The 111448-nt window shown below is 70.5% G+C and carries 114 protein-coding genes and 2 tRNA genes (2 of these 116 only partly in view); 57 read left to right on the top strand and 59 right to left on the bottom strand.

The annotated features are described in order from the left end of the window. A protein-coding gene (locus ACQUQF_RS18795) for a glycosyltransferase (protein WP_435180667.1) crosses the window boundary here: on the bottom strand, positions 1-812 show its 5' portion. The gene continues 505 nt to the left of window position 1, outside the view; only the first 812 of its 1317 coding nucleotides appear in the window; its start codon is at positions 810-812; the stop codon falls past the left edge of the window. A 161-nt stretch (positions 813-973) separates the two neighbouring features. Here ACQUQF_RS18795 and ACQUQF_RS18790 point away from each other — a divergent pair, with 161 nt between their 5' ends. Next, positions 974-2080, top strand: a complete 1107-nt coding sequence (locus ACQUQF_RS18790; protein ID WP_435180666.1) for a DUF373 family protein — start codon at positions 974-976, stop codon at positions 2078-2080. 30 nt (positions 2081-2110) lie between these two features. Here ACQUQF_RS18790 and ACQUQF_RS18785 read toward each other — a convergent pair whose 3' ends face one another. The 5 genes from ACQUQF_RS18785 to ACQUQF_RS18765 form a co-directional block, all read right to left on the bottom strand. Continuing rightward, positions 2111-2614 (bottom strand): hypothetical protein, encoded by a 504-nt coding sequence (locus ACQUQF_RS18785; RefSeq protein ID WP_435180665.1) that lies wholly within the window; start codon positions 2612-2614, stop codon positions 2111-2113. Positions 2615-2737: 123 nt separating this feature from the next. Continuing rightward, positions 2738-3580, bottom strand: a complete 843-nt coding sequence (locus ACQUQF_RS18780) for a polyprenyl synthetase family protein (RefSeq protein ID WP_435180664.1) — start codon at positions 3578-3580, stop codon at positions 2738-2740. A gap of 168 nt (positions 3581-3748) precedes the next feature. Further along, on the bottom strand, positions 3749-4699 hold the full coding sequence (locus tag ACQUQF_RS18775) for an electron transfer flavoprotein subunit alpha/FixB family protein (protein WP_435180663.1): 951 nt from the start codon (positions 4697-4699) through the stop codon (positions 3749-3751). Beyond that, the gene (locus ACQUQF_RS18770) at positions 4696-5487 is read right to left on the bottom strand and encodes an electron transfer flavoprotein subunit beta/FixA family protein (RefSeq protein ID WP_435180662.1); all 792 of its coding nucleotides are present in this window, start codon (positions 5485-5487) and stop codon (positions 4696-4698) included. Before ACQUQF_RS18770 ends, ACQUQF_RS18775 begins: the two co-directional genes overlap by 4 nt. 120 nt (positions 5488-5607) lie before the next feature. Beyond that, the gene (locus tag ACQUQF_RS18765; RefSeq protein WP_435180661.1) at positions 5608-6762 is read right to left on the bottom strand and encodes a helix-turn-helix transcriptional regulator; all 1155 of its coding nucleotides are present in this window, start codon (positions 6760-6762) and stop codon (positions 5608-5610) included. A gap of 153 nt (positions 6763-6915) precedes the next feature. Between ACQUQF_RS18765 and ACQUQF_RS18760 the strand changes: the two genes are divergently transcribed. After that, positions 6916-8148, top strand: a complete 1233-nt coding sequence (locus ACQUQF_RS18760) for a DUF7094 domain-containing protein (protein ID WP_435180660.1) — start codon at positions 6916-6918, stop codon at positions 8146-8148. Positions 8149-8369: 221 nt separating this feature from the next. After that, positions 8370-8831, top strand: coding sequence for a type IV pilin (locus ACQUQF_RS18755; RefSeq protein ID WP_435180659.1), 462 nt, complete (start codon positions 8370-8372; stop codon positions 8829-8831). An 18-nt stretch (positions 8832-8849) separates the two neighbouring features. Here the strand turns inward: ACQUQF_RS18755 and ACQUQF_RS18750 are convergent, their stop codons facing one another. After that, on the bottom strand, positions 8850-9476 hold the full coding sequence (locus ACQUQF_RS18750) for a methyltransferase domain-containing protein (RefSeq protein ID WP_435180658.1): 627 nt from the start codon (positions 9474-9476) through the stop codon (positions 8850-8852). Positions 9477-9651: 175 nt separating this feature from the next. On the opposite strand from ACQUQF_RS18750, the gene ahaH reads away from it, so the two are divergent. From ahaH to ACQUQF_RS18675, 15 genes are all read left to right on the top strand, one after another. After that, on the top strand, positions 9652-9984 hold the full coding sequence (gene ahaH, locus ACQUQF_RS18745; RefSeq protein ID WP_435180657.1) for an ATP synthase archaeal subunit H: 333 nt from the start codon (positions 9652-9654) through the stop codon (positions 9982-9984). Continuing rightward, positions 9971-12193 carry a V-type ATP synthase subunit I gene (locus ACQUQF_RS18740; RefSeq protein WP_435180656.1) on the top strand — a complete coding sequence of 741 codons (2223 nt, stop codon included), beginning with the start codon at positions 9971-9973 and terminating at the stop codon, positions 12191-12193. Before ahaH ends, ACQUQF_RS18740 begins: the two co-directional genes overlap by 14 nt. A gap of 176 nt (positions 12194-12369) precedes the next feature. After that, positions 12370-12642 carry a F0F1 ATP synthase subunit C gene (locus tag ACQUQF_RS18735; RefSeq protein ID WP_435180655.1) on the top strand — a complete coding sequence of 91 codons (273 nt, stop codon included), beginning with the start codon at positions 12370-12372 and terminating at the stop codon, positions 12640-12642. A gap of 22 nt (positions 12643-12664) precedes the next feature. After that, positions 12665-13246 (top strand): V-type ATP synthase subunit E, encoded by a 582-nt coding sequence (locus ACQUQF_RS18730; protein WP_435180654.1) that lies wholly within the window; start codon positions 12665-12667, stop codon positions 13244-13246. Continuing rightward, on the top strand, positions 13243-14304 hold the full coding sequence (locus ACQUQF_RS18725; protein WP_435180653.1) for a V-type ATP synthase subunit C: 1062 nt from the start codon (positions 13243-13245) through the stop codon (positions 14302-14304). Before ACQUQF_RS18730 ends, ACQUQF_RS18725 begins: the two co-directional genes overlap by 4 nt. Beyond that, a complete protein-coding gene (locus tag ACQUQF_RS18720) occupies positions 14301-14642 on the top strand; it encodes a V-type ATP synthase subunit F (protein ID WP_435180652.1) in 342 nt (113 codons plus the stop codon). The genes ACQUQF_RS18725 and ACQUQF_RS18720 overlap by 4 nt, the downstream gene beginning before the upstream one ends. Further along, complete coding sequence (locus ACQUQF_RS18715; RefSeq protein ID WP_435180651.1) at positions 14639-16405, top strand: ATP synthase subunit A; 1767 nt, start codon at positions 14639-14641, stop codon at positions 16403-16405. Before ACQUQF_RS18720 ends, ACQUQF_RS18715 begins: the two co-directional genes overlap by 4 nt. Before the next feature lie 4 nt (positions 16406-16409). After that, complete coding sequence (locus ACQUQF_RS18710) at positions 16410-17837, top strand: ATP synthase subunit B (RefSeq protein WP_435180650.1); 1428 nt, start codon at positions 16410-16412, stop codon at positions 17835-17837. 224 nt (positions 17838-18061) lie between these two features. Further along, the gene (locus ACQUQF_RS18705; RefSeq protein ID WP_435180649.1) at positions 18062-18760 is read left to right on the top strand and encodes a V-type ATP synthase subunit D; all 699 of its coding nucleotides are present in this window, start codon (positions 18062-18064) and stop codon (positions 18758-18760) included. 222 nt (positions 18761-18982) lie between these two features. Next, a complete protein-coding gene (locus ACQUQF_RS18700) occupies positions 18983-19378 on the top strand; it encodes a DUF6276 family protein (protein ID WP_435180648.1) in 396 nt (131 codons plus the stop codon). Positions 19379-19434: 56 nt separating this feature from the next. Continuing rightward, positions 19435-19644, top strand: a complete 210-nt coding sequence (locus ACQUQF_RS18695) for a DUF6684 family protein (protein ID WP_435180647.1) — start codon at positions 19435-19437, stop codon at positions 19642-19644. Positions 19645-19800: 156 nt separating this feature from the next. After that, positions 19801-19980 carry a hypothetical protein gene (locus ACQUQF_RS18690; protein ID WP_435180646.1) on the top strand — a complete coding sequence of 60 codons (180 nt, stop codon included), beginning with the start codon at positions 19801-19803 and terminating at the stop codon, positions 19978-19980. A 261-nt stretch (positions 19981-20241) separates the two neighbouring features. After that, positions 20242-20724: a TRAM domain-containing protein gene (locus ACQUQF_RS18685; RefSeq protein WP_435180645.1), complete on the top strand. Its 483-nt coding sequence runs from the start codon at positions 20242-20244 to the stop codon at positions 20722-20724. Between the two features lie 190 nt (positions 20725-20914). Beyond that, positions 20915-21397, top strand: coding sequence for a Tfx family DNA-binding protein (locus ACQUQF_RS18680; protein ID WP_435180644.1), 483 nt, complete (start codon positions 20915-20917; stop codon positions 21395-21397). Positions 21398-21498: 101 nt separating this feature from the next. Next, positions 21499-22284 carry an SDR family oxidoreductase gene (locus ACQUQF_RS18675; RefSeq protein ID WP_435180643.1) on the top strand — a complete coding sequence of 262 codons (786 nt, stop codon included), beginning with the start codon at positions 21499-21501 and terminating at the stop codon, positions 22282-22284. Here the strand turns inward: ACQUQF_RS18675 and ACQUQF_RS18670 are convergent, their stop codons facing one another. The 4 genes from ACQUQF_RS18670 to ACQUQF_RS18655 are packed head-to-tail and all read right to left on the bottom strand — an operon-like array spanning position 22285 to position 24282. Next, positions 22285-22545 (bottom strand): hypothetical protein, encoded by a 261-nt coding sequence (locus ACQUQF_RS18670; protein WP_435180642.1) that lies wholly within the window; start codon positions 22543-22545, stop codon positions 22285-22287. It lies immediately after the preceding gene. Positions 22546-22588: 43 nt separating this feature from the next. Beyond that, entirely contained in the window at positions 22589-23692 is a 1104-nt protein-coding gene (locus tag ACQUQF_RS18665; protein ID WP_435180641.1) for a mannose-1-phosphate guanylyltransferase, read from the bottom strand. 2 nt (positions 23693-23694) lie between these two features. Then, positions 23695-23973, bottom strand: coding sequence for a DUF7091 family protein (locus ACQUQF_RS18660; RefSeq protein WP_435180640.1), 279 nt, complete (start codon positions 23971-23973; stop codon positions 23695-23697). Positions 23974-24024: 51 nt separating this feature from the next. Continuing rightward, positions 24025-24282 (bottom strand): DUF7322 domain-containing protein, encoded by a 258-nt coding sequence (locus tag ACQUQF_RS18655; RefSeq protein ID WP_435180639.1) that lies wholly within the window; start codon positions 24280-24282, stop codon positions 24025-24027. Between the two features lie 141 nt (positions 24283-24423). On the opposite strand from ACQUQF_RS18655, the gene ACQUQF_RS18650 reads away from it, so the two are divergent. From ACQUQF_RS18650 to ACQUQF_RS18630, 5 genes are all read left to right on the top strand, one after another. Next, entirely contained in the window at positions 24424-25143 is a 720-nt protein-coding gene (locus ACQUQF_RS18650) for a LysE family translocator (protein WP_435180638.1), read from the top strand. A 131-nt stretch (positions 25144-25274) separates the two neighbouring features. Further along, the gene (locus tag ACQUQF_RS18645; protein ID WP_435180637.1) at positions 25275-26213 is read left to right on the top strand and encodes a replication factor A; all 939 of its coding nucleotides are present in this window, start codon (positions 25275-25277) and stop codon (positions 26211-26213) included. Position 26214: 1 nt separating this feature from the next. Continuing rightward, complete coding sequence (locus tag ACQUQF_RS18640) at positions 26215-26922, top strand: RPA family protein (protein WP_435180636.1); 708 nt, start codon at positions 26215-26217, stop codon at positions 26920-26922. Positions 26923-27117: 195 nt separating this feature from the next. Beyond that, a complete protein-coding gene (locus ACQUQF_RS18635) occupies positions 27118-27363 on the top strand; it encodes a hypothetical protein (RefSeq protein ID WP_435180635.1) in 246 nt (81 codons plus the stop codon). Continuing rightward, positions 27356-27673 carry a hypothetical protein gene (locus ACQUQF_RS18630; protein WP_435180634.1) on the top strand — a complete coding sequence of 106 codons (318 nt, stop codon included), beginning with the start codon at positions 27356-27358 and terminating at the stop codon, positions 27671-27673. Before ACQUQF_RS18635 ends, ACQUQF_RS18630 begins: the two co-directional genes overlap by 8 nt. Before the next feature lie 15 nt (positions 27674-27688). Here ACQUQF_RS18630 and ACQUQF_RS18625 read toward each other — a convergent pair whose 3' ends face one another. The 5 genes from ACQUQF_RS18625 to hutU form a co-directional block, all read right to left on the bottom strand. Next, positions 27689-28093 carry a universal stress protein gene (locus ACQUQF_RS18625; protein ID WP_435180633.1) on the bottom strand — a complete coding sequence of 135 codons (405 nt, stop codon included), beginning with the start codon at positions 28091-28093 and terminating at the stop codon, positions 27689-27691. A 146-nt stretch (positions 28094-28239) separates the two neighbouring features. Beyond that, entirely contained in the window at positions 28240-29868 is a 1629-nt protein-coding gene (gene hutH / locus ACQUQF_RS18620) for a histidine ammonia-lyase (protein ID WP_435180632.1), read from the bottom strand. Positions 29869-29925: 57 nt separating this feature from the next. After that, on the bottom strand, positions 29926-31221 hold the full coding sequence (gene hutI / locus ACQUQF_RS18615) for an imidazolonepropionase (RefSeq protein ID WP_435180631.1): 1296 nt from the start codon (positions 31219-31221) through the stop codon (positions 29926-29928). Continuing rightward, positions 31218-32231, bottom strand: coding sequence for a formimidoylglutamase (hutG, locus tag ACQUQF_RS18610; RefSeq protein WP_435180630.1), 1014 nt, complete (start codon positions 32229-32231; stop codon positions 31218-31220). Before hutG ends, hutI begins: the two co-directional genes overlap by 4 nt. Then, positions 32228-34081, bottom strand: coding sequence for a urocanate hydratase (hutU, locus tag ACQUQF_RS18605; RefSeq protein ID WP_435180629.1), 1854 nt, complete (start codon positions 34079-34081; stop codon positions 32228-32230). The genes hutG and hutU overlap by 4 nt, the downstream gene beginning before the upstream one ends. Positions 34082-34168: 87 nt before the next feature. Here hutU and ACQUQF_RS18600 point away from each other — a divergent pair, with 87 nt between their 5' ends. After that, positions 34169-34813 (top strand): helix-turn-helix domain-containing protein, encoded by a 645-nt coding sequence (locus ACQUQF_RS18600; RefSeq protein WP_435180628.1) that lies wholly within the window; start codon positions 34169-34171, stop codon positions 34811-34813. 36 nt (positions 34814-34849) lie between these two features. Here the strand turns inward: ACQUQF_RS18600 and ACQUQF_RS18595 are convergent, their stop codons facing one another. The 3 genes from ACQUQF_RS18595 to ACQUQF_RS18585 all read right to left on the bottom strand — a co-directional run bounded on the left by ACQUQF_RS18595 (position 34850) and on the right by ACQUQF_RS18585 (position 38286). Then, positions 34850-35698 (bottom strand): mechanosensitive ion channel family protein, encoded by an 849-nt coding sequence (locus ACQUQF_RS18595; RefSeq protein ID WP_435180627.1) that lies wholly within the window; start codon positions 35696-35698, stop codon positions 34850-34852. 106 nt (positions 35699-35804) lie between these two features. Further along, positions 35805-36842 (bottom strand): cytochrome d ubiquinol oxidase subunit II, encoded by a 1038-nt coding sequence (locus ACQUQF_RS18590; protein WP_435180626.1) that lies wholly within the window; start codon positions 36840-36842, stop codon positions 35805-35807. Then, positions 36835-38286 carry a cytochrome ubiquinol oxidase subunit I gene (locus tag ACQUQF_RS18585; RefSeq protein ID WP_435180625.1) on the bottom strand — a complete coding sequence of 484 codons (1452 nt, stop codon included), beginning with the start codon at positions 38284-38286 and terminating at the stop codon, positions 36835-36837. Before ACQUQF_RS18585 ends, ACQUQF_RS18590 begins: the two co-directional genes overlap by 8 nt. Before the next feature lie 403 nt (positions 38287-38689). Between ACQUQF_RS18585 and ACQUQF_RS18580 the strand changes: the two genes are divergently transcribed. Continuing rightward, entirely contained in the window at positions 38690-39100 is a 411-nt protein-coding gene (locus ACQUQF_RS18580; RefSeq protein WP_435180624.1) for a ribbon-helix-helix protein, CopG family, read from the top strand. Here the strand turns inward: ACQUQF_RS18580 and ACQUQF_RS18575 are convergent, their stop codons facing one another. Then, positions 39101-39556: a DUF5814 domain-containing protein gene (locus ACQUQF_RS18575; RefSeq protein WP_435180623.1), complete on the bottom strand. Its 456-nt coding sequence runs from the start codon at positions 39554-39556 to the stop codon at positions 39101-39103. 172 nt (positions 39557-39728) lie between these two features. Here ACQUQF_RS18575 and ACQUQF_RS18570 point away from each other — a divergent pair. Next, positions 39729-39801 (top strand) — tRNA-His (locus ACQUQF_RS18570). A gap of 543 nt (positions 39802-40344) precedes the next feature. Further along, positions 40345-42168, top strand: coding sequence for an ABC transporter substrate-binding protein (locus ACQUQF_RS18565; protein ID WP_435180622.1), 1824 nt, complete (start codon positions 40345-40347; stop codon positions 42166-42168). A gap of 29 nt (positions 42169-42197) precedes the next feature. On the opposite strand, the gene ACQUQF_RS18560 is transcribed toward ACQUQF_RS18565, so the two are convergent. Both ACQUQF_RS18560 and ACQUQF_RS18555 read right to left on the bottom strand, forming a co-directional pair. Then, positions 42198-42923, bottom strand: coding sequence for an SOS response-associated peptidase (locus tag ACQUQF_RS18560; protein WP_435180621.1), 726 nt, complete (start codon positions 42921-42923; stop codon positions 42198-42200). 1 nt (position 42924) lies between these two features. Beyond that, complete coding sequence (locus ACQUQF_RS18555) at positions 42925-44112, bottom strand: CBS domain-containing protein (protein ID WP_435180620.1); 1188 nt, start codon at positions 44110-44112, stop codon at positions 42925-42927. Positions 44113-44267: 155 nt separating this feature from the next. Here ACQUQF_RS18555 and ACQUQF_RS18550 point away from each other — a divergent pair, with 155 nt between their 5' ends. Together ACQUQF_RS18550 and ACQUQF_RS18545 are read left to right on the top strand one after the other, a co-directional pair. Continuing rightward, positions 44268-45479 carry an RNA-guided endonuclease InsQ/TnpB family protein gene (locus tag ACQUQF_RS18550; RefSeq protein WP_435180619.1) on the top strand — a complete coding sequence of 404 codons (1212 nt, stop codon included), beginning with the start codon at positions 44268-44270 and terminating at the stop codon, positions 45477-45479. 114 nt (positions 45480-45593) lie between these two features. After that, positions 45594-45968, top strand: a complete 375-nt coding sequence (locus ACQUQF_RS18545; RefSeq protein ID WP_435180618.1) for a cupin domain-containing protein — start codon at positions 45594-45596, stop codon at positions 45966-45968. 76 nt (positions 45969-46044) lie between these two features. Here ACQUQF_RS18545 and ACQUQF_RS18540 read toward each other — a convergent pair whose 3' ends face one another. Then, entirely contained in the window at positions 46045-47442 is a 1398-nt protein-coding gene (locus ACQUQF_RS18540; RefSeq protein ID WP_435180617.1) for a M14 family zinc carboxypeptidase, read from the bottom strand. A 100-nt stretch (positions 47443-47542) separates the two neighbouring features. Next, on the bottom strand, positions 47543-47716 hold the full coding sequence (locus ACQUQF_RS18535; protein ID WP_435180616.1) for a hypothetical protein: 174 nt from the start codon (positions 47714-47716) through the stop codon (positions 47543-47545). Between the two features lie 281 nt (positions 47717-47997). Here ACQUQF_RS18535 and ACQUQF_RS18530 point away from each other — a divergent pair, with 281 nt between their 5' ends. From ACQUQF_RS18530 to ACQUQF_RS18515, 4 genes are all read left to right on the top strand, one after another. Further along, a complete protein-coding gene (locus tag ACQUQF_RS18530) occupies positions 47998-50052 on the top strand; it encodes a DEAD/DEAH box helicase (RefSeq protein ID WP_435180615.1) in 2055 nt (684 codons plus the stop codon). Between the two features lie 103 nt (positions 50053-50155). Further along, entirely contained in the window at positions 50156-50455 is a 300-nt protein-coding gene (locus ACQUQF_RS18525) for a HalOD1 output domain-containing protein (protein WP_435180614.1), read from the top strand. A gap of 90 nt (positions 50456-50545) precedes the next feature. Continuing rightward, entirely contained in the window at positions 50546-52393 is a 1848-nt protein-coding gene (locus ACQUQF_RS18520) for an SLC13 family permease (protein ID WP_435180613.1), read from the top strand. 103 nt (positions 52394-52496) lie between these two features. After that, a tRNA-Pro gene (locus ACQUQF_RS18515) sits at positions 52497-52569 on the top strand. Between the two features lie 34 nt (positions 52570-52603). On the opposite strand, the gene ACQUQF_RS18510 is transcribed toward ACQUQF_RS18515, so the two are convergent. Further along, positions 52604-53251 (bottom strand): hypothetical protein, encoded by a 648-nt coding sequence (locus ACQUQF_RS18510; RefSeq protein WP_435180612.1) that lies wholly within the window; start codon positions 53249-53251, stop codon positions 52604-52606. Positions 53252-53372: 121 nt separating this feature from the next. Here ACQUQF_RS18510 and ACQUQF_RS18505 point away from each other — a divergent pair, with 121 nt between their 5' ends. The 8 genes from ACQUQF_RS18505 to ACQUQF_RS18470 all read left to right on the top strand — a co-directional run bounded on the left by ACQUQF_RS18505 (position 53373) and on the right by ACQUQF_RS18470 (position 59470). Next, positions 53373-53564, top strand: coding sequence for a twin-arginine translocation signal domain-containing protein (locus ACQUQF_RS18505; RefSeq protein ID WP_435180611.1), 192 nt, complete (start codon positions 53373-53375; stop codon positions 53562-53564). A gap of 140 nt (positions 53565-53704) precedes the next feature. Further along, on the top strand, positions 53705-55801 hold the full coding sequence (locus ACQUQF_RS18500; protein WP_435180610.1) for a minichromosome maintenance protein MCM: 2097 nt from the start codon (positions 53705-53707) through the stop codon (positions 55799-55801). A gap of 1 nt (position 55802) precedes the next feature. Continuing rightward, a complete protein-coding gene (locus ACQUQF_RS18495) occupies positions 55803-56102 on the top strand; it encodes a hypothetical protein (RefSeq protein ID WP_435180609.1) in 300 nt (99 codons plus the stop codon). Positions 56103-56222: 120 nt separating this feature from the next. Next, positions 56223-56855 (top strand): DUF7504 family protein, encoded by a 633-nt coding sequence (locus ACQUQF_RS18490; RefSeq protein WP_435180608.1) that lies wholly within the window; start codon positions 56223-56225, stop codon positions 56853-56855. A 57-nt stretch (positions 56856-56912) separates the two neighbouring features. Further along, complete coding sequence (locus tag ACQUQF_RS18485; RefSeq protein ID WP_435180607.1) at positions 56913-57251, top strand: hypothetical protein; 339 nt, start codon at positions 56913-56915, stop codon at positions 57249-57251. After that, the gene (locus tag ACQUQF_RS18480) at positions 57248-58102 is read left to right on the top strand and encodes a hypothetical protein (RefSeq protein WP_435180606.1); all 855 of its coding nucleotides are present in this window, start codon (positions 57248-57250) and stop codon (positions 58100-58102) included. The genes ACQUQF_RS18485 and ACQUQF_RS18480 overlap by 4 nt, the downstream gene beginning before the upstream one ends. A 76-nt stretch (positions 58103-58178) precedes the next feature. Continuing rightward, positions 58179-58793, top strand: coding sequence for a hypothetical protein (locus tag ACQUQF_RS18475; RefSeq protein WP_435180605.1), 615 nt, complete (start codon positions 58179-58181; stop codon positions 58791-58793). Beyond that, a complete protein-coding gene (locus ACQUQF_RS18470) occupies positions 58790-59470 on the top strand; it encodes a MinD/ParA family ATP-binding protein (RefSeq protein WP_435180604.1) in 681 nt (226 codons plus the stop codon). The genes ACQUQF_RS18475 and ACQUQF_RS18470 overlap by 4 nt, the downstream gene beginning before the upstream one ends. Here the strand turns inward: ACQUQF_RS18470 and ACQUQF_RS18465 are convergent. Further along, entirely contained in the window at positions 59459-60331 is an 873-nt protein-coding gene (locus ACQUQF_RS18465) for a transcription initiation factor IIB (RefSeq protein ID WP_435180603.1), read from the bottom strand. The genes ACQUQF_RS18470 and ACQUQF_RS18465 overlap by 12 nt on opposite strands. Positions 60332-60503: 172 nt before the next feature. Here ACQUQF_RS18465 and ACQUQF_RS18460 point away from each other — a divergent pair, with 172 nt between their 5' ends. Next, a complete protein-coding gene (locus ACQUQF_RS18460; RefSeq protein WP_435180602.1) occupies positions 60504-61028 on the top strand; it encodes a hypothetical protein in 525 nt (174 codons plus the stop codon). 35 nt (positions 61029-61063) lie between these two features. Here ACQUQF_RS18460 and ACQUQF_RS18455 read toward each other — a convergent pair whose 3' ends face one another. Next, positions 61064-61873, bottom strand: a complete 810-nt coding sequence (locus tag ACQUQF_RS18455; RefSeq protein WP_435180601.1) for a ParA family protein — start codon at positions 61871-61873, stop codon at positions 61064-61066. Between the two features lie 113 nt (positions 61874-61986). Then, positions 61987-62415, bottom strand: coding sequence for an HIT family protein (locus ACQUQF_RS18450; RefSeq protein ID WP_435180600.1), 429 nt, complete (start codon positions 62413-62415; stop codon positions 61987-61989). A gap of 175 nt (positions 62416-62590) precedes the next feature. Here ACQUQF_RS18450 and ACQUQF_RS18445 point away from each other — a divergent pair, with 175 nt between their 5' ends. Next, a complete protein-coding gene (locus tag ACQUQF_RS18445; protein WP_435180599.1) occupies positions 62591-63241 on the top strand; it encodes an HAD family hydrolase in 651 nt (216 codons plus the stop codon). A gap of 22 nt (positions 63242-63263) precedes the next feature. Here ACQUQF_RS18445 and ACQUQF_RS18440 read toward each other — a convergent pair whose 3' ends face one another. Next, on the bottom strand, positions 63264-63695 hold the full coding sequence (locus ACQUQF_RS18440) for an SHOCT domain-containing protein (RefSeq protein WP_435180598.1): 432 nt from the start codon (positions 63693-63695) through the stop codon (positions 63264-63266). Positions 63696-63900: 205 nt separating this feature from the next. Here ACQUQF_RS18440 and ileS point away from each other — a divergent pair, with 205 nt between their 5' ends. Beyond that, positions 63901-67107 carry an isoleucine--tRNA ligase gene (gene ileS / locus ACQUQF_RS18435; RefSeq protein ID WP_435180597.1) on the top strand — a complete coding sequence of 1069 codons (3207 nt, stop codon included), beginning with the start codon at positions 63901-63903 and terminating at the stop codon, positions 67105-67107. Positions 67108-67265: 158 nt separating this feature from the next. Next, positions 67266-67988, top strand: a complete 723-nt coding sequence (locus ACQUQF_RS18430; RefSeq protein ID WP_435180596.1) for a universal stress protein — start codon at positions 67266-67268, stop codon at positions 67986-67988. 104 nt (positions 67989-68092) lie between these two features. On the opposite strand, the gene ACQUQF_RS18425 is transcribed toward ACQUQF_RS18430, so the two are convergent. Further along, the gene (locus ACQUQF_RS18425) at positions 68093-68950 is read right to left on the bottom strand and encodes a ribose-phosphate diphosphokinase (RefSeq protein ID WP_435180595.1); all 858 of its coding nucleotides are present in this window, start codon (positions 68948-68950) and stop codon (positions 68093-68095) included. 141 nt (positions 68951-69091) lie between these two features. Here ACQUQF_RS18425 and ACQUQF_RS18420 point away from each other — a divergent pair, with 141 nt between their 5' ends. Beyond that, entirely contained in the window at positions 69092-69271 is a 180-nt protein-coding gene (locus ACQUQF_RS18420) for a hypothetical protein (RefSeq protein ID WP_435180594.1), read from the top strand. 35 nt (positions 69272-69306) lie between these two features. Here ACQUQF_RS18420 and ACQUQF_RS18415 read toward each other — a convergent pair whose 3' ends face one another. Then, positions 69307-70236 carry an HVO_0234 family beta-propeller protein gene (locus ACQUQF_RS18415; RefSeq protein ID WP_435180593.1) on the bottom strand — a complete coding sequence of 310 codons (930 nt, stop codon included), beginning with the start codon at positions 70234-70236 and terminating at the stop codon, positions 69307-69309. Between the two features lie 247 nt (positions 70237-70483). Between ACQUQF_RS18415 and glmM the strand changes: the two genes are divergently transcribed. Both glmM and ACQUQF_RS18405 read left to right on the top strand, forming a co-directional pair. After that, a complete protein-coding gene (gene glmM, locus ACQUQF_RS18410; RefSeq protein WP_435180592.1) occupies positions 70484-71848 on the top strand; it encodes a phosphoglucosamine mutase in 1365 nt (454 codons plus the stop codon). A gap of 91 nt (positions 71849-71939) precedes the next feature. Continuing rightward, positions 71940-72332, top strand: coding sequence for a hypothetical protein (locus ACQUQF_RS18405; RefSeq protein ID WP_435180591.1), 393 nt, complete (start codon positions 71940-71942; stop codon positions 72330-72332). Positions 72333-72392: 60 nt separating this feature from the next. Here ACQUQF_RS18405 and ACQUQF_RS18400 read toward each other — a convergent pair whose 3' ends face one another. From ACQUQF_RS18400 to ACQUQF_RS18370, 7 genes are all read right to left on the bottom strand, one after another. Further along, positions 72393-73538 carry a DUF7118 family protein gene (locus tag ACQUQF_RS18400; RefSeq protein ID WP_435180590.1) on the bottom strand — a complete coding sequence of 382 codons (1146 nt, stop codon included), beginning with the start codon at positions 73536-73538 and terminating at the stop codon, positions 72393-72395. 64 nt (positions 73539-73602) lie between these two features. Next, on the bottom strand, positions 73603-74055 hold the full coding sequence (hisI, locus tag ACQUQF_RS18395; protein ID WP_435180589.1) for a phosphoribosyl-AMP cyclohydrolase: 453 nt from the start codon (positions 74053-74055) through the stop codon (positions 73603-73605). 100 nt (positions 74056-74155) lie between these two features. Beyond that, on the bottom strand, positions 74156-74839 hold the full coding sequence (locus ACQUQF_RS18390; RefSeq protein WP_435180588.1) for an IMPACT family protein: 684 nt from the start codon (positions 74837-74839) through the stop codon (positions 74156-74158). After that, positions 74832-76067: an AI-2E family transporter gene (locus ACQUQF_RS18385; protein ID WP_435180587.1), complete on the bottom strand. Its 1236-nt coding sequence runs from the start codon at positions 76065-76067 to the stop codon at positions 74832-74834. The genes ACQUQF_RS18390 and ACQUQF_RS18385 overlap by 8 nt, the downstream gene beginning before the upstream one ends. A gap of 88 nt (positions 76068-76155) precedes the next feature. Further along, complete coding sequence (locus ACQUQF_RS18380; protein WP_435180586.1) at positions 76156-77502, bottom strand: PQQ-dependent sugar dehydrogenase; 1347 nt, start codon at positions 77500-77502, stop codon at positions 76156-76158. 111 nt (positions 77503-77613) lie between these two features. Then, positions 77614-77835: a hypothetical protein gene (locus ACQUQF_RS18375; protein ID WP_435180585.1), complete on the bottom strand. Its 222-nt coding sequence runs from the start codon at positions 77833-77835 to the stop codon at positions 77614-77616. 169 nt (positions 77836-78004) lie between these two features. Continuing rightward, positions 78005-78214 carry an HVO_0649 family zinc finger protein gene (locus tag ACQUQF_RS18370; protein WP_435180584.1) on the bottom strand — a complete coding sequence of 70 codons (210 nt, stop codon included), beginning with the start codon at positions 78212-78214 and terminating at the stop codon, positions 78005-78007. A 104-nt stretch (positions 78215-78318) separates the two neighbouring features. Here ACQUQF_RS18370 and ACQUQF_RS18365 point away from each other — a divergent pair, with 104 nt between their 5' ends. Further along, positions 78319-79023, top strand: a complete 705-nt coding sequence (locus ACQUQF_RS18365) for a haloacid dehalogenase type II (RefSeq protein WP_435180583.1) — start codon at positions 78319-78321, stop codon at positions 79021-79023. Between the two features lie 272 nt (positions 79024-79295). Here ACQUQF_RS18365 and ACQUQF_RS18360 read toward each other — a convergent pair whose 3' ends face one another. The 10 genes from ACQUQF_RS18360 to lipA all read right to left on the bottom strand — a co-directional run bounded on the left by ACQUQF_RS18360 (position 79296) and on the right by lipA (position 90049). Beyond that, a complete protein-coding gene (locus ACQUQF_RS18360; protein ID WP_435180582.1) occupies positions 79296-79481 on the bottom strand; it encodes a hypothetical protein in 186 nt (61 codons plus the stop codon). Further along, a complete protein-coding gene (locus tag ACQUQF_RS18355) occupies positions 79478-79621 on the bottom strand; it encodes a hypothetical protein (protein ID WP_435180581.1) in 144 nt (47 codons plus the stop codon). Before ACQUQF_RS18355 ends, ACQUQF_RS18360 begins: the two co-directional genes overlap by 4 nt. A gap of 227 nt (positions 79622-79848) precedes the next feature. Continuing rightward, positions 79849-81273 carry a dihydrolipoyl dehydrogenase gene (gene lpdA / locus ACQUQF_RS18350; RefSeq protein WP_435180580.1) on the bottom strand — a complete coding sequence of 475 codons (1425 nt, stop codon included), beginning with the start codon at positions 81271-81273 and terminating at the stop codon, positions 79849-79851. A 91-nt stretch (positions 81274-81364) separates the two neighbouring features. Next, positions 81365-82501 carry an acyl-CoA dehydrogenase family protein gene (locus ACQUQF_RS18345; RefSeq protein ID WP_435180579.1) on the bottom strand — a complete coding sequence of 379 codons (1137 nt, stop codon included), beginning with the start codon at positions 82499-82501 and terminating at the stop codon, positions 81365-81367. A 182-nt stretch (positions 82502-82683) separates the two neighbouring features. After that, positions 82684-83340: a lactate utilization protein gene (locus tag ACQUQF_RS18340; RefSeq protein WP_435180578.1), complete on the bottom strand. Its 657-nt coding sequence runs from the start codon at positions 83338-83340 to the stop codon at positions 82684-82686. A 185-nt stretch (positions 83341-83525) separates the two neighbouring features. Beyond that, positions 83526-84743, bottom strand: coding sequence for a threonine ammonia-lyase (ilvA, locus tag ACQUQF_RS18335; RefSeq protein ID WP_435180577.1), 1218 nt, complete (start codon positions 84741-84743; stop codon positions 83526-83528). Positions 84744-84884: 141 nt separating this feature from the next. Further along, positions 84885-86546, bottom strand: coding sequence for a 2-oxo acid dehydrogenase subunit E2 (locus ACQUQF_RS18330; RefSeq protein WP_435180576.1), 1662 nt, complete (start codon positions 86544-86546; stop codon positions 84885-84887). 3 nt (positions 86547-86549) lie between these two features. Continuing rightward, positions 86550-87551, bottom strand: a complete 1002-nt coding sequence (locus ACQUQF_RS18325; RefSeq protein WP_435180575.1) for an alpha-ketoacid dehydrogenase subunit beta — start codon at positions 87549-87551, stop codon at positions 86550-86552. A 2-nt stretch (positions 87552-87553) separates the two neighbouring features. Continuing rightward, positions 87554-88663 (bottom strand): pyruvate dehydrogenase (acetyl-transferring) E1 component subunit alpha, encoded by a 1110-nt coding sequence (pdhA, locus tag ACQUQF_RS18320; protein ID WP_435180574.1) that lies wholly within the window; start codon positions 88661-88663, stop codon positions 87554-87556. 447 nt (positions 88664-89110) lie between these two features. Continuing rightward, complete coding sequence (gene lipA / locus ACQUQF_RS18315; RefSeq protein WP_435180573.1) at positions 89111-90049, bottom strand: lipoyl synthase; 939 nt, start codon at positions 90047-90049, stop codon at positions 89111-89113. A 236-nt stretch (positions 90050-90285) separates the two neighbouring features. On the opposite strand from lipA, the gene ACQUQF_RS18310 reads away from it, so the two are divergent. Continuing rightward, positions 90286-90627: a DUF378 domain-containing protein gene (locus ACQUQF_RS18310; RefSeq protein ID WP_435180572.1), complete on the top strand. Its 342-nt coding sequence runs from the start codon at positions 90286-90288 to the stop codon at positions 90625-90627. A 294-nt stretch (positions 90628-90921) separates the two neighbouring features. On the opposite strand, the gene ACQUQF_RS18305 is transcribed toward ACQUQF_RS18310, so the two are convergent. Then, complete coding sequence (locus ACQUQF_RS18305; protein ID WP_435180571.1) at positions 90922-91557, bottom strand: class II aldolase/adducin family protein; 636 nt, start codon at positions 91555-91557, stop codon at positions 90922-90924. Positions 91558-91712: 155 nt separating this feature from the next. Between ACQUQF_RS18305 and ACQUQF_RS18300 the strand changes: the two genes are divergently transcribed. Further along, complete coding sequence (locus ACQUQF_RS18300) at positions 91713-93110, top strand: MATE family efflux transporter (protein ID WP_435180570.1); 1398 nt, start codon at positions 91713-91715, stop codon at positions 93108-93110. Positions 93111-93150: 40 nt separating this feature from the next. Here the strand turns inward: ACQUQF_RS18300 and ACQUQF_RS18295 are convergent, their stop codons facing one another. The 4 genes from ACQUQF_RS18295 to ACQUQF_RS18280 all read right to left on the bottom strand — a co-directional run bounded on the left by ACQUQF_RS18295 (position 93151) and on the right by ACQUQF_RS18280 (position 97791). Next, positions 93151-95499: a DEAD/DEAH box helicase gene (locus ACQUQF_RS18295; protein WP_435180569.1), complete on the bottom strand. Its 2349-nt coding sequence runs from the start codon at positions 95497-95499 to the stop codon at positions 93151-93153. 111 nt (positions 95500-95610) lie between these two features. Continuing rightward, positions 95611-96825 carry an iron-containing alcohol dehydrogenase family protein gene (locus tag ACQUQF_RS18290; protein WP_435180568.1) on the bottom strand — a complete coding sequence of 405 codons (1215 nt, stop codon included), beginning with the start codon at positions 96823-96825 and terminating at the stop codon, positions 95611-95613. A 95-nt stretch (positions 96826-96920) separates the two neighbouring features. After that, complete coding sequence (locus ACQUQF_RS18285; protein WP_435180567.1) at positions 96921-97571, bottom strand: HAD family hydrolase; 651 nt, start codon at positions 97569-97571, stop codon at positions 96921-96923. Between the two features lie 94 nt (positions 97572-97665). Continuing rightward, entirely contained in the window at positions 97666-97791 is a 126-nt protein-coding gene (locus ACQUQF_RS18280; RefSeq protein ID WP_435180566.1) for a hypothetical protein, read from the bottom strand. 81 nt (positions 97792-97872) lie between these two features. On the opposite strand from ACQUQF_RS18280, the gene ACQUQF_RS18275 reads away from it, so the two are divergent. Next, the gene (locus tag ACQUQF_RS18275; RefSeq protein ID WP_435180565.1) at positions 97873-98676 is read left to right on the top strand and encodes a topoisomerase DNA-binding C4 zinc finger domain-containing protein; all 804 of its coding nucleotides are present in this window, start codon (positions 97873-97875) and stop codon (positions 98674-98676) included. On the opposite strand, the gene ACQUQF_RS18270 is transcribed toward ACQUQF_RS18275, so the two are convergent. Then, a complete protein-coding gene (locus ACQUQF_RS18270; protein ID WP_435180564.1) occupies positions 98673-99407 on the bottom strand; it encodes a phosphatase PAP2 family protein in 735 nt (244 codons plus the stop codon). The two genes, ACQUQF_RS18275 and ACQUQF_RS18270, sit on opposite strands and share 4 nt — an antisense overlap. A 155-nt stretch (positions 99408-99562) precedes the next feature. On the opposite strand from ACQUQF_RS18270, the gene endA reads away from it, so the two are divergent. The 3 genes from endA to ACQUQF_RS18255 all read left to right on the top strand — a co-directional run bounded on the left by endA (position 99563) and on the right by ACQUQF_RS18255 (position 102640). Continuing rightward, the gene (gene endA, locus ACQUQF_RS18265) at positions 99563-100591 is read left to right on the top strand and encodes a tRNA-intron lyase (protein WP_435180563.1); all 1029 of its coding nucleotides are present in this window, start codon (positions 99563-99565) and stop codon (positions 100589-100591) included. Positions 100592-100673: 82 nt separating this feature from the next. After that, positions 100674-102317 carry a tryptophan--tRNA ligase gene (locus ACQUQF_RS18260; protein ID WP_435180562.1) on the top strand — a complete coding sequence of 548 codons (1644 nt, stop codon included), beginning with the start codon at positions 100674-100676 and terminating at the stop codon, positions 102315-102317. A 122-nt stretch (positions 102318-102439) separates the two neighbouring features. Then, positions 102440-102640 (top strand): hypothetical protein, encoded by a 201-nt coding sequence (locus tag ACQUQF_RS18255; RefSeq protein ID WP_435180561.1) that lies wholly within the window; start codon positions 102440-102442, stop codon positions 102638-102640. 251 nt (positions 102641-102891) lie between these two features. On the opposite strand, the gene ACQUQF_RS18250 is transcribed toward ACQUQF_RS18255, so the two are convergent. After that, positions 102892-103722, bottom strand: coding sequence for a hypothetical protein (locus tag ACQUQF_RS18250; RefSeq protein WP_435180560.1), 831 nt, complete (start codon positions 103720-103722; stop codon positions 102892-102894). Positions 103723-103931: 209 nt separating this feature from the next. Here ACQUQF_RS18250 and ACQUQF_RS18245 point away from each other — a divergent pair, with 209 nt between their 5' ends. Beyond that, complete coding sequence (locus tag ACQUQF_RS18245; protein WP_435180559.1) at positions 103932-104648, top strand: 5-formyltetrahydrofolate cyclo-ligase; 717 nt, start codon at positions 103932-103934, stop codon at positions 104646-104648. A gap of 758 nt (positions 104649-105406) precedes the next feature. Further along, positions 105407-107734 carry a glycoside hydrolase family 3 N-terminal domain-containing protein gene (locus ACQUQF_RS18240; RefSeq protein ID WP_435180558.1) on the top strand — a complete coding sequence of 776 codons (2328 nt, stop codon included), beginning with the start codon at positions 105407-105409 and terminating at the stop codon, positions 107732-107734. Positions 107735-107933: 199 nt separating this feature from the next. Here ACQUQF_RS18240 and ACQUQF_RS18235 read toward each other — a convergent pair whose 3' ends face one another. The 4 genes from ACQUQF_RS18235 to ACQUQF_RS18220 form a co-directional block, all read right to left on the bottom strand. Beyond that, positions 107934-108818 (bottom strand): fumarylacetoacetate hydrolase family protein, encoded by an 885-nt coding sequence (locus tag ACQUQF_RS18235; RefSeq protein ID WP_435180557.1) that lies wholly within the window; start codon positions 108816-108818, stop codon positions 107934-107936. A gap of 185 nt (positions 108819-109003) precedes the next feature. After that, complete coding sequence (locus ACQUQF_RS18230) at positions 109004-110047, bottom strand: zinc-dependent alcohol dehydrogenase (protein ID WP_435180556.1); 1044 nt, start codon at positions 110045-110047, stop codon at positions 109004-109006. Positions 110048-110271: 224 nt separating this feature from the next. Continuing rightward, the gene (locus tag ACQUQF_RS18225; protein WP_435180555.1) at positions 110272-111051 is read right to left on the bottom strand and encodes an SDR family NAD(P)-dependent oxidoreductase; all 780 of its coding nucleotides are present in this window, start codon (positions 111049-111051) and stop codon (positions 110272-110274) included. A 137-nt stretch (positions 111052-111188) separates the two neighbouring features. Then, positions 111189-111448, bottom strand: partial view of a mandelate racemase/muconate lactonizing enzyme family protein gene (locus ACQUQF_RS18220; RefSeq protein ID WP_435180554.1) — the final stretch only. Its footprint extends 979 nt past the window's final position; only the last 260 of its 1239 coding nucleotides appear in the window; the start codon falls outside the window, past its right edge — the gene reads right to left on this strand; it ends in the stop codon at positions 111189-111191.

Genomic DNA, 111448 nt, shown 5'->3' with positions numbered 1-111448 from the left:
ACGGTGGAGTAGCCCGAGCAGACCACCACGTCGGCGCTCCGGAGGTACGGGAGCAGCGACGGGACGGGCTCCCAGTCGTCGGCGCCGACGTGGAGCACGTCGTGGCCCTCTCGTTCGAGTCGGGTCGCCAGGCGGTCGAAGTCGGAGTAGTGGCTCGGTACCAGGACGACGTCGGCGGCATCGCGCACGCGGTCGTTTCCGTCGTTCCGGTCGCGTTCGTCCCCGTCATCCTCACGTTCGTCCCCGTCATCCTCGCGTCCGACCGATCGCCGATCGCGGGCCTCCAGCGAGACCGGCGGGATCCGGGTCGCGCAGTCGGGGTCGATGTCGGCGGGCGGCCAGACGGCGGGGTAGAAGAACTCCCGGGTCACCGCCGACTGGAACGCGGTGTGGAACCGCGCGCCGCTCCGCTCGACGGGGTCGCGGTACAGCCCGGGGACGTCGTGCTTCAGGACGTAGAGGGGCACGTCGGTCCGGGAGGCGGCCATCGCGGCGAACATGTCGTCGGTGACCAGCGCGTCGGGGTCGGTCTCGGCGAGCCAGTCGACGTACTCCGAGACCCGACGGGCGCTGGCCGGGACGCTCCGGGCGAGGACCTGCCCGAGCGACCCGCCCTGGTAGGTGTCGATGTAGTCGACGGTCGTCGGCTCGAACTCGTCGTAGCCGTGGAGCGAGACGAACTCGGTGCCGGCGCCGCCGCCGGCCAGCAGCACCTCGGCGCCCCGGTCGCGGAGCGCGTTTGCGATGGCCACCATTCGCGTGGCGTGGCCGGCACCTTCCGGATAGTGGGCGACTGCGATGGTTGGAGGCATGGAGGGGACCCGTTGAATCGAACTCCAAACTGTCGGTACATTAACTTTCTGTTCGGCATTCGCCGGATGCGGCGAGCGAGGCGGGCGCGGCCGACAGCCGGATTCCGACCTCCGTCAACCGTCCCGAAAGAAGTTAAACCCCGGCCGCATAGCCCCGAGTAATGCTGCTGGTCCTGTGCGTGGACCTCGACGACGACCTCGGTCGCAAGACGGACTTCGACACGCCGGTCATCGGACGCGACGACGTCGAGGCCGCCGCGGTGGCGTTAGCCACGGCCGACCCCGAGGACAGCGACGTCAACGTGCTGTTCGAGGGGGTCCACCTCGTCGACCGCATCACCGACGAGACGGTCGAGGTCGCGGTCGTGACCGGCACCGAGGGCGGCGACATCGCGGCCAACCGGGCGGTCGGCGACGAGGTCGACGAGGTGCTGGCGAGCCTCTCGACCAGCGAGGAGATCCAGGCGGTCATCGTCACCGACGGCGCGCAGGACGAGAGCGTCATCCCGGTCATCCGGTCGCGAGTGCCCATCGACGGCGTGCGCCGGGTGGTCGTCCGCCAGGCCCAGGACCTCGAGTCGATGTACTACACCATCAAGCAGGTGCTCGACGACCCCGAGACCCGCGGCACCATCCTGGTCCCGCTGGGCATCCTGCTGCTCATCTACCCGCTGTCGATCATCTCGGACATGCTCGGGCTCCCCGGCGCGGCGGTGTTCGGCGTGACCTCCGGGCTGCTCGGCCTCTACGTGCTCGGCCGGGGGCTGGGCGTCGAGCGACTGCTCGACCAGGCGGCCGAGAAGGCACGCAACAGCCTCTACGCCGGCCGGGTCACGCTCATCACCTACGTCGTCGCCGCGGCGCTGCTGGTCATCGGCGGGGTCCGCGGCGTCGAGATGCTCGAGACCGTCAAGGGCGAGGCCGGCGGCGCGGTCGGCCCGCTCCGGGTGCTGGCCGCGCTGGTGTACGGCGCGGTGACGTGGTTCACCGCCGCGGGCATCACCACCAGCCTCGGCCAGATCACCGACGAGTACCTGGCCGACCGCTTCCAGTGGCGCTACCTCAACGCGCCGTTCTACGTCCTCTCGATCGCGCTGGTGCTGCACGCCATCAGCGCGTACTTCCTGAACCGGGTCCCGCTGGAACTGCCCCGGCTGACCTACCTCGCGGTCATGCTCACCATCGGGACGCTGCTCGGGCTCACCAGCACGCTGGCGTTCGCCATCGCGGAGTCGCGGCGGTCCCGGCGGGCAGAGCAGGTCGGGTAGGGCCGGGCAGCGGTCGTCGGACCGCTGCCGTCAACCGCTTTCCGTGGTGGTCTCGTCGCCCGGTTCGGTCGCGGTCTCGGCGGTCGTCTGCCCACCGGTCGTGGTCGTCTCCGATTCGGAGACCGGTCCGAACGTGACCTGCCACACCGGCGTCCCGCGCTGATTGACGGGCCGGAGGCTCTGGCTGAGTTCGTACACCGCGCCTTTCTCCACCTCGGCGTCGTTCGCCGGGAAGAACAGCACGCGCTCGCCGGTGTTCAGGTACTTGATGACCCGCGAGTTGTACTCGCCGAACGTCCGCGCCCCCTGCGGGACGACCGGCGTGTAGTTCAGCACGTCGGAGGTCACCTCGAACCGGGCGCCGGGGTGGAAGCTCCCCGCGAATATCAGCGCCTCGTACCGCTTGGTGTCGACCTCGTCCTCGTCCTGGGCCAGCGCCACGTTCGTACCGGTTCCGAGGGCCAGTCCGCCCGCGAGCGCCCCCGCCATGAATGTCCGCCGGGATGACTCGCCGCCGTCTGTTCCCTGCGTCATGGTTTTACAACCCATAGGAGGAAGGCCGCGGACGTCCATAAGCGACCGACGTCGTTCGATGGGTTCCGCTGCGTAACGCGTCGTAACTCGCCGTAATCCGTCGCTCGCAGGAGAAACGACCCGCTAGTGCTCCCGGGTGACGACGAACTCCGCGAGGTCCCGGAGGTAGTCGGTCGCCGCGAGGTCGGGCGTCGCCGCCCGGTCGAGCGCGGCCAGCGCCTCGTCGGACTTCCGGTGGGCGAGGTCGGCGGCCTCCTCGGCGTCGAGGTCGGTCACCCTGACGATGGAGGGCCGGCCCATCTCGGCGTCGTGGCCGGTCGGCTTGCCCAGGTCGGCGGCGTCGGCGGTCGCGTCGAGCACGTCGTCCCGGATCTGGAACGCGACGCCGACCTTCTCGGCGTACTCGCCGAACGCCTCGACGGTCGCGGGGTCGGCGTCGGCCGCGATGGCGCCCAGCTCCGCGGCGGCCCGGAACAGCGCCCCGGTCTTCCGGCGGGCCAGCTCCATGTACTCCTCGCGGTCGGCCGGCCGGGCGACGAGTTCGGTCGCCTCGCCCTCGCCGAGCTCGACCATCGCGTCGGCCACCGCCTCCATCGCCCGGGGGTCCGGCGAGAACAGCTCGAATGCCTCGCCGATGAGGCCGTCGCTGGCGACGATGGCGGGCGCGTAGCCGAACTCGGCCCAGGCGCTCGGGCTCCCCCGGCGGGTGTCCGACCAGTCGATGATGTCGTCGACGACCAGCGAGGCGTCGTGGACGAGCTCGACCCCCACCGCGAAGTCGACCGCGTCCTCGGCCTCGCCACCGGCCGCCTCGCAGGAGAGCACGGTGACGGTCGGCCGGACGCGCTTGCCCCCCGACAGCGCGACGTGGCGGACCTCCTCGGCGAGTTCCGTCGGTTCGACCCGGTCGAGGACGACCTCGAGACGGTCCTCGACCAGCGCCCTCCGGGACTCGGGATACTCCATCGGCCGGGAATCAGGACCGGCAGGACAAGTACGTGACGATAGCGGGACGGGGCGTCCACCTCGGAGCCCCGCAGCGACCCGACGGCTCGCGCACGGACGGTAGAAGATGCGAGCGAGGCGGGGGTGCGTAGCGCCTCCGTGGAGCGGAGCCGACGAAGTAGGAAGGTCCTACTCGAACTCCTCGATGAGTTCCGGCACCACTTCGAACAGGTCGCCGACGATGCCGTAGTCGGCGATGTCGAAGATGGGCGCGTTGGGGTCGGTGTTGATCGCGATGATGGTGTCGCTGCCCTTCATGCCGGCGACGTGCTGGACCGCGCCTGAGATGCCGATGGCGAGGTACACGGTCGGCGTGACGACCTTGCCCGACTGGCCGACCTGGCGGTTCTTCGGGAGCCAGCCGTTGTCGACGATGGGCCGCGAGGACGCGAGGGTCGCGCCGGTCGCCTCGACCAGGTCCTCGATGAGCGGGAGGTTGTCCTCCTCCTCGATGCCGCGGCCGATGGAGACGATGAAGTCGGCCTCGCTGATGTCGACGTCGCCGCCGCCGACCTCCTCGAAGCCGGTGACCCGCGAGCCGGTGTCGGTGTCGACGTCGGCCTCGAACTCGGAGATCTCGGCGTCGCCGACGCCCTCGGCGGCGGGCCACTCCGCGCTCCGGATGGTGACCGCCTGCCGGTCGCCGCCGACGTCGACCGTGGTCTCGACCTTCGAGCCGTACATCTCGCGGGTCACCGTCAGGCCGTCGCCGTACTCGAAGTCGACCGCGTCGGTCGCCAGCGGCAGGTCGAGGCTGTTCGCGACCGCGGGCGCGTAGTCGAGCCCGTTGACGCTGTTGGGCATCAGCAGGACCTGCGGGTCGACCTCGGCGTGGAGCGCCTCGACGGCCTGGGCGTAGACGTCGTGGTTGAACTCCTCGCCCTCGGGAACGGTGTGGATGACGTCGACGCCCTCGCGGTTGAGGCTGTCGGCGAACGACTCGGTGTCGCCGCCGACGACAGCGAGGTGGAGGTCGCCGCCGGTCTGGTCTGCGAGCTGGCGGCCGGCGGTGATGAGCTCGAAGCTCACGTCGCGGAGCTCGCCGCGGCGGTGCTCGGCGACCGCGAGAACACCACTCATTCTGCCACCCCCTTCTCGCGGAGGACCTCAGCGAGCTGCCCGGCGGTCTCGCTCGCGTCGCCCTCGAATATCTCGGCGTCGCTCTCGCTCTCGGGCTCGTACATGGAGGTCAGCGTCAGGTCGCTCTCGACCGCGTCGGCGTCGAGGCCGACGTCGGCGAGGCTCTTGGCCGCGATCTCCTTGCTCTGGGCCTGGCGGATGCCGCGGAGGCTGGCGTACCGGGGCTCGTTGATGCCGGTCTGGATGGTGAGGACCGCGGGCAGGTCGATGTCGGTGAGCTCCTCGACGCCGCCCTCGAGCTCGCGGTGGACGTGGGCGACGTTCTCGTCGGCGTCGTAGTCGAGCGCGTTGACGACCGCGCCCCACTGGAAGCCGAGCTCGTCGGCCAGCGAGACGCCGGTGGCGCCGAGGGAGTCGTCGCCCGACTGGACGCCGGTCAGCACGAGGTCCGGGTCCTCCTCCTCGACGACGGCCTGGAGCAGGTTCGTCTTGGTCTCGACGTCGAGCATGTCGACGTCCTCGAGCGCGTCGTCCCACACGCGGACCGCGCGGTCGGCGCCCTTGGCCAGCGCCATCCGGATGGTCTCCTCGGACCGCTCCGGACCGATGGTCACGGTCACGACCTCCTCGGCCGGGCCGTCCTCCTTGAGCTGGACGGCCTCCTCGACGGCGTAGTCGTCCCACTCGTTCAGGTCGTACTCGAGGTAGCGCTCGTCTACCTCGGTCCCCGATATCTCGAAGTCGTCCGCGACTTCGGCGACCTCCTTCACAGTCACCAGGACCTTCATGCGCGATGAATCGCCGGCTTCGGGGTAAACGTTTACGAAACCCGCGACCCGATGTCCCGCGTTGTTCGGTCGGTCGCTTCGCCGCCGTCAGTGATGCCCTCACTCGACCGCGGCCGCGGCTCACTCCACGTCGGTGACGTCCTCGTCCGGGAGCGTGATGAGGTTCTCCCGGCCGATGCGGAGCTTGTCCACGTCGTCGTTGTCGTCCATCTTCGACAGCAGCTGGGACACCTTGGCGTTCGACCAGTTGGTCTCCTTGACGATCTGGCCCTGCTTCATCCGACCGTCGTTCTCGCGGAGCAGGCGCAGGACGCGCTCCTCGTCGCTGAGCAGTTCCACGTCGGGGACGTCGTCGTCGGTCGCGGACTCCGCCCCGTCGTCGGCGTCCGTGGAGGGCGGCGCGGCCGGCGACGGTTCGGCGGTGGCGTCGCCGGACTCGCCCACCGGCTCCGGGCCGGCATCGCGGCGTCGCGACAGGGCGTACGCGCCGAACCCGCCGCTGAAGAGGAGGACGACGAGGGCCAGCCCCCACGGGCTCGAGAAGTCGACGAGCCCGTTCGGGGCCGGGTTCTCGGTGCTCTTCGGGGCGTAGGTCACCGAGAAGTCGCCGCGGTCGAACGTCTGGGGGCCCTCGTACCGCAGGACGGTCCCGTTGTAGATGGTCCCGCCGGGAGGGCTCGCCCCGTAGATGTAGTAGTCGCCGGGCACCGAGATCACGAGGGCCTGGTCCTCGCCGAGGGTCGGCAGCCACGTCCCGGACTCGGTCCAGAACGCGTCGCCGAGGACGATCTTGTCGTCGCGGACCTCGGTGAAGTTCGTCCACGTGAACGACAGCGTGAGCACGCCGACGGTCCCGTTGTTCCGGACGCCGGCCGACCTGGAGACGCCGCGGAGCGTCATGTGACGGTCGGAGTTGGCGTTCACGCGTTCGACGATACGGGCGAACGTCGCCTTCGAGAGGCCGAGGTCGGCGTCGCCGTTCTCGTACGCGGCGGCGAGCTGGCGGAACGCCTCGAGTTCGTCGTCGCCGCGGAGGACGTACCGCTGCGTGACGTTCCAGCGCGCGTTTCCGTTCTCGCGGAGGGAGAGGTACATCTCGGTAGTGTCGCTGTCCGTCGCGTTCGCCTCGGTCTGGTTGGCCGCGGCGAGGGCGGGCGCGCCCGCCGAGGCGGAGTTCGGGGGGACGACTCGGTGGTCGGCCGAGTGACCCGCCCCGACGCCGGCGACGGAGCTGACGGCGAGGAGGACGACGAGGAGGGCGGCGAGTGACCGCATACAATCGCGTGAATGCGCCGACAAGAAAATACTTTCCATCCGCAGATAAAACATCAGAGGGCTCCGTAAAACGTCTCGACCGTTCTCGCCGGTTCGTCAGCGGGTCGTTCATCCGGGAATATTTTAACGGTGGCCGACCGAGAGGGGGACGAAATGCGACTCATCCCCGTTATGCTGGCGTTACTGCTCGCCCTCACCCCCGGAGCAGTCGCGGTGCAGGCGTCCGCGCCGAGCGGGCCGGCCGCCACGTCGCCCTCCCTCGTCCGCGCCGACGACGCCGCCCAATCTGCCGACGGTGGGAACACGACCAACGTCATGACGCTCGGGACCGCCCCGGCGCGCACCGCGTTCGACGCGCCGTCGCTAGCGCTCGGGAGTTCGCTCGCGATGGACCGCGGCGAGTTCCGGGCGCAGCTCGGCGTGAAGACGCTGGACCGCCAGCTCCGGGCGGCCAACTCGACCGAGGAGCGGAAGCAGATCCTGAACCGCTACCGATACCGCATCGAGAACCGGATCATCTCGCTGAAGGCCGCCGAACAGCAGGCGACCCAGGCCTTCTCGAACGGGACCATCCCGAAGAGCGAGTACCTCCGGACGCTGGGCGCCATCGACTCGGAGGTGACCGACATCAAGCGGCTCATCACCGCGATGCGGACGCGCGCGAGTTCGGTCCCGCGGTTCGGCATGCAGACCGAGGCGAACACCCTGAAGGGCAAGCTCGTCACCGTCGAGGGGCCGATTCGGGACCGGATCGCGGCGGCGATGCGGGGCGAGAAGCCGCCGACGCGGGTGTACGTGGCCACCGCGAGGACCGGCGTCGTGCTCTCCACCATCGTGAACGGGGAGTACGTCCGTGAGATCGTCCGTACCGACCGGCGGAACCCCGCGTCGTCTGCCGACTCCTCGATGACCGCCGCGCGGCAGAGCGTGATCGCCCAGTACCCGTGGACCTACAACCACAGCAGCTTCACGGGCGCCGATTCCCGGTACGGGACGACGAACATCTACCAGATAACGTTCCAGCACACCCAGGGCGAGCTCGTGGCGTACTACGACGGCGGCACGCAGTCCGTCTTCCGGGAGATCCAGTACAAGCGGCTGACCGGCCAGACGGCGCTCCCGACCGGACCCGCGGTCAGCAACACCTCGGAGAACGTCACCCTCACGGTCAACCGGACCTTCGCCGGCGGTCCGCTCCGCGTGGCGCTCACGAACGCCACCGGCGCGCCGCTTCAAGGCCAGATTACCGTGGCCGGCGAGCCCGTCGGCCGGACCGGGTCGGACGGCGTCCTCTGGACGCTCGGCCCGGCCGAGCAGTTCCGGGTGAGCGCGACCCGCGACTTCACCACGGTCAACGTGACCGCGGCGCCCACCGAGGCGCCGTAGCGCGCTCGCCGTGTTTCTGCCGCCAGAGGTTCCGGGATACCGAGACAGGGCCGTCTACGCGCGGACTAACTGGCGGACTCGCCGTTAGTCAGTTCCTACTCGCGGCTGTCTGCGCCTCGCTGAGGTTGCGCCTTCGGTTCCCCGACGGGGGTCGCTCGAACGGGCAGTCCGGTCCGCCGGCCGCCGAAGGTTGAAGGCCGAAGCCGGGACGAGTCCGTCGCGTGCCGGACCGCGCCACCGCCCCGATCGTCGGAATCGCCCTCCTGCTGGCCGTCACCGCCGTGCTCGCGGGGGCCGTCGGCAGCGTCGCGCTCGGGACGACGACGCCGTCGAGCTCGCCGCGGGCCGTCGTCGACCTCCGAGTCGACGCCGGCGCCGACCGCCTGACGTTCGTCCACCGCGGCGGAGACGCCCTCGACGTGGGCGATCTGGCCGTCCGGGTCCGCATCGACGGCACGCCGCTCGACGCCCAGCCGCCGGTGCCGTTCTTCTCGGCGTCGGGCTTCCGGCCGGGGCCGACCGGCCCGTTCAACAGCGCGACCGACTCGCGGTGGGCGGCCGGCGAGACAGCGAGCCTGGCGCTGGCGGGGACGAACGACCCGACGCTCGCGCCCGGGTCGACGGTCGCGGTGACGCTGTCGGTGAACGAGTCGGTCGTCGCAGAAGTAGAGGAAACTGCGTGAAGGAAGACCGCGTGAACTTCACTCCTCGTCCGGAGCGCGCGCGACCGTCGTAATGGCGATGTCCGGGTCGTACGCGGGACCCATCTCGTGGTGCTCGATGTCGACGTACCCCGCCTCGCGGAACATCCGGTCGGCCTCCTCGCGGTCGTAGAACAGCATGATGGCGTTCGCGACCTTCTGCATGACCGAGGACTTCGGGTTGTTCGGGCCGACGACGAGCACCTGCCCGCCGGGCTTGACCACCCGGCGCATGTCCCGGAGGGTCGCGACGGGGTCGGGCCAGTACTCGATGGACCCCGACGACCACACGACGTCGAAGCTGTCGTCCCGGAAGGGGAGGCGCTCGGCGTCGCCCCGGTAGAAGCTCACCGGGTCGTGCTTGCCGAGCTTGGCCCACGCCTTCTCGAGCTGGTGGACGCTCTGGTCGAGCCCGTGGACGTTCTCGGTGTGCTCCAGGATGCCCTCGGTGGCGAAGCCGGTGCCGCAGCCCACGTCCAGCACGCGGTCGCCCTCCTGGATGTCGAGCAGCCCCAGCGCCTCGTCGCGCATCTGCTCGTTCCAGATGAACGGGTTGACGGTGTCGTACACCTTCGAGAGGTACTTGTAGAAGAGTCGCGCGCGACTCTTGTCTTCGAGGATACCCATCGGTCGACATTTCGGACCGCCGGCCAAATAATCCTGCTGTTCCGTCTGCACGCTCCCGTTGACGAGTCAGTCCCGAGTTTGAGACGTGATGTGGTTGCACGTGTCACACCACCTCCGGAGACGGGAAAGTTCGCAAGTAGTATATACGCGGTTCTGCAACTTTCGCGTGATTAGTATGCCGAGGCCAGAGGTTCTCGAACGAATCAAGGAGGCCGAGCGCGAGGCCGACGACATCGTCGCCGAGGCCGAGGAGGAGCGCGAGCAGCGCATCTCCGACGCTCGGGAGGAGGCGGAGGAGATCCGCCGGAACGCCGAGGAGGAGGCGGCCGACCTCCACGAGCAGCGTCTCGCCGAGGCCCGCGAGGAGATCGAGACCGAGCGCGAGGAGATCCTCGCCGAGGGCGAGGACGAGCGCGAGGCGCTCGAGTCCCGGGCGCGCCAGAACGAGGAGGAAGTAACCGACTACGTGGTGGACCTGTTCGAGGAGGCGGTGCATGCTCAGACCTGAGCGAATGAGCAAGGTGTCCGTGACCGGCTCCCGGGCCGTCATGGACGACGTCATCGAGACCGTCCACGAACTGAACCTGGTCCACCTCTCGAACTACGACGGGTCCTGGCAGGGCTTCGAGCCGGGCGACCCCGTCGAGGGCGCCGAGGAGGCGTCGGAGAAGCTCGTCACCGTCCGGTCGCTCGAGAGCATCCTCGACCTCGACGAGGAGGACGCCGGCCCGAGCCGCATCGTCACCGACGAGGCGCTCGAGGAGGAACTGGAGTCGGTCCGCGAGGAGGTCAACGAGCTCGACGACCGGCAGAGCGAGCTCGAGGACGACCTCCGCGACGTCGAGGAGCGGCTCGACGCGGTCGAGCCGTTCGCCGACCTCGGCATCGACCTCGACCTGCTGTCGGGCTACGAGACCCTCCAGGTCGCGGTCGGCGAGGGCGACCTCGAGGAGATCGAGGCCGCGCTAGAGTCGGCCGACGAGATCCGGGCGTTCGAGACGTTCGCCGCCGACGGCACCGTCGCCGTCTTCGCTTATCCCGCGGACGACGCCGGCGAGGACGCGCTCGACGAGGTGCTGGTCGGCGTCGACTTCGCGTCGCTCGAGATCCCCGACGCCGAGGGGAGCCCCGAGGACTACGTCGACGAGCTCCGCCACGAGCGCCAGAAGCTCGAGTCGAAGCTCGACAGCGTCGAGAACGAGCTCCACGAGGTCAAGCTCGACACCGCGGGCTTCCTGCTGGCGGCCGAGGAGAAGCTGACCATCGACGTCCAGAAGGCCGAGGCGCCGCTCAACTTCGCGACGACCGAGAACGCGTTCGTCGCCGAGGGCTGGATCCCGACCGAGCGCTACACCGAACTCGCGACCGCGCTCGGCGACGCCGTCGGCGACCACGTCGAGGTCGACGAGCTCGAACGCGCCTCCTACGACGCCCGGCCGGCCCACGGCCACGAGGAACCCGCGTCCCAGGACGAGTCCGAGCAGGAGTCCGCGGGACGCGAGGAGATCGCCGCGGACGGCGGCACCGCCACGATGGACGACGACCAGCCGCCGGTCATCCAGGACAACCCCGGCCCGTTCAAGCCGTTCGAGCTGCTGGTCGAGACCATCAACCGGCCGAAGTACTTCGAGTTCGACCCGACCGTCATCCTGTTCCTGACGTTCCCGGCGTTCTTCGGGTTCATGATCGGTGACGTCGGGTACGGGCTGCTGTACATGGGCATCGGCTACTGGCTGTACAGCAGCTTCGACAACGAGGCGTTCAAGAGCCTCGGCGGCATCGCGCTGTGGGCCGGCGGGTTCACGACGCTGTTCGGCGTCCTGTACGGCGAGATATTCGGCCTGCACCTGATCGCGACGTACCTCTGGGAGGGCGCGCTCGGACTCCACGGCCCGCCCATCAAGAAGGGGCTCCAGCCGGTCAACACCAGCTACGCGCTGTCGTGGATGACCATCTCGGTGCTCGCCGGACTGCTCCACATGACGGTCGGCTACATCTTCGGCTTCGCCGAGGAAGTGGGCCACGACCCGGTCGACGCGGTGCTCGAGAGCGGCTCGTGGATCCTGCTGTTCGCCGGCATCTGGACGTGGATCTTCAGCACCCAGGCCAGCGCGACGAAGCCGGACTTCCTGTACACCGTGTTCAGCGGCGAGCCGTTCGCGTTCGGCTTCTCGGGCTTCTCGCCCGCGGTCGGGACCCTCGGCCTCGCCGTCGGCGGCGTCGGGTTCCTGCTGTACCTGGCCGGTGAGGTCAAGCACTTCGGCGGCCCCGGCGTGGTCATCGGCGCGCTCGAGAGCCTCAGCGTCCTCTCGGACGCCCTCTCGTACACCCGGATCGCCGCGGTGCTGCTCGCCAAGGCGGGGATGGCCTTCGCGGTCAACCTCCTGTTCTTCGGCGTGTACGTCACCGGCGAGGGGAGCCACGCCGCGTGGCACTTCGGGCTCACCCACATGCCCCACGTCGGCGAGGTGTCCCACGGCCACGAGGTCACGAGCATCATGTTCCCCGGCCTGATCCACTCGGGCATCGGCGGCCTGCTCGTCGGGCTGCTCGTGCTCGTGCTCGGCCACCTGCTGGTGCTGGCGCTCGGTATCACCAGCGCCGGACTGCAGGCGGTCCGTCTCGAGTACGTGGAGTTCTTCGGGAAGTTCTACGAGGGCGGCGGCGAGGAGTACCAGCCGTTCGGCTACGACCGGACGTTCACCACGCGGGACTGACCCCCGTCCCGCAACGCGGTTCGAGCGCATTTTCGGCCTCGTTACCCGTGTCACCCGGTGGCACAATTCCGGGATTACGGCACTCGTGCCGGCCGTCCGCCGAACTTTTTTGAGAAGCTTTATGACCACAGTAGCGGGAAATACGACTGTCCGGTTACGAGAGCCACGGTAAAACCATGATGGAACTTGCACCTGCATTCGCCGACGTCGCATTGCTCGCACAGGAAGGCGCTGCCGCCGCTCCGGCCATCCCGAACAAGGCCGCCGCCGCCATCGCGGTCGGACTCGCCGCCCTCGGTGCCGGCTACGCCGAGCGCGGTATCGGGAGCGCCGCTGTCGGTGCCATCGCGGAGGACGAGAGCCTCTTCGGTACGGGCCTGATCCTGACGGTCCTGCCCGAGACCCTCGTCATCCTGGCGCTGGTGGCTGTGTTCCTCGTCCCGCAATAGACCCCCCTTTCCCTCTTCATCAATGAGTCTGGACACGGTAGTTGAGGATATACGAAACGAAGCCCGCGAGCGCGCGCAGGAGATTCGTTCGGAGGGCGACGAGCGCGCCGAAGAGATCCTCTCGGAGGCGGAGGCCGACGCCGAGGAGATCCTCGCGGAGCAAGAGCAGGAGACGGAACAGGCGATCGCCCAGGAGCGCGAACAGAAGCTCTCCAGCGCCAAGCTGGAGGCCAAGCAGAAGCGGCTCGAAGCGCGCCGCGACGTGCTGCAGGACGTCCGCGAGACGGTCGAGCAGCGCATCGCCGGCCTCGAGGGCGACCGGCGCGAGGAGCTGACGCGCGCGCTGCTCGACGCGGCCAGCGAGGAGTTCGACGACGGCGACACCGTGCGCGTCTACGGTCGCGCCGACGACGACGAGCTGCTGACCGACGTCGTGGCCGACTACGACAACTACGAGTACGCCGGCGAGTACGACTGCCTCGGCGGCGTCGTGGTCGAGAGCCAGCAGTCGCGGCTCCGCGTGAACAACACGTTCGACTCGGTGCTGGAGGAGGTCTGGGAGGACAACCTCCAGGACATCAGCAACCGACTCTTCGAGCAATGACCGCACGAGAGACGGAGGGCGCCTCGAACTACGAGTACGTCACCGCCCGGGTACAGGCCCGGCGAGCCGCGCTGTTCGACGACGAGGACTACCGGAAGCTGATCCGGATGGGTCCGGGCGAGATCGCCCGCTACATGGAGGAGACCGAGTACGAGGAGGAGATCAACGCGCTCGGCTCCCGGTACGACGGCGTGGACCTCATCGAGCACGCGCTCAACCGGAACCTCGCCAAGCACTTCAACGACCTCCTCCGGTGGGCCGACGGCCCGCTGTACGAGTTCATCGCCCGGTACCTCCGGAAGTTCGACGCGTGGAACGTCAAGACGGTCGTCCGGGGGATCTACTCCGACTCGGAGCCCGAGGAGATCCGCGAGGACCTCATCTACGCCGGCGAGCTCGACCGGGCGTTCCTCGACCGGCTCGCCGAGGCGGCGACCATCGAGGACGCCGTCGAGCTGCTCGACCGCACCCGGTACGGCGATGCGCTCGAGGCGGCCTACGACGACTACGAGGAGACGGGCGTGCTGATCCCGCTGGAGAACGCGGTCGACCGCACGTACTACGAGGGGCTCATGGCCGGCGTCACCGAGACCGACAATCGGGCGACCCAGCTGTACGTCGAGTTCCTCCAGGCCGAGATCGACTTCCGCAACGCGCGCAACGCGCTGCGCATCGCGCGGTCCGGCGCGGACCTCGACCCCGCCGACTACTTCATCGAGGGCGGGACGCTGTTCCGCGCGTCGGAGCTGAGCCAGCTGTCGACGAGCGTCGACGAGCTCGCGACGTTCATCCGCGAGAGCACCTACGGTGACGACCTCTCGGCGGCGCTCGACGAGCTGGAGGACGCCGACAGCCTCATCGGCTTCGAGCACGCACTAGACGCTGCACTGCTGGAGTACTCCGACCACCTCTCGCACGTCTTCCCGCTGTCGATCTGTCCGGTGCTGGCGTACGTGCTGGCCAAGGAGCGCGAAGTCGACAACATCCGCGCCATCGCTCGCGGCCGCGAGGCCGGCCTGAGCGAGGACGAGATAGAGAGCGAACTGGTGATGCTATGAGCCAGGAGATCGCAGTCGTCGGCAGTCCCGAGTTCACCACCGGGTTCCGGCTCGCCGGCGTCCGGAAGTTCGAGAACGTCCCGGACGACGAGAAGGAGACGGAACTCGACGACGCGGTGACCCGCGTCCTCGACGACGACGACGTCGGCATCGTCGTGATGCACGACGAGGACCTCGACTACCTCTCCCGGCAGGTCCGGCAGGAGGTCGAGACGAGCGTCGAGCCCACGATGGTCTCCATCGGGGGCGGCGCGGGGAGCGGCGGACTGCGCGACAAGATCAAGCGTGCGATCGGTATCGACCTTATGGACGAAGACGAACAAGGTGACAACGAATGAGCCAAGCAACTGAATCCGACGCGGTTCGAGAGGACGGCGTCATCGAGAGCGTGAGTGGACCGGTCGTGACCGCCACTGACCTCGACGCCCGGATGAACGACGTCGTGTACGTCGGCGAGGAAGGGCTGATGGGCGAGGTCATCGAGATCGAAGGCAACCTGACGACGATCCAGGTCTACGAGGAGACCTCGAACGTCGCGCCGGGCGAACCGGTCGAGAACACCGGCGAGCCCCTGTCCGTGGACCTGGGCCCGGGCATGCTGGACTCCATCTACGACGGCGTCCAGCGCCCGCTGACGGTCCTCGAGGACAAGATGGGCGCGTTCCTCGACCGCGGCGTCGACGCGCCCGGCATCGACCTCGAGAAGACCTGGGAGTTCACCCCCGAGGTCAGCGAGGGCGACCGGGTCTCGCCCGGCGACATCCTGGGCACCGTGCCCGAGACCGAGAGCATCGACCACAAGGTGATGGTCCCGCCGAACGCCGAGGGCGGCGAGGTCGTCCGCGTCGAGAGCGGCAACCACACCGTCGAGGACACGGTCGTCGAGCTCGACAGCGGCGAGGAGATCTCGATGCGCCAGGAGTGGCCGGTCCGCGAGGCCCGGCCCTCCGCCGACAAGAAGACGCCCCGGACGCCGCTCGTGACGGGTCAGCGCGTGCAGGACGGCCTGTTCCCGCTGGCGAAGGGCGGCACCGCGGCGATCCCCGGCCCGTTCGGCTCGGGCAAGACCGTGACCCAGCAGCAGCTGGCCAAGTGGGCCGACGCCGACATCGTCGTCTACATCGGCTGCGGCGAGCGCGGCAACGAGATGACCGAGGTCATCGAGGACTTCCCGAACCTGGAGGACCCGGTCACCGGGAAGCCGCTGATGTCCCGGACGTGCCTCATCGCCAACACGTCGAACATGCCGGTCGCGGCCCGCGAATCCTGCGTGTACACGGGCATCACCATCGCGGAGTTCTACCGCGACATGGGGTACGACGTCGCGCTGATGGCCGACTCCACCTCGCGGTGGGCCGAGGCGATGCGCGAGATCTCCTCGCGGCTCGAGGAGATGCCCGGCGAGGAGGGCTACCCCGCGTACCTGGCCGCGCGCCTCTCGGAGTTCTACGAGCGCGCCGGCTACTTCGAGAACATCAACGACACCGAGGGGTCGGTCACCGTGGTCGGCGCCGTGTCGCCGCCTGGCGGCGACTTCTCGGAGCCGGTGACCCAGAACACGCTGCGCATCGTCAAGACGTTCTGGGCGCTCGACGCCGACCTGGCCGAGCGCCGCCACTTCCCGGCCATCAACTGGAACGAGTCGTACTCGCTGTACAAGGACCAGCTCGACCCGTGGTTCGAGGAGAACGTCGCCGAGGACTGGCCCGAGCAGCGCCAGTGGGCGGTCGACGTCCTCGACGAGGAGGACGAGCTCCAGGAGATCGTCCAGCTCGTCGGCAAGGACGCGCTGCCGGAGGACCAGCAGCTCACGCTCGAGGTCGCCCGCTACATCCGCGAGGCGTTCCTCCAGCAGAACGCGCTCCACGACATCGACACCAACTGCCCGCCGGAGAAGTCCTACCTCATCCTGCAGGCCATCCGGACGTTCAACGACGAGGCGTTCGAGGCGCTCGACGCCGGCGTGCCGGTCGACGAGGTCACCGCCATCGACGCCGCGCCCCGGCTGAACCGCATCGCGACGACTCCCGACGACGAGGCCGAGGAGTTCGTCGCCGACCTCGAAGACGAGATGAAATCGCAGCTTCGAGACCTCTACTAGAACCATGAAAGAGTACCAGACAATCACGGAGATCAGCGGTCCGCTGGTGTTCGCCGAAGTCGACGAGCCCATCGGGTACGACGAGATCGTCGAGATCGAGACGCCGAACGGCGAGACCAAGCGCGGACAGGTCCTCGAATCGAGCGACGGGCTCGTCTCGATCCAGGTGTTCGAGGGGACCGAGGGTATCGACACCAAGAGCTCGGTCCGGTTCCTCGGCGAGACGATGAAGATGCCCGTCACCGAGGACCTCCTCGGGCGGGTCCTCGACGGCTCCGGCAACCCCATCGACGGCGGTCCGGAGATCGTCCCGGACGACCGACGCGACATCGTGGGCGCGGCCATCAACCCGACCGCCCGCGAGTACCCCGAGGAGTTCATCCAGACCGGCGTGTCCGCGATCGACGGCATGAACACGCTGGTCCGGGGTCAGAAGCTCCCGATCTTCTCCGGGTCCGGGCTGCCCCACAACGAGCTCGCGCTCCAGATCGCGCGACAGGCGACCGTGCCGGAAGAAGAGGAAGCGAGCGAAGACGGCGAGGGCTCCGAGTTCGCGGTGGTCTTCGGTGCGATGGGCATCACCGCCGAGGAGGCCAACGAGTTCATGGAGGACTTCGAGCGGACGGGCGCGCTGGAGCGCTCGGTCGTCTTCATGAACCTCGCGGACGACCCCGCGGTCGAGCGGACGGTCACGCCGCGGCTCGCGCTCACCACCGCCGAGTACCTCGCGTTCGACAAGGGCTACCACGTGCTGGTCATCCTGACGGACATGACCAACTACTGCGAGGCCCTGCGCGAGATCGGCGCGGCCCGCGAGGAGGTGCCGGGCCGGCGGGGGTACCCCGGGTACATGTACACCGACCTCGCGCAGCTCTACGAGCGGGCGGGCCGCATCGAGGGCCGCGAGGGGTCGGTCACCCAGATCCCCATCCTCACGATGCCCGGCGACGACGACACCCACCCGATCCCGGACCTCACCGGCTACATCACCGAGGGTCAGATCTACATCGACCGGAACCTCAACTCCCAGGGCGTCGTCCCGCCGATCAACGTGCTGCCGAGCCTCTCGCGGCTGATGGACGACGGTATCGGCGAGGGGCTGACCCGCGAGGACCACGGCGACGTCTCCGACCAGATGTACGCCGCGTACGCGGAGGGCGAGGACCTCCGCGACCTCGTGAACATCGTCGGCCGCGAGGCCCTCTCCGAGCGCGACAACCAGTACCTCGACTTCGCCGACCGGTTCGAGGACGAGTTCGTCGACCAGGGCTTCGACACGAACCGCGACATCGGGGACACGCTCGACATCGGCTGGGACCTGCTCGGGATGTTCCCCAAGCAGGAGCTCAACCGCATCGACGAGGAGCTCATCGAGAAGTACTACCCCGAGGACGCCGAGGAAGAGACGGCCGAGGAAGTCGCGGCGGACTGACCGCCGTCTCCTCCTTCCGCGGTCCCGCTACAGCGCACGACACTACCGTTTTCACGCCCGGACGACGCCGACCGCCGAGTGCTGGCGTTCGGCACCGCGTTCGTTCCGCCGGTTCCTCGCCGTATAAATCAGGGATTACTGCCGAGACCGGGAGTATCGGCCGCCTCCGCGGGGCACGGCGACTGTAAAAGGTTAACCCGTTCGAGCCACAAGCGTCTGGCAAGATGGCCAACGACGTCAAGCCCACTCGGAAGAACTTGATGCAGATCGAGGACCGCATCGAGCTGTCCGAGCGGGGCCACGACACGCTGGAGCAGAAGCGCGACGGCCTCATCATGGAGTTCATGGACATCCTCGACCAGGCCCAGGACGTGCGCTCGGGGCTGGAGGACAACTACGAGGAAGCCCAGCAGAAGATCAACATGGCCCGGGCGATGGAGGGCGACGTGGCGGTCCGCGGGGCGGCCGCCGCCCTGGAGGAGCACCCCGAGATCACCACCGAGTCGAAGAACATCATGGGCGTCGTCGTGCCCCAGATCGAGTCCAGCAAGGTTAGGAAGGGGCTCGACGAGCGGGGGTACGGCGTGCTCGGCACCAGCGCCCGCATCGACGAGGCCGCCGAGGCCTACGAGGAGCTGCTCGAGAGCATCATCCTCGCCGCGGAGGTCGAGACCGCGATGAAGAAGATGCTGACCGAGATCGAGACCACCAAGCGCCGGGTGAACGCCCTGGAGTTCAAGCTCCTGCCCGAGCTCAAGGAGAACCAGGAGTACATCGAGCAGAAGCTCGAGGAACAGGAGCGCGAGGAGATCTTCCGCCTCAAGAAGATCAAGGCCAAGAAGGAGGAGGAGGAGAAGGAGGAGCGCGAGGCCGCCGAGGCCGAGGCCGCCGAGGAGGCCGAGACCGTCGCCGCCGACGACTGACAACCTTTTACTCCGCTCGGGCGGCCGGGAGCCGAGGGCTCTCGGCCGCGCTCGCGGGCAACACGTCGATGAAGAGCCTGCGCTCCTCCTCCGTTTCACTCCGGTCGTCGCTTGGCCTGCTCACAGACGTTCGCTCGCAGCAGGTGGCCCTGCACCGACCGCATCACCATCACCGCCGCCGCTTCCACCCACGCTTTTCACCGCTGCCGACCAACTCCGGACATGACCTGTCCCGAGTGCGGCGGCGAGCAGGTGGCCTTCCGGGTCCCCGCGGACCTGCGCGAGTACCTGCCGGAGACCAGTGCGTTCGCGGCGCTCTGCGCCCGGTGTCTCCGCCTCGAACCCGCGGACGACGCCCCCGACGGGGAGCCTGACTTCGCCCGTATCGGGGACGCGTTCCCCGGCGGCGAGACCGGCGCGGCGATGGCGCTCGCGGTCGGGCTGCTCGACTCGCTGGCGCTCTACCGCGGCGAGATCGGGGCCCTGCTCGAGCGCGTCGAGCGCGGCGGGACCGATCCGCTGCTGGTGCTGGACCGCCTCGACGCAGAGCCCGGTGTCGAACCCGACTTCGACCTCGACCGGCGCCGGACGCAGGCCGAGCAGCTCCTCTACGGGTGAGCCGACCGGTCGGACAGCCACCGACGTTAAGCCGCTCGCGACCGTTCCTCCCGTGCATGGCCCATCCAGTGTTCAACCGCGAGACGCTGCTGGACATCTCGGTCAACATCGTCCCGCTCGGCATCCTCGCGTTCTTCATCCTGATGTTCCTCCTCAACTCGCCGTGGCCGTCGTCGCTGTTCATCTCGGTGATCGTCCTCGGACTCCACATCGTTCCGTTCGTCGGACTCGCGATACTCACCTACGTCGCCGCCACCTACCTCTGAGCGCCGACCGCTCGGGCGTGTCGGAGTCCGACGTCGCCCGGACCGCCTCGCGAACAGTTTCCCATCGCCAACCGGTCGCACACTGCCGCAGTCGGTCAGTTTCACTTTCACTCCGGGTGGCTCACCTTGATATAACTCCCGCGATACGTCCGTAGTATGATAGCCGAGTTCGCCCGCGGAGAACGCACCGCCGACGCCGACGACCGGACGATCCTGGACGTCTCCGACGTCGAGACCGACCGCGTGACCGAGTACGTCGGCGAGTGGTTCGCCGACGTGGGCGACGTCTACCTCGAACGCAAGGGCGGCAAGACGTACCTCGTCGCCGGCGAGTAGGACGGCGACGTCCCCAGGGGCAGTTGCGTCGCGAGCGAACGAGCGTAGCGAATGAGCGAGCGGGCCGAGGAGCCCTCGAACGAGCGCCCGAACGGATCGAGGGCGCGAGTGAAGGGGTGACGGAAGTTCGGAGGATGCAGGCCGTCTTCCGGTCGTTTTCATCAACGTTTTACAAGGGAGGGCCGCCGAAGGCGGTCCGACCGCAGTAAAAGGTTGGGTCGGTACGTAAAGGTTTAGGTAGCCCGGCAAGTAGCCACAGCCATGCCGGACTGTCCACTCGCCGAAGAGTGCCCGAGTTTTCAGGAACGCATCGCGGGGATGGGGTGCCAGCACTACGGCGACCGCGGCGGGGCCGAGTGGTGCCAGCACTACAGCCAGCCCATCAAGGAGCTCAAGACCGCCCCGGTCCAGCCGGGCGAGGAGGTCGTCGTGGACGTCGAGGACATCCACGAGAGCGGCGCCGGCGTCGGCCGGACCGACGACGGGTTCATCGTGATGGTCGACGGCGTCCTGCCGGAGGCCCGCGCGAAGGTCAAGATCACGAACGTCCACGGCAACCACGCCCAGGGCGAGGAGCTCGAGCGCCTGCCGATGGACGGCGAGGAGGAGGAGGAGGGCGAGACCGACGCCGACGCCGAGGCCGACGCGGCCGACTCGGACGGCGACGCCGACGACGCCGACGACAGCGACGACGGCCCCTCGCGGCCCCAGCTCGGGAGCCGGGACAACTTCTGGGGCAGCTGAGCCGGCTCGACCGAGCAATCGCGGCGGGATGGACAGTCCCAACAGCGTTCCTCGCGGCGGGCGGCGGCTCGACCGCGCCGGCCCGACCCCGTCGGCGCGGTCGTCGCGGGTTTTTACATGCCGAGCGCGTACGTGGAGCCATGACCGAGCGCCACGCGCGGAGCCGGTCCGGACCCGGAGGTGGTCGACCGTGAGCGGGGAGTACGACGTCGACGAGCTGCTCGACCGCGCGGGGTTCGACGCCGACGACAGCGTCCTGACCCGGCGGCAGGCCGAGGTGCTGGCCCTGCGCGAGCGCGGGGTCGCCCAGGCCGCCATCGCCGACCGGCTGGGCACCTCGCGCGCCAACGTCTCCAGCGTCGAGGCCAGCGCCCGCGAGAACGTCGAGAAGGCCCGCGAGACGGTCGCCTTCGCCGAGGCGCTGCGCGCCCCGGTCCGGGTGGTCGTGACCGCGGGCACCGACCTCTACGACGTGCCCTCGCGGGTCTACGACGCCTGCGACGAGGCCCGCGTGAAGGTGAACCACGCCGCCCCGGAGCTGATGAAGCGGGTGAGCGACGAGGCCGGCGACGCCGTCGAGGGCCGGGAGGTCCAGGAGGACCTGCTCATCGGCGTGACGACCGGCGGCGAGGTGACCGTCCGGAAGTCCCGCGAGGCCGGCGCGGAGGCGTGAACGCGCGGGAGGCCGACCGCCGGGAGACGGCGAGTCCGGGGTTCCCCGAACGGATAGCCGCCACCAAGACACCTTTTATCGCGGCCGCCGAACCGCCGCACATGGACCTGGGACTGGACGGCAACGCGGCACTGGTAACGGCGAGTTCGAGCGGGCTGGGCCGGGCCTCCGCGAAGGCGCTGGCCGCCGAGGGCGCCGACGTCGCCATCTGCGCCCGCGGCGAGGAGAAGCTGGCGGACGCCGAGGAGGAGATCGACGCCGCGGGCGACGGCGACGTGGTGGCGGTCCCGACAGACATCACCGACCCCGACGAGATCGAGGCGCTGGTCGACGCCGCCGTCGAGGAGTTCGGCGGCCTCGACCACCTGGTGACCTCGGCCGGCGGCCCGCCGAGCGGCCCGTTCCTCGAGACGTCCGAGCGCGACTGGTACGAGGCCTACGACCTGCTGGTGATGAGCGCGGTGTGGCTGACGAAGGCCGCCCACCCGCACCTGGTCGAGAGCGACGCCGGCAGCGTCGTCAACGTCACCTCCACCAGCGTCCGGGAGGCCATCGACGGGCTGGTGCTCTCGAACGCGGTCCGGCGCGGGGTGATCGGCCTGATGAAGACCCAGGCCCGGGAGTTCGCCCCCGACGTCCGGGTCAACGCGGTGCTGCCCGGCGCCCACGAGACCCCGCGCATCCAGGAGCTCGTGGAGTCCGCGGTCGAGCGCGGCGAGTACGACAGCTACGAGGAGGGGCTGGCGGCGTGGGCCGAGGACATCCCGCTGGACCGCGTGGGCCGGCCCGAGGAGTTCGGCGACGCGGTCGCGTTCCTCTGCAGCGAACGGGCCAGCTTCATCAACGGCGCGGCCGTGCCGGTCGACGGCGGACGGCTCCGGAGCTAGTCAGGACTCGATCTTCTCGACGATCCGCTCGGCCTGTTCGCGGGCCTTCTCTTCGCCCACGCTCTTCTTGATGAGGACGCTCTGGACCTCCCAGTCGTCGCCGTCCGTGCGCTTGCCGGTCCGGACCTCCGCGCCCTCCGAGACGTCCCGGGCCGCGTTCGCGGCCCAGTCGGGCGTCCGTATCTGGTCGAACTCGTCGGGGTCGCGGAACCGGACGTGGATGAACTCGTCCTCGGTCTCGACGGACTGGACGTCGGGCATGACACAGGTAATACGTCGTACGTGACGAAAAGTCGACTGGCCGTCAGAACCGGCCCTGCTCGCGCAGCGCCGCCACCACTTCGCGCACGCGCTGGGCCTCGTCCTTCGGCACGACGACCACCCGGTCGTCGTAGGCCGCGACCGCCAGGTCGTCGACGCCCACGACGCTGACGTGGGTCTCCCCGTCGGTGGCGACGACGTTGTCCGCGGCGTCGATGGTCAGCGCGTCGCCGAGCACCGCGTTCCCATCGTCGTCGGGCTCGACCACGCGCTCGACGGCGTCCCACGACCCGACGTCGTCCCACTCGAAGTCGGCGGGCACGACGTAGGCGTCGTCGGTGCGCTCCATGATCGCGTAGTCGACGCTGACCGACTCGACCGCCGCGAACCCCCGTTCGGCGTCGCCGGCGTCCAGCGCCTCGACCAGCGGCGCCAGCGGCGAGTCGCGGGCCTCCCGGAGCAGCGCGTCGGGGGTCCACGCGAACAGGCCGGCGTTCCAGTAGAAACCCCGGTCGACGAACCGCTCGGCCGTCGCCCGTTCGGGCTTCTCGCGGAACCGCTCGATCTCGGCCCACTCGCCGGCTGATTCGCCGGGCTCGATGTAGCCGTAGCCGGTGGCCGGTCGCGTCGGCTCGACGCCGAACGCGACCAGCCCCTCCGTTTCGACTGCGGCGCGGGCCGCGGTCCGGGCCGTCGACGCGAAGTCGCCGGCGATCAGGTGGTCGCTCGGCACGCAGAGCAGGACGCAGTCGTCTCCCTCGCGGCCGCGCCGGTCGCCGATCCCGTCGCGGACGCCGCGGCGCTGCTCGCGAACGCGGTGGGCGGCGTAGACCAGCGCCGGCCCCGTGTCCTTCGCGGCGGGTTCGACGACGACGCCCGCCTCCGGGACCGCCTCGCGGACGCGGTCGGCGTGCTCCGCGGCGGTCGAGACGTACACCTCGTCGGCGAAGCCGACCCGGGAGACCGTCCGGGCGAGCAGCGAGTCGTCGGACTCGCCGGCGTTCTCGCCGCCGGTCTCCCGCCCGGGGCCGAGCGAGAGGAACTGCTTGGGCCGGTCGGCCCTGCTGGCGGGGTAGAGCCGGGTCCCGGTCCCGCCGGCCATCACGAGCGCGACGATCGGGCGGTCGACCCCTTCGTGCCCGCTCATCCCTACCACGTCTCGACCCGGCCGTCGCGCACGTCGCGGACGCACCCCTCGCAGTCGGGGTGGTCGGGGTCGAAGCAGGCGGGCCGCGCCCGGGCGTCGAGCTCGACGGCCCGGCGCTCGGCGTACCGGCGGCAGACGATGCGGGCCTTCCCCTCCGCGTCCTGCGGGAGGTCGGCCAGCGCGGCCCGCCGGGCGTTGGCGTAGGCCCGCTTGGCGTCGGCGTACTGCCGGCCCGCCGACCGGATCTTCGAGCGGAGGAAGCTTTCGAGGCGGTCGTCCATGTGGACGTTCGTTGGCGTTCGCGCAAGATAGGTCTTGTTCGTGGGGAGCCGCTACGACCGGTACCGCCGGTAGAGGACGACCGAGAGGCCCAGGACGGCCAGCCCACCGGCCGCCAGCGCGCCGCCCAGCGCCCGCTGGCCGCGGAAGGCCGCGAGCATGACCCCGAGCGCGGCCGCGAAGAGGCCGACCTGCACCGTCACCGCGAGGACGACGAACGCCCGCAGCGTCTCCGGCGCGGCGTCCCGGAGCCCCCGGCGCAGGTCCCGGTCGGCCTCCTCGTCGTCGGGCGAGAGCGGATCGAGGAACACCTGCCGGGGTACGGCGAGCGCGGACAACAAACGTGTGGCCGGTCGAACCGGGACCGCGCCGCCGCGATCGGCGGTTCGGGCCGGCCGAACTGCGGCGAGCGCCAGGCTTAACACCGCCACCGCCGACTCTCCGGTAACCGAATGCTCCCGGGCATCGACCTCCAGGCCTACCTCGTGTTCGTGACGGCCGCGATGGCGCTCATCCTGACCCCGGGGCCGGACACCGTCTTCGTGCTGACGCAGGGCGTCTCGGCCGGCAGGCGCGGCGGCCTCGCCTCCGCACTGGGGGTCAGCACGGGCATCCTGGTCCACACCACCGCGGCCACCCTGGGGCTGGCCGCGCTCCTCCGGGCCTCGGCGCTGGCCTACGCCGCGGTCAAGTACGCCGGCGCGGCCTACCTCGTGTACCTGGGTGCGAAGACGCTCTGGCGAGGCCAAGACCTGGACCTGGCGCCGGACCACGACCCGGCGAGCGACGGCGGCGGGACGCCCACCGGCCCCGACGCCACCGGCGAGGCGCCGGGAGACGGTGGGGCGGACCCCGACCTCCGGGCCGGGTTCCTCCGGGGCGTGGCGGTCAACGTCCTCAACCCCAAGGTCGCGCTGTTCTTCCTGGCGTTCCTCCCGCAGTTCGTCGGCGGCGGGGCGGCCGGGTCGGGCGCCGCGCCCACCGCCGGGATGCTGGCGCTCGGCGGCACCTACGCCGTGCTGACCGCGGCCTACCTCGGGACGGTCGGCCTGGTCTCGGGCGGGGTCCGGTCGGCGTTCCGCGCTCGCCCCCGCCTGGCCGACGGCCTCCGGTGGGTCTCGGGGTCGGTCCTCGCGGGGCTGGGAGCGGCGCTCGCGCTCGACGCCCGGTAGCCGAAACCCCGGGCGAGACCGGCCGACGGCTTCAGTTTCACTTTCACTCCGGGGACACCGAGGTTTTTATACCATAGCGCACTAACCCCTCTACGTCTCCCGAAGAAAACGACGCGGAGACGGATTCGACAATGAGCGATGTGCGCCAGCACGCCGAAGACGTACGCGAACAGTTCTCCGAACACTTGGACCTGACAGTCGAGGAGGTCGAGCAGCGGCTCGACAACCTCGTCAACGAGTACCGGGTGCCCATCGAGGAGGCCCGCCGGAGCGTCGTCAGCCACTACCTCGACGAAGCGGGGCTCGAGCGCGACGACGTCAGGAGCGGCGGGGGCGGTGGCTCCGAGCAGATGAGCGTCGAGGACGTGGACGAGGACGAGATGTGGCTCGGCCTCACCGCCAAGGTCGTCGACCTCTGGGAGCCCCGCAGCGACGCCGTCGGGCAGGTCGGCCTGCTCGGCGACGAGACGGGCACCATCAAGTTCACCAAGTGGGCCGACTCCGACCTCCCCGAGCTGGAGGAGGGGAAGGTCTACCGCTTCGGTAACCTCGTCTCCGACGAGTACCAGGGCGACTACTCGGTGAAGCTCAACCGGACGACCACCGTCGAGGAGCTCGACGAGGACATCGAGGTCGGCGACAACACCGAGGAGGTGACGGGCGCGCTGGTGGACATCCAGAGCGGGTCCGGGCTCATCAAGCGCTGCCCCGAGGAGGGCTGCACCCGCGTCCTCCAGAACGGGCGGTGCTCCGAGCACGGCGAGGTCGAGGGCGAGTTCGACCTCCGGATCAAGGGGGTCCTCGACGACGGCGTCGAGGTCCACGAGGTCATCTTCGACAAGGAGGCCACCGAGGAGCTGACCGACATCGGGCTCCAGGAGGCCCAGGACATGGCGATGGACGCGCTCGACACGACCGTCGTCGCCGAGGAGATGCGCGAGAAGACCCTCGGCAAGTACTACCGCGTCGCCGGCCCCACGATGGGCCGGTACCTGCTGGTCGACGAGATGGAGGAGCTCGCCGGGCCGACGGATGCCGAAGACGTCCTCATCAGAGCGAGGTCGATGTGACATGAGCGGAACGCCAACCAGAGAGGTCGCCCGGCGCGTGTTCGCGACGGAGTTCAACGACGCGACCCACACGTTCAAGGAATCGGACGAGGAGCGAGCCCCGGTGTACGTCCTGCTGCCGACCGGCGCCCGCGCGAACCGCATCTTCATCGTCGGCACGCTGACCGAGACCGAGGACGTCGGCGAGGACAGCGAGTACTGGCAGGGCCGGGTCGTGGACCCGAACGGCGACCCGTTCTTCGTCTACGCCGGCCAGTACCAGCCCGAGGCCGCGAGCATGCTCCGCGAGCTCGAGCCGCCGGCCTACGTCGCCATCGCCGGCAAGCCCCGGACCTACGAGACCGACGACGGCAACGTCAACGTCTCCGTGCGGCCCGAGTCCATCACGACGGTCGACGCCGACACCCGGGACCGCTGGGTGGTCGAGACGGCCGAGCAGACCCTCGACCGGATCGAGGCGTTCGACGACGACACCAACGAGTACGCCCGGATGGCCGAGGAGCAGTACGACCTGCCGGCGGACCGCTACCGCGAGGCGGCCATCTCGGCGCTCGAGAGCCTCGACGACGGCCCGACGGGTAGCGACGACACCGACGGGAACGAGGCGACCGCCGACGGCGAGGCGACCGACGGGAGCGGACCCGCCGAGGACGCCGACGGCGAGACGGCCGACTCCGACGCCGCGGCCGAACCCGAACCCCAGGCGTAGCCGACGGTTCGGGCTCGACACCGACGCGACGCAGGCGAACCGACGCGGAACCGACTTTCGGGGGTGAGAGGGGAGACAGGCGACTACCGAGGACCGAGAGAACAGCGCGACAAGTAGCCCAGCGACCGCGCGTCGAAACACGCCGGGTGGTACCAGCACCCGGACGCTGGGCGTGCCCCACGAACGAGCAGCCCAATGGCTACGAATACGCCACGATTACAAGAAAGTACCGGGACGGTCACCGGCCCCCACGTCGGCCGGGACAGCGACGGCGACCGCGACCACCGCTACTGGCGGTGCGAGCGGTGCGGCCTCGAGACCACCGACCCGCGGCTCCGGGAGGGGTGCTTCCGGTGCGGCGGCGACGGCGTCGCACCGAGCACCGCCGACCGCGCGAGCCGGGACCCCCGCGGCGGGGACGCCGGAGGCGGGGATGGTTGACGACCGCGAGTCGCCCAGCGCCGGGTGGCGCGAGGTGTACCACGAGATGGAGGCCGACCCGAACGTCGAGGAGCCGACCGCCCGCTGTCCCGACTGCGGGCGACCGTGCGAGAACGTCGCCCGCGACGTCTACGACTGCGAGGAGCACGGCCTCTTCCGGGCGTCCGGCGGCGGCCGAAGCGCCGACGACGGCGACGAGGTGACCGACGACGAGGTGCCCGACGATCGGGCGACCGGCGACGACCGGGACGCGCCCGAGAGCGACGACGCCGAGGAGATCGACCGCTGGGTCCGCGGGACGGCCGACTGACCCGCGACCGACCGGTCACTCGCTCGGCCGGCCGGCCCCGACGACCAGCGTCGGCCGGGACCCCTCCAGGAGCACCTGCTGGGTGACGCTGCCGAACAGCGCCTTGCCCGCCGGCGTCCGGCCGCGGGGCGCGAGACACAGCAGGTCGGCGTCGACCTCCTCGGCGGTGTCGAGGATGGCCGCCGCGGCGTCGCCGCTGGCCTCGGCGTACGTCACCTCGATGCCCTCGTCCTCGAGGTACTCGGCGGCCCGGCGCACCGCCGCGACCTGGTGGACCGACGCTCCCTGCGGGTTCTCGTCGTCGAAGTCGTGGAACAGCGTGACCGAGACGTCGCCGTCCCGCGGGAGGTCGGCGATGGCCTTCGCCTGTTCGAGCGCGCGGTCCTCGTCGGTGCCGATGGCTGCGAGTATCCGGTACATGGTCGCTGATATGTCCTAACGGCCTATAAATCGGCCCCACGGCTCCCGGAGGCCGGAAACGACCGGGACGCTTTTTACCCGGTTCCGGCTCCCTGTCAGAACGACGAGACGGACCGCTCGCCGACCACCGGGCGGCGCCACGGCGTTCAGTCGAGCGACTCGCCGAGCGCGGCCTCGACGCGCTCCTCGAGCAGCCCCGACGCGACCAGCGCGTCGGCCCGCTCGATGTCCTCGTAGACGGGTCGGTCCTCGACCAGCGGCGGCACCGCCTCGCGGACCGCCCCGTAGGCCGCGCCGGTGCCGACGCCGTGGGCGAGGTCTTCCGGTACGAACTCCGCGGCCTGCGCGCCGCAGAGCAGCTCGATGCCGACCACGGTCGTCGCGTTCTCGACCGCCGATCTGGCGTCGAACGCGCTCTGGGCGCTCATGCTCACGTGGTCCTCCTGGTTGCCGCTGACCGGGGTGTTGTCCATCGACGGCCGGCCGGTCGCGCGGTTCTCGTTGAGGAGCGCGGCCGCGGTGTACTGGGCGATCATGTAGCCCGAGCGCAGGCCGCTGCCCTCGGTCAGGAACGGCGGCAGGTGGGGCTCCTGGACGTTGGGGTTGACCATGCGGTCGACCCGGCGCTCGGCGATGGCCGCGAGCTCGGTGACCGCGTTGGTCAGGTAGTCCAGCGGGAGCGCGAGCGGGTCGCCGTGGAAGTTGCCGCCCGACAGCACCGCGGCGTTCTCGGTGCCGGAGGCCCGGCCGTCGGTCTCGTCGGGGTCGAAGATGAGCGGGTTGTCGGTCGCGCTGTTGAGTTCCACCTCGACGGCGTCGCGGAGGTGGTCGACCGCGTCCCGGACCGCGCCGTGGACCTGCGGCAAACACCGGATCGAGTAGGCGTCCTGGACCCGGTCGCAGTTCCGGTGGGACTCGACGATCTCCGAGTCGGCGGTCAGCCGCTTGACGTTGCGGGCGCTGGCGGCGTGGCCCGCGTGGGGCCGGACCCGGGCGATGGAGTCGTCCGCGGAGGCGGTGGTGCCCATCGTCACCTCGGTCGTGAGCGCCCCGGCGACGTCGGCCGCCCGGACCGCGCGCTCGGCGTCGACGACCGCCAGCGCCGCGAGCCCGGCCGACAGCTGGGTGCCGTTGATGAGCGCCAGCCCCTCCTTCGCGCGGAGCGTCAGGGGGTCGAGGCCCGCGGCGGCGAGCGCCTCGTCGCCGGGCAGTCGCCGGCTTTCCGCGTCACTGTCCCCGCCGGACTCGACCTCGACGTCGGCCTCGCCCTCGCCGACCAGCACCAGCGCGAGGTGGGCCAGCGGGGCGAGGTCGCCGCTCGCGCCGAGCGAGCCCCGGGACTTCACGACCGGGTGGACGCCCTCGTTGAGCATCGCGACCAGGTGGTCGACGACGACCTCTCGGACGCCCGAGTGGCCCTTGACGAGCGCGTTGACCCGGCCGACGAGCAAAGCGCGGACCTCCTCGCGGCGGAGCTCCCGGCCCGCGCCGGCGGCGTGGCTCCGGACCAGGTTGAGCTGGAGCTGCTCGATGTCCTCCTGCGGGATGCGCTCGTCGACGAGCTCGCCGAAGCCGGTGTTGAGCCCGTAGACGACCTCGCCGGACTCGACGACCTCCTCGACGCGCTCGCGGGCGGTCCGGACCTCCTCGCGGGCCGACTCGGGCACGACAACCGGGGCGTCCTCGCGGGCGACCCGGGCGACGTCTTCGGGGGTCAGGCTCTCACCGTCGGCCCGGACCGGCTCCGGGTCGCCGGCCGAATCGGAGTCGGTCACCGTCGACCACCCCGTCGGTCACGGCGACCCGTCTCGTCGGTCGCGCGGGCCTCCCCGTCAGCCACGGTGGACCACCTCGCCGTCCTTCAGCACCGTCCCGACCGCGTTCACGCCGAAGTTGTACGGGACGTGGACGTGGCTCGGCGCGTCGAGCACCGCCAGGTCGCCGGGCGCGCCCCGCCGGAGGGTTCCGACCGTCCCGGGCAGGTCGAGCGCGACCGCCGCGTTCGTCGTCGCGGCCACCAGCGCCTCTGCGGGAGTCATCCCCATCTCGACGCAGGCCAGCGAGGCCGCGAAGCCCATGCTCTGGCTGTAGCAGTTGGGGTTGAAGTCCGTCGCGATCGCCACGTCGGCGCCCGCGTCGATGAATGCCCTGGCGTCGGCGTAGTCGGCGCCGAGTCCGAAGGCGGTGCCGGGCAGCAGCACCGGCACCACGTCGCTCTCGACGAGGGCCTGGATGTCCTCCGCGGTCGAGTGGAGCAGGTGGTCGGCGCTGGCGGCCCCGACCTCGGCGGCGAGCTGCGTCCCGCCGATGCGGGCCAGCTCCTCGGCGTGGACCTTGGGGGTCAGGCCCGCGTCCTTCCCGGCCTCCAGCACCCGGCGGGACTGCTCGACGTCGAAGACGCCCTCCTCGCAGAACACGTCGCAGAACTCCGCGATGCCCTGCGATTCGACCGCCGGAATCTGGTCGTCGACGACCTCGTCGACGTAGTCGTCCGCGTCGCGGTCCTCCGGCACCGCGTGGGCGCCCATGAACGTCGGCACCACGTCGACCGGGTGCTGGTCGGCGGCCCGGTCGATCGTCTCCAGCATCCGGAGCTCGGTCTCGGTGTCGAGTCCGTACCCCGACTTGACCTCCACGGTGGTCGTCCCGTGGGCCAGCATCGTGTCGAGGTGGCCCAGCAGGTTCTCCAGCAGCTCCTCGTCGCTCGCCTCCCGGGTCGCGCGGACGGTCCGGAGGATGCCGCCGCCCTCCTCGAGGAGCTCCTGGTAGGTCCTGCCCCGGAGCTTGGCCTCGAACTCGTCGGAGCGGTCGCCCGCGAACAGCGCGTGAGTGTGGGGGTCGACGAACCCCGGGATCACCGACTTGCCGGTGGCGTCGACGGCGTGGGCCGCGTTCTCCGGCGGGAACTCCCGGGTGACGGGGCCGGTGGGGCCGACCCGGGCGACCTCGCCGTCCTCGATGGCGACCGCGGCGTCCTCGTAGATGCCGAGCCGGGTCTCGTCTCGCTCGACCCGCTCGTCCGCCTCGTCGGTCTCGGCCGCTCCGTCGCCCGGGCCCTCGGGCTCGCCGTCGCTCGGTTCGAGGGTGACGACCTCGGCGGCGTCGTAGACGACCGCGGTCAGCGTCATCGCCGCCCTCCCGTCCCGCCGAAGTCGGCGCTCTCGTCGCCCGCGTCGCCCGGTTCGGCCCCGCGCGACTCGCCGGTCGACCGGGCGCTCAGCAGGTGGGCGACCGACCGCGCCCCGGCGGTCGCGGTCAGGTTCGCGGTGCCGGACTCCAGCGGCGGCGCGCACTCGACGACCTCGAAGCCGGCGAGGCGGTCCTCGGCCCCGACCAGCCTGAGCGCCCGGAACAGCTCCCGCGACAGGACGCCGCCGGGCGTCGGCGCGCTCACCCCGGGCGCGGCCGACGCGTCGAGCACGTCGAGGTCGACGCTGGCGTAGATGCGGTCGACGTCGCCCATGGCGTCGAGCGCCCGATCGACGGCGTCGACGACGTCGTCGCCGACCTCCTCGGCGGTGACGACCTCGCCGCCCCGCTCGCGGACGTACTCGGCGTACCGGGTGGAGGTCTCGAAGTGGCGGGCGCCGACGCAGGCGTAGGCGTCCAGCCCCTCCTCGTAGAGCTGGCGGTACGGCGTCCCGCTGGTCGGCCCGCGGCCCTCGCGGACCTCCCGGACGTCGAGGTGGGCATCGAAGTTGACGACGCCGAGGCTCCCCTCGTCGAGGAGGGGCGCGGCGTTCGGGTAGGTCAGCGAGTTGTCGCCCCCGAGGAACACCGGGAACGCGTCGGTGTCGTGGACCCGCTCGGCGATGGTCCGGACCCGCTCCTGGAGGTCGGCGACCGACTCCACCTCGCCGTCTCCGGGCGTCACGTCGCCGAGGTCGGCGACCGACCCCACCGGGCCGGCGTCGAAGTGGTGGGTCTTGGTGCCGGCGAGGTGCCGCCGGAGCGCGGCCGGCCCCTCGGCGGCGCCCTTCCGACCGATGACCGCCCGGTCGAACGGTTCGCCGACCAGCACGGCGTCGAAGCGGTCGGCGTCGGCGATGCTCGCGAGTTCGACCACGTGGCCGAACTGTTCGTCGTTGGCGTCTGTTGAGGGTCCCATCCAGTCGTAGGTGCGTCGGAGTTCGGTCATTCTCGGTCCCGCATCGGTACCGCGACGTTCGACTCGTCGGCCTCCGCGAGCGCCTCGTCGTAGCCGGCGTCGGCGTGGCGGATCACCCCCGTGCCGGGGTCGGTGGTGAACACCCGCCGGGCCTTCTCGGCGGCGAGGTCCGACCCGTCGAGCACCACGTGGTTGTTGGCGTGGAGGGCGTTGCCGATGCCGACCCCGCCGCCGTCGTGGACCGACACGATGTCTGCCCCGGCCGCGCAGTTGAGCAGCGCGTTCAGGATGGGCCAGTCGGCGACCGCGTCGGACCCGTCGCCCATCGCCTCGGTCTCGCGGTTGGGGCTGGCCACGCTGCCGGCGTCGAGGTGGTCGCGGGTGACCACGACCGGCGCCGAGATCTCCCCGTCGGCGACGAGTTCGTTGATGCGCAGCGCGAACCGGGCGCGCTCGGTGAGTGCTCCGGCGGCTTCGCCGCCCTCGCCCCGAGACTCCGCCGGAGTCTCGCTGTCTTCGTCGTCTCCCGCTTGGTATCCGAGCCAGCACACCCGCGACGGGAGGCCCTGGAACTCCACCCGCTCCTGGGCGAGGTCGATCCAGCGGTGGAGGTGGTCCTTCTCGGGGAACAGCTCCGTGACGGCCTCGTCGGTCCGGCGGATGTCCTCGGGGTCGCCCGACAGCGCGGCCCACCGGAACGGCCCCTTCCCGCGGCAGAACAGCGGCCGGATGTAGGCCGGGACGAAACCGGGGTAGTCGAAGGCGTCCTCCATGTCGCGGTGGTCCTCGACCTGCCCGCGGATGTTGTTGCCGTACTCGAAGGCCACGGCGCCCGCCTCCTGCATGTCCAGGATGGCCCGGACGTGGCGCTCCATCGTATCGAGGCTCTCCTCGACGTACGTCTCGGGGTCGTCCTCACGGAGCTGGTCGGCCTCCTCGACCGTGTAGCCCGAGGGGTAGTAGCCCTTGAGTTCGTCGTGGGCGCTGGTCTGGTCGGTGACCACGTCGGGAACGAAGTCCCGCTCCAGCATCCCCTCCAGCATGTCGGCGGCGTTCACGTGGACGCCCACGGAGTAGGCCTCCCCGCTCTCGGCGGCCTGCCTGGCCCGCTCGATGGCCTCGTCGAGGTCGTCGGTCTTCTCCTGGCAGTAGCCGGTCTCGATGCGGCGGTCGATGCGGTCTTCGTCGACCTCCGCGGCGATGCAGACGCCTCTGTTCATCGTGACCGCCAGCGGCTGGGCGCCGCCCATCCCGCCGAGTCCGCCGGTGACGACGATCTTGCCCTCCAGGCCCTCGTTGTCCGGGTAGTGCTGCTCGGCCAGCTCCGCGAGGGTCTCGTAGGTGCCCTGGATGATGCCCTGGGTGCCGATGTACGCCCACGATCCCGCGGTCATCTGGCCGTACATGATGAGCCCCTTGGCCTCGAGCTCGTGGAAGTGCTCCCAGTTGTCCCACTTGCCCACGAGGTTGGAGTTGGCGATGAGCACCCGGGGCGCCCGCTCGTGGGTCTCGAACCGGCCCACGGGCTTGCCCGACTGGACAAGCAGCGTCTCGGTGTCGCCCAGCTCGCGCAGCTCGGCCACGATGGCGTCGTAGGCGTCCCACGACCGGGCGGCTCGGCCGGTGCCGCCGTACACCACCAGCTCCTCGGGCTTCTCGGCCACTTCGGGGTCGAGGTTGTTGTTCAGCATCCGGAGCGCGGCCTCCTGGCGCCACCCCTCGCACTCGATGTCGGTGCCGGTGGGCGCGCCCCGGTACTCCTTCCACTGGTCGCTGGGCTCCCCGATGTCCCACTCCGGCTCGGCCTCGGCCTCCTGGTCGGTCACCGCGTCGGCGTCGCCGCGTTCCTCGCCGGGCTGTTCCGGTTGGCCTTCGCTCATACCACATCGTTCGGGCGCGAGACGCAAATAGCTGAATACCGCCCTACGGAGCGGTATTTAAGTACCGTGGCCGGGAACGTCGGGTCGATGCACGAGGCCGTGCTCGGAATCGACCACCCCGGCGCCTACGCCGAGGCCACGAGGAACACCGACACCACCGTCGAACTCTGGTGCAACGACCACTGCGACCTGCTCCACGTCAGCGGGGCCGGCGGCGGGGAGGTCCTCGCCCACGTGGAGGCGGCGGTCGGCGTCCGCGAGCGCATCGTCGAGGCCGACGAGCGACTGCTCATCACCGACGACTGCCTGAGGGACCGCGAGCCCGACAACATCGAGGGGGTGCTGGCCGACCACGGCTGCCTGCTGGTGCCGCCGCTCCGGTACGAGCGCGGCCTGAAGTGGTGCCGGGTGCTGGCGCTCGACCCGGCGAGCCTCACCGAGTTCTACCGGGACGTCGCGGCCGGGCACGACGTGACCGTCGAGTCCAAGCGCGAGGTCGAGTCGGTCGCGGCCGACCGGCCGCTGCTCACGCTCGACTCGGCGCTGCCCGACCTCTCGCCCCGCCAGCGCGAGGCGCTGGCGACCGCCACGGGCATGGGGTACTACCGGATTCCGCGCGACGCGACGACCGCCGAGGTCGCGGCCGAACTGGGCGTCGAGCGCCGCACCTTCGAGGAGCACCTCCGGCGCGCGGAGAACAAGCTGGTCCGGGCGCTGGTCGAGTACCTGTAGCGGGGGAAGGCCGAGGAGCCGGGCCGCCGCCCCGCGCTACCAGTTCTGCGGCAGGTCGATCCCCGCTTCGTTGAGCCGGCGGTTGACGCCCTCGAGGTACTGCGACCGGACGGTCACGAACGCCTCGCGCGAGGGCTTCTCGATCCAGAACCGGGCCTGCACGCCGGCGAGCGAGTTATCGAGCTCCACTACCCGGACGGTCGGCGTCGGGCGTTCGAGGACGTCGTCGTGGCTCCGCGCCTCGTCCACGAGGATGGACGCCGCCTCGCCGAGGTCGGCGTCGTCGCTCACGTGGAACGTGTGCGAGACCCGGCGGGGCGACTTCGCGACCGCGTTGACCACCGCGTTCGTCGCGAGCTGGGAGTTCGGCACGGTCAGCAGTTCGTTGTCGAAGGTCTGAACCCGCGTGACCCGGAAGCTGATGTCCTCGATGACGCCCTCCTTGTCCTGCCAGCGGATCCAGTCGCCGATGTTGAACTCCGGGTCGGTGACGATGAACGCGCCGCTGACCAGGTTCGAGGCGATGTCGCGGCTGGCGAAGCCGATAGCGACGGTGAGCGCCGCGGCGAACGTCGGCGGGAGCGACAGCAGGTAGCCGTAGTCCGCCACGTCCAGCGCGAGGCGGAGCGTCAGCAGGAGGATCGCGACGTGGACGATCTTCTGCACCGTACTCGCGGCGGTCCGCTGGACGGGCGAGTTCTCCAGCGCCCGCGCCACTGCGGGTTCGACGATCCGTTTGCCGAGTTCGTACAGCACCGCGAACACGGCGAGGAACACCACGACGTCCCAGAGCGCGCCGAGGTAGCCGTTCTCGGCGACGCCCGGAAGCTCGGGACCTTCGACCTGCTGGAGGACCGCGTCCGCGCCTCGCGTGACCCTCGTCACCCCCGGGAGGACGGCCGGCCCGCCCCTCAACGTTCCGGCCGGCGGCCCCTCCGGCGACCGCCGCCGCTTTCCCGGCGGGCGTCCGGGAGCGGCCCGACGGCGCGTCTCAGTACGCCTCCTCGGCGTCGATGGGGCCGCTGAACGCCGAGTACAGCACCGCGAAGTAGGTCAGCACCAGCGGGATCAGCACCGCGGCCCCGGCGGTCAGCAGTTCGACCGCGGGCGCGCCGATGATCGCCTCCTCGACGGTCAGCCCGGTCGCCGGTTCGATAGTCGGGTACAGCAGCGCCGCGACCAGCGCGACCAGCGCCGCGGTCAGGCCGCCCGCCGCCCCGAGCGCGAGGTAGGGGCGGTCCCGGCGGGCCGCGACGACGTAGCCGATCCCGAGCAGGACCGACCCGGCCACGAGCGCGACCGGAACCGGCGCCAGCAGCGCGTCTCGGACCCCGGACCGGAGCGCCAGCAGGCCGAGCGCGACCGCGACCAGCGCGAGGTAGGCCGCCGCCGCGCGGACGCCGACCGCGGGCATCGCCTCGCGGAGGCTCCCGGTGGTCTTCAGCCGGAGGAACGCCGCGCCCGACGCGACAGTGAGCGCGACCACGGCGAGGCCGACGACGACCGAGGCGAGCGCGATGCCGTCGGCGCCGAGCAGCCAGTTGCCGACGAACACCCCCAGCTGGAACGGCGCGCCGACGCTGCCGGCGACGAACGCCCGGCCCCACCACCGCCGCCACGCCTCGTCCTCGCGCTGCTCGTAGAACTCCGGGGCCGTCCCGCGGAGGATGAGCGCGCCGAGGACGCCGAACAACAGGAGGTAGTGGCGGCCGAACAGCGCGGCGTACGCCGGCGGGAACGCCGCGAACAGCCCGCCGCCGAAGACGACGAGCCAGACCTCGTTGCCGTCCCAGAACGGGCCGATGGCCGCGAGGCACTGCTCGCGGTCGCGGTGGTCGTCCCCGAGCGCGAAGATCGCCCCGACGCCGAAGTCCCAGCCGTCGAGGAACAGGAACACCGCGAGGAACCCGAACACGACGACGAACCAGAGGTCCGAGAGCGTGACCCCGAACCAGACGGTCTGGAGGGGCAGCGGGGGCGTCCGGGGAGGCGGACCGACCGCCGGAGCGAGCGCGACGAGGTCAGTCATCCTCGCTCACCTCCGCGGCGGCCGGTGCGATGCCGGGGTCGCGGGCGGTGTCGGGAAGGACGGCGTCCGTCTCGCCGTCGGTCTCCGGCCCGCGCCGGATCAGTCGCCCGACGACGTAGGTGTACAGCCCGAGCAGGACGAGGTAGCCCGCGACGAACCCCGCCAGCGTCAGGGTCGCCTCGGTCGCGGTGAGGCCGGGCGAGACGCCCTCGGTCGTCTTCATCACGCCCTGGATGACCCACGGCTGGCGGCCGACCTCGGTGACGATCCAGCCGAGTTCGACGCCGAGGAACCCCAGCACCGACGAGGCCATCAGCGCCTCGTGGAGCAGGCGGTCCTCGAACAGCTCGCCGGTTCGCCACCGGTAGCCCGCCCAGAGCGCCAGCACCACGAACCAGAACCCGAGCGCCACCATCGCCCGGAACGACCAGAAGACGATCGCGACCGGGGGCGAGCCCTCGAACTCGTTGAGCCCCGTTATCTCGGCGTGGGCGTTCCCGCCGGACGCGAGCCACGAGGCCCCGCCCGGAATCCCGATGCCGAAGATCTCCTTGGCACGCGGGTTCAGCAGGTCGTCGACGTCGGTCGGGAACGCGACGATGTACTCGGGCACGTAGCTGTCGGTCTCCCAGACCGCCTCCATCGCCGCGAACTTCTGGGGCTGGGTCTCGGCGACGTGGCGGCCGTACGCGTCGCCGTGGAGCACCTGGAGCGGCGCGGTGATCAGCAGGACGACCAGCGCGATCTTGAGGGTCGCCCGCCAGAACTCGGCGTCGAGGTTCCCCCCGTCGACCACGCCGAGGTGGTCGCGCCGGTAGACGTGGTAGGCCGCGACGCCGGCCATGAACAGCGCCACCGAGAGCACCGCCGCGTTCTGCATGTGGACGAACATCCACGGGAACCGGGGGTTGGCGTAGGCGGCGATGGGGTCGGTGAGCAGCACGGTGAGCTGGCCGCTCTCGCGGGCGAGTTCGTAGCCGCGGGGCGTCTGCATCCAGGAGTTGGCGATCAGGATCCAGACCGCCGACAGCCAGGTGCCGAGCCCGACCAGCACCGACGAGACGAGGTAGAGCCGGTCGGAGACCCGGTCGCGGCCGAAGACGAACACCCCGAGGAACGTCGCCTCGAGGAAGAACGCCATCATCCCCTCGATCGCCAGCGGGCCGCCGAACAGCTCGCCGGCGGCCGCCGAGAACGCCGCGAAGTTGGTGCCGAACTCGAACTCCAGCACCAGGCCGGTGACGGTGCCGACCGCGAAGCTCACGGCGAAGATCTTGGTCCAGAACCGCCGGAGCCGCGCGTAGAGGGCCTCGCCGGTCCGGACCTCCTTCCACGTGAAGTAGACCAGGAACGGCGCGAGCCCCATGCTCATCACGGGGAAGACGATGTGGACGACCGTGGTCACCGCGAACTGGAGCCGGCTCGCGGTCGCCGGGTCTATCACGCGACCACCTCCGAGGTCGGCGGGTCTGTGGGCCGAACGGGGAGCGGCCCGGTCCGGTCGCGGGGCGGACCGCGTCGGTCGACCGGAGGGCCGCGACGGTCGCGCGGCGGACCGCGTCGATTTCTTGGCGGGGTCAGTCGAGCGTGCGGGGAGCTACGCCGCTCGGGGGGCGTCATACGCGGCGGTAGGTCCCGGGTACTCAAGAGGGGGCCAGCCGGTTCCCGGCCGAACGAAATCGGGGTCGGACTCAAGTGCGTCGAGCGCGTAGCTCCGCGGTTGGACGTGCGGTGGGTCGGCGACCGTCCGGCCGACTGCCCGTCGGTCGGCCGGCGAACCGCCGGAGGTCGGCGCCGGTCCGGGCGCCTGCCAATCCTTAAGTAATCCGACGTGCGACGTATCACCAATGGGTAACAAGAACAAGACGATCTCCTTCCGGGTCAACGAGGACTCCTTCGAGACGCTCCGGGAGATCGCCGAGGAGCGGGACATCTCGCTGTCGGCGGTGTTCCGCGACTACGTGGACACGCTGGTGGCCCACGACGGTCGGGTCCAGGTCGTCCCGGAGAGCGAGATCGGCGAGGAGACCGACGGCGCGGAGTTCCCCCCGAAGGTCGAGGTGCCCAAGAGCTTTGTCCGCGAGCACGAGCGCCTCGAACTCGAGGCCGAGCACCTCCGCGAGCAGCTCCAGGAGTACAAGCAGTACGCGAGCCGCCTCCAGCAGAAGGTCGACGAGCGCGACGACGTCGAGGAGGTCGTCCACCTGGAGGACCTCGACGACGAGCTCGACACCGACGACACCTACCGCATCGGGTAGCTACCCGGACAGCGCCGACTTCTTCTCGCGGGCCTCGGCCGCCGCGTCCTCGTCGCCCTCCACCTCCGCGAGCTCCTCGACCGCCTCGAGCGTCCGGACCGAGTCGTCGAGGAACGAGAGGACGTCGCCGGGGTAGGCGTACACCATGTAGTCGTCGGTCATCACGTCGACGATGGCCTCCGGGCCGAGCCCCTGCTCGCGCAGCCGGAGGAGGTAGCGCATGAACTTCTTCTCGGCGCAGCCGCAGTAGGGGTTCGACTGACAGTCGCAGTCGAGGAAGTCCTCGGCGAAGTCGAGCACGCGCTCCTGGGTCGTGTCGTCGAGCTGCGCCAGGTTCTCGCCCTGGAACAGCACGTCGAGCGTCGCGCCCTTGAAGGCTCCCTTCGGGATGTTGGTCTCGAGCTGGGAGCCGATCTGGCGGTGGTTCTTGACGTAGATCTTGTCTGTGACGGCCACGCTTGGGCGTAGATTGGGCGCTGGCGCCCAAAAGCGTGTCGTCGCCGGGTCGCGGGAGCGTCGGTGCGGGGTGCCCCGCCGGGCGGCGGCGCTGCGTCGCCTGTGACCGCCTGCCAGTATCGCGCGGAGTCGTAACGTATTTTAATTCCTGGCGACTATCCCCACGTGCGTGTCCGGGTTGGGGTAGTGGACCATCCTTCAGCCTTGTGGAGGCTGAGACGCGGGTTCGATTCTCGCACCTGGACCTTCCATCGTTCTACACTTCTACAGCCGAGTCCAGTCCCCTCCGAAAGCTGTTAGCGAAGCTAACTGTTTTCCGATTGTTCGCCGAAACGCCGAGTTCAGCGACCGCAAACGCCGGCTCAGCCCGCAACTGAACCCGTCACAACCGCGACCTGCCGGCGGGAACACGGCCCATAACAAAGTCCGACCCCGTCATCAGGCGTAGATGCGCCCGACGGCTCGGGCGCAGAGCGTGCAAGGACGGCCACCCCGGCGTCGCCGGAGGCTCTGGTGGCGGGCTGGCCTCCCGCCGTCGTGTCACCAACCCTCCCGCGAAAGTTCTCGTTCCGGGGCGCCGTACAGTCTCGCTATCTCCTTTCGGTTCTCCGCGGTCGATTCGACGCGTCCCCCTCTCCGCTTCTCCCCCGACGACCGGCGCGCAGTCGACGGTCGACCCCGACGGCGGGCTCCTGTTGGCCATTCGAATCGAAACGTGACGTTTCCGAGCTCGCCGTCGAAAACTACCTTCGGGTTTCTTCCGGCGACGTTCCGTGCCACGATTGGCAATGGTTAGCACCAAGGACACGGAGCGGAGTGACGGCGACCTGTCCCGGAGGGGGTTCCTCCGGGCGACCGGGGCGGCGGGGACGGCGGTGGCGCTGGTGGGAACCGGGGCGGCCGAGACGGGCGACGGGGCGGCCGACCAGCAGACGACGACGCAGGGCCGGTCCGGCGGGACGCTGAAGCTCATCAACCAGTCGATGAGCACGCTCGACCCGGTGAAGGCCTCCGACACGGCGTCGGGCGAGGTGACGACCCAGCTCTACGACGGGCTGTTGAACTTCCCGGATGGCGAGGTGCCGGTGAAGCCGCTGATCGCGACGGGCGTCGAGGTGTCCGACGACTACACCACCTACACGTTCAACCTGAAGCAGGGGGTGCAGTTCCACAACGGGCAGGAGGTGACCGCGAGCGACGTGATCTACTCGTGGGAGCGGCTGGCGGCCTCGAAGAACTCCCGGGCGAAGGCGGACATCCTGACGTCGGTCGGCGTGGTCCACGAGACCGACAGCGAGGGCAAGTACGTCCCGAACTCGCTGGCGCTGGAGGCGGTCGACGACTACACGCTCCGGATGCAGATCGAACAGCCGTTCCACGCCACGATGCAGGTACTGGCCAACAACCAGTTCGCCGCGATTCCGGAGGGCATCGTCGGCGATATCAAGGGGTACGAGGGCCAGATGCCCTACCAGAAGTTCGCCACCTCGAACCCCGTCGGCGCGGGGCCGTTCACCTTCGAGACGTGGGAGAAGGACACCGAGGCGGCCGTCTCGGCGTTCGACAGCTACCACGGCACGGGGCCGCGGGTCGACCGGGTCCACTGGCAGATCATCACCTCAGCGAACGCCCGGTACACCTACGCGATGAACAAGAACGCCGACGCGTTCGAGATCCCCACCTCGAAGTACGACCAGTCGAAGGTCAGCATCGAGCGCACCGACGAGCAGGGGCGCGAGATCGGGACGTACGGTCCCGTCCGCAACGGGAAGACGCTGAACTACCTCTCGGTCGTGACCCAGAACGTCTTCTACATCGGGTTCAACATGCAGAACGTCGCCGAACCCGTCCGGAAGGCGACAGCGTACGCGCTGAACCAGCAGAACGTCATCGACACGATATTCAAGGGCCGGGGTCAGCCGGCGTACCACTACACGGCGCCGCCGACCTACCCCGGCGGACAGAAGGCCTACACGCAGCACGCGAAGCAGAACTACCCCTACGGGTACGACAAGACGATGCTCGGCAAGGCCCGGCAGGTGATGAAGGACGCCGGCTACGGCCCGAACAACCGCTACGAGTTCTCGCTGCTGGCCTACGAGTCGTCGAACGCGTGGGGCGACGTCGCGCGGATCCTCCGGGACAAGCTGGCGAGCGCGTACATCGACCTGCGCGTCGAGGTCGCGCCGTTCTCGACCCTGCTGAAGCGGGTGCGCGAGGGGAACACCGACGCGTTCACGCTGGGCTGGATCGTGCCGTGGGCCGCGCCCGACGCGTTCGTCAAGCACCTCAACCCGGCCACCTCGGACCCGTCGCTCGGCGCGCCCGAGTCGTACAACTTCTGGCCGCGGGACACCCAGACCGCCAAGCGGGCCATCAGGGCGTGGGAGAAGATCCAGAACAACTCGAAGCCGACGAAGCAGGCCCGCCAGGCCCGCCACGAGGCCGCGATCACGATGGAGGAGGCCAACTGGGAGGCGATGGCGAACCTCCCGGTGTACCACGAGAGCGAGGAGCGGTTCGCCTACCAGTGGGCCGACATCCCGAAGTTCGGGACCGCCGGGAGCTACAAGCAGAAGTACAACGAGGCGACGGTCGGCCGGCGGTCCTGACGCCGCGGCCCGGGGCTGCCGTCGCGCCCTCAGAACTCGTTGAGGCCGGTCTGGACGTCCTCCTCGGCCGGCACCTCCTCGATCAGGTCCGGCGAGTCGTTCGCCGGATCGCCGAGCGCCGAAGGCACCGGATAGGCCCGCATCTCCGGGGTCGGCGACGGGTCGAGCAGGTCGGCCAGCGCCTCGGGGTCGTCCTCGCAGAGCCAGCGACCCTCCTCGTCGCGGTCGAGCACGACCGGCATCCGGTGGTGGACCGGTTCGACCACGGCGTTCGGCTCGGTGGTGACGACGGTGAACGTCGCGCCGGCGTCGTCGGCGGTCCCGCCGTTCGCGCTCCGTCCGACCGCGTCGCTCGCGTCCGGTGCGGGCTCCCACAGGCCGGCGAGCGCGAACGGCTCGCGGTCCTCGCGCTCGACCCGGTAGGGCTGCTTGCCCGTGGGCGTCTCCTTCCAGTCGTAGAAGCCGTCCGCGAGCACCAGACACCGGCGCTCGGCGAACGCGTCCCGGAAGCTGGGCTTCTCCGTCAGCGTCTCGGCCCGGGCGTTGTGGTGACCCGACGACGGCGAGGCGTCGGCCCACCGCGGGACGAGCCCCCAGGTCGGGAACCGGACGGCGTCGGGGTCGTCGTTCCGGACGACCGCGTGGTCCTGACCCGGCGCCACGTTGTACCGGGGTTCTGGCTCGCGGACCGGGTCGGCGTCGAACCGCTCGGCGAGGAGCCCGGGCGGCGCGAACAGCGAGAGCCTGCCGCACATGCTATCGGGAGGGGCGCTCGGCCTCGCCCACGGGCTGTTCGGTCGGGGTGATCCGGTCGGCCCGACCGCTCTTCTGGATGATGTCGAAGGCGGTCACCAGGTCGGTCCGGGAGACCAGCCCCGTGAGTTCACCGTCGGCGTCGATGACCAGCAGGCGGCCGACGCCGTGCTGCTGGATCTTCTCGAACGCCGACATCGCGTCGTCGGACGCCGGGATCGTCTTGAGGTCGCGGCTCATCACGTCGGCGACGGTGTAGGCGTCGCGCTCGACCTCCGACACCTGGCGGGCGTCCTCCAGCGTCACCATCCCGACGAGTTCGCCGTCGTCGACGACCGGGTAGCCGGTGTGGCGCTGGCGGAACATCGTCTCCATCAGGTCGGCGACCGACATGTCCGGGTCGACCGTCTCGAGGTCCTCCGCGGACGTCATCACGTCCCGGACCCGCACGTCCTGGAACGCCGCGTTCATCACGGTCTGCTGGGCCTCGCTGGTCGCGCCGATGTAGATGAAGAACGCGATGCCGATCAGCAGCCAGTTGCCGCCGAACAGGCCGAACAGGCCGAGCAGGATGGCGAACAGCTTGCCCACCTCGGCGGCGGTCTGGGTGGCCTTCGCGAACGACCGGTTCCGGGCCAGCAGCGACCGGAGCACCCGGCCGCCGTCCATCGGAAAGCCGGGCAGGAGGTTGAACGCCGCCAGCGCGACGTTCATCAGCGCGAGGTAGCCGAAGAGGAACCGGACCGTCGGGAGCCCGTCGGGGACCGCGAACAGCGCCAGGTAGGAGACGACGCCCAGCAGGACGCTGACGACGGGCCCGGCGATGGCGATGGCGAACTCCTGGCGCCAGTCCTCGGGCTGCTCGGTCAGCTGGGCGATGCCGCCGAAGATCCACAGCGTGATGGAGTCGATGGGGAAGCCGTAGCGCATGGCGACCAGCGAGTGGCCGAGCTCGTGGAGCACGACCCCCGCGAACAGCCCGATGGCGGCGACCGCCCCGAGTATCAGCTCGAGGTTGCCCGCGGTGAGCGCGGCCCGGTCCAGGTTCGGCTCCAGGAACAGGTTGAGGCTGTCGACCCAGGTGCCGACCTGCGTGCCGATGAGCCACGCGAACAGCGGCAGAACGAGCAGGAACGTCAGGTCGAGTTTGATGGGGATGCCGAACGCCCGCCCGACCGTGAAGCTTCTCATGCGTGTGGGTAGCCGTGGCAGGCTCTTAACAGTAGGGCCGCGAGGCGAGCGGCGTCGTTCGCGACCGCGTTTCGAAGCGCCGACAGCCGGATTAACTTAGGCCTTGCGGCCAAGTCAAAGTATTCAAGAGGCCCCCTGAGACACAGACGTACAACGTGGCAGACACCGAATATTGCAGACGGACGGCAGTGACGGGACTCTCCGTGTCTCCGACGGACGCCACACGCCTCCGCGAGCTGGTCGAGGAGTGGAAGCGGGGTTGCCAGCTCGCGGTCAACGAGGCCTGGGGTGTCTGTCACACGAGGAGCGAGGTCCAGCAGCTCGCGTACGACCGCCTTCGCGACGAGACCGCCCTCGGCAGCCAGCACGCCGTGCTGGCGACCCACCGCGCGGCCGAGGCCATCAAGCGCAGCCGCCGCCACGACGGGGACAGGCCCGAGTTCACGAACCCCACCGTCGCGTTCGACACCCGGACGATGACGGTGTTCGACGACCGGACGGTCAGTCTCACCACGACCGGCGAGCGCGTCCGGTGCGACCTCGACCTCCCCGCGGACGGCGGCTACCAGTCGCGGTACCTCGACGACGAGGACTGGGAGCCGGCCAAGAGCACCCTCCACTACCGCGACGGGGAGTTCACCTTCCACCTGGGGTTCCGACGGCCCAGCCCCGCGGTCGACCCGCCGACCGAGGGCGCGACGGTGCTCGGCGTCGACCTCGGCGTCGAGAACCTCGCGGTCACGAGCACCGCCCGGTTCTTCGACGCGGGCGAGCTCAACCACCGCCGCGAGGAGTTCGAGCGCGTCCGGGCGTCGCTGGAGGCCACCGGCACCCGGAGCGCGGCCCGGACCCTCCGGCAGGCCGGCGACCGGCTCGACCGGTTCGTCCGCCAGCGGCTCCACGAGGTCGCCAGCGGCATCGTCGCCGAGGCCGAGGAGTACGGCTGCGAGCTCGTCGCCTTCGGCCAGCTGAGCGAGGTCCGCGAGCTGGACCCCGACGCCGGCCCGCTCCACGAGTGGCTGTTCGAGCGACTCCTCTCGTTCGTGGAGTACCGGGCGGCCGAGCGCGGCATCGCGGTCGTGGAGGTCAACCCCGAGTACACCAGCCAGCGGTGCATGGAGTGCGGGTTCACCCACCCGCAGAACCGCGACCTCGAGCGCCGCCAGTTCGAGTGCCTGAAGTGCGGCGCGTCGGCCCACGACGACTACAACGCCGCCAAGAACATCGCGTTCCGGTGCGTGCGCCGCGGCCCCCTCTCGTCGCGGGGGCTCGGCGCCGCGGCCTGCGCGCTCCGGTCGGGCGTGGTGACGCCCGACGACGGGTTCACCCCCTACGCGGAGCTGTCGGAGGCGCCGAAGTCCGACTGAGTCGCCGACTCCACGGTTCTGCCGCGCCTGCCACTCGATCTGTCGTTTCGGCGCGACGTCTCGGGTCCGTCGCCGCGACGCAGCTTTTTACGACTCCCGCGCATACGTCCGCTCATGAGTCAGCAAGCCAAGCCGCTGGTTCGCCGGAGCGACGACGTCGAGTACGAGGACGTGGGCGCGGCCGACGGGATGCGGAAGGGGGTGCTCATCGACGAGAGCCGGGGCGCCCCGAACTTCGCCATCCGGCGGTTCGAGCTCGACCCCGGCGCCGAGGTGCCCGAGCACACCAACGAAGTCGAACACGAGCAGTACGTCCTTGAAGGCGAGTACACGGTGGGTATCGACGGCGAGGAGTACACCGTCAGCGAGGGCGACTCGCTGCTCATCCCCGCGGGCGTCGTCCACTGGTACCGCAACGAGAGCGACGAGCCCGGCGCGTTCCTCTGCGCCGTGCCGAACGGCGACGACGAGATAGAACTGGTGGAGTAGAGGACGCCAGCTTTCGAGGGCGTCGTTCGGCTTAGAACGCCGTTCTGTCGTCTCGATACCGTGTCGGTCGGACTCTCTAATCGTCGGACCGATTCTGCCGGTAGTCCAAACACATCAGCCCCGCGCGGGCCTGAATCGCGACGAGCTTCCAGATCGGGATCGTCTCGTGGTCGAGCTGCCGCTGGAGCTCGCCGATTCGCTCGTGGAAGACCTCCTGAAGCGCCGCCTTCGCAGCCGTCAGTCGCTCACGGGCCTCCCCGTCGGCGCCCATCGCCGCGCGGTCGATCGACCGGACCAGCATACCGAGGTAGGTGAGCAGGTGGTACTGCCGGAGGTAGCGCTCGTCGACGCGCTGGGCGACCGTCGCCGGCTCGTCGGTCTCCGCGGCCGACTCGGCCCAGTCGAGCTTCTCGTCGTTCACCGCCAGGAAGTGGTAGACGCCGCCGGCGGCTTCCCGGGCCATCGGAGTGTCGGGCAGGTGCTCGGCGACGGTCTCGACCGCGCCGCGCAGCTCCCTGAGCAGTGCCCGTCGATGCTGAATCCCCTCGCGGATGACTGCCTCCCGGCTGCGGTCGAGTTCGGCCGCGTCCCGGACGCGGGGGTCCGAGAAATACGGGAGTTCGACGATCACCTCCACGACGTCGTCGTCGAACCGGCTCGCGTAGTCGTAGGCGTTCCCGCCGAGCAGTTCCTCGGCGGGGACGGCGTCCTCGCCGCCCCGGGCGCTGTCGTACCGGTCCGCGAAGGTCGGCAGCCTGTACATCGCCTCGTCGAACGCCTCGTCGCCGAACCACTCGGGCTCGCCGCGGTCGAGCGGGACCCCGTACTCCCCGGGCAGCGCCGCGAGCGCGTCGTGGAGCGGTTCGAGGGGCTCGGAGAGCACGTAGTAGCAGCCCCCGAAGGCGGTGTTGTGGAGGCTGTAGACGAACTCGGGCCGGTGGGCCTCGATCAGGTCGGCCAGCGCCCGCGTCGCCGGCGTCGGATCGTCGAACGAGTAGTCCCCGCGCTCGACCGGGAAGGTGGCCTCCACCTGCGCGGGCGGCGGCGGCCGGTAGAAGTTCTGCGCGTAGTTCGAGAGCGTGAACGGGCCGTCGAACCAGCCCTCGTTCCGCCCGACGCCGTCGGGGTCGGCGACCGGCACGCAGACGAACTCGTAGTCGAGCGACGAGCGGAGGTCGTCGTTCGCGGCGAGTTCGTGCAATAGGAAGTCGATAGTCATCGAACCGATCGGCTCGTTCGGATGGGGCGCACCGAACAGGAGCGCGCTCCGACGACCGTCGCCGAGGGTCACCGCCCACAGCGTCTCGCCCTCGGCGCTCTCGCCGAACTCCTCGTAGGTGACGTGGTCGTGCTCGGCGGCGAGTTCCCGGTCGCGACTGCGGTGTTCGTCGACCGTCAGGAACGACTCGTAGCGGGGGACCGCGTCGTCGATGCCCGAGAACGGGCGTGCACCCGTCGGTAGGGGACCGGCCATGCGAGGGGATTTCTCACTCGGAGGGCAAAATGATTGTCACGTTTCGAGAACCAGAGCGCCGAGCACCGGGCCGTGAAGCGTCGTTCCGCGTCGGGCGGTGTTACTCGTACTCGGGGAGCGAGACGAGGGCCTTGATGTCGGCGGAGATCCACGCCTCGGCGGCCGACTCGTCCTGCATCCGGACCGTCGGCGCGCCGTCCGCGTCGTCCTCGATTTCAAGCGTCACTTGTTCGTCGAACCGCTCGGGTAACCGCGTGTTGTGTCTCCCCCTCATGATTGGTCGGTCTGTGCGCATCCGGCGCTTACCACGAATCGGTCTTTGTTATTTGCCGGTTGCCCCGAAGTAGCGCCGAAATAACCGTTCGGCGGCGGGGTTATTGTCGGCTTACCCCGCCGGTATGGTCGCGTTTCCGTGTCTGATTACGGGGACGTTCACCGGATGGGAGGCGCAACGCGAACCGCGAGCGGGGCCGGCCGCGATCGCGGAGCGCAGCGGCGACTCGTCGGGTTCGCAGTTCCGAACCGCTCAAATACCGCGAGCTACTACCGGGGAACGTGTCGAAGCAGGTCCCCCAGGTGGACGCGCTGTTCCTCCACGAGTCGTCGGGTCACTACACCGCCGTGGTGAACCGCGACGGCGAGCGCGTCTTCCAGGCGAAACTCGAACTCAAGGAGACCAGCGCCGGGCCCCGGCCCGGCAGGTTCCGCGTCAAGCGCGGGACCAGCGAGGAGCCGCGCGACCCCGACCAGTTCGTCGAGATCGCGCGCCGAGCCGACCGCATCCGCATCTCCGAGCAGACCTCGCCCGAGGGCCGCGAGGAGCTGCTGGAGATGCTCGACGGCTACCAGCTCGACGCCAAGGCCGTCCGCACCTGCCGGTTCTGCGCGTCGAGCGGGAAGTACTCGCCCATCACGAGCGAGACGGCCGTGGACACGGGCGACGAGTACATCTGCCCCGACTGCGCCAAGGAGGAGCTGGAGCGCCAGCTCTCGTTCCAGGGCGACATGACCCGCGAGGCCCAGGACCGGCTCGAGGACCTCCTGCTGGAGGTCCAGGACCTGGAGCGCATCACCAACCTGCTGAAGGGGCGGCTCGACCCCGACCTCACCAAGTTCGACGAGATCAGCGCGAACGTCGAAGACGTCGAGAACGTCCGGGTCGACTCGCTCGACCTCCACCCCGGCATCCAGAACCTGCTGGAGGACCGGTTCGAGGAACTGCTGCCGGTCCAGAGCCTCGCGGTCGAGAACGGGCTGCTCGACGGCGAGGACCAGCTGGTGGTCAGCGCCACCGCGACCGGCAAGACCCTGGTCGGCGAGATGACCGGCATCGACCGGGTGCTCAACGGGCAGGGCAAGATGCTCTTTCTGGTCCCGCTGGTCGCGCTGGCCAACCAGAAGCACGAGGACTTCGAGGAGGAGTACGGCGACCTCGTGGACGTGACCATCCGGGTGGGCGCGAGCCGGGTCCGGGACGACGGCCACGCCTTCGACCCGAACGCCGACGTCATCGTCGGCACCTACGAGGGCATCGACCACGCGCTCCGGACCGGCCGCGACCTCGGCGACATCGGGACCGTCGTCATCGACGAGGTCCACACCCTCAAGGAGCAGGAGCGGGGCCACCGCCTCGACGGCCTGATCGCGCGGCTCAAGCACTACGCCGAGCAGCGCGAGCGGCGCCGCGAGGACTACGGCGGCGCCCAGTGGGTGTACCTCTCGGCGACCGTCGGCAACCCAGGCGACCTCGCGAAGTCGCTGGAGGCGAACCTCGTCGAGTTCGAGGAGCGGCCGGTCCCCCTCGAGCGCCACGTCACCTTCGCCGACGGCCAGGAGAAGCCCGACATCGAGAACAAGCTGGTGAAGCGGGAGTACGACAGCAAGTCCTCGCAGGGCTACCGGGGCCAGACCATCATCTTCACCAACTCCCGGCGGCGGTGCCACGAGATCTCCCGCCGGCTGGAGTACAGCTCGGCGCCGTACCACGCCGGCCTCGACTACGGCCGCCGGAAGAAGGTCGAGCGGATGTTCGCGAACCAGGACCTCGCGGCCGTGGTGACGACCGCGGCGCTCGCGGCCGGGGTCGACTTCCCGGCCTCGCAGGTCGTGTTCGACCGGCTCGCGATGGGCATCGAGTGGCTCTCGGTCCAGGAGTTCCACCAGATGCTGGGCCGGGCGGGCCGGCCCGACTACCACGACCGCGGGAAGGTGTACGTGCTGGTCGAGCCCGACGCCGCCTACCACAACAGCATGGAGATGACCGAGGACGAGGTGGCGTTCAAGCTGCTGAAGGGCGAGATGGAGGACGTCCGGACGCTGTACGACGAGAGCGCCGCGGTCGAGGAGACGCTGGCCAACATCACGGTCGCGGGCGGCCGGGCCAAGTCGCTCAACGACCGGATGATCGGCGAGATCCCGACCAAGCACGCGCTCGGCCGGCTGCTGGAGTACGACTTCATCGACGGACTGGAGCCGACCGACCTCGGCCGGGTCGTCACCACCCACTTCCTCGCGCCCGACGAGGCGTTCAAGATCCTCGACGGGGTCCGGAAGGACAGGCATCCCTACGAGATCGTGGCCGAACTTGAGCTCCACGGCGAGGAGGACTGAGGCCCGCGTTCTCTCGGCGGCACGTCGGTCGAGCAGCCCGGGCCCCGCCGTCTGACGACCGTCTGACGGGCATTAATGGTCGGAAAGGCCGAACTCCCTGTCGATGGCCACAGCAGACGGCAATCCGTCCTACCAGGGCCGGAAACCGATCCACGAGACCCTCCACGACGACACCGGTGACGCATCGCTCAGCGAGACGGTCATCGACGCGGTCGCCGCGGCCGAAGGGGTGGAGCCGACCAACGCCGACTTCGAGCTGTACCGGGCGGTGGACCTCGAGGCGCTCGACGCGCTGTTCGAGCGCCGGTCGCGCGACGGCCGGTGGCGGTTCGAGTTCACCATCGACGGGCTGCTGGTGACGATCGCTGGCGACGGCCGCGTCACGGTGTGGGGCCGGGAGTGAGCCCGGGACCGGCGGTCGCAGAACGGGCGTCGCGCTGACGCAGTGCCGCATTCACATCCTTTTTGCCCCCGGCCCGACTCGTAACCGGACGTGGTACTCTCGCTGACGCCGGAGATAGCGGTCGTCTTCCTCGTCGTGCTCGCGGCGCTGGCGCTGTTCGCCACCGAACCCGTCCCGATCGACATCACCGCCATCGGCATCATGGTGACGCTGATGGTGCTCGAACCGTGGACCGGGGTGTCGCCCGCCGAGGGCGTCTCGGGGTTCGCGAGTTCGGCGACCATCACCGTGCTGGCGATGTTCATCCTGAGCTACGGCGTCCAGCGGACCGGCGCGGTCCAGATCCTCGGCCGGAAGATCGCGGCGTTCACGAAGGACGACGAGACCCGCCAGCTCGGCGCGACCGTCGGCGTCGTCGGCTCCATCTCGGGGTTCATCAACAACACCGCGGCGGTCGCCATCCTGATGCCGATGGTGACCGACCTGGCCCACGAGGGCAAGACCTCCCCCTCCAAACTGCTGTTGCCCCTGTCGTACGCCTCGATGTTCGGCGGGACGCTCACCCTCATCGGGACCTCGACCAACATCCTGGCCAGCGACCTGGCGGCCCGGCTCGGCGCCGAGAACCCGGAGGCGTTCCCGGAGCTCCACGCCTTCTCGATGTTCGAGTTCACCGCGCTCGGCGTCATCGTCTCGGTGGTCGGCGCGGCGTACCTGATGACGGTCGGCCGGTGGCTCACCCCGGCGCGCATCCCGCCCGAGGACGACCTCACCGAGGAGTTCGAGCTGGAGGAGTACCTGACCGAGGTGGTCGTGGAGGCCGACTCGCCGCTGGTCGGTCAGACCGTGGCGGACGCTCTCGCGGCGACCGATCTCGACGTCGACCTGGTCCAGCTCGTCCGGGGCGGCAAGACGTTCGCCGAACCCCTCGGTCCGAAGCAGATCCAGGCCGACGACATCTTCGCGGTCCGGACCGACCGCGACACGCTGCTCGACCTCATCGACGCCGAGGGGCTGGCGCTGGTGCCGAACGCCGACGTGACCGAGGAGGAGTTAGAGACCGCCGACCGGGACCGCAACCTCGTGGAGGTGGTGGTCGCGCCCCGGTCGTCGCTGGTCGGCGAGACGCTCGCCTCCGCCAACTTCCGGGACCGCTACGACGCGACGGTGCTGGCGCTCCGGCGCGGCCCGGAGTACATCCGCAAGCGGATGGACCACGCCGAGCTCCAGGTCGGCGACACGCTGCTGGTCTACGCGACCCCCGACAGCATCGGCCGGCTCAACGCCAACCGCGACTTCATCGTGGCCCAGGAGATCGAGCGCCCCGACTACCGCGAGTCGAAGATCCCGCTCGCCGTCGGCATCGTCGCGGCCGTGGTCGGGGTGGCCGCGCTCGACGCGCTCCCGATCATGGTGTCGGCGCTCGCCGGCGCGCTGGTGATGGTCGTGACGGGCGTCCTCGAACCGGCGGAGGTGTACGAGGCCGTCGAGTGGGACGTCATCTTCCTGCTGGCGGGCGTCATCCCGCTGGGCATCGCGATGGAGGAGACCGGCGCGGCCGACCTGATCGCCGACCTGCTCGTGGCGTCGGCCGACCTCCTGCCGGCCATCGCGGTGCTCGGGCTGTTTTACGTCGTGACGGCCGTGCTGACCAACATCGTGAGTAACAACGCCAGCGTCGTGCTGATGATCCCGGTCGCGGCCGAGGCGGCCGCCCAGCTCGGCGCCAACGCCTTCTCGTTCGTGCTGGCGGTCACGTTCGCGGCCTCCACGGCGTTCATGACGCCGGTCGGCTACCAGACCAACCTGTTCGTCTACGGTCCCGGCGGCTACAAGTTCACCGACTACATCAGGGTCGGCGCGCCGCTCCAGATCCTGTTCGCCGTCGTCACGACCGCGGGCATCGCGGCCCTCTGGGGCGTGTACCCGTCGCCGTGAGGCTGGCGAGTCCGTCGGACCGCGGTCGTGTTGGCGAGCGGTCGGGCGGTTCGCCGCCCCAAACGAAACGCTTTACAGTCACTCCCGCGCTACTGTCTGGTGCGGGACCGTGGGGTAGCTTGGTATCCTTTCGGCCTTGGGTGCCGATAACCCCGGTTCGAATCCGGGCGGTCCCATCCTGCCGACGCAATCCGCGAGCGCCGCGTCGGTTCAGCGCTGGTTCTGCCTGTTCTGCTGGTCCCGGCGATCCTCCCGGCCCTGCTGGCCGTGGTGATGGTGATGATGGTGGTGATGGTGGTGCCGCTCGCCGCCCTGCTCGCCCCGCCCGCCGGACTCGCCGCCGCGGCCGTATCGCCGGTTCATGTGCTCGTCCTCCCCGAGTTGGCGCGTGTCCGTACTGCCACGCTGGGGTCGGCGGTCGTCCTGCTGGCGTCCGGTCTGGTCCGGATGCGGCCGTCGCCGGTCGGTCCGGTGCTCGTCGGTCCGGTGCTGGCCGCCCTGGTGCTGGCTGCCCCGATGCTGACCAGTTTGGTGCTGACCGTCCCGGTCGCGACCGCCGTGCTGCTGGCCTCCCTGTTGCTGGCGGCGCTGCCCGTACCGTCGCTGGCCCGACTGGCCGCCCCGGCGATCCTGCTCGGAGCCCCGGCCGGCGTCCGCGTGCTGGGCGTGACCGTGCCCGACCTCCTGGTGCTGGTGGGACTCGTGGTGCTGGCTGGTCCCCTCCGGGCCGGCCCCGCGCGGCCTGTCGCGGCCGTCCGAGGTGTCGCGGGTCCCGTGCTCCCTGTCTGCCATCTCCTCGTGCTGGTACTGCCGCTGGCTCCGACGACCGCCCCAGCGGCTCTGAGTGTCTCGTGCCATGGTTAACTCTCCGGGCCGATTACACGACTGGCGTTTCCTTAGGGCCAGTGGGCGGACGCTGACAGGAGCGGCAGGCGCGAAACGACAAGGACCTTACCAGACGCCGAGAAACCCGTCGGCCATGCCCTCCAGACGGACGTTCCTCGCGGCCCTCGGTGGGGCCGGAGTGACGGCGGTCGGCGGGTCCCGGGCGTCGGAGCTGGCGAGGGCCGTCGACGAGCGAGTGCCCCCCGACGCGGACGCCGTCGGGCTGGGCGCGCTGCTGGGTGGCGGTGCTGTCGCGGCGGGCCGCCGACTGCTGGGCGACGACTGAGGCGGCGCTCGCGGCCGGCTCCTCGGAGGAGAGATGATAGTCCTGGAACACGTTCTCCCCCGGTCCACTCGCCGGCGGTCACTTTCACTTTCGGTCCGTTTACGAAACTTCTTACCGGGTGAGGCACGAAGGCTGTATGAATGGCTCGTGCGGAGAACACGGAGCTGATCGACAACTTCGAGCAGTTCTACCGGCGGTACTACAGCGACGAGATCGGGGAGCTCGCCCAGAACTACCCCAACGAGCAGCGGTCGCTGTACGTCGACTGGACGGACCTCTATCGGTACGACGCGGACCTCGCCGACGACTTCATCTCGCAGCCCGAACAGCTTCGGGAGTACGCCGAGGAGGCGCTGCGGCTGTACGACCTCCCGGTGGACGTGAGCCTCGGGCAGGCCCACGTCCGGATCGAGAACCTGGACCAGATCACCGACATCCGCGACATCCGGGCGCGGCACGTCAACACGCTGGTCAGCGTCCAGGGCATCGTCCGGAAGGCGACCAACGTCCGCCCGAAGATACAGGAGGCGGCCTTCGAGTGCCAGCGCTGCGGCACGCTGACCTACATCCCCCAGAGCGGCGGCGACTTCCAGGAGCCCCACGAGTGCCAGGGCTGCGAGCGCCAGGGCCCGTTCCAGATCAACTTCGACCAGTCGGAGTTCGTCGACTCCCAGAAGCTCCGGGTCCAGGAGAGCCCCGAGGGGCTGCGGGGCGGCGAGACGCCCCAAAGCCTCGACGTCCACATCGAGGACGACATCACGGGCGAGGTGTCGCCCGGCGACCACGTGAAGGTCACCGGCATCCTCCACCTCGAACAGCAGGGCAGCGGCCAGGACAAGTCGGCGGTCTTCGACGTGTACATGGACGGCGTCTCGGTGACCATCGAGGACGAGGAGTTCGAGGACATGGACATCACCGACGAGGACAAGAAGGAGATCGTCGAGCTCTCGAACGAGGACGACATCTACGAGCAGATGGTCGACTCGATGGCGCCGGCCATCTACGGCTACGAGGAGGAGAAGATGGCGATGATCCTCCAGTTGTTCTCTGGCGTGACCAAGCACCTGCCGGACGAGTCGCGGATTCGCGGCGACCTTCATATGTTGTTGATCGGGGACCCTGGTACGGGAAAGAGCCAGATGATCTCCTACGTCCAGAACATCGCCCCGCGCTCGGTCTACACCTCCGGGAAGGGTTCGTCGAGCGCCGGTCTCACCGCGGCCGCGGTCCGGGACGACTTCGGCGACGGCCAGCAGTGGACGCTCGAGGCCGGCGCGCTGGTGCTGGCGGACAAGGGCATCGCGGCGGTCGACGAGCTCGACAAGATGGCCCCCGACGACCGGTCGGCGATGCACGAGGGGCTCGAGCAGCAGAAGATCTCGGTGTCGAAGGCCGGCATCAACGCCACGCTCAAGTCGCGGTGCTCGCTGCTGGGCGCGGCCAACCCCAAGTACGGCCGGTTCGACCAGTACGAGCCTATCGGCGAGCAGATCGACCTCGAGCCCGCGCTCATCTCGCGGTTCGACCTCATCTTCACGGTCACCGACCAGCCCGACGAGGAGCACGACCGCCGGCTGGCCGAGCACATCATCCAGACCAACTACGCGGGCCAGCTCAACACCCAGCGCACCGAGATGAGCGCGCCCAACATCTCCGAGGAGGAGGTCCGGAGCCAGACCCAGGAGGTCGCGCCCGCCATCGACGCCGACCTCCTCCGGAAGTACATCGCCTACGCCAAGCGCAACTGCTTCCCGACGATGACCGACGAGGCGATGGCGACCATCGAGGACTTCTACGTCGACCTCCGGTCGAAGGGCGTCGACGAGGACGCGCCGGTGCCGGTCACCGCCCGCCAGCTCGAGGCGCTGGTCCGGCTCGCGGAGGCCAGCGCCCGGGTCCGGCTCTCCGACGAGGTCGAGGTCGAGGACGCCGAGCGCGCGGTCGAGATCACCCGGTCGTGCCTCCAGGACATCGGCGTCGACCCCGAGACCGGCCAGTTCGACGCCGACGTGGTCGAGACCGGCACCTCGAAGTCCCAGCGCGACCGCATCAAGAACCTCAAGCAGCTCATCGCCGAGATCGAGGACGAGTACGAGGAGGGCGCGCCCGTCGACGAGGTGATGGCCCGCGCCGACGAGATCGGCATGGAGCAGTCGAAGGCCGAGCACGAGATAGACAAGCTCAAGCAGAAGGGCGAGGTGTACGAGCCCTCGACCGACCACCTGCGGACCACGTGAGATGGACCGCATCTCCGCCCTCCGGAACGTCGAGGAGGCGCTCGCCGAGTTCGAGTCGGGCGAGGCCGATCTCGCCGCGACCGAGCGCCGGGTCCTGACCGTGCTCCGGACCTACGCCACCGAGTTCGAGAGCGGGGACCTGGCCGCCTACCGGGCCTCCGGGACCGAGCGGGCCGACGGACTGGTCGTCGTCGCCGAGTCGCCCGCGCAGGCCCGCGAGCGCGTGGCCGATCTGCTCGCCGAGGAGGGCGAGCGCGCCGACGTCGACGGGGCGACCCTGCAGGTGGAAAAACTTCGCTGACGAGCCGGTCGTAAGCTAATTTAGAGGGGAAGATAAATAAACTAGGTTCCCTTAGAGGAACACGACCAATTCGACCCGCTCGGTTACGGGTAGAGCGACGCGACACGACGGAGACCACCGATGCACACGGAGGGCCACGACGGAAGCGACCTGTTCGCCGACGACGTCGAGCGGGGAGCCTGCGTCCTGCTCCTGGCGCCGTCCATCCACGAGGCGACCGACGAGGCGTGTCACGACCTCCTCTCGCTGGAGGCCCCCGACGACGAGAACGTGCTGTGGGTCACGTACACCCGCTCGCCCGACGCGTGCATGCAGGACTGGCTCGACCGCGCGGGTGACCGCCCGCGGAACGTGCGGCTGGTCAGCGTCGGCGAGACGACCCGGTCGGCGGCCGCGACCGTCGGCGGCGACGTCGGGCCGCGCTCGGGCGACGTCGTCGAGACGCTGTCGAGTCCGGGCGACCTGACCGGCCTGGGGATCAAGCTCAGCGAGATCCTCAAGGCCTGGAAGGACTCGGACGCGCGGACGGTCGCCTGCTTCGACTCGCTGACCGCGCTGCTCCAGTACGCCGACCTCCAGACCGCCTACAAGTTCCTCCACGTCCTGACCGGCCGGTTCGACGCGGCCGACGTGACCGCCCACTTCCACCTCGACCCCGACGCCTGCGACCAGCAGACGGTCAGCACGCTCACCTCGCTGTTCGACACGGTGGTCGAGTTCGAGGACGGCGAGTGGACGGTCCGGAGCCGGTAGTCCGGCACCCCACCGACGGAGATAATTTTAAATCGCATCGGGTAGCAATTTGCTCGCGTGCTACTGGTCGTCACGTACTCGCAGGCCGCGCGCCAGACGCTCCGGAACGTCTGCAACGGACACGAGGAGACGGTCGTCCAGCGGCTCGGCCGGGCGGCCCTGCTGGAGGCGACGGAGCTCGGCGCGTTCCTGGCGCTCCGCCTCCGGGCGAAGCACGGCGGCGACGTCCAGGTCGAGCGCACCGCGCCGTTCAACGAGTTCGCGGACGTCCCCAGGGCGGTCCGGGAGGCGGCCGCGGCCTACGAGGACCGCGAGCGCCCGAGCACGCCGTACGCCAAGTTCGCGGTCGACACCGACCACCCGGACGCCGAGGCGATGCGCGACGCCGAGCTATGAAGGTGCGTCTGGCCGGCGAGACCCGGACCGGCCGGGCCGTCGACCTCCGGCGCGTCGACCGCCGGGCCGCCGACGGTCTCACTCCGGCGGCGGTCGCCGCCGCGGTCCGCGACGAGAGCAGGGACCGCGACCGGAGCGCCGACGGAAGCTCGCTCGTCGTCGACTGCTCGGCGCCCGGACCCGTCCACGGCCACGTCGGCGTGGTCCGGGCCGAGATGGACCTGGCAGACCGGGCCGCCCTCGCTGCCGCGGCCCGCTCGCGGGGCCACGCCGCACCGCAGGCCGACGACCTCGCCGCGGTGGAGGACCGACTCGCGGACCTCGACGCGCCGGCGGTCGACCTGAAGGCGGCCCGGCGCCGGGTCGCGGAGACCAGCGACGCGACCGAGGAGCTGCGCGAGCGCGTCGCGAGCCTCCGGGGACGCGTGCGGGCGCTCCGGGACGCGGGCGCCGACCCCACCGGGGCCGAATCGGACCTCGCGGACGCGACCCGCCGGCTCTCGGAGGTCGAGACCGACCGCATCGCGGCCCAGCAGGCCCTGTCGCGCGCCCGCGAGCGAGCCCGGGACGTCCGGGAGCGCCGGCGCGAGCGGCTGCGACTGGCCGACCGCGCGGACAACCTCCGGCGGGCCGCCCGCGACCACCTCGCCGACCGGCTCCGGGACGCAGTCGCCGACGCCCGCGAGGCCGTGCCGAGCGAGGCCGACCTCGACGAGTCGACCGAGACGGCGCTGGCGGTCGCCCGGGTGGCGGCGACGGACGCCCCGGTGGTGCTGGCCCGGGACGTCGGCGCCTTCGACGACGCCGCGGCCGCGGCGCGGTGGCTCGACGGGCCGGTAATCCGACTGTGAGTCGCCTCGCGCCGGCGGACGCGGATCGGCACTGCCGCGCCCACCTTTATCCCCGAAGACGTGACGAACCCCGACCATGGTCGAACTCGACTGGCGCGTCGAATCGCGGTCCGGGGTCTCGCTCGTGGAACTGCTCGTCCGGAACCCGTCGGCGACCGCCCGCCGGGTCAGGGTCGCCAACCGGCTCGACGGTCCGGTCCTGCCGCCGCGCCGGGAGGGCGTCCCCGCGGCCGGGTGGGACGACGGCGGGTTCGAGGGCGTGGTCGCGGCCGACGGGCGGCTGGCGCTGGGCTACGCGACACGCGCGCCTGCCGCCGAACCGCCGGTCGAACTCGTCTGGACCGAGCGCGCCGGCGCCGACGCGACCGGGCGAGACGCGGCCGGCTTCGCCGACGGCGCGACCCCGGAGGGCGTCGTCCGGTCGCTCGGCGACCCCCGACCGCCGGCCGACGCCGTGCCGACCGGCGGGTCCGCCGGGGGAGCCGGGTCGGCCGCTCGGGCATCCGGAGACACCGAATCGCCCGTTCCCGAGGCGGTCGACGCGTGGCTCTCGGGCGTGGAGACACGGGCCGAGCGCGGGAGCGAGTCTCCGCCGGCGTCAGAACCGGCTCCGGAGGACCGGCCCGCGCTCGCGGCCGCGGCCCGGCGCATCGACGCGCTCGGGGTCGGGCGGCCCGGGAGGTCGCGGTGATACTGGCGGTCGCGGGCGGGAAGGGCGGCGTCGGCAAGTCCACCGTCGCGCTCAACCTCGCCGGCGAACTCGACGCCGTGGTCGTCGACGCCGACCTCGCGATGGCCGACCTGGCCGCCCGCCGGGGCCCGGACCTCCACGACGTCCTGGCCGGGCGAGCCGACCCGGTGGAGACGGTCCGCGAGGACGGGGCGGTCGACCTGCTGCCCTGCGGCCGGACGCTCGCCGGGGCGCGGGCCGGCGACGTGACCGAGCTCGTCGCGGCGGTCGAGGCGGTCGCGGACGCCTACGGCCGGGTCGTCGTCGACTGCCCGGCCGGCATGGCGGCCGACGCGGGGATGCCGCTGCTCGCGGCCGAGGCGGCCGTCCTCGTCACGTCGGCACGGGAGTTCGCGCTGGCCGACGCCGTCCGGACGCGCGAGCTGGCCCGCGAACTCGACGCGGGGCTGGCCGCGGTCGCGCTCAACCGGGCGGGCGACCGACCGCCGACCGGGCCGGTCCGGCGGGCGCTCGGCGCGCCGGTGGTGGCGGTGCCCGACGACGACCGGGTCCGGCGGGCCGGGCGGCACGGCTCGCCGGTGGCCGCGGTCGCGCCCGAGAGCAGCGCGGCTCGTCGGTTCGCGGCGCTCGCAGAGGAGACGCGTCTGGCTACCGAAGCGCGGTCGTCAGTCCCGTAGGTCGCGGTACGACGACCGGAGCGTCACGGGGGTGACGTCGGCCACCTCGGCGGCCGCCGCCTGGGTCAGCCGGTGGTCGGTCCCGCGGGCCGCGGCGTACAGGCAGGCCGCGGCGAACCCGCCGGGGTTCCGGCCCGAGATCAGGTTCTCCTCGCGGCCGCGCTCGACCAGGTCGGCCGCCTCGCGCTCGACCTCGGTCGGCAGGTCGAGCTTGCTGGCGAACCGGGGCAGGTACTCGCGGGGGTCGACGGGGCCGGTCGAGAGGCCGAGCTCCCGGTTCATGGCGTCGTAGGCGGCCTTGAGCTCGCTCCGGCTCGCGCGGGCCACTTCCAACACCTCGTCGAGCGTGCGCGAGACCGAGGCGGTCCGGCAGGTCGCGTACACCACCGCGGCCGTGAACCCCTCCAGCGACCGGCCCCGGAGCAGGTCCTCGGACTGGGCCGACTCGAAGAGGACGCAGGCCCGGTCCCGGACGTTCTTCGAGAGGTCGAGCGAGCTCACCAGCCGCCGGATCTCGGTGAACGCGTACACCTGGTTGCGCTCGGTCTTCGACCCGATCCGGGAGCGCTCGTGGTGCTTGCGCATCCGGGCGACCCGCCGGCGCTTCCGGCCGGTGAGCCTGAGATCGCTACCGTGGCCGATCTCGGTGGTGAGCCCGCGGTCGTGGCGCGACCGGGTGAGGGGCGCGCCGGTCCGCTTCTCGCGGGTGTCGTCGTCCTCGAACGACCGCCAGTCCGGCCCGCGGTCGATGCGGTCCTCCGAGACGACGAGGCCGCACTCCTCGCAGACCGTCTCGCCGCCGTCGGGAGTCAGTCGTCCGTCGCATTCGGGGCAGCTCCGCGCCGCGTGTGCTTCGCTCATCACAGTCGAAACTTCGGCCGAGATGATATTTAAAGAAAGGTCGGTTCGGGGAGAAACGCCCGGCGGCGCGCCGGAGAGCCTACCGGTTACCGGTACGTTTCGGTCGCGGCGGAGGTATCGTCACCGCGTTCGGACGGTGAAATTTAAGTCGGTGACGTGACAACCTGCTCGCATGGCGCTCTCGGACATCGCCGACGGCCTCGAGGTCACCACCGAGCAGCGCGACCGCGGTGTCGCGTCGGTGGACGCCACCGCGGCGGGACCGTCCGACCTCCGGGAGCGACTCGCCGAGTTCGCCGACGACCTCCCCTGCGACGCCGCCTCTGCCGCCGCGGTGCTGGAGGCCCACACCGCCGGCCGGTCGGTCGGCGACGCCGCCCGCGAGGCCGGGGTCGCCCCCGTGACCGCGGCCAAGGCGCTCCACCTGCTCGGCTGCGAGGGCGTCTCGCCGCTGACGCCCGAGGCCCACCGCCTGCTGCGGGACTGGCTGTCGGCCGACCTCTCGCGGACCGAGGCCCGCGAGCTCGCGGGCGCGTCCGAGACCGAGTTCGCGCTGGCGGCGTTCGTCGAGACCCACGACCCGCTGCCGGGCGCGGGCGACGTCGTGGAGGGCGCGTTCGCCCGCGACGCGGACGCTGCGGTCCGCAAGCGCGACGCGCTCTCGGAGACGATGAGCGGCCGCGACGAACTGCTCTGAGGCCGCTCGCCGGCCGGGGCCGCCGCGGGCCCCGTTCAGGAGAGCGCGTCCGGCAGCAGCGCGTCGGCCTCGACGTCGAGCAGCCCGGGTTCCTCGAACTCCAGTCCGACGTCGACGCCGAGCACCGCCTCCGCGACCCGCGCCACCGCGGGCGCGAAGCCGGGTTCGGGGTCCGGGGCGCTGGCCGGAACCGACGCCGCGCCGGTCGCCTCGCTCTCGGGCACGGCGGCCTCGGCGCTGCGGACCGGGTGGTCGGGGTCGCCCCCGGCGTCGCGGTCGAGCCAGTCGCCGTCGGCCGCGACCCGGTTGGCGATCACGGCGTCGACGCTCGCGCCCACGTCGGCGATACGCCCGCGGGCGCGCTGGACCGCGTCCACGCCGCGCTCGCTGGCGGGCGCGACCACCGCGACCCGCTCGGCGGCCGCGACGGCGGCGACGGCCTGGTTCGCGGCGACCGGCGGGGCGTCGACCAGCACGTGGTCGTAGTTCTCGGCCGCCTCGTCGAGCAGGGCCTCGAAGCGCCGCGCGGCGTCGGCGGTCTTTGCGCGGGCCAGCCGCTCGAAGGGCGCGTGGACCGGACAGAGGTCGAGCCGGCCGTCGAGGTCGGCCGTGACGGGGTGTTCGCGCAGGCCGTCGTCGAGCGGTCGGTCCGCGGTCAGGAGTTGCGTCAGGTCGGGGTCGACCCGGCCGGAGACGTGGCGGGCCAGCCCCTCGGTCGCGAACGCGGCGTCGAGCACCGCCGCCTCGCGCCCGTCCCTGGCGAGCGTCGCGCCGAGTTCGACCGCGAGTCGAGTCGCGCCTGCGCCGCCGGTCGCGCCGACCAGCGTTGCGGTAGAGCGAGCCATTGATTCTACGTTGTTAGTTTCTGGTATAAAATAGTGAGGCCGCGGCGCGACGATACGTCGCGCTTCCGAGGACGCGCGTTCGAGGGGCAGTTCGACCGACCCGCGCCGGTCGATTACCGCTGGTTGTGGATCTCCTCGGCGATCTCGTCGAGTTCCTCGTCGGAGAGGTCCGGGCGCTCGCCCGCGACGGCGTGGATCGGACGGCCGCCGTCGCCCTCGAACCGCGGGATGATGTGGCCGTGGAGGTGCGGGACCTCCTGGCCCGCGGCCTCGCCGTTGTTGAACGCGACGGTGGTCGCGTCCGCGTCGACGGCGTGCTCGACCGCGGTGTTGAGCCGGTGGAGCACGCCGAACACGTGGGCGGCCACGTCCTCGGGGGTCTCCTCCAGGGTCTCGTAGTGCTCCTTCGGGATGACCAGCGTGTGGCCCGGCGCCAGCGGGTTGGCGTCGAGGAACGCCATCGCGGTGTCGTCCTCGAAGACGGTTCGGCTCGGGATGTCGCCGTCGACGATCTGACAGAAGATGCAGTCGTCTTCGCTCATGGGTCTGTCCGGTCGTTTCGGCCGGACGGGGTATCAAGGTTGAGGCTGCCGAGGTCGCGGAGGCCGCTGGATCGCGGCCACCGTCGCGGCGGAGCCGACGGTGACGGTGCCCGCTCCGCCGCGCGGCGTCCAGTAGGTACTGTTTTACGTCCTTGCCCGATACCGTCGAATCAGGATGAGCTACGACGCGGTACTGTTCGACTGCGACGGCGTCCTCGCGGAGACGCCCGACCGGGCGGCCATGACCGACGCGATGCGCCGCGTCCAGCGACGGTTCGAGCTGTCTGCCCCGCCCGAGCGGGTGGTCGCAGACTTCCTCCGGGGCAACGTCGCGTCCATCACGGAGCGCTGCCGGGCCGCCGGCATCGACCGCGACGCCTTCTGCGCCGAGGCCGCCAGGGAGGGCGTCCGGGCCCAGCTGGCCGAGATCCGGTCGGGGCTCCGCTCGCTGTACGACGACGTCGCCGCGGTCCGGGAGCTGGACCGCCCGCTGGGCGTCGTCAGCGACAACCACCCGCGCGTGCTCTCGTTCCTCCTGCGGCGGTTCGACCTGGTCGGCTACTTCGAGACGGTGCGGGGCTGTCGGTTCACGCCGTCGGGGCTCGAACGCCGCAAGCCCGACCCGCACAACGTCGAGGCCGCGATGGCGGCGCTCGGCGCCGAGTCGGCGCTCTACGTCGGCGACCGGGAGGTCGACGTCGCGGCGGCCGACAACGCCGGCATCGACGCCGCGCTCGTGCGTCGCGAGGGCCGGTCTGCGCCCGACCTCGACGTCGCGCCGACGTACGAGGTGGCCATGCTCTGGCGGCTCCACGACGTGCTCTGAACCCGGCGAAGCACCGCCGGCCTCACGAGGACCGCTCGTAGGACTCGGTCCGCTCCTCGCGGAGGCGCGCCCGGTCCTCGACGTCCTCCAGCGACTCGGTGTCGAGCAGCCGCTCCAGCTTGCGCTCGAACTGCTCGTCGGTGAGCTCCCCGCGGGCGTACCGGTCGCGGAGCGTCTCCAGCGCGTCGCGGTTGTCCGGTTCGTCGGCCTCGTCGGTCGCGTGGTGGTCGTCCGGGGTCCAGTCTCCGGCCTCGCCGTCCCACCACTCGCCGAGGTCCTCCTCGTCGCCGAACAGCATCGCGACCACGGGCACGACGACGATGTAGCCGAACAGCAGCGCCGCGAGCCACCAGTCCTGGCCGGTGAACATGGCGGCGAGCCACACGCCGGTGACGACGGTGCTCGCGATTCCGGTGGCGTTCTCCCGGAGGCGGTCCCGAGGCGTCGCGCTCATGCGAACGACTTGGGCCGCTGATAGTAAAAACACGTAGGGTCGGCGGCGAGGCGGGTCGACGGGGAGTGGCGCCGGCGGACGCGGCGGCCGCGGCGAACGGGGACCGGAGTGGCGGCAGTTGCGAGGCGGCCCCCTGCCCGCGGCCGGTTACAGCCCCAACTGCACAACCGAACCCGATTTAACTCCGTAGGAGCACACAACTGGTATGAGCAGGTTCGGCGAAGTAGACGACCAGTACGAACCCCACGAGGTCGAGGACCGGGTGTTCGACTACTGGGACGAGGTCGACGCCTACGAGCAGACCGTGGAGCACCGCGCCGACGGCGAGGACTACTTCTTCGTCGACGGGCCGCCGTACACCTCCGGGGCGGCCCACATGGGGACGACGTGGAACAAGACGCTGAAGGACGCCTACATCCGGTACCTCCGGATGCAGGGGTACGACGTGACCGACCGGCCGGGCTACGACATGCACGGCCTGCCCATCGAGACGCGGGTCGAGGAGAACCTGGGCTTCGAGAACAAGAAGGACATCGAGGAGTTCGGCGAGGAGAACTTCATCCGGGAGTGCAAGGAGTTCGCCGAGGAGCAGCTCGAGGGGCTCCAGTCGGACTTCCAGTCGTTCGGCGTCTGGATGGACTGGGACAACCCCTACAAGACGGTCAACCCCGAGTACATGGAGGCCGCCTGGTGGGGCTTCGAGCAGGCCCACGAGAAGGGCCTGGTCGAGCAGGGCCAGCGCTCCATCTCGCAGTGTCCCCGGTGCGAGACCGCCATCGCCAACAACGAGGTCGAGTACGAGGACGTCGAGGACCCCTCGATCTACGTCAAGTTCCCGCTGCGGGACCGCGAGGGCTCGCTGGTCATCTGGACCACCACGCCGTGGACCATCCCCGCCAACACCTTCGTCGCCGTGGACGGCGAGGTGACCTACCAGCAGGTCCGCGCCTACAGGGACGACGGACCGGAAGAGGGCGAGGTCCTCTACCTCGCCGACGGCTGCGTCGAGGAGGTGCTCAAGAAGGGCCGGTACGACGACTACGAGGTCGAGGGCGAGGTCACCGGCGAGGAGATGGTCGGCTGGGAGTACGACCACCCGCTGGCCGACGAGGTGCCCGACCACCCCGCCGGCGAGGGGGCGCTCCAGGTCTACACCGCCGACTACGTCGAGGTCGACCGCACCGGACTGGTCCACTCCGCACCGGGCCACGGTGAGGAGGACTTCGAGCGCGGCCGCGAGCTCGGGCTCGACATCTTCTGTCCGGTCGGCGGCGACGGCGTCTACGACGACCGGGCGGGCGAGTACGCCGGCCAGTACGTCAAGGACGCCGACGACGACATCGTCGCCGACCTCGAGGCGAAGGGGCTGATGCTGTCGGCGGGCACGACCCACCACAGCTACGGTCACTGCTGGCGGTGCGGCACCGGCATCATCCAGATCGTCACCGACCAGTGGTTCATCACCATCACCGACGTGAAGGACCAGCTCCTCGAGAACATCGAGGACAGCGAGTGGCACCCCGAGTGGGCCCGCGACAACCGCTTCCGGGACTTCGTCGAGGACGCGCCCGACTGGAACGTCTCCCGCCAGCGCTACTGGGGCATTCCGATTCCGATCTGGACCCCTGAAGACTGGGACGGCGACATGGACGACGTCGTCGTCGTCGGCACCCGCGAGGAGCTGGCCGAGCGCGTCGACCAGGACGTCGACCCCGAGAGCGTGGACCTCCACAAGGGGACCGTCGACGACCTCACCATCACCGAGGACGGCACCACCTACACCCGCGTCCCGGACGTCTTCGACGTGTGGCTCGACTCCTCGGTCGCCTCGTGGGGCACCCTCGACTACCCCGAGGACGACAGCCGGTTCGAGGAGCTGTGGCCGGCCGACCTCATCATGGAGGCCCACGACCAGACCCGCGGGTGGTTCTGGTCCCAGCTCGGCATGGGCACCGCCGCCGTCGGCGAGATCCCCTACGAGGAGGTGCTGATGCACGGCTACGCCAACATGCCCGACGGCCGCGGGATGTCCAAGTCCAAGGGCATCCTCGTCGACCCCCACGAGGTCATCGAGAAGCACGGCACCGACCCGATGCGGATGTTCCTGCTCTCGGCCAACCCGCAGGGCGAGGACATGCGGTTCTCGTGGGACGAGACCGCCGAGATGCAGCGGGACCTCAACATCCTCTGGAACGTGTTCCGGTTCCCGCTGCCGTACATGCGACTGGACGACTTCGATCCCGACGAGACCACCCTCGACGACGTCGACGGGGATCTCGAACTGGTCGACGAGTGGGTGCTCGCGCGGCTCCAGACGGTCGTCGCCGAGATGACCGACCACTGGGAGGAGTTCCGCCAGGACCGCGCGCTCGACGCGCTGCTGGAGTTCGTGGTCGAGGACGTCTCGCGGTTCTACATCCAGGTCGTCCGCGAGCGCATGTGGGAGGAGGAGGACAGCGCCTCGAAGCTGGCGGCGTACGCCACCTTCTACGAGGTGCTGACCACGGTCGTCGCGCTGCTGGCGCCGTACGCCCCCTTCGTCACCGAGACAATCTACGGCACCCTCACCGGCGACGAGGGGTACGACACGGTCCACATGCTCGACTGGCCCGAGGTCGACGAGTACTGGGAGGACGCCCAGCTCGAGACCGACGTCGAGCTGCTGCGGGCCATCGAGGAGGCCGGCTCGAACGCCCGCCAGCAGGCCGAGCGCAAGCTCCGCTGGCCGGTCACCCGCGTCGTGGTCACCGCCGACGACGAGCGCACGGTCGAGGCGGTCGAGCGCCACCGCGACCTGCTGGCCGACCGGCTCAACGCCCGCAACGTCGAGGTCGTCGCGCCCGGCGACGACTGGGGCGAGCTCCGGTACAGCGCCGAGGCCGACATGAGCGTGCTCGGCCCCGAGTTCGGCGACGACGCCGGCCGGGTCATGCAGGCGCTCAACGACGCCAGCGTGGCCGAGCCGACCCTCGCCGCGCTGGAGACCGCAGTCGAGGACCGGCTGGGCGAGGACGTCACCCTGACCGACGAGATGGTCGAGTTCGTCACCGAGACCCCCGAGGGCGTCACCGGCGTCGGGTTCGACACCGACGGCGACCAGCGCGGCGTGGTCTACGTCGACACCGAGCTCACCGAGGACATCGAGAGCGAGGGGTACGCCCGCGAGGTCATCCGCCGGGTCCAGGAGATGCGCAAGGAGATGGACCTGGACATCGAGGAGCGGGTCCGCCTCGAACTCGACGTGGCCGACGACCGCGTGGCCGACCTGGTCGAGGAGCGCATGGACCTCGTCCGCGAGGAGGTCCGCGCCGACGAGGTCGGCGACGTCCAGGACGGCCACCGCAAGTCCTGGGAGGTCGAGGGCGTCGAGATGACCATCGCGGTCGCACCGCTGGCGGAAGCCGAGGCGTAGGGGAGCACCGGCAGACGACCGCCGTTTCGGCTCCGGTGTTCTGGGGGCCGGAAGTTCGGTACGAGCGAAGAACCGAGGCGCGCCGATCACGCAGCGGCGGGTGCTGTCGCCGCAACCGGTATTCACTTGCCGCCCCCGGGGCAAGCAAGGGACACCCCATGAGCCGGATGTCGCTCCTGATTCCCGTGATCTTTCCCCAGGAGGACGCCCTGACGGACACGAACGTGCAGGGGCTAACCGGGTTCGACATCGTGTTGTTCGGCTACTGGAAGACGCCCGAGGGAGCGGACCCGGCGGTCGTCCGGGAGGAACACGAGGTCGAAGCGCAGGCCGAGCTCTACGAGCTGGCGGCCCAGTTCAGTCGCGCCGGTGCGTCGACGGACGTCCAGTTGCACTTCGGCCCGCCGGGCGAGCACATGACCGCCCTCGAGAGCCGGATCGCCGAGGAGTCCGACGCCGACGCAGTCGTCATTCCGAGCCGGATCACGCTGTGGAACAACATCCTCGTCCCGCTGCGCGACGAGCGGAACGCCGAGCGAATCGTGGAGTTCCTCGACGCGTTCGACCTGGAGACGGTGTTCGCGCTGGAGCTGTTCCACGTCGCGGCCGACGAGAGCGACGTCGAGAACGCACGCGAGATGCTCGCCGGCGTGAAACAGCTGCTGCTCGACCGCGGGTTCACCGAGAGCGACCTCGAAGTCACCGTGGAAGTCGCGCCCGACCCGGAGGCAGCGATCATCGAGCGGGCGAGCCGCCACAACGTCGTCGTCATCGGGGAGACGGAGGGACTACACCGCGCAGAGCAGTTCCTCGGACCGACCTACGAGCGCATCACGGAGCGCACCGACGTCCCGGTGGTCGTCGTGCGCAACCGGCGCTGACGCGGAGACGGCGCCGCCTGTTCGCCGTCGAATCAGTAGCGAGTCTGCCGTTTCCCCATCCCCGACCGGGGCTCCGCTGTCCTGCGACTGCCGTTTAACCGCCGTTACAACTTCTCGGCGAGCACGGGCGCGACCGACACCTCGCTGACCGGGCGCTCGACCGTGTCGGTCCCGTAGATGGCCTCGACGCCCGCCCGCGAGAGCTTCGTGAAGGCGTCGGCGGCCAGCATCGGGTGGACGCAGGTGACGAACACCCGGGCGGCGCCCCGCTCGGCCAGGATCTCGACCGCGCCCGACATGGTCGAGCCGGTGGCGATGATGTCGTCGGTCACGACCACGTCGCGACCCGACACGTCGGCGTCGCTCGGGGTGAGTTCGACCGCTGTGCCGGAGTGGCGGGTCTTCTCGAAGTAGTCGACCGCGCCGCCACCGTAAGCGTCTCGAACTGATTCGGCGATGTCGAGCGCGCCCTCGTCGGGCGAGAGGAAGACCGGGTCCGCGAGGTCGGCGGGCAGCGGGTCGGCGAGTCGCCCGGCGGCGTCCACGGGCTCGGCGGGGACGTCGAAGAAGTCGCAGACGGCGTCCTCGTGGGGGTTGACCGTGAGCACGCGGTCGGTGCCGGCGGAGACGGCGCGGGCGACCGCGCGGGCCGAGACCGGGTGGCCCGCCTCGAAGGCCTCGTCCTGGCGGGCGTAGCCCATGTACGGCAGGACGGTCACGACCTCGTCGGCGCCCCACTCGCGGGCGGCGTCCTGCAGCTGGAGCAGTTCGAGGTGGGCGTCCGACGAGACCGTGGAGGCGACGACCGCGACCCGGTCGGGGTCGGCGTCGGCGACCCCGGGCGCGGCCGCCAGCAGTTCGCCGTCCGGGAAGCGGTCGTACTCGACGTCGGCGAGGGGTTCGCCGAGCGCGGCCGCGAGTTCGGCCGCCAGGACCTGCGAGGCTGACCCGCTGACGATCATGTGGGAGGGGTGGACGTCGCCGGGTAAATCGGTTTTCAATCGGCGCTCGCCGGACGCGGAACGGACCGATCCGGGTCCGCGCGGCCGGCCCGGAGAGCCGGGGGACGAAGGTTTATCGACCGGGCCTGCGGAGTCGCGGTCGTGTCGAGAGCCGTCCCGCTGGTGTTCGGGCTGTTCGCCTCGCTGGCGATGCTGCTGGTCGTCGTCTCGGTGGCGACCCGCGGCGCCGTCGACGCGAGCCTCGCGGCCGCGGTGATGTGGGTCGGCGCCCTGGTCGCGGTCGGCCTCGGGTTCGTGCTGCTCGTCACCGCCACCCGGTAACGAGCCCGGCGGTTCCCCCGTCGCGACGGGCCGGCCTACCAGGGCGCGGCGACCGCCCGCGCGCCCCGGAGGCCGAGGACCTGGTGGTTCCAGCCGTCGCCGACCGACAGCAGGAAGGTCCCGTCTTCGGTGACCGCGTAGGCGCCGTCCGCGCCGCGGGCCAGCGCCGCCACCTCGTCCGCGACCGGCAGGTCGACTTCGCGCCACTCGCCGTCGGACGCGTCGTCCGTCGAGGCTCGCGAACTGTCGGTCCGCTCACCGCCGCCCTCACGGGCGAACAGGCCGTCCTCGCCGGCGGCGTGCGCTTCGGGGAGCGCCGGACGGTCGGCGTCGGAGCCCGCCGGACCGTCCGCGGCGCAGACCGCGCGGAACGCGCCGCCGCGCTCGCTCAGCCAGCCGTTGCCGAGCCGGAACAGCCCCGCGCCGGTCGCGGCCAGCGGGACCCCGGCGGCGGCCACGTCCCGGGCGTCGTCGAGGCCGACGTGGGTCAGGCCCGAGTCGGCGACCCGGTAGACCCCCGATCCGGCCGCGACGAAGTCGCCGTCGATGGCCCGCACGTCGTCGAGGTCGCCGACCGCGGTCCAGTCGCCGGCCCCGGTCCAGTCGCCCGGTTCACCGCGGACGACGGTCCCGTCGTCGCGGGCGGCCAGGAGGCGGCCGTCCGGGGCGAACCCGACCGCCGCGGCCGGGCCGAGGCCCAGCGCCTCGAAGTCGGTCTCCGGGACGCCCTCGGCCCCGTCGGCGGCGTCCCACGCGCCGACCAGCACGTCCTCGTCGGTCGCGACCGCGAGCCGGCCGTCCCGGCCCGCGGCGTCGCGGGCCGAGCAGTCGCGGGCGAGGCCGAACTCGCCCACCAGGTCGTCGGAGGTGTACACGCGGGCGACGCCGAACTCGCCGGCGACGAACACCGGCGTCGGCCCCTCGCTGGCGTCGTAGACCCGCTTCTCGTCGATGCTGATGCCCATGTCCGAACGAGGGTCGCCCGGCAGTGAAAACGTTCGGATTGATACTGTCGGCGTACGGACGCGAATCCCGTCCCTCTCGAATACGGTTTCAGCGTCTCAGGCCGCATTCTGCACGATTCTCGTTCGAGGGAGCACAGCCGACAGTGTGAAGCGCGCGGCCCCGGGTCGGCGCCGGTCGGCTGTGAATCGCTGGCTCGGGCCGCCGCGCTCCGGAATAACTTTTGCCCGGGAATCCTGACCCTGAGGCATGAAAGTGTTCGGGTCGAGCGGGACTCGGGGGGTCGCCAACGAGGAGCTGACCCCCGAGTTCGCGCTGAAGGTCGCGAAGGCCGCGGGGACGGCGTGGCGGGCCGACCGGGTGGGGGTCGCCCGGGACACCCGCGCCACGGGCGGGATGCTCGCCGACGCCGCCGCCAGCGGGCTGGCCAGCGTCGGGGCGGACGTCGACCGACTGGGCGTCGTCCCGACGCCGGGGGCGCAGGCGTACGCCGAGCGCGAGGAGATCCCGGTCGTGATGATCACCGCCTCGCACAACCCGCCGGAGTACAACGGCGTCAAGCTGATCGGCGACGACGGCGTCGAGCTCACGGTCGAGGCCTTAGAGCGCATCGAGCAGAAGTTCCTGGCCGAGAAGTTCGAGTCGGTGACGTGGAGCCGGACCGGCGAGAGCCGGCGGGTCGAGGGCGCGCGCCGGGCATACGTCGACGAACTGCTCGCGTCGGTCGACCGCGAGCGGATCGCGGACGCCGACCTCACGGTCGCGCTCGACCCCGGCCACGGCGCGGGCTCGCTCACCAGCCCCGAGTTCTTCCGGCGGCTGGGCTGCCGGGTCGTCACCGCCAACAGCCAGGCCGACGGCCACTTCCCCGGACGGGACCCCGAGCCCGTCCCCGAGAACCTCGGCGACCTCGGCCGGCTGGTGGCGGCCACCGACGCCGACGTCGGCATCGCCCACGACGGCGACGCCGACCGCGCCATCTTCTACGACGAGACCGGCGAGTACGTCGAGGGCGACGCCACCCTGGCGGCGCTGGCGGCCGCGGAGCTCGAGCCCGGCGACGCGGTGGTCTCGGCGGTCAACGTCTCCCAGCGGCTGGTCGACGTGGCCGACGACTGCGACGCCTACCTCGAGCTCACCCCCATCGGGTCGACCAACATCATCACCCGCATCCGGGAGCTCCGCCGCCAGGACCGGCACGTCCCCGTCGCGGGCGAGGGCAACGGCGGCATCTTCTTCCCCGACTACCGGCTGGCCCGCGACGGCGCCTACACCGCCGCGAAGTTCCTCGAACTCGTCGCCGACCGGCCGGCCAGCGAGGTGGTCGCGCCCTACGACGGCTACCACAACGTCCGGATCAACATCGGGTACGACGACGACGCCGAGCGCGAGGCGCTGCTGGCCGCGGCCGAGCGCGCGGCCGCCGAGTCCGAGGCCGACACCACGACCCTCGACGGCTACCGCATCGACTACGGCGACGCCTGGGTGCTGGCCCGGCCCAGCGGCACCGAGCCGATGGTCCGCATCTACGCCGAGGCCCGCGAGGCCGACCGCGCAGAGGAGCTGGCCGCGGAGCTGGAGGGCCAGCTCCTGACCGCGAAGGCCGACGCGTAGGGCGCGCCGCGGTGTCCGGCCGGCCAGCCTGTTCGAATCCCGTGTCCGCCCGGGGGGAATTTATTTAACCGGGGTGGGTGAATGTCGGCTCATGGACAGGAAAGCCGTCTACCTGGGTGCGCTCTGTCAGGCGGTCGTCTTCGCGGTGGTCTTCCCCTTCTTCTCGCTGTTGCCGGCGACCGTCTCGTTCGCGGCCGGCGGGCTGGTCGCGGGCTGGCGCAGCGACTCCTACGAGAACGAGTTCGTCGACGGGGCCGCGTCGGCGGTGCTCGGGGTGGTGCTCTCGCTGGGCGTCCTGATCTGCTACAACTGGCTCGTCCTGCCCACGAGCGTGCTCCGGTACAAGATCGACTACGCCCTGCTCACCGCCCTGCAGGTCGGAAGCCTGGTCGTCGTGAGCGTCCCGATCGCCGGGGTGCTGGGCTGTCTCACCGGCCACGTCGCCGCCCGGCTCCGCGACGCCTACCGGCGGCCGGCGGTCTGAGCGCGTTGCGGTCCGCCTCGCGCAGTCAGCCTCGCGCAGTCAGCCTCGCGCTCCGCCTCGCTACCGCTCGGGATGCTCCGCCAGCGCGTCCTCCAGCCGCCCGGCCCGCTCCCGGAGGTCGGCCAGTTCGTCCTCGACCGCGCCGCTGGCGACCTTCTCGCGCTCGGCCGCCGAGAGCTCGGTCCGGGCCTCCGCCGACGTCCGGAGGCGCTCGAACCGCTCCCGGTCGCGGACGACCGACTGGACGTCCCGGAGCGTCGCCACGACGTCCTCGGGCGCGAACCGGCCGACGACCGACACCAGCTCGTCGAGCCGCCAGCGGAGCTCCGACGCGGGCCGGGGCGGCCACTCCAGCCGGAGGGGCCCGGCGTCGAGTCGTTCGAGGTAGGTCTCGTTGGTCGCGACCGCGCGCTTCAGCGCGGCGGGGTCGTCGACGTAGTGGTCGAGCTTGGAGTTCGAGTAGCGGGCGTACTCCAGCAGGTCGGCGACGGGTTCGGTCCCGGGCTCGCTCGTCTCGACGTACGACCGGAGGCTCTCGGGCGGGTCGGGGAACCCGACCAGCGGGTAGTCGTCGGTCGCGGCCACGAAGTCGAGCAGCTCCCGGGCGCTCGCCTCGGCCTTGAACGCGGCGAACGCCTCGCCGACGGCCTCGTTGTAGGTCTCGATGGGGTCCCGTAGCTCCTCGACCGGCGCGTCGAGGTCGGCCGCGTCGAGTTCGACCAGTCGCTCGCGGTCGGCGATCTCCTCCCGGAGGTCCGCGAGCGCGCGCTCGACGTCCCGCCGGACCTCGCGGTACTCGGCCAGCGCCTCGCGGCGCTCGTCGAGCAGGCCGGCGATGTCGCTCGCGGCTCCGAGGCGGTCGCGGGCGGCCGCGAAGTCGTCGTCGCTGAGCCGGCGCTTGTCGAACCGATCGTTCGCGGCCTCGAAGGCGTCGCGCTCCGGCAGGTCGTCGGGCAGGCCCTCGACGAGGGTGCCGAACTGCTCCTGGAACTGGATGAAGTTCTTGAAGTTCTCGCGGCCGGTGCCGGTCGCCTGGCCCTCGTAGCGGTCGAGGAGGCTCGTGGCCTCGTCGTAGGCGTCGGCGAGCGACTCCACGGTCTCCTCGCCGTACTCGGCGATGCGCTCGTCGACCTCGCGGTAGGCCGCGTCGGCCTCCGCGAGCGCCGCGGGCAGGTCGGTCTCGGTCGCTGGCTGTGTGTCGCTCATCGTTGGTGGCGGTCGTGGTGGGGTCGTGTTCGGGGCGTGGCGGTGGCGCTGTGCTGTCGCGGGACTACTCGTAGACGTCCTCGGGGTCGAAGACCTGCTCGCCGACGACCTCGCCGTCGAGCGTCCGGTGGAAGCACGACTCGTAGCCGGTGTGACACGCGCCGCCCTCCTGGTCGACCAGGTAGAGCAGCGCGTCGCCGTCGCAGTCGACCCGGACCTCCCGGACGCGCTGGACGTGGCCGCTGGTCGCGCCCTTCCGCCACAGCTCCTCGCGGCTCCGGGAGTAGTAGTGGGCCAGCCCGGTCTCGCGGGTCTCCTCGACGGCCTCGCGCGTGACGTACGCGAGCATCAGCACCTCGCCGGTGTCGGCGTCCTGTGCGACCGCGGGGATGCGACCGGTCTCGCCGAAGTCGAGGTCGACGAGCTCGGCGGCGTCGGTGGCGTCGGCGTCGTCGGCCGCGGTGGCGTTGGACTCGTCGACGTCGTCGACTCCCTCGGCGCTGGGGGCGTCGCTCATTTGCTAGTCGTTCGGCGTTCCCGGCGATATGTTTTGTGTGTCGGGAAGCCGTCTTCGGCGGCGTACCGCTGGGCGGGTAGCGAACGGAACCGCCAGTCGGTCACTCCGCGTCGGCGTCGATGTCGGCCCGTCCGCTCGTGGCGCTGCGGATGCGGTCGCGCACCCCGGGGGCGTCCTCGACCGGCGTCCGGACCGCGAACGTCACCCGCTCTGCGTAGTCGGCCTCGAACTCCACGCCGGCCTCGCCGCCCGCGCTCTCCAGGATGCCCCGGACCGTCCCCGAGTCGTCGTAGTCGACCGCGACCGAGAACCGCTCGCGGGGGCGCCGCGCGACCACGCCGGCGTCGTCGAGCGCCGCCTTGACCCCCCGTGAGTAGGCCCGGGCCAGGCCGCCGACGCCCAGCTTCGTCCCGCCGTAGTACCGGGTCACGACCGCGACGACGTTCTCGACGTCCTCCTGCTGGAGCACGTTGAGCGCGGGCTTGCCCGCCGACCCGGAGGGCTCGCCGTCGTCGTCGCTGTACTCCCTGAGCAGTCCCCCGGCGGACCCGCGGCCGGCGGCGGGGTCGCCCGACTCCCGGACCCGGTAGGCCGGCACGTTGTGGGTCGCGTCGGCGTGCTCGCTCCGGACCTCGGCGACGAACGCCTCGGCGGCCTCGCGGTCGGCCGCGGGCGCGAGGTGGCCGACGAACTCCGAGCCCCGGATCTCGAAGGCGGCCCGGCCGCGGCCCGCCGGCGCCCGGAACGCGTCTCCGCCGTCGTCCCGCTCGGCGTCCTCACCCATCGGTCTCGTGGCCGGGTTCGGGCCCCTCGGCCTTCCCTCCGTCGGTCGTCCGCTCGTCGGCGGTCGGGTCCTCGGCCGGGCCGTCGGCGTCCGGCCCGTCGGTCGCGGGGCTCTCGACGATCGACGAGGGGTCGGCCCCGAGCGACTCGGCGGTCAGCACCTCGCCGGTGACGGCGTCGCCGTGGACCAGCGCGGGGAGCACGATGCGGGCGAGGTGGACCCCCACGACGACCAGCAGCGGGCCGAGGAACAGGCCGTACCAGCCGAACAGCATCGTGCCGCCGATGTAGGCGAAGATCATCAGCCCGCCGTGGATGCTCCGGCCGGCGATGTAGGGCCGCAGCACCGCGACCGGCAGCAGGTCGAGCAGCAGGAAGCAGAGCGCGAAGAACGCCGCCGGGAACCAGAGCGGGCCGGGACCGGTGGCGGACTCGTAGGCGAGGTAGAGCCCGACCGGGACGTAGACGATCTTGCCCACGACGAGGGGGACGAGCGTCGCCAGCCCGGTCAGCAGCGCCAGCAGCGTCGGCACCGGGACCCCGACCGCGCCGAACTCGGCCGCCAGCGCGTCGAGGCCGTTGTACACCAGGAGGCCGAGCACGATGACCGCGAACACCGTCAGGACGTTGCCGACGTACACCGTGTGGAGGTCCTCGTCCACGGACACCGCGTAGGCGTAGGCCGCCGACCCCTCGGGGGCGAACTGGTCGGTGAACCACGCCGCGATGCGGCCGTCCTCGCGCAGCAGCGTGAACGCCAGCAGGAAGGCGAGCACGAGGTGGGCCAGTCCGCCGGTCAGCGCGCCCAGTACCCCGACAGCCGTCGAGAGCGCCTCGCCCATCCCGCCGGCCCCGGACCCGGAGCCGAGCGCGCCGGTGGCGTTCGTGATCGCTCCGGTCGCCTGCTCGGGCGAACTCGAGAGCGCGCCGCGGAACACCGACGGATAGCTCTCGGTCAGCCGACCCAACTGGTCGAGCCCCACGAGGACGGTGTACCCGACCAGCGCGAACACCGGGACGAGCACGATGAGCAGCGTCAGGTCGGCGGCGTGGTCCGACGTGAACTCGGTCCGGAGCCGCCGGTAGAGCGGGCGGGTCCCGTAGTAGATGAACACGCCGAGCACGACGGTCCCGACGAACGCCCAGAGGGTGAACGCGAACACGCCGGCGACCAGCAGGGTGAACGCCCACCAGGCGAGGCGCTCGCGCTCGTCCGGCAGTCCGACCATGTCTCTGTATCGACACTCGCGGGGTAAAGTCCCGCGGGCCGGTCGGCGCGAGGCCGGCCGGGTTCACTCGGCGGGGACGGTGCGTTGCTCACTCGGCGGGGACGATGCGGTGGAGACCGGCCCCCTCGTCGCCGCTCCCGAGGACGTAGAGTTCGCCGTCGGCGTCGCGGCCGAACGAGTAGACCTGGCCGAGCTTCGCGGCGTCGTCGCCGGCCACGTTCACGACGCCGATGGGCCAGAGCCCCTCGTCGACCGGCGTCGCGGCCAGCAGTTGCCCCTCGGCCGCCAGGTCGGCGAAGACGTAGGCGCCGGCCAGGCCCGGCAGCGCAGACCCTCGGTAGACGTTCCCGCCGATGACCGAGATTCCGGTGACGCCGTCGCCGTAGTGGGGGTACTCGATGACGGGGTCCAGCAGCGGTTCGCCGCCGCGGACGCTCTCCGGCGTGCTGTCCGGACAGCTCTCGGCCTTGAAGCAGTGGGTGCCCTCCCTGACGTTCCAGCCGTAGTTGCCGCCGCGCTCGACCAGGTTCACCTCCTCGAAGGCGTTCTGGCCCACGTCGGCCACGAAGAGCCGCCCGCGGTCGAACGCCATCCGCCAGGGGTTCCGGAACCCCCACGCGTAGTGTTCGGGCAGTCCCGGGCCGCCGTCCGCGAACGGGTTGCCGTCGGGAATCGCGTACGCCTTGCCGTTCTCCCGATTGTCGACGTCGATGCGCAGCACGCTGCCGAGCAGGTTCTCGGTGACGTCCTGGCCGTTCCCTCCCTCGACGGCGTCGTACCAGTCGTCGGCGTGACCGTCCTTGTCGCCGGCCCCGCCGCCGTCGCCGATACCGACGAAGAGGTACCCGTACGGGCCGAAGACGACGGACCCGGCGTTGTGATTGGGCTGGGGCTCCGGGAACTCGAGCAGGGCTCGCTCGGAGTCGGGGTCGATCCGCGTGCCGTCGTCGTTCGCCTCGAACTCCGAGAGCACGAAGGTGTGGTTCGTCCCGGCGGGCGCGTCCTCCCGCGGCGGCGCGCTGTACCGGACGAACACCCGGCGGTTCTCCGCGAAGTCGGGGTGGAGCGCCAGGCCGAGCAGCCCGGTCTCCTTGCCGACGACCACGGTGTCGCGCAGGTCGAGGAACGGCCGGTCGCGCAGGCCGTCGGGTCCGTGGACGAACACCCGGCCCGGCTGGTCGGCGACGTAGCGGCGGTCGGCGTCGGGCGCGAACGCCACGCCGAGCGGGAGCTCGAACCCCGTCGCCAGCGTCTCCAGGCCGACCGACTCGGGCAGGTCGCCGCCCGGAGTCGTCTCCTGGCCGGCCGTCGCGCCGTCGTCTCGCCTCCCGTCCCGGTCGCTCCGCGGCCCGCCGGCCCCCGCGCACCCGGCGAACCCCCCGGTCACCCCCGCGACCGCCGCGAGGAAGTGTCGTCGATCCGAATCGAAACCCATAGCACCGCTCTAGATGGCCAGATTGAAATAAGTAAGCGCGCACGTCAGCCCGACCGGACCCGAAGAAAAGTCACCCGCCGCGGCGGTCGCGGACCCGAGACGGAGGGGTCGTCAGTCCCCGTCGGACGCCAGGTCGGTCTCGCGGAGCGGGACCGCGGTCAGACCGCCCTTCTCGGCGCCCGAGAAGTAGTACAGCACCACGCCGGCCTCGGTGTCGACCCAGCGGTAGATGGTGTTCTTCGCGGCGGCGCTGGGCTCGTCGACGTCGATGTTCTCGACGACCTCCCAGCCGTGGTCGTTCTCCGCGGACTCCTCGGAGCCGGACAGTCCCATACGTCCGGGGGAGCGACTGTCACAACATAAATCTGTCCGGTCGGCCACTCGAAACCGAGGGGTCGCGGTCGCGAACGCGCCGGGCGGCCCTCGGCGGGCGACCGGACCGCAGTGCTCGCGCGACGGGGCCGCGACGCGTCCGCAGCGAGCGGGCAGTCGCTCTCGGCCGTCACTCGCCGTCGAGCCGGAACGTCCGGCGCCGGACGTGACCGCAGCTCGGACAGAGGTGGCGGTACTGGACGCGGTCTCCCGCGGTGGCGGCGAGCCACCTGCCCTCGGCGTCGTCGTAGCCGCACTCCGGGCAGACCAGGTCCTCGTCCTCCCAGCGCGACCGGAGTCGCTCGAACGGGGAGAGGCCGCCGGTTCTGGGCCGGGACATGCCGTGATATTCGTTACCATTAACCATAGTCTTTGCGCACGTCGGCCCGACGGGGTCCCCGGGCACGCCGAACGCTTACCACGGACCCCGACGTAGAGAGGCGCATGGATCCGGAAGCGGTCGCGGCCGTCACCGTCGACTCCTACACCACGCTGGTCGACGTCGGGTCGCAGGCGGCGGCGCTCGAAGAACGCGTCGACGCCATGGGCGCCGACGACGCCGAGGCGGTGTCGCGGCGCTGGCGGGACAAGTACATCGAGTACTCGATGGTGGCCAACGACATCGACGAGTACCGGCCGTTCTGGGAGCTGATCGGGCAGGGGCTCCGCTACGCGCTCGAAGCGGAGGGGTACGACGTCGCCGCCGACGTCCGCGACGACATCCGCAGGACGGTGTACGAGGACCGGCTCACCGTCTACGAGGACGTGACCGAGGGAATCGGCCGCATCGCCGCGTCGGGGTACGAGGTGTACGTGCTCTCGAACGGGGACCCGGAGATGCTCGACCACCTGCTCGCGGCCGCGGAGTTGGAGCACGTCGTCGCCGACGCCATCAGCGCCGACGACATTGAGGTGTACAAGCCCGATCCGGCGATCTACCGCCACGCGGCCGCCGTGGTCGGAGAGCCCATCGACCGCATCCTCCACGTCTCCGGCGGGGGCCTGCGCGACGTCTGGGGCGCGAAGCACGCCGGCATGCGGACGGCGTGGCTCTCGCGGCCGGCGCAGGACGCGCCCCGCGAGGAGCTGGGGCAGGACCCCGACCTCGTCGTCGAGGACTTCCGCGACCTGGCGGACCGGCTGTCCTGAGTCGGGGCGCCGGACTTCTCTCCGTTTGCCACCCTGGCAGGGGACGAGCGGCGGTTGGTAGTAGGGTTCGGTCGTCCGGAGGAACGTGCAGAGATAAACCGCCAAGTCCGGTCAGTACGCAGTGGCAGTAGCAGTAGTAAGTGAGACGAGCTACACCGAACCAAGTGGTGCAACGACCGGGTTTGTAGACGGGACAGCGGCTCCAAGCCGACGGAGGTGAGAACGGCGACTGGGTGATCGACTGGGAGGCCAACACTCGGGGCAGGAAGCGTTCAGTCCACGCTATTGATGCCGCGACGGACAAAATACAGTGGCGGCAGCGACATCGAACCGTCGAAGCCGTTGTCCATCTTCAGGCCGACGATATTCCGGCCGGGGGCAGCCGCCTCGCCGGCGATCTCGATCGCGGTGAGTCCCGGCGCCGCGTGCTGCGCGGCGTCGGGCGACTCCGCGATCAATCGGTCAGAACCTCGGCCTGCGCACCCAGGGCGGTGATGCCGGCCACAGCGACCATGCCAGCGACAATGGCCGCTAACGACGTCGCAGCTGCGATCACTGATGTAACGTTGCTTTGCGATGACGAACCGTCTTGTGACATTTTACCAAACCTCCGCCTGAAATACTGCACTCCAGAAACATTAAGTTTTTTATCTTATGTTTATGTAAGAATTCCCTACCAGATGAACGAGAACGACGGTCTCAGACAGAGGACAGCGGTAAACACACGCTCTGTATACAGTCGGAGTTTCACGGGCAGCACTCGGAAAAGGAGTCGGGTTACTGTCTGGTCTCCGCCGACCGACTGTCCTGAATGGCGAGGCGGGCTCAGCGGTTCAGCGTGTGGATGGCGTGGCCCAGCGCGTTCTCGGCGGCCTCCATCACGGCCTCCGAGAGCGTCGGGTGGGTGTGGATGGTGGCCGCGACGTCCTCCAGGGTCGCGCCCATCTCGATGGCCAGCCCGAGTTCCGCGATGAGCTCGGAGGCCTCCGGGCCGACGATCTGGGCGCCCAGCAGGAAGCCGCTGGGCTCGTCGGCCACGACGCGGACGAAGCCGTCGGCGTGGCCCGTGGTCAGCGCCCGGCCCGAGGCGTTGAACGGGAACTGGCCGACGGCCGGCTCGAACCCCTCGGCCTCGGCCTCCGACTCGGTCAGGCCCACCGTCCCGATCTCGGGGTCGGTGAACACGGCGGCGGGGACCGCCTGGTAGTCGAGCGCCGACGGCTCGCCCGCGATGACCTCCGCGGCGACCTGGCCCTCCTTGCTGGCCTTGTGGGCGAGCATGGGTTCGCCCGCCACGTCGCCGATGGCGTAGATGTGGTCGACCTCGGTCCGGGCGCGGTCGTCGGTGGGGACGAACCCGTTCTCGTCGGGCTCGACGCCGGTGTTCTCGAGCCCGAGCGTGTCGGTGACCGGCTCGCGGCCCACCGCGACCATGACCTTCTCGGCGCCGAACTCCGAGACCTCGCCGTCCTCGTTCTCGGTCCGGACGGTGATGCCGTCGCCCGACTCCTCCCAGTCGCTGGCGGCCTCGCCGAAGTGGAAGTCGATGCCGAGCTCCTCGGCCTTCTTCTTGACCGGGCGGGCGAGGTCGTCCTCGTAGCCCGGCAGCACGGAGTCGAGCATCTCGACGACGGTCACGTCAGTGCCGAGCTTGGCGAACACGCCCGCCAGCTCCATCCCGATGTAGCCCGCGCCCACGATGACCAGGCTCTCGGGGACCTCCTCCAGCGCCAGGGCCTGCCGGGAGTCGAGCACCGGGTCGTCGTCGAACGAGAAGCCGGGGATCTCGATGGGGCGGCTTCCGGTCGAGACGATGGCGTGCTCGAACTCGACGGTCTCGGAGCCCTGGCCCTCGCCGCCGTGGACGATCCGGGCCTTGTTCTCGTCGGCGAACTCCGCGCGGCCCTCCATCAGCTCGACGCCGTTGGCCTTGCAGAGCTTCTCGACGCCGCCGGTGAGCTGGTCGACCACGCCGTCCTTCCAGCCGACCATCTCGCCCATCTCGACCTCGGGGTCGGCGTAGATGCCCATCTCCTCGGCGTGGCCCGCCTCGTGGGCGAGGTCCGACGCCGTGATCATCGCCTTCGACGGGATGCAGCCGTAGTTGAGGCAGGTCCCGCCGTAGGCGTCCTTCTCGACCAGCGTCACGTCGAGGTCGAGCTGGCCCGCGCGGATGGCGGCGACGTAGCCGCCCGGTCCCGCGCCGATTACGAGCACGTCCGTCCCGGTCGAGATGTCTCCGACGACCATATGGTCAGTACGACGGGCTTGCGGGTGAAAAATCAGGTGGATTTTGCGGCGAGCTCCGCGTGGTAACGTTTCGCTCGACGACCGCGGAGTCTCACTCGAACGCCGCGTACACCGCATCCGCCAAGTTGTTCCTGTGGAGCTCGTTCGGCCCGCCGGCGATGGTCAGCAGCCGGGCGTCCCGGAGGTAGCGCTCGACGTGGTGCTCGGTGGTGTACCCCTTCCCGCCGTGGAGCTGCATCGCGTCGTTGGCGTTCTCGACGGCGGCCTCGGTGGCGCGGACCTTCGCCATCGCCATCTCGCGGGTCGGGTCCTCGCCCCGGTCGGCGCGGTCGGCGGCCCGAAGGGTGAGCAGGCGGGCGGCGTCGGCCCGCTCGGCCATCTTCGCGACGTCCCAGCGGACGCCCTGGAAGTCGCCGATAGGCCGGTCGAACTGCTCGCGGTCGCTGGTGTAGGCCGCGGTGTCCTCCAGCGCGGCCCGGGCGATGCCGACCCCGCGGGCCGGGACGTTGACGCCGGTGTGGACCTCGCCGCGCTGGACGTACCCCTCGCCCTCCTCGCCGACCATGTTCTCGTCGGGGACCCGGACCCCGTCGAGGCGCACCCGCGGCGACTTCACGTTGCGCGCGCCCAGCGTCTCCCACACCTCCTCGACCTCGAACGCCTCGGCCGGAACGAGGAACGCGCTGATGTTGTGCGGCGCGTCCCCGTCGGGGCCGGTCTTGGCGTAGGTGAGGACGACGTCGGCGCGCTCGAAGTTGGTCACCCACTGCTTGTGGCCGTCGATGACCCACTCGTCGCCCCGTCTTTCGGCCGACGTCTCCATCTCCAGCTTGTTCGCGCCGGCGTTCGCCTCGCTCAGGCCGAGCGCGCCCACGGTCTCGTAGCGCGCCATCCCGGGCAGGTACCGCTCCCGCTGGGCCTCGGTGCCGAACCGCTCGATGATCGTCGCGACCCCGAGGTTGAGCGCGAGCGCGCTGGCGACGGTCATCATCCCCGCCGCGAGCTCCTCGGTGAGGATCGCGAGTTCGACCAGTCCCTCGCCGCGGCCGCCGTACGTCTCCGGGAGCGTGATGCCGGCGTACCCCCGGTCGCCGAGCTCCGACAGGACGTCGCCGGGGTACTCCTCGCCGCGGTCGAGTTCGATAGCGCGGGGCCGGATCTCCGCGTCGACGAACTCGCGGACGTCCTCGCGGAGCGCTCGCTGGGACTGGGTGAGTCCGAAGTCCATACGGGGATGCCACGCGCGAGGACGACTTATTGATTAGCTTACCGATAGAAACCGGGCGTCGCGGAGCGTCGGACAGGACGTGGAGAAAGAGGAATCGGGCAGGACGTGAGGAAGGGGGAATCGGACAGAACGCGAAACGGGGAAAACGGAGCGTGGTGCGGGAAACGGAGGGTGTCGGGGCCTCAGAAGCCGAACTCGTCGCGGATGAGCACGACGGTCGTCCGGCCCTCGTCGTTCTCGTACCTGTAGATGAGCTGCTTGGCGACGGCGCTGCCGACGCCGTAGACCTCCTGGGCGCGAGCGTCCTCCAGGGGGTAGGCGACGTTCTCGACGCGGTCGAGCGCGGCGTCGAGGTCCGCGACCACCTTGTTGGTCCCGCTGACCAGCAGCAGGTTCTCGGCCGCGAAGGGGTAGGCGCCGACTCGGCTGCCCGAGGCGTCGGCCGCCACGAGCTCGCCCGACTGCGCGATGGCGTTGACGCCGCCGAGGAAGTAGTCGGCGGTCTGGGCCTCTCGCCGCGCGCGAGCGCGCTCGGCGTCGTCGTCGATGGCGAACACCTCGGCGTGGAGGTTCTCCCAGTCGTGGTCGCCCTCCGCGAGGTAGTCGTCGAAGCCGATCTCCTCCAGCGTGGTCGAGTGGCCGTTCATGACCGACGCGCCCGCGGGAATCTGGTCCGTGATCTCGGCGAGCGCGTCCTCGGCGGTGTCGACCACGACGACCTCGAAGCCGCGGTCCTCGAGGTTCGCGACGGTCTCCTCGAGTTCGGCGTCGGTCGGGAGGTCGTCGAGCGATTCGTCGAAGTCGACGTCGTCGGCGAAAGCTGCTTTGTCGTGTACCATGGGTGATCGTTCGCAGCGCGTCGCCGGATCGAACGCGGAACGGGCCGACGCGCGCCGCTTCTCGTCCGGACGTATTCGGGGCACCGCCGTAAGCGCTCGCGGACACAGGTGTCGCCCGACGGCGTCGGGGTCGGCGGGTTACGCGAACGCCACCGTCAGGTCTCTCGCCCGACAGCTCGCAGCGGCTACGCCACCCGCTCGACCTCGTAGCCGGCGTCCCGGACCTCGGCGATGATCTTCTCGGCGTGGCCCCGGCCGCTGGTCACGACCTGGAACACGAGGTACGCCTCGCCGACGCGCAGGTCGTCGACCGCCCGGTCGTGGCGGACCGTCCGGATGTTGGCGCCGGTGTCGGCGATGATGCCCGACAGCGTCGTCATCTCGCCGGGCTGGTCGTCGATGCGGACCCGAAGTCGGAGCAGCTGGCTCCGCTCGGTCAGCGCCTGGGTGAGCACGGTCTGGAGCATCGAGATGTCGATGTTGCCGCCCGACAGCACCGGGACCACCGTCTCGCCGGCCACGTCGAGGTCGTCCGAGAGCACCGCCGCGACCGAGGCGGCGCCCGCCGCCTCGACCAGCTGCTTGGCCCGCTCCAGCAGCAGCAGCTCGGCGCGAGCGATCTCGTCGTCCGAGACCGTCACCACCTCGTCGACGTGGGCCTCGATGAGCCCGAGCGTCAGCTCCGAGATGCTCCCCGTGGCGATGCCGTCCGCGATGGTCTCCGGGGAGTCGACGGTCGTCGGCAGCCCCTTCTCCAGGCTCTCGGGCACTGTCGCGGCTCGCTCGGCCTGGACGCCGACCACCCGGACGTCGGGGTCGAGTTCGGCCAGTGCGGCGCTGATACCTCCGATCAGCCCGCCGCCGCCGATGGGGACGACCACGGTGTCGACCGCCGGGAGCTGCTCGTGGATCTCGATCCCGATGGTGCCCTGGCCTGCGACGATTGCCGGGTCGTCGTAGGCGTGAACGAACTCGGTGCCCGCGTCCTCGGTCAGCGACTCGGCGTACTCCATCGCGGCCCGGAAGTCCTCGCCGCGCAGTTCGACGTCCGCGCCGTACTCGCGGGTGGCCTCGACCTTCGCCTGGGGCGCGTTCTCGGGCATCACGATGGTCGAGTCGATGCCGACGTTCGTCGCGGCCAGCGCGACGCCCTGGGCGTGGTTGCCGGCGCTGGCGGCCACGACCCGGTCGACGTCGCCGCGCTCGTCGAGCTGCCGGAGCTTGTTGAACGCGCCCCGGGTCTTGAACGACCCCGTGCGCTGGAGGTGCTCCATCTTGAGGTGGACCTCGGCGCCGGTGAGTTCGCTCAGCGACCGACTCCGGTCGATTCCGGTCTGCTGGACCACCGCGTCGTCGAACGCCGCCCGGGCGGCCTCGACGTCGCGGAGCGTGACTTCGGCCATATTTGCCAGTATGGAAGGACACCTATAGCAGTTTACGGACCGCGCCGGCGGGGGAGCCGCCGGCGGTGCGGCGACTACCGGAGAGCGACGAGCGAAACGCGAGAAGGACGGGAACGAGAGCCGCCTCGTGCGCCGGGAACCCTACTCCAGCAGCAGGAGCTCGGGGTTCTCGACGTACTCGATGAACGTGTTGGTGAACGCCGCGGCGTCGGCGCCGTCCACGATGCGGTGGTCGATGGTCAGCGACAGCGGCAGGGTGTACCGGGCCACGACCTCGCCGGTGCTCGCGGCTCCGCCGCTCGCACTGTCCGAGGCGCTCGGCGCCTCGCTCTCCTCCACCACGGGGCGCTGCTCGAGCTTGCCGATGCCGAGGATGGCCGCCTCGGGGTAGTTGAGGATGGGCGTGGCGTACTCGCCGCCGACCGCGCCGAAGTTGGTGACGCTGAACGTCGAGCCCCGGAGCTCCTCGCGGGAGATCGAGCGGTCGCGGGCCTTCTGGACCAGCTCGTTGACCTCGCTGGAGATCTGGAGCAGGCCCTTCCGGTCGACGTCCTCGACGACCGGCACCATCAGCCCGGCGTCGGTCGCGGCCGCCACCCCGACGTTGTAGTAGTTCTTCCGGAGGATCTCGCCGGCCTCCTCGTCGAGTTCGGCGTTCAGCTTGGGGTGCTGCTTGAGCGCCGCCACCGCGGCCTTGATGACGAACGGCATGTAGGTCAGCCGGATGCCCCGCTCCTCGGCCTCGGGCTTGAGCCGCTCGCGGGTCTCGACCAGGTCGTCGACGACCGCGGTGTCGTGGTGGGTGACGTGGGGCGCGGTGTACTTCGACCGCGACATCGCGTCGCCGATGGTCTTGCGCACGCCCTTGTACTGGACGCGCTCGACTCGCTCGCCGGCGTCGGTCGCGGCGGCGGTCTCGGCCTGGGCCTGCTGGGCCTGCCGCTGGGCCTCGGCGTACTCCATCACGGCCTCGCTGGTGACGAACGCCTCGCCGTCGCGCTGCTCGGTCGCGGGCACCGCGTTCAGGTCGACGCCCTGCTCCTCGGCGAGCCGCCGGGTCGCGGGCGCGGCCAGCGTCCGGTCGCGGTCGGCCGACTCGACGGCGCCCGAGAAGTCCTCGGTGGTCGGCTGGGCGCCCTGCTCGCGGGTCGCCGCGACGTCGCCGGCCGGCTCCTCGGCCTCGGCGAGCGCCTCGCCGCGCTCGGCGACCGCGTCCGTGGACGCGGGGCCGCCGGTGCTGCCCGAGCCGTCCATCGGTTCGGGGCCGCCCGTCCCTTCGTCGCTCTCGCCGGACGACTCGGCCGCCCGCCGCACGTCGGCCTCGGTCACGCGGCCGCTGGGGCCCGAGCCCTCGACCGACGCGATGTCGACGCCGAGCTCGCGGGCCAGCCGGCGGGCGCTCGGCGCGGCGAACACCCGGCCCTCGCCGGTCGAGGCCTCCGCGGCGTCGGCCTCGGTCGCGTCGCCCTGGGTCGTGGCCTGGTTGGCGGTCTCGGTCTGCGACTCGGTCGGCTGCTCGCTCTCGGCCGATTCGGTCGGCTCGTCGGCAGGTTCAGCCTCCTCGCCCTCGACGTCGAAGGTGATGATGACCGAACCGACCTCGACGACCTCGCCCTCCTCGGCGAGGATCTCGCGGACCGTCCCGTTCACCGGCGAGGGGACCTCGACGATGGCCTTGTCGGTCTCGACCTCGGCGACCGCCTGGTCCTCGGTGACCGGGTCGCCCTCCTCGACCAGCCAGCTGACGATCTCGCCCTCGGCGACGCCCTCGCCGACGTCCGGCAGTTTGAACTCTCGGACCATGGTTCAGAACTCGACGGCGTCCCGGATACCCTCTTTGATGCGGGCGGGCTCTGGCAGGTAGTAGTCCTCGAGCGCGTACAGCGGGAACGGGGTGTCGAACCCGGTGATGCGCTCGACCGGCGCTTCCTGGTAGAGCAGCGCCTCCTCCTGGATGATGGAGGTGATCTCGCCGCCCAGCCCGCCGGACTTCGGCGCCTCGTGGACGACCGCGGCCCGGCCCGTCTTCTTGAACGACTCGACGATGGTGTCCTCGTCGAGCGGCGAGACGGTCCGGAGGTCGACGACCTCGACGTCGATCTCGCCCTCAAGCTGTTCGGCGGCTTCGAGGGTCGGGCGGGTCATCGCGCCCCAGGTGAACACTGAGATATCCGCGCCCTCACGGCGCACGGCGGCCTCGCCGATGGGCACCTCGTAGGACTCGGTCGGCACGTCGCCCCGGAACGCCCGGTAGATGAGCTTCGGTTCGAGGAAGACGACCGGGTCGGGGTCCCGGATGGCCGACGTGAGCAGCCCCTTGGTGTCGTACGGGGTGCTGGGGATGACGACCTTCAGGCCCGGCTGGTGGGCGAAGAACGCCTCGGTGGACTCGGAGTGGTGCTCGGGCGCCCGGATGCCGCCGCCGTACGGCGCCCGGATCACCATCGGGCAGGTGAACCGCCCGCGGCTCCGGGTCCGGAGCCGGGCGGCGTGGGAGACGATCTGGTCGAAGCCGGGGTAGATGAACCCCATGAACTGGATCTCGGGCACCGGCTTCAGCCCGTAGGCCGCCATCCCGATGGCGGTGCCGATGATGCCCGACTCGGCCAGCGGGGTGTCGATGACGCGGTCCTCGCCGAACTCGTCGTAGAGGCCCTCGGTCGCCCGGAATACGCCGCCGTTCCGGCCGACGTCCTCGCCCATCACGAGCACGTCCTCGTCCCGCTGCATCTCGGTGTACAGTCCGTCTCGAACCGCCTGCACCAGCGTGAGGTTCTCGGTCTCCTGCTGTTGTTCTGCCTGGCTCATGGTCAGTCCTCCAGTAGCGCGTCGTCGCCGTACTGCTCGCGGAGCCGCTCGAACTCCTCGAACTGCTCGCGGAGGTGGCGGGGCATGTCGGCGTAGACGTGCGCGAATATCTCCTCGGGGTCGGGACGCTCGACCGACTCGGCCGCGTCGATGGCGTCGGCGACCCGCTCTTTCACCTCGCTCTCGACGGCGTCGACCGCCTCGTCGTCGAGCAGTCCCCGGCTGCGCAGGAACTTCTCGAGCCGCGGGATGGGGTCCTTCTGCTTCCAGCGCTCGACCTCGTCGTCCTCGCGGTAGACCGAGGGGTCGTCGGCGGTGGTGTGGGCGCCGTAGCGGTACTGGACCGCCTCGATGAGGGTCGGCCGCAGCTCGTCCTCGCCGGGGTCCTTGGCCTTCTGGATCGCGTCGTTCGTGGCCTTGTACACCGCGAGGGGGTCCATCCCGTCGACCTGCACGCCCTCGAACCCGTACGCCTGGGCCTTCTGGGCGATGGTCGCGGAGGCGGTCTGGCGCTCGCGGGGCACGCTGATGGCCCACTGGTTGTTGTTGCAGAAGAACACCGAGGGCGTGTCGAACACGCCCGCGAAGTTCAGCCCCTCGTGGAAGTCGCCCTCGGACGTGGCGCCGTCGCCGAAGTAGCAGAGGAACGCCTTGTTCTCGCCCTTCAGCTTCGACGCCCACGCCGCGCCGGTCGCGTGGGGGATCTGGGTCGCGATGGGCACCGCGACGGTGAAGATGTTGGCGTCGTCGGGGACGGCGTTGCCCTGCTCGTGGCCCATCCAGTACAGCAGGGTCTGCTCCAGCGACAGCCCGCGGACCAGCGCCGCGCCGTGCTCCCGGTAGCTCGGAAACATCCAGTCGTCGTCGGCCAGCGCGTGGGCGCTGCCGATCTGGGCGCCCTCCTGGCCCGACAGCGGCGGGTAGGTGCCCATCCGGCCCTGGCGGTTGAGCGAGACCGCCCGCTCGTCGAAGTGCCGGACCAGCTTCATCTCGCGGTACATGTCCACCATCTCCTCGTCGGAGATGTCGGGCACGTCCGCGCCCTCTACCACGGAACCGTCCTCGTCGAGGACCTGTACGCGGTCCTTCGGATCTCGGTGTACGATGCTCACGGTCGAACCCGTCCTGACATATCGACTAAATCACCGGCGCGCAATATAGGGTTTTCGTAACCAACTTTCCATAGGTACGGTTTTGACGCCGGTTCGCCACGTGAACCGCCAATTTCCACCGCAACGAACCTCGATTTCTAAACTTATGACTTGAAAAATAGACGTTTGTCTGACGGTACCGGTCTCTGAGCGGGACTCGGTGAACGAATGGCAAGTATTGCGGGAACCGCCATGCTACCTTGTACCAATCGGGTCGGGCCCGGAAACTCGCCGTGGGAACGGTCGGGCCGCCGTTCGCTCACGCGGCGGCTCCGCGAGCGTCCCGGCTCGCGGCGCCGCCGTCCGTTCCCGCGGAGGCCCTGCGGGCCTCCCGCCTCGCGGGTCGTTCCTCCCCGCTCGTTCAGACCGAGGCTCTGCCGGCCTCGCGGCTCACGGCTTCGCCGTTCGCTATACAGAGGCTCTACGAGCCTCTCTCCTCGCCTGCTCGACGGTCTTGCCGTCCCGGAGGACGGCGTCGACGAACAACTCGCCCGCCTTGTACGACGACCGGACCATCGGCCCGCTGGCGCAGTAGAGGAAGCCGAGTTCGTCCTCGGCGACCCGGCGCCACGTCTCGAACTTCGCGGGGTGGACGTAGCTCGACACGTCGAGGTGGTCCCGCGAGGGCTGGAGGTACTGGCCGAGGGTGACGATGTCGACGTCGGCCTCCCGGAGGTCCGAGAGGGTCTGGTACACCTCGTGGTCGTACTCGCCGACGCCGAGCATGAGGCTGGTCTTGGTGTAGATGTCCGACTCGCGCTCGACCTGTTCGAGCACCCCGAGGCTCTGTTCGTAGCCCGCGCGGGGGTCCCGGACCGGTTGCTGGAGGCGCTCGACGGTCTCGACGTTGTGGGCGACGACGTCCGGTTCGGCCTCGATGATCTCGCGGATCAGCTCCTCGTCGCCCCGGAAGTCCGGAATCAGCACCTCGACGAGAATCGAGGGGTCGCGCCGCTTGATCTCCCGGATGGTCTCGGCGAAGTGGGCCGCGCCCTGGCCCTCCAGGTCGTCGCGGTCGACCGACGTCAGCACCACGTAGTCGAGGCCGATCTCGGCCACGGCGCTCGCGACGTTCGCGGGCTCGTCGGGGTCGAGCGGCTGGCCGCCGCCGGTGTCGACGTCGCAGAACCCGCAGTTGCGCGTGCACTGGTCGCCCAGCAGCATGAACGTCGCGGTGCCCCCGGAGTCGGAGTTGCGCCCGGACCAGCACTCCCCGAGGTTGGGACAGTTGGCCTCCTCGCAGACGGTGTTGAGGTCGTGGTCCCGCAGCGTCCGCTTGATGCCCGTGAACTCCCGGCCGGACGGCGGTTGCACCTTCAGCCAGTCGGGTTTCCGGCGGCGGCTCATTGGTCGTCCGTTGGACGCGGGTGGTGAAAAGGGTAGGGTATCCGGGCGGCGGGCGCTCGTGGCGACCGACTCGCCCGAAACCCCTCCGTAACGACACCATTCGGCGCCACCGACCCGCGGCGGGCCGCCGCCGGTCGGCGTCGAGAGCCCGCGGAACGGACCGAAACCGTGGCGGAGCGGCCGTCCGCCGGCATAAGGCCACAATAACAAAGCGGCTCAGGACCCTACCTCCGGGCATGAAGACCAACGGCTTCGACTGGCTCGCCATCCTCCTCGTCGTGATCGGGGCGATTACGTGGGGCGTCCTCGGCGTCACGGGGCTCATGGGCGAACCCCTGAACATCGTCGACGCGGCCCTCGCGCCCGTCTTCAAGGCCGGCCCGGCCGAGACCGTCGAGTACCTCGTCTACACCCTCGTCGGGATCGCGGGCGTCTACCTGCTGTACACCACCTACAAGATGGCGCGGGCGAGCCGTCGAGCCACCCGCGAGCGCCGCCAGCGCGACGCCACGACCCGGACCGAGACGACGACCGACTACGCCGACACCGACACCGAGAACACCAACACCGAGACCTGAACTCCGGGCGAGAAACGTTCCATCGGGCGAGTCGGGGCGGATTTTCAGACAGTACCGCAGCCCGAAAGACGACTGAAGCAGTGGGGCTAGCTACTGCCGTCACAACTGAATCACCGCACCGCGACCGCGGGCCTCGCACCTCCCCAACCGATTGCGCTTCTCGGCCTAACGGCCTGCGATGCTCATCCCTCGCGCGCATCGGCGCGACCATTAAAACGGGTCGCGCCAGCACACGCCGGGTCGATGTATCACCGAGCGTATCGACGAAGTGCCCGATAGCGCACCCGAGGCCGGCTACCCGTCGCCCTGGCCGTACCCCTCGAACTTCTCGGCCACGGCGGCCATCTCCTCCTGGCTCAGCTCGACCGGCTCGCCGAACGCCTTCGCCTGGCAGTAGATGCGGGCGGTGTACTCGACGTTGACGGCGGTCTCGAGTGCGTCGGCGGCGTCGTCGCCGGTCGCGAGCAGGCCGTGGTTGGCCAGCAGGCACGCCTCGGCGTCGGCCGACTCCATCGCCTCGACCGCGTTCACGGCGAGCTCGGCGGTGCCGTAGGTGGCGTAGTCGGCGACCGGCACCGTGGTGCCCGCGAGCGCGAGCATGTAGTGGACCGGCGGAATCGGCTCGTGGAGGACGGCCAGCGTCGAGGCCCACGGCGAGTGGGTGTGGACGATGGCGCCCGCGTCGAACTCCCGGTATACGGCGCTGTGCATCGGGGTCTCGCTCGACGGGGCCGACTCGCCCGCCACCCGCTCGCCGTCGAGCGAGACCACCGGGACGTCCTCGGCGGCGATGCGGTCGTAGGCCACGCCGGTCGGCGTGACCGCGAATCGGTCGTCGCGGCGCACGCTCAGGTTCCCGGTCCGACCGGGCGTGAGCGACGCGAGGTCCGGTGCGCGGGTCGCGACCGCGCGGCGTTCCGCTCCGAGCATGTGCGCACCGAGGAGGGGTAGCTATTTATTACACCGGGTCGGAGTTCCCGTGAGCGCGCTAACCGGTACCGAGAGTCACGCATCGGGAACCGCGAACGCATCGGAAAATTTATTATCAGATGCGGTATTTTCTTACTGTCTAAACACTATAAACGATGGTCGACGTATCGCGAGACGAAATCACGGACGGGTCGCTCGTTCGCTCACTGCTGATTCTCGCGGCGCCGCTGGTCGTCCAGAACCTCGTGATCGTCGTCCAACAGGTCGTCGACACGTTCTGGGTCGGCCGGCTGGGGGAGAGCGCGGTCGCCGCCGTCGGCGCGGCGTTCCCCGTGACCGCGCTGCTGTTCAGCGTCACCACGATGCTGCTCACCGGGACGCAGGTCGTCGTCTCCCAGCGCGCGGGCGCCGAGGACCTCGCCGGCGCGCGGCGGACCGCGTTCCACGGGCTGACCGCCGCGCTCGCTGGCGGCGTCGCGGTCGCGATCGTCATCTTCCTCGGGGCCGACGCAGTCGTCGAACTGGTGCTCTCTGGGAACTCGGTGGTCCCGCTCGCGGCCACCTACCTGGCGTGGCTCGCCGTGCTCTTCCCGTTCGCGAGCATGAGCGACGCGCTGGAGGGCGGGTTCATCGGCTGGGGCGACTCCCGGGCGTCGATGTACGCGAACGTCTCGGCGGTCGCCACCAACGTCGCGCTCGACCCGTTCCTCATCCTCGGCTGGGGACCGTTCCCGCGGCTCGAGATGCAGGGCGCGGCGCTGGCGACCGGCTTCGGCTACCTGGTCAGCTTCCTCGTCATGTTCGGGCTCTTCGTGCGGGGGCGCGACGGGTTCGTCCTCGCCCGGTCGGCGGTCGGCTTCGACCGCGAGGAGTACCGCGAGATACTCGACGTCGGCCTCCCGCGGGGCGCCCAGACCGCGGCCAGCCAGTCGGTCCGGGTGCTCGTCATCGCGGTCATCTCGGCGGTCGGCACCCCCGCCGCGCTGGCGGCGTACAACATCGGCGCCCAGGTCGCGACCGTCGCCTTCGTCCCCGCCCAGGGGCTGATGAGCGCGGCCCAGAGCGTCGTCGGCCAGAACCTCGGCGCGAACCGGCCCGACCGGGCGCGCCGGGCGACCTGGGTCGGCGCCGGCATCGCCGCGGCGGGGCTGACCGCCATCGGCTCGGTTCAGTGGCTCGCGCCCGAGCTCATCGTCACGACGTTCGTGCCGGACATGTCGGCCGAGGGCGTCGCGCTGAGCGTCCGGTACCTCGACATCCTCGTGCTGGGCTACTGGGCCATCGGCGCGATGTACCTGTTCGAGGCCGGGTTCAACGGCGCGGGCCGGACCGCGGTCAGCCTGGCCGCGAACCTGCTGAAGTACTGGGCGGTCCGGCTGCCCGTCGCCGCGGTCGGCGCGCTGGTGCTCGACTACGGCGTGCTCGCGGTGTTCTGGGCGGTCACCGTCTCGAACGTGGTCGCCGCGGTCGGCGCGGGGCTGTACTACTACTACACCACCAACAACGGGATGCTCCAGCGCGCCGCCGAGAAGGCGGCCGCGAGCGCCGACTGACTGGACAGGGCCGAGTTTTCTCCGTCGCCGTCCGGACCCGCTACTCCACCCGCACCGTCCGCGAGTCGGTCACGGGGAGCAGCGGGAGCTCCGGGAAGACGACCTCGACGGTGTACTCCATCTCGTCGTCGGCGCCGCCGAAGACCCCGACCGGGACCGCGGTCTCGCCGTCGAGGTAGGTGGTCGTCTCGGTCATCTCGACGCCGTTGACCGTCACGCGGAGGCCTACCTGGGCGCCGTCGCCCGCGTTCCGGACCGTCACCTCGCGCATGTCGTTCTCGCCCCGCGGAATCGCGTCGGGGAACGTCCCCCACTCGACCTCGATCCGCGGCAGGTCGCCCGCGCTCTCGAGGACCGCCTCGGCCACCCCTGCCGAGAGGCCCGCGTCGACCAGCCCGGACTCGCCGGCCGCCCGGACGTCGGCGGGCGTGGCGATGCCCTCCTTGGCGAGCTTGCTCGCCCGGCCCGACCCCACGCCGTCGATGGCGGTGAGCCCGACCGCGTCGGAGCTGACGCCGTGCTCGATGCGGGCCTCGACGCGGCTGGCGAGGTTGGCGGCCCGCGGCCGGTCGAACCGGTCGAGGAACGCCCGGAGCGCCGCCAGCAGCCGGAGCGCGTTCTGGGTGATGACCCAGGCGTCGCTCCGGAGCTCGGCGGGCGTGGTGCCGGTCATCGTCGAGCGCAGGATGGCCAGCACCTTGCGCGCGCCGGGGTCGAGGTCGCCGGCGCCCTGGCCGACCAGCACCGAGTCGACCGCCTCGCGCTCGGACTGGCGGGCGCTCACGCTGTCGAACTCAGCGGCGTCGGCCACGGTCCGGAGGATGTCGCCGGTCTCGACCGTCTCGCGCTGGGCGAGGTCGCGGAACTCCCCGGCGGTGTCGAGCCGGAGGTAGAACTTCGAGGCGAGCCGGCCCAGCGGCGTGGCCGAGACGTCGAGCCGGTCGCCGGTCTCGACGAACCCGCGGTCGACCAGGCGCTCGAGGGTGGCCCGCACCCGGTCGCGCAGCCCCTCGAAGTCGTACTCGTCGGGGTTCGACTCGGCCCGGACGTAGTAGAAGGTGGTCTCGAGCCACTCCATCACGTCCTCGAGCCCGCGGATGGTGCCCATCGCGATCTCGGCGTTGAGGTGGGCGTCGATGTCCTCGGCGAGCCGGGACTCGATCTCCTTGCCGTCCCGGAGCAACTGGCGGTACTTGTCGGCCTCGGCGCGGTCGCAGACCACCCAGCCGTAGCCCACGTCGTCGTACTCGGGCCGGCCGGCCCGGCCGAGCATCTGGAGGATGTCCAGCGGGCTCATGTCGACCTCGCCCTCCAGGGGGTCGTGGAGCTTCGTGTCCCGCAGCACGACGCACCGCGCGGGGAGGTTGACGCCCCACGCCAGCGTGGAGGTCGAGAACAGCAGCTCGATCTTGCCCTCCTTGAACCACTCCTCGACCCGGTCCTTGTCGGCCTTCGAGAGGCCGGCGTGGTGGAAGGCCACCCCGTCGAGCACCGACTGCCGGAGCGTGTCGTTCTGGAGCTCCTTCGCGTCGTTGTGGAAGTCGTAGTCGCCGCGGGCGCCGATCGGGACGTCGCGCTCGGCCAGCTCGTCGCGGGCCTTCTTGGCGGCCTGGACGGTGTCCTGGCGGGAGGAGACGAAGACCAGCGCCTGGCCGTCGTCGCGGATGTGGGGCTCGGCCAGGTCGAGCGCCCGGTAGAGCCGCCGGTACTTGTCTGCGAACGAGTTGTCGCCGTGGGTGTAGGTCTCGACGCCCGAGTGGAGGTCGACCGGCCGGTAGTCGTCGCCGAACTCGAAGGTGGTCTCGGGCGGGGCGTCGAGCCACGCCGCCACGTCCTCGACGTTCGGCATCGTCGCCGAGAGCGCGACCACGCGGGGGTCGGTGAGCCGCCGGAGCCGCGAGACCGTCACTTCGAGGACGCTCCCGCGCTTCTCGGAGTCGAGCAGGTGGACCTCGTCGATGACGCAGCAGTCGACCTCCCGGATGAACGCGTAGCGCCGCGAGTCGTGCTTGCGGGTGGCGGAGTCGGCCTTCTCGGGGGTCATCACCAGGATGTCGGCGCGCTCGGCCCGGCGGGGGTTGAGGTCGCGCTCGCCGGTGACGACGTACACCGAGTAGCCCAGGTCCTCGAAGCGCTCCCACTCGCTCTCCTTCTCGTTGGTCAGCGCCCGCATCGGGGCGACGAAGAGGGCGGTGCCGCCGGCCTCCAGCGTCCGACAGATGGCGAGCTCGGCCAGCGCGGTCTTGCCGCTGGCGGTCGGCGCGCTCGCGACCACGTTCTCGTCGGTCCCGACGAGCGCGTCGACGACCTCGCGCTGCATGTCGTTGAACTCCTCGAACGGGAACACCTCGGCGAACTCGGGGTCGGGGACGGCCTCGGCGACTTCCATCGTTCGTTCCACGGCGACGCGGTCCCAAAGGCGTTTCTCTATGGTCGCGGACAGGTCGGGCCGGCGGCCCCCTCGGCGCAGTCGATTCGACAGACTGCTCCCGGACCCCGCTCACCACGCCTCGCGGAGCACCGCCTCCACGTCCTCGGGGGTCGCGTCCAGGCCGGTCGGCGCGCGCTCCATCATGTGGTCGTCGACGACGAACTCCGCGATGGCGGGCAGGTCCGCCTCGCGGGTCTCCGGGAGGTCGCGCAGGCGGGTCGGCACGCCGAGCGCGTCGCGCAGCTCCGCCACCGCGTCGACGACCGCCTCGGCCACCTCGTCGTCGGACTTCCCGTCCGGGTCGACGCCGAACCCCTCGGCCAGCAGGCCGCGGGCCGCGTCGACCTCCGCGAAGAGGTACCGGAGGACGTGGGGGACCACCACCGCGTGGACCGCGCCCTGCTGGACGTCGTACCGGCGAGAGAACCCGTGGCCGAACGCGTGGACGACCGAGAGCTTCCGGTCGAGCTGGACCAGCAGCGCGCCGGCCACGACGCGGTCCATCGCGTCGGCGGCGTCCTCCGCACCACTCTCCTCCCCGACGACCGCCGGGAGCGCGTCGCGCAGCAGCCGGAGGCCGTGGACCGCGGTCGCGTCGCTGACGGGGTCGGCGTCGCGGGCGTAGGGGGTCTCGATGCCCTTGTCGACGCCGTTCATCGCCGACCCGGCCAGCGCGCCGGTCGGCGTCGTCTCGAACAGCGCGGGGTCGGCGAAGTCCGCGATCGGCATCGCCGAGCCGCTGGCGGTGACCGGCTGGCCGGTCGGCGACTCGTCGGCCGACAGCACCTCCAGCGAGCCGCCGGCCGAGACGTCCGCGCCGGCCAGCGTCGTCGGGATCACGACCACGGGCGGCCGCTCGCCGGCGGTCGCGTCCGGCGGGGTCACGTCCCCGTCGTCGCGGGCCTCCTCGCGGAGGTCGGCCAGCGAGCGCCCGTCGGCCGCGAAGACGCTGGCCTGCCGGGCCACGTCGAGGCTGCTGCCGCCGCCGACGCCGACCAGGACGTCGGCGTCGTGTTCCGCCATCGCGTCGATGGCCTCGAAGGCGGCCTCGGCCTGTTTCTCGGGCGTGGTTCCGTCGAAGACGCCCGCGAGGCGGTCGCCCAGCCCGTCGCGGATCGGGTCCATCAGGTCGTCGTTGGCCCCGACGTTCGACCCGCAGACGACCAGCGCGCGGTCGAGGCCGCGGTCGGCGAGGTACTCGCCCAGTCGGTCCGCGCAGCCGCGGCCGTAGACGACGTCGCAGCCGCGGTACTCGTACTCGAAGGCGTCGGCTACCGGGAGCATGGGACCCGATTCGGGCGCGGTCGCAATGAAGGTGGATGCTCGGGCGGAGTCGGTGGTCGACCACCGGGCGCAACCGCCTCCCCGGCTGCGCCTCGCTACTTCTCGCCGAGCAGTAGCTCGCGCAGCTCCGCGGGCGAGGCGGCCACCGCGTCGGCCGCCGAGAGGTCCAGCTCCTCGTCCGACTGGTTCCGGTAGCCGACCGCGGTCATCCCCGCCGCCTTCGCCGACTTCACGCCGTTCGTGGAGTCCTCGACCGCGATGCACTCCTCGGGCGCGGCGCCGACCCGCTCGGCGGCGTACTCGTAGACGTCGGGCTCGGGCTTGCTCCGGCCGTCGATCTCCTCGGCGCTGATGACCTCGTCGAACGCATCGCGGAGGTCGAACCGGTCGAGCATCCGGTCGATCCAGTCGCGGGGCGACGACGAGACCAGCGCGACGGTCCGGCCGTCCGCGCGGAGGTCGGCGACCAGCTCCGCGAACCCCTCCATCAGGTCGACCCGCTCGCCGTAGATGTCGCGGGCGGCCTCCTCGTAGCGGGCGACGAACTCCTCCTTGCTCGCGGTCGTCTCGTGGCGCTCTTCGAGGTGGTCGTAGATCTCCCGGAAGTTCATCCCGGTGGTCTCGCTGGTGTCGGGCTCGCCGTCGACCGCCGCGGGGAGGATCTCCTCCCGCTCGGTCTCGACCCAGTAGCGCTCGGAGTTCACGATGACGCCGTCCATGTCGAACAGCACAGCCGTCGATTGCACGCCCCGACAGACGTGACGAATCGAGAAAGGTTTTCCGCGCCACGAGGTGCCGGAGCGAGAGGTCCGGGAGCGCCGCGAGAGCCGAGCTACCCCGTCAGGCGTCCTGGCGGCGGCGCCACTCGTCGCGGACGGTGAGGCCGACCCCGCCGACGCCGACGAGGACGCCCCAGGCCACGGCGCTCGGCGCGTCGAGCGCGCTGGCGGCGAGAAATCCGGCCACGGCGAGGGTGACGAGCAGCGCGGTTTCTTTCGTGTCGCGGGGTGCGAGGGTTTAAGGCCGAGAACGCGACGAACCCGGCCCGTGAGCGAGACAGTCCACGTCTACGCCGGAGAGTGCACCACGACCTACACCGCGAGCGACGACGCCGGGGACGAGCCGACCCGCCGGCGCGGCCGGGTCGTGGTGGTCCACAAGCCCGACGGCACCGTGCTGGTCCACGACGCCGCGGGGTACCAGCCGGTCGCGTGGCTCACCCGCGCGAACGCGGTCCACCGCGAGGTCGACGGCGACGGCGGGTTCGCCCTGGTCGCGGTCAAGGAGCGCGAGCGACTCCGGGTCGAGAGCCGCGGCCAGGCCCACCGGGGCAGCCACGCCGCGACCCCGGCGGGCGTCGAGGTGGGCACCTGCCCCGACTGCGACGGCACCCTCGTCCGGGCCCGCGGAACAATCACCTGCCTCGACTGCCCGGCCGAGTACGGCCTGCCCCGGGACGCCGCGACGCTCGACGAGACCTGCGACTGCGGGCTGCCCCGGATGGCGGTCGACCGCGGGGCGCGCTTCGAACTGTGCGTCGACCGGAACTGCGAGGACCTCGACGCCGCGGTCCGCGACCGGTTCGACCGCCAGTGGTCGTGCCCCGACTGCGGCGGCGACCTCCGGGTGCTGCGCGAGCGCACCCTCTTCCTGGGCTGCGAGAACTACCCCGACTGCGAGGCGACGTACGCGCTCCCCGACCGGGAGGTGGTCGGCGCCTGCGACTGCGGCCTGCCGCGGGTCCGGGCGGAGGACGACGGCGGCGGGTCGCCGGGCGACGCCGACACTCGGTGTCTCGACCCCGACTGCCGACAGACGGACGGCGGAGAAGCGGAGGAGGCGCCCAGTTAGCCCTCGGTGACGTCGGCCCGCGCGCTCCGAACGCGGTCGGAACCGACCCAGACGACCAGGCCGACCGCCGCGGCCGAGAGCGCGAGGACCGACTTGGTCGTGCCCGCGACGCCGACCGCGAGCGCCCCGAGGGCCGTCGAGAGCGCCAGCGCCCGGGCCGGCCGCTGGTCGGTGAGGCGGACCGCGACGGCCAGGAAGAGCGCGCCGACCGCCGCGCCGGCGACCACGTCGACGACGTAGTGGACCCCGAGCACGACCCGCGAGGCCGCGACCAGGACGCTGACGGCGGCCGCGACGACCAGCCGCCGGTCGCGGTCCCAGGCGTCCAGTACGAGCGCGCCGGCGCCGTAGACGGCGGTCGTCTTGAGCGCGTGGCCGCTGGGGAAGCCGTAGCCGTCGCCGGTCACCATCGACTCGTAGGCGGCGTGACCGACCGCCGGCACCCACGCCGGCGGCGTCGCGGTCGCGGCGCCCGGCGGCCGCGGCAGTCCGAAGGCGTGCTTGAGCGCGACCGTCAGCGAGTAAGCGCCGACGGTCAGTGCGAGCAGGTAGACGCAGTCCCGCGCGGGCGCGTCCGTGAGCGAGCGGTCCCGCCACGCCAGCACGAACAGCGCGCAGACGGCGACGACCACGAACCACATGTCGCCGAGCTGCGTGACCAGGCCGGCGACGGCGGTCGCCGCCTCGGGAAGCCCCGCGAGCAGTTCCGTCTCGCCGATACCGCGTGACATTCGTTCCGGACCAGACAGGACAATAGCATAAACGTTCTGGTAGGACTGGTTTACGGTCGAACACCGGTATGCGACCGCCGTGCCGGGACCGCCGGCCCACGTCCGCCCGGGTCGACACCGGAGCCCCTTTGACGCCGCGAACCGGAACGACGACCATGGACGGACGCCTCCGCGACGGCGAGGTGGTGGTCGGCGGCGACGCCCGCCAGCGCTTCTACGACTCGAGCGGCTACGGCCGGCCGCTCGGCGGCCAGGAGGTCGCCCTGTCGCGGGTCGAGGCCGCCTACCTGCTGTTCAAGGGCGACATCGACTCGGTCGAGGGGATGGGCTTCCGCGAGCTGCTGGCCGACGCCGGCGGCGAGATCGCCACCCGCTTTCTGGTGTACGCCGACCTGCGCGACCGGGGGTTCTACCTCTCGCCCGCCCGCGAGGGGTGGGTCGACGCCCCGCGGTCGAACGTCGACCTGGTGGTCTACCCCCGCGGGAAGGGCCCGTGGGACGACGCCGTGCTCTACCGAATCCGGGTCGTCGGCGAGCGCGCGTCGGTGCCGGCCGCCGACCTCGGCGACTCGGTGCTGGCGGTCGTCGACGAGGAGAGCGAGATCACCTACCTGGAGACCGACGGCGCCGATCTCCGCGGGAGCTCCGGCGCCGACCTCCCGCGGGACGTCGACGCCGACCTGCTCGACGACCGGGTACTGGTGTGGGACCCGCCCGGGCCGCTCCACGAGCGGGGGTTCTACGGCCAGCCGCTCGACGACCGGGACGGCCACCCCGACCGGCCGAGCGCGCTCCAGCTCTCGCTGGTCGAGGCCGCCTACCTGGCCGACGAGGGCGTGCTCTCGCTCGACGCCGGGGCGGCCCGCGAGCGGGGCCGCGAGGTCGAGGGCGAGCGGTTCGACCGCCGGCTCCGGGTGTACCGGGCGCTCCGGGAGCGCGGCGTCGTGCCCAAGACCGGCTTCAAGTTCGGCGCGGACTTCCGGACCTACGCCGACGTGGAGTCGGTCGACGACCTGGGCCACTCGGAGGCGCTGGTGCGGGTGCTGCCGGCCGACCACGTCTTCTCGCCCCGGGACCTCGCGCTCGACGTGCGGCTGGCCCACGGCGTCCGCAAGCGGATGGTGTTCGCGCTCGTCGGGTCAGCGGGTGTGTCCTGGCTGGCCGTGAAGCGGCTGACGCCGTGAGCAGGGACCGCCCGCACCGACACGATTTACCCCCGAAGCGAACGCTTTTTGGAGGTTCCGCCACCTACCACGGGTAACTGGAATGTCCCGAGACACGGAGCCCGACGGCGTCGAGGCACCGCCCGACGACCACGACCAGCGGGGCGGGCGACGCTGGCGCGCGGACGACGAGGCGCTCCTGCCCGACGGCGGCGCGGAGGCCGCCGGCGCCGACGACGTCGCCCTCGACCCGTGGGGCTCCTCGACAGTGGCGGACTACCGGAAGCTGTTCGAGGAGTTCGGCATCGAGGAGTTCGACGAGCTGCTGCCCAAGGTGCCCGACCCCCACTACCTGATGCGCCGCGGGGTCATCTTCGGCCACCGCGACTACCGGCGGGTGGCCGAGGCGATGCGCGACGACGAACCCTTCGCGGCGCTCTCGGGGTTCATGCCGACCGGCGACCCCCACATCGGCCACAAGCTCGTGTTCGACGAGATAATCTGGCACCAGCAGCAGGGCGGGGACGCCTACGCGCTCATCGCCGACCTGGAGGCCCACAGCGCCCGCGGGATGACCTGGGACGAGATCGACGAGCACGCCCGCGACTACCTGCTGAGCCTGCTGGCGCTCGGGTTCGACCCCGAGGAGGGCGAGCTCTACCGCCAGTCGGGCGACCGCGACGTCCAGGACCTCGCCTTCGAGCTGGGGTCGAAGGCCAACTTCTCGGAGCTGGAGAACATCTACGGCTTCTCGGGCGAGACCAGCGTCTCGCACATGCAGAGCGTCGTGACCCAGATGGCCGACATCCTCTACCCCCAGCTAGAGGAGCCTAAACCGACGGTCATCCCGGTCGGGCCCGACCAGGACCCCCACGTCCGACTGGCCCGCGACCTCGCGGCCCGGATGCGCTACTTCGGCGTCACGAAGGCCTACGCCAGCTTCGAGGCCGGCCCCGAGGAGCGCGAGCTGCTGGCTGCCGCGTACGCCGCGCTCTCCGAGGAGGCCGAGGAGCGCGCCGAGGGCGGGGAGGCCGAGCCGGTCCGGTGCGAGGACGCCGCCGACTGGCTCGAGGACGAGATGGCCGCGGACGACGCCCGCGACAGCGTCGTGGCGAAGCTCCGGGAGGCCGGCAAGGAGCCCCTGCGGCCCCGGGTCCGGTTCCTCGACCGGAACGCGACCGACGAGGCGTTCGAGGCGCTCATCGAGGCCGTCGAGGGCGAGAAGCGGGTGTTCGAGGAGCACGTCGACGCGTTCGACCTCGACCGCGAGGCCGCCGAGGAGCTGGCCCGCGAGGTCGAGATCGACCACGGCGGCTACGGCTTCGTCGCGCCCTCCTCGATCTACCACCGGTTCATGACCGGGCTCACCGGCGGGAAGATGTCCTCGTCGGTACCGGCCAGCCACATCAGCCTGCTCGACGACCCCGAGGACGGCTACGACAAGGTGAAGGCCGCGACCACGGGCGGCCGCGAGACCGCCGAGGAGCAGCGCGAGCTCGGCGGCCGGGCCGACGAGTGTCCGGTGTACGAGCTGTACGCCTACCTGCTGGCGGGCGACGACGACGAGTTCGCCCGGGAGGTGTACGACGAGTGCGTCGGCGGCGAGCGGCTCTGTGGCGACTGCAAGGAGCAGGCCGCCCGGCTGATGCGCGAGTTCCTGGCCGAGCACCAGGAGAAGCGCGAGGAGGTCGAGCACCTGCTGGAGGCGGCCGACATCGAACTCGACAGCGACCGCAAGCGCGACTGACCGCTCGTTCTGCCACCGCCGGCGCGCTCCGAGCGTCCTCGTTCGCCGCGCCGGCGGGCGTCGCGGTTCCCTCGCCGTTCGTTTCAACAACAGTTAACCGCTCGCGGCCGGAGGGACGACACATGGCGACTGCGAACGCGAACAGACTCGAACCGCTCGGCATCGGCGTCGGCGTGCTGCTCGTCCTCGTCGGCATCGCGACACTCGTCGGCACGCCGTGGGCGTACAAGTCCGGCGGCGTCGTCCTGCTGCTCGGCCAGGCGCTCGGCGCGGTGGCGGCCATCGCCATCGGTGCCGGCCTCGCGTGGGTGGCCCGGGACTGACGTCGCCGGCCCGGACGACAGAGGCGGACGCGAAGCCGCCGGGGGGACAGACGGTCGATTCGGAGACTTCTTCTCGACACGGACCACAGTACGGCAGAACCTCGACCTGAGCGAGTAGACGGAGCAACCGAACTCGGTGCGCCGGGACAGTCGAGCTCGGAAGGTAGCGAGCCGCAGATCGGCGAGTCGAGGAATCGGAGACCGTCGGTGACGACGGGTGAGAGCCGGCGAAAAGCGAGGAGACGGCCCGGTTACTTGTTCGGCAGGAAGGCGAGGCCGAGCAGCAGCGCGACGGTGAGCCCGCTCAGGATGGCCACGCCCCACAGGCCGGCCATTCGCTCGTTGAAGTGGTTCCGCGCCTCGACCTGCTCCTGGTACTCCTGGACCTGCGGCGACAGCTGGAGGAGCGTCGTCTGCTCGCCGTCGACCGTCCCGTTCACGAAGTGGCCGACGAACGTCCGGTTGTCGTTCTCGGGACCGAGCGAGACCTCCGCGCCCTCGCCCACCGACGTCTCCTCGGTGCGCGGCGCGGTCCAGGTCAGAATCGCGGCGTCGGCGGTGACGTTGGACACGGTCGTCTGATTGCCGTTGAACTGGAAGGTCTGGCCCTCCGAGTACTGCCGGGTGTCGGGCTGGCCGAACTGCTGGCGCTTGTACTCCTCGACCGGGACGAGCGACTTGTTGCCCCCGCTCTGGTTGACCACGACGAACTCGGTCCCGCCCTGCGTCACCGTGGTGACGTTGTCGCTCAGGTTGAACTGCTGGCGGACGGTGAACTGGCCGGGGTCGGAGGTGTTCGGGATGAGGACCCGGTAGGTGGAGTTGTCGAGCTGGACGGTCGAGTTGTTCGCCCACTCGGCGGTGTAGCGCGCCGACTGGTTGACCCGCGCCAGCGTCGCTTCGCCGTCACCGACCGAGGCGACCGTGTACTCGTACCCGTTGACGGCGACCGTCTCGTTCTGGGCGTACGTCTCCCCTTCGAGGTCGATCGCCGGCTCCTGGGCCACGCCGATGAGCGTGTAGGACCCGGCGGCGATCACGAGGAAGAGGACGGCGTACACCGTCGCGGCTCGTCGTTGCATGTTCGAAGCCTTCTGACGCGGGCCGTTTAACGATTACTTTTCGGCGACGGGACCGGGACCGCATCGCCGACGAAACCGGGGGTGCGTCGCCGGCGAGCGAACCTCGCGGGCGGCGAGTTCGAATCGTCGCGGATCGGATCGCCGAGCGCGTGATTTTTCCGCCGGGCGCGCGACGTCCCGGACATGATCCCGGTAGGAGGCGGTGACGCGTGAGCGGGAACAAGCAGGAGCTCCGCGAGCGCGTCTGGGACCGCCTCGAGCAGGAGGGCGTCGCCCGGTTCCCGTTCCCGCCCCACGACCGCATCCCGAACTTCGCAGGGGCCGAGGACGCCGCCGACCGGCTGGCCGAGACCGACGAGTGGCGGGCGGCCGACGCGATCAAAGCCAACCCCGACGCGCCCCAGTTACCGGTCCGGCGGCGCGCGCTCCGCGAGGGCAAGACCGTCTACATGGCGGTGCCGCGGCTCCGCGACGAGCAACCGTTCTACGAGCTCGACCCGGCGGCGATTCCGCCCGAGGAGTACGACAGCGCGCCGACCGTCTCGCACGTCGAGTCCCACGCCCGGCAGGTCGCGCCCGAGGAGGTGGCGCCCGTCGACCTCGTGGTGTCGGGCAGCGTCGCGGTCACTGAGGACGGCGCCCGCGTCGGCAAGGGAGAGGGGTACAGCGACCTCGAGTACGCGGTCCTCCGGGAGCTAGGGCTCGTCGACGCCGGGACGCCGGTCACGACCACGGTCCACGACGCCCAGGTGGTCGACGAGGCGGTCGCGGTCGAGGCTCACGACGTACCGATGGACCTCGTGGTCACGCCCACGCGGACGATCCAGACCGAGACGGCGTTCGAAAAGCCGCCGGGCGTATTCTGGGACGAGCTCTCCGAGGAGCGCGTCGCGGAGATCTCGGTGCTCGAAGGCCGGCGGCCGTAGTCCCTGGACTCGGACGCGAAAGGCGGTCGTTTCCGCGGCGCTCGATGCGTTGTCGTCGTTCGCCCCCGGTTCGTCTCTCCGTTTGATTCGCGTCGCACTACTGCTCACGGATTTCGACACTTTCCGGTTCTAGGCCGTTATAGCAGTAGCTCACCGTCATAGTTAGAGAAGAAACAGTATAAATCTTTCCCCTAGGTGAGCGCGGGCGGTCTTCTCGCAGCTGCTCCAAGCTCATCGAGGGCGACGGTATTCGCGAGTGATACCACCGCTTCGTTCTAATATACATAACGCACCGGGCGAGGGCACGAATAGCACACCCATAATTACAGCCATTCACATGGTGGTAGTAATAAAGATTGGCGGGAAGGATAACACCACTAACCTTGTTATATCTAGCTGTGTCCACGGCTTGGACGCGGGCAAAGAAAGGAAACTCACCGAGATCGAGGGCTTCGAACGAGCGAGAGATCGGTGAATGAATCCGCGAGTGCACAGACGGGATCCGACCTAGTTCTGTAATAGAGAACGGTGATCATCCCTATCCGAAGTCTGGTTTCAGGATTCCGACGCGAATGCTGGCCGTTCGGCCCGCTGAACGAACGTTCACGTGCGGCGCTCACCCCGAGGCGAACCGCAGCGGCACCGAAATCCGTTCTGAAATAGAGAACCGAGTGTGTGGCGGAGCGGATCCAACCGGCCGAGTGACGCGGTACCACGGTCCGAATCAATTAAGAGACGGGATTACGAGAACACATGTGATGCAAGCGCAATCAGAGGACGGAGTCCATCGACCCTCCGTCGAACGGCGCGTCGACGAGCTCCTCGAGGAGATGACCCTGGAGGAGAAGGCGGCGCAGCTCGGTTCGGTGAACGCCGAGAAGCTGCTCGACGACGGGAGCCTCGACCGCGAGGCCGTCGAGGAGCACCTCTCGGACGGCATCGGTCACCTGACCCGCATCGGCGGCGAGGGGAGCCTCCCTCCGCGGGAGGCCGCCGCGCGGACCAACGAGCTCCAGGAGTACCTGCGGGAGGAGACCCGTCTCGGCGTCCCGGCGATCCCCCACGAGGAGTGCCTGAGCGGGTACATGGGGCCCCAGGGGACCACGTTCCCCCAGACGATGGGGCTCGCGAGCACGTGGTCGCCCGAACTGGTCGCGGAGGTCACCGCGACCATCCGCGAGCAGCTGGAGGCCATCGGCACGGCCCACGCGCTCTCGCCGGTGCTCGACGTGGCCCGCGACCTCCGGTGGGGCCGGGTCGAGGAGACGTTCGGCGAGGACCCCTACCTGGTCGCGGCGCTGGCGTGCAGCTACGTCGACGGGCTCCAGGGCGACGGCGACGGCATCGCGGCGACGCTCAAGCACTTCGCGGGCCACGGCGCGGGCGAGGGCGGCAAGAACCGCAGCTCCGTCAACGTCGGCCGCCGCGAGCTCCGCGAGACCCACCTGTTCCCGTTCGAGGCCGCGGTCCGGACCGCCGACGCCGAGGCGGTGATGAACGCCTACCACGACATCGACGGCGTGCCGTGCGCCAGCGACGAGTGGCTGCTGACCGACGTGCTCCGGGGCGAGTGGGGCTTCGACGGAACCGTGGTCTCGGACTACTACAGCGTCGAGTTCCTCCGGAGCGAGCACGGCGTCGCGGCCTCCGAGCGCGAGGCCGGCGTGACGGCGGTCGAGGCCGGCATCGACGTCGAGCTCCCCTACACCGACTGCTACGGCGAGCACCTCGTCGAGGCGGTCGAGGCGGGCGAGCTCGCCGAGGCGACGCTCGACGCGGCGGTCCGTCGGGTTCTCCGCGCGAAGGTCCGGAAGGGCCTGCTCGACGACCCGACCGTCGACGCCGACGCCGCCGCCGAGCCGTTCGGGACCGACGAGGCCGAGGAGCTCACCGCCCGCGCCGCCGAGGAGTCGATGACCCTGCTGAAGAACGACGACGACCTCCTGCCGCTGGCCGGCGACGACCTCGACTCCGTGGCGGTCGTCGGGCCGAAGGCCGACGACGCCCAGGAGATGCTCGGCGACTACGCCTACGCCGCCCACTACCCCGAGGAGGAGGTCGAACTCGACGCGACCACGCCGCTCGACGCCGTCGAGGCCCGCGCCGACGAGGCCGGCTTCGACGTGCGCTACGAACAGGGGTGCACGACCACCGGCCCCTCGACCGACGGGGTCGACGACGCTGCCGACGCCGCGGCCGACGCCGACGTCGCGGTCGCGTTCGTCGGGGCGCGCTCGGCGGTCGACTTCTCGGACTTCGACGAGGCCCAGGTCGACAACCCGAGCGTCGCCACCAGCGGCGAGGGCTGCGACGTGGTCGACCTCGACCTCCCCGGCGTCCAGCGGGAGCTCGTCGAGACCGTCCACGACACCGGCACGCCGCTGGTCGTGGTCGTGGTCAGCGGCAAGCCCCACTCCATCGAGTGGATCGGCGAGAACGTCCCCGCGGTCGTGCAGGCGTGGCTCCCCGGCGAGCGCGGCGGCGAGGGCGTCGCCAGCGTGCTGTTCGGCGAGCACAACCCCGGCGGCCACCTCCCGGTCTCGATCCCGCGATCGGTCGGCCAGCTCCCGGTCCACTACAGCCGCAAGCCCAACACCGCCAACGAGGAGTACGTCTACGCCGAGAGCGCGCCGCTGTACCCGTTCGGCCACGGGCTGAGCTACACCGAGTTCGAGTACGGCGACCTCTCGCTGTCGACCGACGAGCTCGAACCCGCCGGCAGCGTCACCGCGGCGGTGACGGTCCGGAACGCCGGCGACCGCGCCGGCCGCGACGTCGTCCAGCTCTACGCCAGCGCCGAGAACCCGAGCCAGGCCCGGCCGGTCCAGGAGCTCGTCGGGTTCGAGCGGGTCCACCTGGAGGCGGGCGAGGAAAAGCGCGTGCGCTTCGAGGTCGACGCCTCCCAGCTGGCGTTCCACGACCGCGACATGGACCTCGCCGTCGAGGCGGGTCCCTACGAGTTCCGCGTCGGTGAGTCCGCGAGCGACATCGCGGACGCCGCGTCGTTCGAGGTGACCGCGACCAAGGAGGTCCCGGCCAACGGCCGGACCTACTTCACCGAGACCAGCGTCGAGGACGCCGAGTAGGCCGGGCTGACCGCCGGTCGTTCTCTTCTCTCTTCGCTCCGGCAAGTGCACCGCTGTTGCGTGTGCGAGTCGAAGGTGGCATCCCGCAGCGCGGGCGACCGCACCGGGGACGCGACCCGTGACAGGACAGATGCCTCGTTCGATACGTCGATGCTCCTCGGCGTCGGCTGGGCTCGGTCGGCGACCGCGTCGGGCGGACTCAGACGGTGACCGTGTCGTTCACGAGCTGTCCGATGCGGTCGATGTCGATGGTGACTTCATCGCCCTCGACGAGGGTGAACGTCTCCGGCGGCACGAGCGCGGTCCCGGTGAGCAGGACCAGCGTCTCGGGCAGGCTGTTGTGCTTCCGGAGGTACGACACCAGTTCCCCGCAGGTCGTCGCCATCTCGCCGGTCGAGGTCGAGTCCTCGAACATCGTCTCGCCGTCGCGCTCGATGGTCAGCGACATCGTGAGGTCGTGGGGGTCGCCGACGGTCTCGGCCGAGGCGACGCACGGGCCCAGCGAGCAGCACCGGTCGTACACCTTCGCCTGCGGGAGGTACAGCGGGTTCTCGCCCTCGATGTCCCGGCTGGAGACGTCGTTGCCGACGGTGTAGCCCACGACCTCGCCGCGGTGGAGCACGACGCCGAGCTCGGGCTCGGGCACGTTCCAGCTCGAGTCGCCCCGGACGCCGACGGCCTCCCGGGGCCCGACCGTGCGCGAGGGCGTCGCCTTCAGGAACAGCTCGGGGCGCTCGCTGTCGTAGACGTCGATGTAGACCTCGGGCTTGCCGCTCTCGGACTTGCGGGCCTCCTCGCTGATGCGGTAGGTGACGCCAGCGGCCCACACCTCCTCGGCCACGACCGGCTGGAGCGCGTCGGCCTCGGGGTTCGTCACGTCGAGCGCCTCGGCGTCCGGGATGCGGTTGCGCGCGACCTCGTCGACCGACGAACCGGTGGCGTTCGCCGCCCGGCAGAGTTCCGTGAACGAGCCGAGGTCCGGCGAAGCGGTCGTCAGGTCGTACGCGGCGCCTTCGTCGTCGACTGCGACGAGAGACGCAGCGTCGGTGCTGCACTCTCTGCCCGGGAGTCGGTAGTAGCGCATAGTTGCTCATGTGTGGATACCGTTAAAAGAGTATCGCCGCACCGGGTCGCCATCGACGCTCGAATCCCGGGGCTAGGCTCTTTGGCGCGGTATCCGCGACCTCCTCACGCGGATCACGCGATTCCCCCGCATCGTTCCGACGGGGGTCGAGAGGCGATGCCGGCGTCGAAAGCCTCCCCGTCGACTCAGTCACGACACTCGGAGACGTCGAATATCGCCTTGCACGTCTCACCGGAGAGGAACGCTTCGAACGCCTCGTCGGCATCGAGAATCGAGAACCGCGTGTCGACGAACGTCTCGAAGTCGATGGTGCCGTCGTCAAGCAGGCGCAGCGCGCGCTCGAAGTCCTCCCACATCGACGCGTACGAACACTGGAGGTCGATTTCGGAGCGCACCAACGGGGAGTACGGCATCGTCGTCTCGCCGGTCTGACCGACGAGAACTATCTGACCGCCCTTGCGCACGGCGTCGACCGACAGCTGGAGCCCGGACGGGTGGCCGGTCGTGTCGAAGACCACGTCGAACCCGATGCCGTCGGTCTGTTCGTCGAAGACCTCGTCGGTGTCCTCGGTCTCGACGTCGACGGTCTCGAACCCGAGTTCCTCCGCGAGCGGCAGTCGGTAGTCCGCGTCCTGCGCGACGCCTGCGACGAGTACGTCCCCGCCTTGGGCGTCTGCGACCTGAGCAGTGAGCAGTCCTATCGGTCCGGGGCCGGCGACCAGCACGCGGTCGGCAGGCCGAACGACCGAGTTGTGGATTACGGCCCGGGTCGCGATGCTCGTCGGCTCGACTATCGCGGCGCGTCGCGGTTCGAGGTCGTCGGGCACGGCGTGGAGCGCCGATTCGGGGACGGTCGTGTAGCCCGCGAACGCACCGTCGTGATCGACGCCGGTGATAACCGCGTTCTGACAGACGTTCTCGTTGCCGGACTTACACTGGTAACAGGTTCCGCAGCCCCGTATCGGTTGCTCGACGACCCGGTCGCCGACGGAAAACTCCGTGACCAGGTCACCGGTTTCGACGACCCGGCCGGTGTACTCGTGGCCGATGACGGTGGGGAGGTCCATCCGTTCGAACGCGCTCTCGAACTCGTATATCCCCGCATCGCTGCCGCAGAGCCCGGCGTAGTCGACTTCGACGAGCGCCTCGTCCGGACCTGGTTCCGGGACCTCGTACTCGCGGAGTTCCATGGAGCCGTGCTCGCGCCTCGTCTTTGTCAAACCCTTCACGTTTCGTGCCTCGCTCTCGTCAACTATAAAATTCGGGGGCTGTCGAACAGTCACACTTCGTCCAGATTTCGAACGGCTCTACGTCCCTTCTCCACCTGCTGTGAACTCCCCGGTCGAATACTTCTCTTTCCGAGACTTGTACCGGGTTGCTCGGTCGGGTGTCGCTGTCCTCGTCTCGACGGCGAACTACCTCGTTCGGGTCGGCTCACTCCTGGAACGCGTTGTTAGTCCTGGAACGCGTTGTTAGAGAAGCCGCCGTCGACGGTGAGAGTCTCGCCTGTTGTGTACGAGGCGGAGTCGCTGGCGAGATATATCGCCGCTCCGGCCAGTTCCTCTGGACGACCGATGCGGCCGACCTCGGTTTTCCGCTGGACTCCGTTCCGGCGCGGCGACCCCTTCGCGTAAGCGTCCTCCGTCTGGGGCGTCAGGAAGAACCCGGGCCGGATGGCGTTCACGCGAATCTCCGGGCCGAGTTCCTTCGCTGCGGCGCGCGTGTACGCGTCGACGCCGCCCTTCGCGGCGGTGTAGGCGGCGAGGTCGGGCATCGTCCGCAGCGGCGCCATCGACGAGACGGTGACGATGCTTCCCTCATCGATGGCCGGCGCGAACACCTGACAGGCGCGGTGCGTTCCGGTCAGCTGCACGTCGAGCACGCGGTTCCACTCCTCGTCCGAAACTGTCCGGAGCGACTCTCTCGCGACCGCCCCGGACGAGACGACCAAGGTATCGACGCCGCCGAGGGCGTCGACGGTCTCGTCCCGGAGCGCGACCAGCGACTCCCGGTCGGTCACGTCACAGGTCCGTTCGGTCGTCTCGGCGCCGCGATTCCGAATTTCGTCGGCGACCGCTTCGACGGCCTCCCGCGTTCGACTCGACGCGACGACGTCCGCCCCGTCCTCGGCGAACGCGAGCGCGATGGCGCGACCGATTCCGCTCGTGCCGCCGATGACGACCGCACGCTTTCCCTCGACCGTTACCAGACCGGTCGAAGCTGACTCGGACATACCGCTAGGTCACTGGCTAACAACGTCAGTGTGTCGGTCCCGCGGGGGCGGCGTCCGCCTCGCCGCCCACGCGAGCGACGGAGCAAGTTCGACGTCTACTTCCAGATCGCCCGTACGCCGTACTCGGCGACGTCGGTTCAGGCTTCGTCGAACAACTCTTCGCCCTCGACCATGTGCTCCGCGACCGCGTCGTAGTCGAGCGTCAGGCCGAGACCCGGCTCCTCCGGGATCTCCATCCGGCCCTCCCGGATGAGGTCGTCCTCCTCGACGAGGTCCTCCCACCAGCCCAGCTGGTAGGAGTGGTACTCGACCGCCAGCGAGTTCGGGATGGCCGCGGCGACCTGCGCGGAGGCCATGGTGCCGACCGGCGAGGAGACGTTGTGCATCGCCACCGGGA

The organism is Halorussus sp. AFM4, assembly GCF_051194995.1.
Lineage (GTDB): Archaea > Halobacteriota > Halobacteria > Halobacteriales > Haladaptataceae > Halorussus.
This window is presented reverse-complemented; position numbering and strand designations above follow the sequence as displayed.

Bases quoted from the DNA above. Each gene is read 5' to 3' on its own strand.
- ACQUQF_RS18790 (WP_435180666.1), top strand. From the start codon at position 974: ATGCTGCTGGTCCTGTGCGTGGACCTCGACGACGACCTCGGTCGCAAG.
- ACQUQF_RS18785 (WP_435180665.1), bottom strand. From the start codon at position 2,614: ATGACGCAGGGAACAGACGGCGGCGAGTCATCCCGGCGGACATTCATG.
- ACQUQF_RS18780 (WP_435180664.1), bottom strand. From the start codon at position 3,580: ATGGAGTATCCCGAGTCCCGGAGGGCGCTGGTCGAGGACCGTCTCGAG.
- ACQUQF_RS18775 (WP_435180663.1), bottom strand. From the start codon at position 4,699: ATGAGTGGTGTTCTCGCGGTCGCCGAGCACCGCCGCGGCGAGCTCCGC.
- ACQUQF_RS18770 (WP_435180662.1), bottom strand. From the start codon at position 5,487: ATGAAGGTCCTGGTGACTGTGAAGGAGGTCGCCGAAGTCGCGGACGAC.
- ACQUQF_RS18765 (WP_435180661.1), bottom strand. From the start codon at position 6,762: ATGCGGTCACTCGCCGCCCTCCTCGTCGTCCTCCTCGCCGTCAGCTCC.
- ACQUQF_RS18760 (WP_435180660.1), top strand. From the start codon at position 6,916: ATGCGACTCATCCCCGTTATGCTGGCGTTACTGCTCGCCCTCACCCCC.
- ACQUQF_RS18750 (WP_435180658.1), bottom strand. From the start codon at position 9,476: ATGGGTATCCTCGAAGACAAGAGTCGCGCGCGACTCTTCTACAAGTAC.
- ahaH (WP_435180657.1), top strand. From the start codon at position 9,652: ATGCCGAGGCCAGAGGTTCTCGAACGAATCAAGGAGGCCGAGCGCGAG.
- ACQUQF_RS18740 (WP_435180656.1), top strand. From the start codon at position 9,971: ATGCTCAGACCTGAGCGAATGAGCAAGGTGTCCGTGACCGGCTCCCGG.
- ACQUQF_RS18735 (WP_435180655.1), top strand. From the start codon at position 12,370: ATGATGGAACTTGCACCTGCATTCGCCGACGTCGCATTGCTCGCACAG.
- ACQUQF_RS18730 (WP_435180654.1), top strand. From the start codon at position 12,665: ATGAGTCTGGACACGGTAGTTGAGGATATACGAAACGAAGCCCGCGAG.
- ACQUQF_RS18725 (WP_435180653.1), top strand. From the start codon at position 13,243: ATGACCGCACGAGAGACGGAGGGCGCCTCGAACTACGAGTACGTCACC.
- ACQUQF_RS18720 (WP_435180652.1), top strand. From the start codon at position 14,301: ATGAGCCAGGAGATCGCAGTCGTCGGCAGTCCCGAGTTCACCACCGGG.
- ACQUQF_RS18715 (WP_435180651.1), top strand. From the start codon at position 14,639: ATGAGCCAAGCAACTGAATCCGACGCGGTTCGAGAGGACGGCGTCATC.
- ACQUQF_RS18710 (WP_435180650.1), top strand. From the start codon at position 16,410: ATGAAAGAGTACCAGACAATCACGGAGATCAGCGGTCCGCTGGTGTTC.
- ACQUQF_RS18705 (WP_435180649.1), top strand. From the start codon at position 18,062: ATGGCCAACGACGTCAAGCCCACTCGGAAGAACTTGATGCAGATCGAG.
- ACQUQF_RS18700 (WP_435180648.1), top strand. From the start codon at position 18,983: ATGACCTGTCCCGAGTGCGGCGGCGAGCAGGTGGCCTTCCGGGTCCCC.
- ACQUQF_RS18695 (WP_435180647.1), top strand. From the start codon at position 19,435: ATGGCCCATCCAGTGTTCAACCGCGAGACGCTGCTGGACATCTCGGTC.
- ACQUQF_RS18690 (WP_435180646.1), top strand. From the start codon at position 19,801: ATGATAGCCGAGTTCGCCCGCGGAGAACGCACCGCCGACGCCGACGAC.
- ACQUQF_RS18685 (WP_435180645.1), top strand. From the start codon at position 20,242: ATGCCGGACTGTCCACTCGCCGAAGAGTGCCCGAGTTTTCAGGAACGC.
- ACQUQF_RS18675 (WP_435180643.1), top strand. From the start codon at position 21,499: ATGGACCTGGGACTGGACGGCAACGCGGCACTGGTAACGGCGAGTTCG.
- ACQUQF_RS18670 (WP_435180642.1), bottom strand. From the start codon at position 22,545: ATGCCCGACGTCCAGTCCGTCGAGACCGAGGACGAGTTCATCCACGTC.
- ACQUQF_RS18665 (WP_435180641.1), bottom strand. From the start codon at position 23,692: ATGAGCGGGCACGAAGGGGTCGACCGCCCGATCGTCGCGCTCGTGATG.
- ACQUQF_RS18660 (WP_435180640.1), bottom strand. From the start codon at position 23,973: ATGGACGACCGCCTCGAAAGCTTCCTCCGCTCGAAGATCCGGTCGGCG.
- ACQUQF_RS18650 (WP_435180638.1), top strand. From the start codon at position 24,424: ATGCTCCCGGGCATCGACCTCCAGGCCTACCTCGTGTTCGTGACGGCC.
- ACQUQF_RS18645 (WP_435180637.1), top strand. From the start codon at position 25,275: ATGAGCGATGTGCGCCAGCACGCCGAAGACGTACGCGAACAGTTCTCC.
- ACQUQF_RS18640 (WP_435180636.1), top strand. From the start codon at position 26,215: ATGAGCGGAACGCCAACCAGAGAGGTCGCCCGGCGCGTGTTCGCGACG.
- ACQUQF_RS18635 (WP_435180635.1), top strand. From the start codon at position 27,118: ATGGCTACGAATACGCCACGATTACAAGAAAGTACCGGGACGGTCACC.
- ACQUQF_RS18630 (WP_435180634.1), top strand. From the start codon at position 27,356: ATGGTTGACGACCGCGAGTCGCCCAGCGCCGGGTGGCGCGAGGTGTAC.
- ACQUQF_RS18625 (WP_435180633.1), bottom strand. From the start codon at position 28,093: ATGTACCGGATACTCGCAGCCATCGGCACCGACGAGGACCGCGCGCTC.
- hutI (WP_435180631.1), bottom strand. From the start codon at position 31,221: ATGACGCTGACCGCGGTCGTCTACGACGCCGCCGAGGTCGTCACCCTC.
- hutG (WP_435180630.1), bottom strand. From the start codon at position 32,231: ATGACCGAACTCCGACGCACCTACGACTGGATGGGACCCTCAACAGAC.
- hutU (WP_435180629.1), bottom strand. From the start codon at position 34,081: ATGAGCGAAGGCCAACCGGAACAGCCCGGCGAGGAACGCGGCGACGCC.
- ACQUQF_RS18600 (WP_435180628.1), top strand. From the start codon at position 34,169: ATGCACGAGGCCGTGCTCGGAATCGACCACCCCGGCGCCTACGCCGAG.
- ACQUQF_RS18590 (WP_435180626.1), bottom strand. From the start codon at position 36,842: ATGACTGACCTCGTCGCGCTCGCTCCGGCGGTCGGTCCGCCTCCCCGG.
- ACQUQF_RS18580 (WP_435180624.1), top strand. From the start codon at position 38,690: ATGGGTAACAAGAACAAGACGATCTCCTTCCGGGTCAACGAGGACTCC.
- ACQUQF_RS18565 (WP_435180622.1), top strand. From the start codon at position 40,345: ATGGTTAGCACCAAGGACACGGAGCGGAGTGACGGCGACCTGTCCCGG.
- ACQUQF_RS18560 (WP_435180621.1), bottom strand. From the start codon at position 42,923: ATGTGCGGCAGGCTCTCGCTGTTCGCGCCGCCCGGGCTCCTCGCCGAG.
- ACQUQF_RS18555 (WP_435180620.1), bottom strand. From the start codon at position 44,112: ATGAGAAGCTTCACGGTCGGGCGGGCGTTCGGCATCCCCATCAAACTC.
- ACQUQF_RS18545 (WP_435180618.1), top strand. From the start codon at position 45,594: ATGAGTCAGCAAGCCAAGCCGCTGGTTCGCCGGAGCGACGACGTCGAG.
- ACQUQF_RS18540 (WP_435180617.1), bottom strand. From the start codon at position 47,442: ATGGCCGGTCCCCTACCGACGGGTGCACGCCCGTTCTCGGGCATCGAC.
- ACQUQF_RS18535 (WP_435180616.1), bottom strand. From the start codon at position 47,716: ATGAGGGGGAGACACAACACGCGGTTACCCGAGCGGTTCGACGAACAA.
- ACQUQF_RS18525 (WP_435180614.1), top strand. From the start codon at position 50,156: ATGGCCACAGCAGACGGCAATCCGTCCTACCAGGGCCGGAAACCGATC.
- ACQUQF_RS18510 (WP_435180612.1), bottom strand. From the start codon at position 53,251: ATGGCACGAGACACTCAGAGCCGCTGGGGCGGTCGTCGGAGCCAGCGG.
- ACQUQF_RS18505 (WP_435180611.1), top strand. From the start codon at position 53,373: ATGCCCTCCAGACGGACGTTCCTCGCGGCCCTCGGTGGGGCCGGAGTG.
- ACQUQF_RS18500 (WP_435180610.1), top strand. From the start codon at position 53,705: ATGGCTCGTGCGGAGAACACGGAGCTGATCGACAACTTCGAGCAGTTC.
- ACQUQF_RS18495 (WP_435180609.1), top strand. From the start codon at position 55,803: ATGGACCGCATCTCCGCCCTCCGGAACGTCGAGGAGGCGCTCGCCGAG.
- ACQUQF_RS18490 (WP_435180608.1), top strand. From the start codon at position 56,223: ATGCACACGGAGGGCCACGACGGAAGCGACCTGTTCGCCGACGACGTC.
- ACQUQF_RS18480 (WP_435180606.1), top strand. From the start codon at position 57,248: ATGAAGGTGCGTCTGGCCGGCGAGACCCGGACCGGCCGGGCCGTCGAC.
- ACQUQF_RS18475 (WP_435180605.1), top strand. From the start codon at position 58,179: ATGGTCGAACTCGACTGGCGCGTCGAATCGCGGTCCGGGGTCTCGCTC.
- ACQUQF_RS18465 (WP_435180603.1), bottom strand. From the start codon at position 60,331: ATGAGCGAAGCACACGCGGCGCGGAGCTGCCCCGAATGCGACGGACGA.
- ACQUQF_RS18460 (WP_435180602.1), top strand. From the start codon at position 60,504: ATGGCGCTCTCGGACATCGCCGACGGCCTCGAGGTCACCACCGAGCAG.
- ACQUQF_RS18455 (WP_435180601.1), bottom strand. From the start codon at position 61,873: ATGGCTCGCTCTACCGCAACGCTGGTCGGCGCGACCGGCGGCGCAGGC.
- ACQUQF_RS18450 (WP_435180600.1), bottom strand. From the start codon at position 62,415: ATGAGCGAAGACGACTGCATCTTCTGTCAGATCGTCGACGGCGACATC.
- ACQUQF_RS18445 (WP_435180599.1), top strand. From the start codon at position 62,591: ATGAGCTACGACGCGGTACTGTTCGACTGCGACGGCGTCCTCGCGGAG.
- ACQUQF_RS18440 (WP_435180598.1), bottom strand. From the start codon at position 63,695: ATGAGCGCGACGCCTCGGGACCGCCTCCGGGAGAACGCCACCGGAATC.
- ileS (WP_435180597.1), top strand. From the start codon at position 63,901: ATGAGCAGGTTCGGCGAAGTAGACGACCAGTACGAACCCCACGAGGTC.
- ACQUQF_RS18430 (WP_435180596.1), top strand. From the start codon at position 67,266: ATGAGCCGGATGTCGCTCCTGATTCCCGTGATCTTTCCCCAGGAGGAC.
- ACQUQF_RS18425 (WP_435180595.1), bottom strand. From the start codon at position 68,950: ATGATCGTCAGCGGGTCAGCCTCGCAGGTCCTGGCGGCCGAACTCGCG.
- ACQUQF_RS18415 (WP_435180593.1), bottom strand. From the start codon at position 70,236: ATGGGCATCAGCATCGACGAGAAGCGGGTCTACGACGCCAGCGAGGGG.
- glmM (WP_435180592.1), top strand. From the start codon at position 70,484: ATGAAAGTGTTCGGGTCGAGCGGGACTCGGGGGGTCGCCAACGAGGAG.
- ACQUQF_RS18405 (WP_435180591.1), top strand. From the start codon at position 71,940: ATGGACAGGAAAGCCGTCTACCTGGGTGCGCTCTGTCAGGCGGTCGTC.
- ACQUQF_RS18400 (WP_435180590.1), bottom strand. From the start codon at position 73,538: ATGAGCGACACACAGCCAGCGACCGAGACCGACCTGCCCGCGGCGCTC.
- hisI (WP_435180589.1), bottom strand. From the start codon at position 74,055: ATGAGCGACGCCCCCAGCGCCGAGGGAGTCGACGACGTCGACGAGTCC.
- ACQUQF_RS18390 (WP_435180588.1), bottom strand. From the start codon at position 74,839: ATGGGTGAGGACGCCGAGCGGGACGACGGCGGAGACGCGTTCCGGGCG.
- ACQUQF_RS18385 (WP_435180587.1), bottom strand. From the start codon at position 76,067: ATGGTCGGACTGCCGGACGAGCGCGAGCGCCTCGCCTGGTGGGCGTTC.
- ACQUQF_RS18380 (WP_435180586.1), bottom strand. From the start codon at position 77,502: ATGGGTTTCGATTCGGATCGACGACACTTCCTCGCGGCGGTCGCGGGG.
- ACQUQF_RS18375 (WP_435180585.1), bottom strand. From the start codon at position 77,835: ATGGGACTGTCCGGCTCCGAGGAGTCCGCGGAGAACGACCACGGCTGG.
- ACQUQF_RS18370 (WP_435180584.1), bottom strand. From the start codon at position 78,214: ATGTCCCGGCCCAGAACCGGCGGCCTCTCCCCGTTCGAGCGACTCCGG.
- ACQUQF_RS18365 (WP_435180583.1), top strand. From the start codon at position 78,319: ATGGATCCGGAAGCGGTCGCGGCCGTCACCGTCGACTCCTACACCACG.
- ACQUQF_RS18355 (WP_435180581.1), bottom strand. From the start codon at position 79,621: ATGTCACAAGACGGTTCGTCATCGCAAAGCAACGTTACATCAGTGATC.
- lpdA (WP_435180580.1), bottom strand. From the start codon at position 81,273: ATGGTCGTCGGAGACATCTCGACCGGGACGGACGTGCTCGTAATCGGC.
- ACQUQF_RS18345 (WP_435180579.1), bottom strand. From the start codon at position 82,501: ATGGACTTCGGACTCACCCAGTCCCAGCGAGCGCTCCGCGAGGACGTC.
- ACQUQF_RS18340 (WP_435180578.1), bottom strand. From the start codon at position 83,340: ATGGTACACGACAAAGCAGCTTTCGCCGACGACGTCGACTTCGACGAA.
- ilvA (WP_435180577.1), bottom strand. From the start codon at position 84,743: ATGGCCGAAGTCACGCTCCGCGACGTCGAGGCCGCCCGGGCGGCGTTC.
- ACQUQF_RS18330 (WP_435180576.1), bottom strand. From the start codon at position 86,546: ATGGTCCGAGAGTTCAAACTGCCGGACGTCGGCGAGGGCGTCGCCGAG.
- ACQUQF_RS18325 (WP_435180575.1), bottom strand. From the start codon at position 87,551: ATGAGCCAGGCAGAACAACAGCAGGAGACCGAGAACCTCACGCTGGTG.
- lipA (WP_435180573.1), bottom strand. From the start codon at position 90,049: ATGAGCCGCCGCCGGAAACCCGACTGGCTGAAGGTGCAACCGCCGTCC.
- ACQUQF_RS18310 (WP_435180572.1), top strand. From the start codon at position 90,286: ATGAAGACCAACGGCTTCGACTGGCTCGCCATCCTCCTCGTCGTGATC.
- ACQUQF_RS18305 (WP_435180571.1), bottom strand. From the start codon at position 91,557: ATGCTCGGAGCGGAACGCCGCGCGGTCGCGACCCGCGCACCGGACCTC.
- ACQUQF_RS18300 (WP_435180570.1), top strand. From the start codon at position 91,713: ATGGTCGACGTATCGCGAGACGAAATCACGGACGGGTCGCTCGTTCGC.
- ACQUQF_RS18295 (WP_435180569.1), bottom strand. From the start codon at position 95,499: ATGGAAGTCGCCGAGGCCGTCCCCGACCCCGAGTTCGCCGAGGTGTTC.
- ACQUQF_RS18290 (WP_435180568.1), bottom strand. From the start codon at position 96,825: ATGCTCCCGGTAGCCGACGCCTTCGAGTACGAGTACCGCGGCTGCGAC.
- ACQUQF_RS18270 (WP_435180564.1), bottom strand. From the start codon at position 99,407: ATGTCACGCGGTATCGGCGAGACGGAACTGCTCGCGGGGCTTCCCGAG.
- endA (WP_435180563.1), top strand. From the start codon at position 99,563: ATGGACGGACGCCTCCGCGACGGCGAGGTGGTGGTCGGCGGCGACGCC.
- ACQUQF_RS18260 (WP_435180562.1), top strand. From the start codon at position 100,674: ATGTCCCGAGACACGGAGCCCGACGGCGTCGAGGCACCGCCCGACGAC.
- ACQUQF_RS18255 (WP_435180561.1), top strand. From the start codon at position 102,440: ATGGCGACTGCGAACGCGAACAGACTCGAACCGCTCGGCATCGGCGTC.
- ACQUQF_RS18250 (WP_435180560.1), bottom strand. From the start codon at position 103,722: ATGCAACGACGAGCCGCGACGGTGTACGCCGTCCTCTTCCTCGTGATC.
- ACQUQF_RS18240 (WP_435180558.1), top strand. From the start codon at position 105,407: ATGCAAGCGCAATCAGAGGACGGAGTCCATCGACCCTCCGTCGAACGG.
- ACQUQF_RS18235 (WP_435180557.1), bottom strand. From the start codon at position 108,818: ATGCGCTACTACCGACTCCCGGGCAGAGAGTGCAGCACCGACGCTGCG.
- ACQUQF_RS18225 (WP_435180555.1), bottom strand. From the start codon at position 111,051: ATGTCCGAGTCAGCTTCGACCGGTCTGGTAACGGTCGAGGGAAAGCGT.